Source organism: Fibrella rubiginis (genome assembly GCF_017353185.1).
Taxonomy (GTDB): Bacteria; Bacteroidota; Bacteroidia; order Cytophagales; family Spirosomataceae; genus Fibrella; species Fibrella rubiginis.
This window is the reverse complement of the sequence record NZ_JAFMYV010000001.1, coordinates 749,730-865,072: the sequence shown is the minus strand read 5'-3', so window position 1 is coordinate 865,072 and position 115,343 is coordinate 749,730. Positions and strand designations below refer to the sequence as shown.

Genomic DNA, 115,343 nt, shown 5'->3' with positions numbered 1-115,343 from the left:
AACGAAGCAACCATCCGGGCGTTCCACACCTCATTCGCCCATTTTCTACAGGCTGTACTGCAGCAACCCGATTTGGCGCTGGCACAAATTGACGCTGAGGAGACGGTGATCGACAGCCGTAAGTCCATTACCCAATCGTTGCCCAAACCAGTCACTTCGCCCAGAAGCAACGCACTGGTTTATCCACGTGACAAGGCGCTGACCACGCTCCTGAGCGAAACGGCGGCACTGTACCCCAACAAAACGGCCATCCGCTATTTGCGTGACGCATTGACCTTCAGTGAATTAGACCAAAAAGCGAATCAACTGGCCAATCTGTTGCTTGAGCAGGGCGTGAAGGCGGGAGACCGCGTTGGCTTGGCGGTAGACCGGTCGCTGGCAATGGTAGTGAGCATGCTGGGTATCCTGAAAACGGGGGCCGCCTACGTGCCCGTTGACCCGCAACATCCCACCGACCGGATCAACTATATCCTGGCCGATGCTGCCTGCTCTGTGGTGCTTACTTCGATGGCTAACGAAGGGCGGTTCGATACGTCATTGCGCGAGTTGGTGGTCGACACGCTCTGGCCAACATTGGCTCACTACCCGGACACAGTCCCCACGCCAGCACCGACGGGGATGAGCATTGCTTATGTTCTCTACACTTCCGGCACCACCGGGCGGCCCAAAGGTGCGGCCATTCGGCATCATAGCGTAGCGAACGTGCTTTATAGTGTGCAACGCGAACCGGGCCTGACAGCCGCCGACAAGACCCTGTCTCTGTCTACCGTTGCGTTCGACTTGTCGGTGGTAGAGATATACACAGCACTGCTCACTGGCGCCGAACTAATTCTGGTTGATCCAGCCACTACACGTAACGGCGAGCTGTTGGCTAAACTGCTTGACCAGGAGTCTATTACGTTTCTACAAACGACCCCTGCTGCCTTCAGAATGCTGCTAGCGGCTGGCTGGCATGGAAACCCCAATCTGCGTGTAATCTCCTGCGCCGAAGCCTTGCCATTAGACCTGGCCAAAACGCTGCTGGCCTGCTGCCGTGAAGTGTGGAATTATTACGGCCCCACCGAAACGACCATTTACGCTACCGGCAAGCAAATTTTGCCTACTGATGAGCGCATCACCATTGGTTATCCCATTGCCAACACCACCGTTTATATTGTTGATGAAACCGGGCAACTGGCTCAACCCGGCGAGGCAGGGGAGTTGTGCATTGCGGGTGAAGGGGTATCGGGACATTACCTGAATCAGCCCGAACTGACGGCCGAAAAATTCATCGATAATCCGTTTATAGTAGCTCCAAAGGGCAAACTGAACGGACATGCGGTGGGCGAGGCCAAACAGCCCGCCTATTTAACCGACTATAAGCTCTACCGCACCGGCGACCTGGCGCGGAAGCTGCCCGATGGTGATATCGTCTACATGGGGCGGATTGATCAACAGGTGAAGATCAGGGGCTTCCGTATTGAACTTGGCGAGGTTGAGCATACACTGGTCGGTATTGACGGTATCAAAGAAGCCGTGGTGATGGCCCGCGAAGACCGCGAAAACGATCAGCGCCTGGTGGCTTATGTGGTGCCTGAACTCGCTCAAACCGATACGGACGGTACCGACTGGCACCAACGCTGGGATGTGATCTACACCCGCGCCACCGATCAGATGGGTCCCGGTGAACAGGGGCAATCTGCCGATCTGGACGTGGCTATTGCCAAACAACTCACAAACCAAACCGATATTCAGCAGCAGGCTGACGAATGGCTGGGGCAGTCGATCAAGCGGTTGCGGGCGTTGCAGGCGCGGCGGGTACTGGAGGTTGGCAGTGGGGCCGGACAGTTACTTTTCGCCCTCGCCGACGACACCGACCGGTACATTGCGACTGACTACGCCCAACCGGCTATTGACAACCTAAACCAGAAACTAGCCACGCAGCCCGACCGTTGGGCACACGTGACGGCCAAGACGGCCTCTGCCGACGATTATTCGCTGGTGGAAAAGGCATCCCTCGATCTGGTGCTGATCCACAGCGTGGCGCAGTATTTTCCCGATGGGCGATACCTGCTCCGGGCTATTGAGCAGGCGGTAATGGCTACGGCACCAGGCGGCTGCGTATTTGTGGGCGACATGCAAAGCAAGCAGTTGCAGACCATGCACCACGCGCAGGATCAGTTGCCCCGCTCGGCAGGAAAACAGTCGGTTGCTGATTTTAAGCGCACCGTTGAACGCCGAATCAGGATCGACGACGAGTTGATGGCCGACCCGGCATTTTTCTATCTGCTACCTCAACTCATCCCGGCTATCACGGCGGTTGATGTACAGTTGCGGGAAGGAAAATCCATCAACGAAACCACCAAATACCACTTCGATGTGTGGCTCTACGTGGGCACGTCACCATCGGTAGTATCTGTTAATCAGACGATTGACTGGAAAACATTGACCACAGCGGCAGGATCATCCGCGGCTGTTCTGGAACGTGAGCTGGCGCAGTATCCCGGGCAGGTGGTGTGCATCACGGGCATGCCCAATCACCGCAATGCCCCGGATTTTGCGCTGTTGACTCTGCTCGACATAACCGACCCAGCCACATCCATGGACCTGGTGCGGGCTAAACTTACCCACGTTGAGCCGGGTGTTGACCCTGATGTCTGCTGGACACTGGGCGAGTCGATGGGGTATCAGACGCATGTGCGCTGGTGCAGTAACGGGGCCGACAATCGGTTCGAGGCGGTCTTTATACCCCACTCACTGGGTCCTGTCCTCCCGCCGCCACCCATTGCGCTGAACCTGACTCAGGCCGATGCCCGTGCGTTTGTTAACGAGCCGTATGCACCCACGCCCACCGTATCGGGTGAGCAGATCCGGCAGTGGAAAAAGCAGGCCGCCCAACGCCTGCCCGACTACATGGTGCCCACCGATGTGGTGGTGCTACCGCGTTTTCCGATCACGGCCAATGGCAAAATAGACCGAAAGGCCCTGCCCGCGCCAACCCCCCACGCCACCGAAACAGATCAGCACGACGCGCCTACCACGCCCGAAGAGATACTGCTGGCATCACTGTGGGCCGATGTGCTGGGCATGCCGCAGGTGGGTGTCGACGACAATTTCTTTGAACTCGGCGGGCACTCCATGATTGCCGTGCAGGTGATGACGCGACTGGAAAAACAGACCGGACGCCGACTACCCCTCGCCACCCTGTTTGAGTACCCCACTGTGCGGCAAATGGCCGGGTTGATCCACGAAAATGCCAAACCTGTGTCGTGGGGATCGCTGGTACCCATCAAACCCGGCGGCACGCGTGACCCACTCTACATTGTGCACGGTGCTGGCCTCAACGTACTGTTGTTCAATGCAGTAGCTAACAATCTTCACCCAGACCAGCCTGTTTACGGCCTGCAGGCGCGCGGGCTAAATGGTGTTGATGAACCGTTTCGGAGTATCACCGAAATGGCCGAGGCATACGTTGCCGAGATTGTAATGCACAATCCAACCGGGCCATACCTGCTCAGCGGGTTCTCCTTTGGGGGTATTGTTGCCTTCGAAATGGCGCGGCAGTTGCAGGAGCAGGGTCGACCCGTAGGCCTGGTTGCCCTGTTCGATGCCTACGCCTACGACGCCGGTCGGAGCAATCCGTGGTGGCAACGCAAAGCGCAGGGGCTAGGTCTTTTCCTGAACAAAGTAGGGCACACCCTGCGCCTGATCAGGAAACACCGGGGACAGGGTGTTGCCTATAAGATGGAGTCGATTGATCGTCGGCTGATCAAAAAATACTGGCAGCTAAAACCGGGCAAACGCCTGGATCAAATACTGGCCCGAACGTTGATTCAGGCCTACTGGCAACTGAAATTTGGTCAGCAGCAGCAGCAGGAGGCCATTTTCGACACCACATTCCGTATCGAAGCCATCAACGACCTGGCCCTCGAAGAATTTCAACTGCTCCCCGCCGACCTGGAAGTTCACCTCTTCCGCGCTACGGTGCAGACGTTTTTCATGGAAGATTATGACTTCTACGGCTGGCGCGATTTTGCCCGCAAGGGAGTCCACGTTCACAACGTGCCCGGCGAACACAGCTACATTTTCGCTCCGCCCAACGACAAGGTATTTGCCGACAAGCTCCAGGCAGTACTCGATCGACAGTAGGCCACCCGGCAGGAGCGGTTTTGTGGTTGTATGACAACGCTCCGGTTTCTTCTTTCTGCCTGCATCATAATTGGGATGTTAGCACTTCGCTGGCAACCAACGCTGCCAGATCAACCAGTGGCTGATGTGGCACAGCGACCAAACATGCTCTGGTTGTCGTGCGAAGACATGTCGCCTCATCTGGGCTGCTACGGAGACAGCACCGTGCCCACACCTAATCTGGACAGGCTCGCTCGCGAAGGGGTGCGGTTTACCAATGCCTTCTGCACCGCGGGCGTGTGTGCACCTAGTCGCAACGCCATTATCACGGGTATGTATCAGACGGCCACCGGCGGACACAATATGCGCACGCTGGCCAACACATTTCCGGAGAAAACAGGCTTACCTAGAGCCTATTCCATTGTGCCGCCCCCGGCTGTGCGGGCTTTTCCCGAATACCTGCGGGCCAACGGCTACTATTGCACAAATAACGAGAAAACAGATTACCAGTTCGACGCGCCGCCTACCGTTTGGGACGAAACCAGCCCACGGGCACACTGGAAAAACAGGGCCGACGGGCAACCATTTTTTGCCGTTTTTAACAACATCGTTACTCACGAATCGCAGGTATGGGCGCGGGCCAAACTACCCCTGCGCGTTAGCCCTGATCGTATCCAGATACCAGCCTATTATCCTGATACTAAGACCGTTCGGCAGGACATGGCTCGTCATTTCAGTAACATTGCCGACATGGATAGTTGGGTGGGTACTATGTTAAAAGAGCTGGAAGAAAATGGTCTGTTGGCCAATACCATCATCTTTTTCTGGTCGGACCACGGCGACGGGCTTCCGTTTGTGAAGCGTGAACTCTATGACCGGGGTCTTCGGGTGCCGCTCCTGGTGCGTTTTCCGAACAGGAAAAATGCCGGAACCACCCGGAGCGACCTTGTTTCTATGATAGACCTGGCCCCAACGGTGCTGACCCTGGCGGGATTGCCTACCCCGAAGCAAATGCAGGGACAAGCTCTTTTCGCTAAAAACGGAGGTACATCGGGCAACCCACCCCGCCGCTACGTATTTGCGGCGCGCGACCGGATGGACACGGAATATGACCGGGTACGGGCCGTTCATGATGGGCGGTATGAATACATCCGCAACTTTCTACCCGAAAAACCGCTGTATCAGGATCTTGACTACCGCAAGCAGCAGCCCATGATGGCCGAGCTATTGCGGCTTCGGGACGAAGGTCGGCTCAATACGGTTCAGATGCAGTGGTTTCGACCCACCAAACCTGCCGAAGAGTTATACGACCTCAAAACAGACCCTTATCAGCTGCATAATCTGGCAGCCGATGCCGCCTTCGCTCCGCAGTTGAAGCGGCTACAGCAAGCCTTTGCGCAGTGGCAGCACACTGTACCCGATTTTGGTGCAATACCCGAAAAAGAATTGATCAGACAGTGGTGGCACGGCGCCGACAAGCCACCCATTACTGCCGACCCTACCCTGGCGCGGGTAAACGGGCGGTTGCAGATTCAATGCCCCACCGAAGGGGCATCAATCGGCTATCGGATCGGCAACGAAACCACCGGCTGGCGGGTATACACCGGCCCTTTTGTGGTAGCTCCAGCCACTAAAATTAGTTGTCTCGCACAGCGAATTGGCTATCAGAAGAGCAATGAAGTAGTTGCTACGCTTTGACCGTCAGACCGTTACGGTCTATTGTTTTATTCTCCTGGACACGGAATTTACGCAGCATTCCGGTACCAACGCAGGAGGCCGTGCCCCTTAAGTAACGATCAGAGAACCCTTATTTCTGATAAACTACGTCGGCGAAGTACGCTTTACCGTCTGTAAACCAATTTGTTAACGCAAATCCCGATTGTTGGGCGAGGTGTTCGACGCCTGCTCTGCTGAACTTACGCGATACCTCGGTATGGATTACTTCGCCCGGACTAAACTGCACCGACAAGTTCAGCGCGGCTAGCTTGACCAACTGCTCTTTCTCACTCACCAGGTAGCTGCGGGCCTCGCCATTTTCAGGGTTGTAAGTCTCGTAATGATCGAAGGCGGCAAGGTCAAAATCAGCACCGAGTTCGCGGTTGAGCCGACGGAGCAGGTTGAGATTGAACGCCCGCGTCAGGCCCTGACTGTCGTTATAGGCCGCGTGGATAATGGCGGGGTGCTTCTGCAGGTCAAAGCCCGTCAGCACCAGATCGCCGGGGTTTAGGTGGCGGGCTATCTGACGGTAAAAATCGACGGCCTCAGTAGGCGAGAAATTACCAATGTTCGACCCCAGAAACAGCACTACCAGGCGGGTGTTGTTTCCGTCGGTATTGGCCCGGTCGCCCAGTCGTTTTAGGGTGTTGAAATAATCATCATGCTGCGGGTTAACGGCCATAGTGGGCCACTGCTGGGTAATGTCGGCAACCAGACCGTCGAGGGCAGCTTTGGAAATATCGACTGGAGTATAGGTAAAGTTGGCCTGCTCGTTCCAGAAATGGTTAAGCAGCAGTTTGGTTTTCAGGCCGTCACCCGCGCCGAGTTCCACCAGATCAAACGGGCGGTTATCGGCACTGAACAGGGTCAGCAAATCGGTCTTGTAGGTGTCCAGAATTTCGTATTCGCAACGCGTCAGGTAATATTCCGGCAGGTGCATGATTTCGCTGAACAGGCGGCTGCCTTCATCGTCGTAAAAAAACCGCGACGACAGTTGCTTCGGCGACTGGGTCAGACCTCGCCATACGGCGTCGGCCAGGTCGGGAGCTTCAGTTTCATGGGCCGTGGGCGCGTCGAGCACCGGATGGAGTTGACTACCGTTTAGGCCTGAATGAGCCTGATTCCCGTGTACTGCCATTGTTTGTCGGGTTGAAAAAAGTTGCGATACGTGGGGCGGCTATGCCCGGCGGGTGTGGCCACAGAACCACCCCGTAACACCAATTGGTTACTCATAAACTTACCGTTGTACTCGCCTACTGCCCCACCCGCCGTCACGAAACCAGGATAAGGCAAGTAGGCCGAGTTGGTCCACTCCCACCGCTGCCCCCAGTTGAGGGGCGCTAAACCGGCAGCTACCTCCCACTCAAACTCGGTCGGTAGCCGTGTGCCCCGCCAGCGGGCAAAGGCGTCGGCTTCGTACTGCGATACGTGGCAGACGGGCGCGGCGGGGTCAATCGGTACCAGCCCGCCGAAGGTATAGTAGTGCCATTGCCCATCGATGTCATGCCAGTAGAGCGGGGCCTGCACGGCGTTGGCATTCACCCACGCCCAGCCGTCGGCCAGCCAGTAGCCGAAGTGCTGGTAGCCACCCGCCGCCATGAATTCGAGGTATTCGGCATTGGTTACCAACTGCCCTGCCAGGGTAGTTTTGGCCAGATAAACCTTGTGAACGCCTAGTTCATTGTCGAAATAAAACGGGTTTGGTTCGCCCGGCATGCCGCCCTGATACCCAATTTCGTAGACACCTTCAGGTACGGTGATAGGTGCCGAAACGGGGTTGGGTACGTATTCCGTAACCGGCATCGCGAGCGCAGGCAGAAGCGGGTTGTGGCCCAGGATGTACTTGATATCGGTCACCAGCAGTTCCTGGTGTTGCTGCTCGTGGTTCAGGCCCAGCACAATCAGGTTGCGCAGGTCGCTGTCGGTAGGGTCATTGACCAGAAAACGGGTCATGTGCTCATCTACATAGCGGCGGTAATGGTAGACGTCGGCCACGGTAGGTCGGCTGAGGTTACCCCGTTGAGTGCGCAGCACCCGCTTGCCTACGGTTTCGTAATAACTGTTGAATACGTAACTGAAATCGTCGTGAAAAACGCGATAGCCGGGCATATGGGGCACCAACACGAACGTCTCCCAAAACCAGGTGATATGGGCCAGGTGCCATTTCGGGGGACTGACATCGGCGGTGGGCTGCACGACGTAATCTTCGGGCTCAAGGGCCGCACAGAGGGCAACAGAATGATTTCGTACCGACTGAAAAGCAGTTAGCAGCATTGAATACGGGTGAGGTTGTGTTGGATAACGCGAAGCATGGCTGCCGGGTGCGCTTACTCCAGCTTACTAAACAAATTATTGAGCGATTCGGCCAGGGTGGGATGGGCAAAAATTGCATCGCGAAGGCGCGGGTAAGGCAGATCTCCCAGCATGGCAATCTGCAGCATCGACATGAGCTCGCCGCCTTCCATACCCAGTATGGCCGCCCCCACAATCAGGTCCGTTTCGGGATCAACAAGTACCTTCATGAGCCCCAGCGTGTGGTCGGTTTCAATAGCGCGGGCTACGGAGGTCATCGGCATCCGCCCTACTTTCACGGCCCGGCCCTGCTTTCTGGCATCTGCTTCCGACAGGCCAATCCGGCCCAGTTGCGGGTCGGTGAAAACGGTATAGGGCACCTGCCGCCCCGTGATGGTGGCCGATTCACCTTTGAGCAGGTTTTGTTCAAGGATCCGAAAATCGTCGTACGCTATATGGGTGAACGCCGGACCACCTTTGATGTCGCCGAGGGCGTAGATGCCAGGCTGGCTCGTCTCAAGCTTATCATTGACCGATATAAAGCCTTGCTCATCAACGACTATCCCTGCTGCCTCAAGATTGAGCGCCGCGGTATTTGGCGTAATACCAATAGCCAGCAACAGGTGCGAACCGGTTAGCAGTTGGGTGCTGTCGCCTGTTTTCACGGTCAATTCCAGCGCGTAGGCACCCGCCTGACGAACGGCCTGCACCTCGCTGTTCAGGTGAATATGAATGCCCTCAGCTTCCAGAATGCTGGTCAGTTCAGTGGCGATGTCTTCGTCCTCGCGGTCCAGCAGTTGTTTGCCCCGCACCACAAGCGTAACCTCAGACCCAAAACGGCGGTACATCTGACTGAACTCAACGCTGATATAGCCGCCACCCACAACCACCAGATGCGCGGGTAGTTCGTCGAGTTCAAGCAGTGTTTTCGATGTCAGGTACGGCACTGAGTCCAGACCCGGCAGCTGTGGTGTTTTCGCGCTTGTGCCACAGTCGATCACAATCGTTTCAGACGTAACTGTCTGCTTATCACCGTCATTGAGAACAACCTCAATCATTTTGTGGCCGATGAAACGAGCTTCACCGTAAATCAACGTGAGGTTTTCGGTTTTCTCGAAAGCAGTTTCAATACTGTGTCGGAAGTTGTCGACAATACGATTTTTGCGCGCCTTAACTGCCTTGAAATCAACCCGAACGGGGCCCGTGTCTACGCCATACGTTGCGGCCCGACGGGCTTCGAACGCCATCTGCGCGGATGCAATCAGGGCTTTAGTGGGTGTACAACCGTAGTTGATACAGGTACCGCCAACGTATTTCCGTTCGATGATAGCCGTTTTCCACCCTTTTTTAGCCAATGCCGTGGCTAGTGGCTTTCCGCCTTGCCCCGCCCCTATAATGACAGCATCGTACCGTTCCTCCTGATTCATACCTGACTTTAAGATAGATACCAAACCGGCACAGGTAACGAAATGTTAGAAGGAGAGGGCAGTGGTATTGACTAGCAGGCTGCTACAGCCAATCAGAGTGCTTCCCGGTAGGTTTTCAACTCTTCGATAGAGAGTTTGAAGGTCAGCGTGAGGCCGGCATAGATTGCCCCGCCAAGGGCGATTTCAGCGATGGTGTTGATGGGGCCATCGTGCCCAAGCAGGGCTTTGTAGGCCGTAACAGCACCCACCATAAGCAGGCAGAAAATGGTGGGCCGAACAATATTTTTCAGGAAAATGCCCATGAAGTCGCCAATGAGGAAATGTACAATGGCGAAGTTGGCCAACAGGTTGAATAAGGTAGCCAGCAGGAAAGCCGTGGCAATGCCGATAACTCCATAATACTGCCCCAGGAAATAAACCAGTGGGATTTTCACCACCAGTGTTACCAGGTTCAGGTAGAACAGCAGGTTGGGTTTACCCTTGGTAAATGCCAGCGTGAAGAGCGGGTGGCTGAGACACATAAACAAGCCCACAAACACGAAAATGCGGATAAGCTCAATCGTTTTTTCCCAACCGGGGCCATACACCAGCGGCACCACACTTTCGGCGGTCACGAACAGGCCTGCCAGCAGGGGCATGTTGCAGTAACTGAGTATGTCGAGGATTTTCAGGTATGCCCGTTTCAGTTCGGCGTTGTTACCCTGCATTTTGGCCAGAATGGGATAGGCCACCTGCAAAATAATGGGGTTCAGCTTGGTGATTGGGAAAATGGCTAACTGGTAGGCAATAGTATAATAACCCAGCATCTCCACGCCTAACATCTTGCCAATCAATATATTATCAGAATTAGACTGCACAAAGCCAAGCAGTCCGTCGCCTAAATTATATAGGCCAAAACGCAGGTGATCTTTGGCTTCGGTGAGTGAAAACTTAAGCAGCGGTTTGAATAACCCCCGCCCCACCATGATCTGTAGGCTGGTTTTCACGGCCTGCATTACCAATTGCCCAATTATGAGCGACAGTTCGTGGTAGCCACTGTAGGCGAGTGATACGGTGGTGATTGTTCCCACTACAGCCCCAATAATTTCGATGCTGGCAATGGAGCGGAACCGCAGTTCCTTCTCCATCAAAAACAGGTATATCTGCCCAAAATAAACAATCAGAAAATAGATCGACGACAGGTGTAATACCCTGTCTAGCTTGGGTTGGTTGTAGAAAGCCGCAATGGCTGGCGTGGAAACCTGCACCGCCGCAAAAATGAACAGGCCAACCAGCAGGTTCAGCAGGTAGAGCGTAGACAAAACGGTGCGGTCGCTCTCCTGCTTGTAGATGATAGAATTGGAAAAACCCAGGTTCGTAAACAGCTGAAAGAACGTGATTATCAGACTACTTACGCTCACCAGACCGAAGTCGTCGGGGGCGAGTAAACGGGCCAAAACGGCTACCTGTGCAAACTGAAGTACTGTAGACACCACCGTGGCGATGGTGATCCACTTGCCCCCGTTCATGGCCGCATTGGTTGTACTCATGTGTTACGCTGTTACGCTATTGTTGGATATGGTACAGGTATGCATGCCCTGCCTCACTCACTTTTTTTAGACGGTGAAACCGGCAAAATGTTACGCGGCTTGTGCAACACGAAGGTAGGTGTCTCTGAGACAAAAACCGGAATACTACCTAGCCGACTTATCTGAAGGCTGCACGGCATGCTTTCGCGACCCGCCCTGGGTACGCATACCCGCACAGTATCACCTTTGGGAATAGACAGATGGTAGGTGGCCGTACGGCCACGTTCATCGGGGATGGTGAGCACAAAGGCCTGTTTTCCAGCCTGTTCGTAGCGATCAACGAGGGGGTCGGTGGCTATAGTTTGCTGGTAGGCGTACGAGCCAATGAGTTGCCTGGCCTGATGCAGATAGTCGGCGGCGGGCTTGCGGGTTTTGTTGCCGTTGATGAGGCCCATTGAACTGAACTGGGTGCCGTCGGCAGGGTTTTCGTCGTAGAGCTGATAAAAAAACACCCGGTCAATACCCATTCGGAGGTAAAGCAAAGCCGTGCGTAACGTCCAGTCGGCCTGCGTGTCGAGCACCGATTTTGGGCCAATGGCTATAGCGTGGAACGGGCTACCGGGGTTGGTATCATAGCCTGCTTCGGTGATCCAGACAGGCATATCATAAGCCAGCTCGTGCGATAGCTTCACAAACTCGCGCGCCTGCAAACCTACGCCGCTTACCTCCGGGGCGGCCCCACGCGTAGCTTTTTTGTCGCCCACCACCATCCCCTGTGAGTTGTGGGCATCGTTGGCGTAGAGGTGCTGATTGATCACGTCCCAGCACAGATCCACGCGCCCGTCGGGTCGATAGCCACGGAATTCACGGCACCAGTCTACCATGGCGCGGACATAGTCGGTGGTGGCGGCAGCGAGACCCCCAATCACAACGGTCACCCCTGGGTCAGCCGTTTTTACGCCCGCATTTAGCCCCAACGCGCCTTTATGTCCGTCGTAGAATGCCGATAGGTTGGCGGCATATTCACGGGCGGTCTGGTAGCCGTCGCGGCCTTTCCAGGTTTTATCGCGCTCGTTTTCACACTCAATAAACCGGATCAGCCCCAGTCCGATTTTCTTTTCGTTCATGGGTGCCCACGTCTTTACGGTGCTGATTTTGACCAGGCTGGGGTCAATTTTTTTGTTGAACCCATAGCGGGCCATGTACTGAAACGCCACGCGTGCCTGCTCCACATACGAGGCTGGCTTGGTCAAATCGCTGCCGTAGCGAACGGGATTGTTGCCGTAGTCGCGCTGACCGGCCGGATACAGGTTTTCCATCCATTTCGGAATCGTTTTCAGGCAGGCCAGCACCATAACATGTTCGGCTTTGAGGCGGGTATAGAGCGCGTCGTAGTTCCAGGCCCCGTGCAGGGTGAGGTTGTAGGTATACTGTCCTGGTTCGCCTTCCAGTTTGTCCCAGTCCATGTAGTGCCGCACGGCAGCGAACCCCTTCACGGCGGGTACCCGGCTTTCGTCAATCTCCCACGAACGGGCGGCTTCTTCCAGGTTCCATTCAAACATATTCACGCCTACAGCCTGCGCAAACGGGGTTTTCCGGACCGGCACGGGCGTGGTCATTGGGTCTTTGCCGGGGGTGTAGGCACCGTACAGTTCCATTTCGGCGGGGTACGCTCCCCAGGTATTGATCACCAGGTAACGAGCATTGGCAACGGGGTTCTTCAACGCAAAAACGGCCGGATGCGCCGGGTCGGGGCCTACCCATTCGTTATAACTGGCCCCCACAAACCGCGCAATCGGCACCCGCTGCCAGGTGTCGGTAATGACAGAAAGGGTCATGGGCTTGTCGAGGTTCTGGTCGGCGAAATCGTAGAGACGGATGCTGTCGATACGCATCGTTTCGCCGGGGCGGAGCGGATAATAGGCGTCATAATTGGGCAGCAGCTTGCTCCAGCCCGTGTTCACGTTTTCCTGCAACACCCCATCGAACAGGCCCGCGAGCCCCGTGCTGGCATTAACGACCTGATACCATCGCCTGGGGTCAATCGGAATCCGGCGGGCTGCTCTGGCCTGATCAACAGGCTGTTGCGTAGCTGTTGACGGGGGTTTGGACGGAGCATTCAGCACCAACAGCGTTACGCCGATAGCGGCCAACGGCCACAGAAGATATTTCATAGCGGGTTATCTGACCAGCAACACCCGCCCTGTGCGGGTATATGTAGACGTTGTCCGGGGCGAATTGGCCACTTCATAGGCTAGCTCCCAGGCATAATAACCCGTTGCGCAGGGCTTACCCTGGTAGGTGCCGTCCCACTGCTCGGCGGCGGTGTTGCCGTTGAAAACCAGTGTGCCCCAGCGGTCATAAATGCGGGTGCGCAGGGTAACGGCGCCACGCACAAAAATGGCCAGCTTATCATTGGCCGCGTCGTTGTTGGGCGAGAAGGCTTCCGGCACAAACACCGGCGCCGGAGGGCATACCGTACAGCGCAGCAACTGAATGTCGTCGATAGCCATGTCATTGCCACAGCCTTCTTTACCCTGCTGGTTAATCAGCTTCACCAGCACAGGTTCGTCGGCGTTGGGGGTGGTGAAAGTGGCCGAAAAGCGCCGCCAGACGGGTGTATTCGTATCACTCATCAACCCAATATCGACCCGGCTGAGCACCTGCCCCGTTTCGGTTTCGATGCGAATGGTCAGGTTTGGCACCAGGGGGTTAGTGCAGGTGCCCGTCTTAACTAGGTTGATGCCCCAGACCGAAAACTCGTAGGTGGTGCCGCTGCACAAACCGGCCAAAGATTGCTGATAGAACGGGCCTGCCAGATTCGAACTATTGACAATCAACATAGTACCGTTTGCGTCGTTGGGCGTATGATCTTCATGTAATAGGTGCCACACCCCAAAACACTGGCCAAGTAGGTTGTTGACAAGCATGTATTGTCCAGCTTCAGGGCAGGGAGTTGTAGCGATCTGGTAGGCAGTGCGCCCGTTGAGCGAGGGGACATGACCGGCCGTGCCAAACGTTTCGTTGATTAATACCTCGGCGGTGGCGGCCGGGCAAGGTTGAGCATAGGCCCCTGTGCACACGAGCAGCCACAGGCCCAGCGTCGGCCAGAATAAGCCGAAACGAGCGCATAGGTTTCGTTTGGCGGGGTAGCGACCAACCGGCAAAAGGGTGACCATGACTTGTTTTTCGACTCTAAACATCTAGTAACGTCACCCCTTTTATAGGCCATTGCGGCCCGTTACAATTCCCGTTGATGGCCACCGTTTCCTGCCTGACATTACCCCTCGTTTCCTGGTTACCCTGGTCAGCCAACGCCCGCGACAATGCGCCTGATACCAGCGTTTTGGTGTTCCGGTGCGCCGTAAACAGCCCAATGGCCACTTCCACACCACTACACCTGCTTACCACGGCTGAGTGGCAGCGGGCCAGCCGATTTCACCAATCTATCGACCGACAGCGGTTTGTACTGGGTCGCAGTTTACTGCGGCAAGTTACAGCGCATTTTTCTGGTCAATCACCTGAACAGATAGAACTTCTGGTAGGCCCACGCGGCAAGCCCGAATGGGTAAACAGCGCAGGCTGGCAGGTAAACCTGGCTCATGCCGGCGCCTGGGTACTTCTGGCATTAGCCAAACAGGCGGTAGGCATCGACGTAGAAGAAATCCAGTCAGGCTTCGACTATTATTCATTAACAAATAGCGTGCTAAGCAATATAGAACAAGATTATACGGCCCAACAAGTTAATTCCCAGCATGCCTTTTATGATCTCTGGACCCGAAAGGAGGCGCTCGTGAAAGCCACGGGCCTGGGCCTCAGCGAACACCTTCCCCACGTGCCCGTCCTGGCCGGCACGCATATCGTGGCCGACGACAAAATTGGGGGTGCTGGTCTGTTTACCATAGCGAATTTTTGGGTTGATAACCAACATCCAGCGGCCGTAGCCTGGGCCGGAGCGTTGTCTACCACTCATTCGCCCGTAACTTGCTATACTGTTTGACCCCACCGCCCTTATGCGCATTGGTTTTGAAGCTCAGCGGCTGCTCCGCTCCCATAAGCACGGCATGGACATTGTGGCCCTCGAAACCCTCCACGCGCTGGCCGAACACGCTGAGCATGAATTGGTTGTCTTTACGAAGCCAGCGCCGAAAACAGCCACTGCGGTTCAGAATACGTCAAAATCGAGCCCAAATGAACTGCCTGCATCGCCCAACGTATCTGTAGTGGAGCTAACGGGGCCGTATCCGGTCTGGGAGCAGATGGCTTTACCCAACGCGCTCCCCGGCCAACGGCTCGACGTGCTGCACTGCACGGCCAACACGGCCCCGCTGCGAAGTTCGGTACCAGTGGTGCTCACATTGCATGACATCATTTTCCTGGAAAAAGCCGTTGTTGGGGGCACCTGGTACCAACGGTTCGGCAATGTATACCGCCGGTGGAACGTACCCCGCGTGGTGAAAACCAGCGCCCGGATCCTGACCGTATCGCACTACGAGCGGCAGCGCATCATTGATCACCTGGGCGTCGACCCGGCACGGGTAACCACCGTGCACAATGCTGTTAGCCGTCAGTTTCGGGTTATTACAGACCCAGAAATATTGACCCGTGTTCGTGCGCAGTATGCACTGCCAGAGCAGTTTATCTTTTTCCTGGGCAACCCCGACCCCAAGAAAAACGTACCGAATGTGTTGCGGGCTTTGTTGTTGATGAAGCAGCGCAGGCAGTTGACTCTGCCAGTGGTAATTGCTAACGTGACATCAGCCTATGTGCAGGACGTGCTGGCGCAGATTGACGGGCAAATCCTGACCGAAGACATCATTTTGTGCGGCTACATCCCCAACACCGTGCTGCCAGTAGTGTACAATCTGGCGGGCGTATTTTTGTGCCCATCATTGCGTGAAAGCTTCGGCTTACCCATTCTGGAGGCCATGGCCTGCGGCACGCCGGTACTCACGGCCAGCACCTCGGCCATGCCCGAAGTGGCTGGTGAGGCCGCCCTGCTGGCCAACCCCGCCTCGCCCGACGACATGGCTCAACAGTTGAACCGGCTGCTTACTGACGCAGCACTTTGCCATGACCTTCGCCAGCGCGGACTGGCGCGGGCCGCGCTGTTTTCGTGGCAAAACACGGCAAAGCAATTATTAACAATTTATGACGAAGTGGTTGGCTAAATGAAATCATTGCTCCTGAAATCGCTGTACGTACTGGCTGCGTTGCGGTACCCCCGCATCCGGCCCGATCTACGCTATTTTGTGCGCGACAATTACTTTGCCCGGCTCAACCAAATACGGTTCTGGCGAGCCGATTTTTTAACTAGAGCGCCTTACAAAGTGATCAGGTTTTACGGCGAATTTGATCAGGAAATCCGTTATGTTCTGCCGTTTGCTTACTGGCATTTTCTCAACGGAACGCTAAAGCAGACTATAGCCAGTAAAAACACAAAGCCATTCTATTTTTTCAGTCCGGATCATGTAGAAAAATACGAAAAACGCGTTTGGGAGGCCGGATACGGCAATTACAGCATTCCAAACATGACCCACGCTCCCCATTTCGATTTTTCGAAATGGGTGAGGGTGCCGTTTAAAGCGCACTACCAGAACAACGTTTTTGTCTATGACAAGCCCCTGTTGATTATCGCCAACAAGTACAACATCGAGTGGGATAAACCACCGATTAATTTTCTGGATATTCCTGCCCTGGACCGGCTGCTTTCAGGCCTTAAATCACGATACCAGGTTATCTATAACCGGCCGCTGGGAGAGCAGATTGTGCATGACAATAGCGAAATTATGGACCTCGGTGAACACGCCTGGCTGCGCACAACCCACCCCGACGTGTTGCTAATGAATGATTTGTTTGATCAGCATCGCCAGGTTGTCGAAAATTTCAACCATCTGCAGTTGATGGTGTATGCCAATTGCAATCACTTCATTTCCATGCACGGCGGCACGGCGGCATTGGCGAGTTGCTTCGGTGGCACCAACATTTTATTATCCTACCCCGGCGGCGGCTTCGAACATGATTTTAATGAATACGAAACGCTGTTTCCTGCCCTTTCCGGCGCTCGTATTTTACACGCCAAAAGTCGGGACGAACTGTTGAGGATAGTAGAGAAGACGTATTGATTTACGCTGTACGAATGACGATTTATGGCTGACGCCGGCAAGCCTCGCTTTGACTCGTACCCTCTACGTTGTAAATCGTAAATCGACACATGGTTATTTCTAAAATCACATCCGGCCTGGGCAATCAGCTGTTCCAATACGCCCTGGGGCGGCACTTGGCTGTGCAGGGGAACACCTCACTGTGGTTTGATCTGCGGTACTTTCATCAGGAGTATGCCACCGACACGGTCCGTAAGTTCAAGCTCGACCGGTTTTCCATTGACTACAACCTGCTCGATTCGTCGCCGTGGCTGTATGCTTCGAAAGCGACGCGACTGCTGCCAAAGCGGTCATTACCTCCCCTGATCGACACTCGCTTCGAGTCCCATTTCCACTTCGATCCAACCGTACTTCGTCCGGCGGCACCGTTCACAATTTTGTGGGGGTTCTGGCAGTCGGAGCAGTATTTTGCCCGGAGCGCCGCGCAGATCCGGCAGGAACTAACCTTCAACCGGCCCCTCGGCGACACGTTTCTGGCCTACCAGGAGCAGATTTCACAGGCCGAGATACCCATCTCCGTCCACATCCGTCGGGGCGACTATGTCACTCACCCAGAGTTCAGCCAGTCATTCGGATTTGTGGGACTCGACTACTACCAAAAATCTCTTTCCAGGCTTACAACGCAGTTTCCTGAGGCTACGTTGTTTCTATTCAGCGACGATCCTGACTGGGTCCGGGCTAACATCCGTACCGAACAACCGCACGTTTTGGTAGCTAATTCCGGTCCCGACGCTGACCTCGACGACCTGCAACTGATGAGTCTCTGCCATCACCAGATCATTGCCAACAGCAGTTTTAGCTGGTGGGGCGCGTGGCTCAACCCCCGCCCCGACAAGCAGGTGATTGCCCCCCAGCGCTGGTTTGCCAACAAACCCTGGGACACAAAGGATTTGGTACCAACAGGCTGGATACGGCTGTGAAGAACTATTACCAAAGCGTTGGATTTCTTAACCAACAGACGATGGAACTCGAAGAATTTTTGCTTGACCGCGCCCAGAGGCAGGGTATCGAACAAGGAATTGAGTAAGGGCTTAACGAAGGAGAGAGCCGGAAAAGCCGGGCTGTGTTCGTCAAGATGATTCGGCAAACACCGTTTTCTGACGAACAAATTGCTGATCTCGCCGAGGTGACAGTGGCTTTTGTACAACAGGTACGCCGCGAAATGGGCTGATTACAAGCTGCTGAAAATAACCTCAAACTCCTCAGCGCGGTGCGCCCATGAATTGGCGCGGGCCATGTCGATGCGGGCCTGAACGCGGTCGGGAGCCGTATCATTAAGGGCGTTACGGAGGGTAGCGGCGAAAGCTTCAGGCGTAGCAGCTAGTGGCACAACCCCGTCGAAATCAGACAGATTGGAAAAGGGCGTTGACACCACGGGCAGGCCCCCGGCCAGGTATTCATTGATTTTTAGCGGGTAGATCGTCTTCGTGTGCGCGTTGCAGACAAACGGAATCATCGTGGCCGACAGCCGGGCCAACAGCGGCGGCAATAGGGAAGGTTGGTGCGGCGGCGTGAAAATTACGTTGGGGTATGCGCCAAGCCTCTGCGTAATGGCTGGTTCCTTAATCTCACCAATGAACTGAAAATCAACGTCGGGCATGGTGCGGACGCAATGCTCTACAGTCTGGACATCCACGCGGTCGTCGGCGGTGCCGAGGTAGCCGACAATGGGCCTCACGGTGGTTGATTTGGCCGTTTTGGCCAGTTCATAAGTTTGGCTGAAGAGCGGAAAGTCGACGCCGTTTTTTACGCAGAACGTGCGGGGTTGTACCACCGCTTTGGCTTCGCGGAGAGCGTCGGACGTAGTGATGACCGCATCGACGCGGCGCATATAGTCGGGTTCGTAGCGACCGCCGTGTTCGCGCATCCAGGGCGAGATCGTGATTTCGTCGAAACAGTAATAGATTGTGGCGGCTTCATCCAGTTTACCCAGCATCGCCATACCCAAGACCGGATGCATTCCGTTGATTATCAGCGATTTCATAAAGCCAAGCTGCTTCATCACCCTACGCAGCTGGCGCACCAGACGGCCCGCATTGATGGGCAAAAACCGGTCATGCGCCGTAGCGGGCAGGAAGTTAATGGGCAGCATGACGGGTGGTTGCCAGACGTATACCTCGCTGCCGTCTTTACCCTCTTTCGTCACCAATGCATCGGTCAGACCGACCATTGTTTTAACGGGGACCCCCTTTTGCCGACCTAACACACCCATCAGCAGGTCTTTGGCCGTATGCTGGTAATCAACATACAGCACCCGATGCCGCACCGATAGTTCGCGCATGAGTTGCACCACCGCCTTCTGAAAGTCGCCCTCCCAGGTGGTTTGCCCTACACAGATGATGCTGTCGAATTTTTGCATGTGAGTAGAATGAGTGGATGAGCGAATGAGTGACTGAGTGAATAGTTTGGAGCGCTTCGCGCATGTGCTTTTGTATGTGCGAAGCGCTCCAAACTATTCACTCAGTCACTCATTCACTCATTCGCTCATTGGCCTTCTCCCACCGCCCCGCACTGGCAAAGAGCATGGAGTTGATATAGAGCATGGTACTGGTAGGGAACTGACCCAAAATGGGGTTCGAATAGCTCACTACGCAGATGCCAATGAATTCGCAGAGGAGGATCAGCATCAGGGTCGTGATCCACGGATCTTTTAGTCGCCAAAGTTGCCAGATGCCTGTCAGAATAATGCCCGCCAGTACAAACAGGTACACGCTGAGGCCCACGATGCCCGTTTCGATCCACAACTGTACATACCAGCTATCGGGCGGAATTTGGGCAGCCCAGTGCCAGGGCGTGAACCGTACGCCCGCCCCCGACGAGCTACCGATGCCCGTGCCGAAAGGCAGGTTCACCAGGTAGGCTTTGAGGCGCTGCTGATTTTCGAGCCGTACCAGAAACGATTCGTCCTGCGTGGGGCGCAGGGCCGTGCGGATGCGGTAGATCTGGTAAACGCCGTCGCCGAGGTGGGTGAAAAGCAGGATGCAGAGAATGGGAATGCCCACGGCGGCACTCAGCAAAATGGGTTTCAGTTTGCGTTGCAGCACCAGGTAGGCCCCGTAACCACCAATGAGCACAAACAGGGCCGACCGCGTTCCCGATACGGCAAAGCCCCAGAAAATGACCAGCGTTAGACCAACGTAAAGAAACTTGCTGAACCACCGCTTTTCGTTCATGAACAGAATCAGGCAGATGAGCGTGACACCCGCCATTTCAGAGCCGAACTGCCCGGCATCGGAATAGAACGAGAAACTACGCAATTGCCCCCAAAGAATATGGGTGCGGGCACCACCCGCCGCCAGCCAGTTTAGTTCGGCCTGTTCAAGGTCGCGCAGACCTAGAGCGTGGCCGTATTGCTGTTTAAACCCCCAGAAGGCCGCAATAACAGACCACACGAGCCAGGTTTTGATGAGTAGCCAGACGTCATTCTTCGTAATGGGATTAACCAGCACAATAAACGAGAGAAACGCCCAGCTCAGCGAAAACGACCGGGCATGATAAAACCAGGCAGGTGGATAGGGCGAATCGGGGTTGAAATATTCGAGGATGGTGTAGAAAAGCCAGAGGCAAACGCAATAAAAGGCCGGATTTTTCAGCCGTTTCCAGTTCATGCGTCTGGCGTTGAGCAGGGTAGCGGCAAAGGTAAGTACCAGCAGCCCGTCGAGGCCAAGCCCCACCTGAATGTCGCCGTCCATGAACCGCGCCGCGCCAATCAGAAAGCTAAGGTTGGCGTAGAGATAAACGCCGACTTTAGGTTCCAGCAGGATCATGACCAGCGTGGCAATACCCACCGGCAGGGCAATAACCAGCAGACCACCCATAATACCCATTTTGCCGATGAGATACCCCGCTACTACAGCCAAAAGCAGCCCGAGCAGGCCAAATAGCAGGCGACTGTGCCGCCATCCGTCAGTAAGCTGGTAAATCCGGTCGATCATAAAAACGAAGATAGTTGGACGTTGGACGTTGGACGTTGGACGTTGGAATTTCGCCAACTCAACAGTAAACGCCAAACCTCCTATTCATACCGCTGACACTTTTGACGAGCGCAGGTTCCAGAACAGGCCGCGCAGGAACGCTTTGGCATGGGGAAACTGGCCACTGATCAGGAAGGCCGCCACGTGTTTGGGGAGAACCGCAAAGCCAAAAAATGCGTAGAACGCCAGCCGTTGCGCCAATGATCCATGCCGCCGAATGAACAGAATTCGGTTGCGGGTCATGTAATACGTCCGCAGTGTGCTCTGCCGCCCTACCGACGCCGATTCTTTATGCAGAATGCTGGCACTCGGCTGGTACTGAATGACATAGCCTGCGTCTTTAATCCGTTGCGACCAGTCGAGTTCTTCGTAGTACAGGAAAAAACGTTCGGCAAAGCGGCCCACCTTATCCACCACCTGCCGGCTCACCAACATGGCGCACCCGTGAGCAAAGTTGGTGGGTCCGGGCCGGTCATATTCGGCACTGTCGGGCTGGTTGAACCCTACCAGATGCGCTGTGCCCGTGAGCATGTTCATGGGGCCATAGCCCGCAAACTGTACGGTGTTGGGCGTGTCGTAGAATTTAATTTTCGGACAGACCACGCCGATAATCGGGCTGAGCGCAAACGGCTTTAGCAGTTCCTCCAACAGAGTGGCGGTCAGTTCAGTATCGTTGTTAACGATGAAGAAATAGTCGCCCCTGGCCTGCGCCATGCCGAGGTTATTCCCGCCCGTGAAGCCCAGATTTTCGTCGGAACGCACCACCCGCACCCGCGCCCAGAACGGCCCGCCCTGCGCGGCTTCGGCGGGTACGACTAACGGGATGGTCGAGGCGTTATCGACCAGAACAATTTCGTAGTTGGGGTAAGTCAGGCGTTTGGCCGATTCGAGGAAATCAAGCGTCACCTCGGCCTGATTGTAATTGATCGTAATGATCGAAATAAGCGGTATTTCGGTGGGGTGGCTCATGCGTTGTGGGGCGTGTGCATGAACGATTTAAACGCCCGGCGCATGTTAAGCGCGGCTTTCAGGAAACTAAACATGAGCGAGAAAACTACGCCCAGATCACGGAATGACAGTTTTTGCCAGAGGTAGCCCGGTATAGCCAGCAGCAGACTGCCGATAAACAGGGCCAGTAAACCACCCAGCGCAAGGGTCAGGGGCGCGTAGCCCACCAGCAAACTGATGCCGAAAAACAAGCCCAGCAGGCCCAGCAGCAACACCTTAGGCAGGGCCATTTCCTGCACCAGTTTCAGCCCGCTTAACCACTGTCCCCGCAGCAATTGGCCCATGCCGGGACGGAAATAAGCGGCTACGAACTGCCATTGCGCGGCAATCCAGCGGGTGCGTTGCTGTTCGAAAACGGCCCGTTTCGCCACTTTCTCGTCATACACAAACGCCTTTTCCAGATACCCGATCTTATGCCCGCCGATGGCCAGCTTCATGGCCAGTTCTTTATCGAATCCGCCGATGGTGGTTAGCCCCGACATCGCCCCTTTCATCAGCCCCAGATCCACGGCCATGCCCGACCCGATGATGGTGGCCGACAGCCCGGCGGCGCGGTAACCTTTACGGGTGATGTGGTTGTTGATTTCTTCGCTGATGGCATCGAGCAGGGCCACGCGGGTATCCAGATTTTTCGCCACGCGGTGCCCCTGAATAGCCCGCCAGCCGCCTGCGAATGCCGCGTTTACCCGGCTCAGAAAATCGGGAGCCAGGTGGTTGTCGGCATCAGCCACGATAACCACGTCATAAGCGTTATCGGGCAGGGAATCGAGCGCGGCGCAGAGGGCTTTGGTCACGGTGGAAACGGCAAACGACACCGGCAGCACTTGCACGGGCAGTTGGGCCAAAGCCGCCAGTGTATGCGGCTGGAATTGGTCGGCAATGACAATAATATCGAAATGATCTTTGGGGTAATCCTGCCGGAGGTTGGCCCGCACTGAATCGAGGATGACTGTATCCTCTTTGTAGGCCGGTACCAACACCGCAATCTTTCTCACCAAACCGGCGGTGGTCGTGGGCGTTACGTCGTCGGCCCGACCCAGGCGACCCAGTAGCGCGTAGAAAAAGTAATGGATGGTATTGAGGGTCAGAAAGACGAGTACGAGGCTACCGAAGAACCAAAAAATTGTTTGCATACGAAGCACCTACAGGAACAGGAATAAGACCTGTCAGGTTTGGAAGACCAACTTTTAGACAGCAATGCTATCCTTTGGTAACATGGTTCTTAGCATCATTCATTCTCAGGAGCCTGACTATGAAGGTGTGCTGACGAATGACACAGTCGGTTTACTACCTTGTAGACTATAAAATCACTGGATTATGTGCAAGCTATTCCGTCACACTTTCTTCGCATCAATTCTTTTGCTGAGTAAACCAACGCTGGGGCTTAACCCGGATTCAAGCGTCGTCTACCGAAACATTGTTTTTGAGGGGGGCGGCGTACGGGGAATCGCTTATACTGGCGCATTGGTGGTGCTTCAGCAGCACCACAAACTAGACTCGCTCGAACGCGTGGGCGGTACATCGGTGGGGGCCATTACTGCCCTGTTGGTGGCGCTGAATTATACCCCCGACGAGATGCGGACGGCACTCGACGATTTAAAAATTCAGCAGTTCAATGATGGGCAATGGTTTTTCATTGGCGGATTTAGCCGGATGGCCCGTCGGTACGGCTGGTATCGGGGGCAGCGATTTGAGCGATGGCTTGAAGGATTAATCAGCCGAAAAACGGGCAACCCATACCTAACCTTTGCCGACCTGCATCAGCGCAGAAATCAACGGTTTCGTGATCTCTACGTAACGGGGACTAACCTGACCACACAGCGAACGGTTGTGTTCTCACATGAACAAACCCCTGACATGCCCCTGAAAACAGCCGTGCGTATCAGCATGTCTATTCCCCTCTATTTTGGTGCCGTGTTTTTAGATCAGCACAACCAGGTGGTAGCCCGACCGCGGCGGGGTGAAGCGTACCAAATATTAGTCGACGGAGGTATTACGGCCAATTATCCGCTCGATTTATTCGACACGCCGGGGCATCCTAACCCCGAAACGCTGGGGCTAAAGCTTGAACGGCCAGCTCAACTAAGTCAGTTACAGACAGGCAACAGCATTGCACCGTATCCTATTCACTCGTTGCCGGATTACATCTCCGCTTTTTACAACTACGTCATTGAAAACCTAAATCAGCGCGGCGCACTTGCTGACGAACAACGACGCACCATTTATATCAGCATGGAGGGCATCAAGCCCCGTGTTCGTCGCATGAACGTAGCTGATCGCACTACCCTGATCGACAGCGGAAAACGAGCCGCCACGCAGTTTTTGAGCCGCTAACAACCTACATAATCGGACGAAAAACCAGTCCGGCCCAATTGTGAACCGGCTTGACAGAGTGACGCGTCTACGGGCGAAATAGTCAAATACGTAGTGTGTACGCTGATGTAGTGTATGCTCAAAATAAGGCTGGCAGACAGGGTATAGACCCCAATTCCGTTGGCTCGCTGTTAGCCACCGCCCACAGTACCCTCCGATAGGACAGCCCCCATTCGCAGGAATACTTTTTTGGGGCATGGTTTTGGTTGAACTAGTACACGTTATCAACGTTTTACCCCACCGCAGCGGCGGACCGCCCCCAACCCCTCCCCTTAAATGAAGAGGAGGGGAGCCGCTCTAGAGCAGCTTCGCTAAACGGAGCTTACGCCAAAGTAGCTCCCCTCCCCTTAAAAGCAGGGGAGGGGCCGGGGACGGTCCGCCGCTGCGGTGGGGTCATACACCATGAACACACCACCGGTTGCCATTGGGGAGGGCAATCTTACTCCCCGCTACATTCAGGATTGGGTCGATCAGGCACTGACGGCATATGCCGACAGGACCGCTGTAGTTTTTAACGGCGAACAACTAACCTACAATCAGTTAGCCCGGCAAGCGGAGCAGGTAAGTCAGGCCATTTTGGGCGGACAGCCCGATGCCGACATCATTGCCCTAAGCACCACGCGCAGCCTGAATCTGGTGGGTAATCTGCTTGGCATCCTGAAAGCGGGTAAAGCGTACCTCCCCCTCGACCCCTCCTACCCCACCGCCCGCCTTGCCCAGCTTATCACCGATTCGGGTGTAACGGCGTGTGTAGGTGCCGATGAAGAGGCGCCTTTTTTTGACGAAATAGGCCTGATCATTGTTCAAAAAAACGCCGAACTAATTACGGCTAACCAGCCCATTGGTACAAAATCGGACACGGCCTGTGTACTCTATACGTCGGGATCGACGGGGCGGCCAAAGGGGGTTTGTCTAACCCACGCGGGGCTGATTGACCTGCTCAACTGGCAACTGAAAACGTGGGAAAACACGAGCCTGAATACGCTCCAGTTTTGCCACCTCAGCTTCGATGCATCGGTGCAGGAAATACTGGTGCCCCTGCTCAGCGGCGGCACCATTCACCTGGTCGAGGAGGCTGTTCGGCTCGATGCGGGGCGACTGATTTCGTATATTCAGGAACGGGCTATCGGGCGGGTGTTTTTGCCGTATGTAGTGCTCAGTTACCTCGCCGACGCCGCCCACGCCACGCAGACCTACCCGGCTTCATTGCGCGAGATTATTACGGGCGGTGAACTGCTGAAAATTACGCCGGCCATCGCCCGGTTTTTTGCCGAAATTCCCGCCTGTTCCCTCCTGAACGTGTATGGCCCTACCGAAGCCAGCGTCTGGGTGACAGAACTACGATTGGATGGCGACCCTTTACAATGGCCCGAAATCCCGACCATCGGCAGTCCCGTTGCCGGTCGCGGCGTGTGGATTCTGGACGAAACCGGCCTGCCCGTTGCCGATGGCGAGGTGGGTGAGATTTGTCTGACCGGGGCCTGTCTGGCGGCGGGCTACCTCAATCAGCCCGACCGCACCGCCGAGCAGTTTATTCAGTGGACCGCCCCCGACGGCACCACCCACCGGATGTATAAAACCGGCGATTTAGCCCTGCGCCAACCCGACGGTACGCTGGTGTTTCAGGGACGGCGCGACGGACAGGTAAAGATCCGGGGGAACCGCGTGGAGGTGGGCGAAATTGAAGCCGTGCTGGCGAAACAACCCGCTGTGCAGCAGGCCGTTGTGATAGCCCGCGAAGATGTACCCGGCCAGAAAAGGCTGGTTGCTTATCTGGTAGCTGCTGAAACGGTTGACCTCAACGCCATCCGCCACACCCTGGCCGATACCCTGCCCGATTTCATGCTGCCCGCGCATTTTGTGGTGCTGCCCGAACTGCCCCGCACTACCAGCGGCAAAGTAGACCGGCTAAGCCTGCCCAAACCCAGCAGCCAGCGCCCCGCCTTGTCGGTGTTGTACCGCGCTCCGCGGACAGCTACCGAACATGTGCTTTCGGCGCTCTGGATGAACCTGTTACAACTCGATCAGGTGGGCAGCGACGACAACTTTTTCGACCTCGGCGGCAACTCGCTGCTGGCGCAGCAGACTGTGGCGCAACTGGCGCAGCAGCACGGCCTGACCCTGCCCGTAACCAAACTGTATCAGTTCCCCACCGTGGCCGGTATCGCCCGTTTTCTGGATCAACCCGATGCGAATATTGGCCCAAAAGCGGCCTTACAGCCAACCAAGGCACGTTTTTCGGGTGAAAACCGCGACGTGGCCGTGATTGGCATGGCGGGGCGTTTTCCGGGGGCGGGCACCATCGCCGAACTCTGGGACGTGCTGCGCGAGGGTCGTGAAACCACCCGCTTTTTTACCCCCGACGAGCTTGACCCGTCTATCCCAGCCACCGTCCGCCACTCACCCGACTACGTGGCGGCGCGGGGCGTCATCGATGGGGCCGATGGGTTCGACGCTCCCTTTTTTGGCCTGAATCCGCGCCTTGCCGAGGTCATGGACCCGCAGCAGCGCATCTTCCTTGAAATCGCTTACGAGGTGCTGGAAGAGACAGGCTACCGGACGGGTTCGGCTACGGACAACATCGGCGTTTGGGCGGGGTGCGGCAACAATACGTATTACCTCAACAACGTCCTGACCAACCCCCGGCCTGTGGCACAGGTAGGCGCGTTTCAGGCCATGACCGTCAACGAAAAAGATTACATCGCCTCACGGACAGCCTACCAATTGAACCTGAAGGGGCCTGCCGTGAGCGTTTATTCGGCTTGCTCCACGTCGTTACTCGCTATTAGTCAGGCCGTTGAAGCACTCCGTGCCGGGCAATGCACCGTGGCATTGGCGGGTGGGGCCAGCATTACGGCGCCCATCAACAGCGGCCATATCTACGAAGAGGGGGCCATGTTCAGCCGTGATGGGCATACCCGCTCGTTCAACGCTGGTTCGAGCGGCACGGTCTTCAGCGATGGGGCCGGGGTGGTGCTGCTTAAAACCCTCGCCGATGCCGAGCGCGACGGCGACACTATTCTGGCGGTCATCAAGGGTGTGGGCGTAAACAACGACGGTGGCGGCAAAGGTAGTTTTACCGCCCCCAGTGCCGAAGGACAGGCCGAAGCCATTCGGCAGGCGTTGCACGACGGGCAAATTGACCCCGCCACGATCAGCTATGTCGAAGCCCACGGCACAGCCACGCCCCTGGGCGATCCCATTGAAATAGAGGGACTTACGATGGCGTTTGGCCCGGATGTACCAGTCGGCAACTGCGCGATTGGGTCGATCAAAAGCAACATGGGTCACCTGACACAGGCAGCCGGTGTGGCGGGCCTGATCAAGACCGTACTGGCCCTGCAACACCGGCAACTGCCCGCCTCACTGGGTTACGACACGCCCAACCCGCATATTAATTTCGCCAACAGCCCGTTTGTAGTCAACGCGTCCTTAACCAACTGGCAATCAGATGATCGACGCCGGGCGGGCGTTAGCTCGTTTGGGGTGGGTGGTACCAACGTGCATGTTGTTTTGGAAGAATACGCGGCTGAAACCACGCCAAAGGCCGCTCCGCAACCCCGCCTCTATCAGTTGCTGACGTGGTCGGCGCGGAGCGAGAACAGCCGTGAAGCTTACGCCACGAAGCTGGCACATCACCTGGACGCCAACCCCGATTCGTTGGCCGATGCGGCCTTTACGCTGCAAACCACCCGCCCTGATTTTGCCCAACGGCGGTTTGTTGTTGCTTTCTCCGCCGACGATGCCATCCTGCAACTAACCGCTCAGAACCCGGCTTCGGGTACGGCGGGCGAGGTGCGGGCGGTGCCCCAAACGGTGGTATTCATGTTTCCCGGCCAGGGGGCGCAATACCCCGGTATGGGCCGTGAATTATACGAGAACGAGTCTGTCTTCCGGCAAGCCGTTGATGATTGCGCGGCTTTATTACACCCTCATCTTGAGGCAGATATTCGGACGGTTTTGTATCCCGAAACAAGCGACGCTACCGGACGTGAACGGTTAAAAAACACGCGCTATGCGCAGCCAGGGCTATTTGTGACAAACTATGCCCTGGCCTGTCTCTGGCAAAGCTGGGGTATCGACCCCACTGTGATGTGCGGGCATAGCCTCGGCGAATTCGTGGCGGCGCACCTCGCGGGCGTGTTCACCCTGGCCGATGCCCTGCGGCTGGTGGCCACGCGCGGGCAGCAGATTGGCAGCCTGCCACGCGGTAGCATGCTCTCGGTAAAAATGGGCGAAGCGGCCCTGCTGCCCATCCTACCCGAAGTACTCTCAATTGCCGCCATCAACAGTCCCACGGTCTGCGTGGTGTCGGGACCAGACGAGGCCGTGGCGCAGTTCGCGCAGCAGCTCGACGCGCAGTCGGTGTCGAACCGGGTGCTGGAAACGAGTCACGCGTTTCACTCGGCCATGATGGATTCGGTGGTGGAGCCGTTTGCCGAACTGGTTCGGAGCATACCACTGGGCATTCCGAAACGGCCCATTATTTCAACCGTGACGGGCACCTGGCTCACCGACGAACAGGCCACCGACCCGGCGTACTGGGCCAGACACTTGCGTCAGACCGTGCGCTTCGCCGATGCCGTGGCTACGGCCCTGACCCTGCCCACGCCGCTCGTGCTGGAAGTTGGACCGGGCACCACGTTGTCTACCCTGACGCGGCAACAGGCAGGAACAGCACCCGTTTCGGTCGTGACGAGCTTAGCCACACGGCCCGACAAACAGCCCGAAACCGTCTCCGTTCTAACCGCACTGGGGCAGCTTTGGCGGTATGGCCTGGCTCCTGACTGGACAGCCTTCTACGCCGACCGGAACCCCGTCCGTATCAGCCTGCCCACCTACGCCTTCGACCGGAAACGTTGCTGGCTCGACCCGCCAACCAACGCCGTTCCGTTACCCACAACGGATGGTGCTTTTCCGGAAAACAAGCCCTTGCAAGTCACAGCGGTCGATTCTTCTGCACACAACCCCGTAACAGCCGCACCCATTATGCGCAAAGACCATCTACTCACAACCGTTAAAAACCTACTTGAAGACGCCTCCGGCATTGAACTCGCCGACGTCCGGCCCGATGCGACGTTCCTGGAAATAGGCCTCGATTCGCTGCTGTTGACGCAGGTAGCGACCACGCTGAAAAAGGAATTTGGCGTACCCCTCACCTTCCGGCAACTCAACGACGATTGCGGCACCCTCGATGGGCTGGTCAACTACCTCGACACGACTCTCCCCACCGATCAGTTTCAGCCACCCATTGCCCAGCCGCACACTCCGCAACCGGCCACGTTCGCCCAAAACACGGCCATGCCCGCCTCGGCACCGGGCGGGGAAACGGCGATGGAACTGATTGCCCAGCAACTGCAACTATTGGCCCGGCAGGTGGCCCTGTTGCAGACCTGGAACGTGACCCAGCCGGCTCCCGTACAGCCCGTTTCGGCCCCCGCCGCACCGAAAACAGTCCTGCCGGTCATCGGAGCAAAACCCGATCAGAAAGTCAATAGCCTGGCCGAACTGTCGCCGGAAGAGGCGGCGGAAATCAAAAAACCGTTTGGCGCCACCGCCCGCATCGAGCGGCAGGCTACGGAGCTTTCACCGTCACAATCAGCGTTCTTACAGGCACTTACTACACGGTACAATCAGAAAACGGCGGGCAGCAAAGCCTACACGCAGCAACACCGCGCCCACATGGCCGACCCCCGCGTGGTGTCGGGGTTTAAGCCGCTGACCAAAGAAATTGTGTATCCGCTGGTGGTCAACCGGTCGCAGGGGAGCCGGTTGTGGGATATCGACGGTAACGAATACATCGACGTGCTGAATGGCTTTGGCTCGACCATGTTCGGCTACCAGCCCGACTTTATGAAGCAGGCCCTGCACGACCAGATCGAGCGGGGGTTTGAGATCGGACCCCAACACGAACTGGCGGGTGAGGTGAGCGAACTGTTCTGCGAGATGACCGGAGCCGAACGCGCCGCTCTGTGCAGCACGGGTTCCGAAGCCGTTTTGGGTGCCATGCGCATTGCCCGCACCGTTACGGGCCGGTCGCTGATTGTGGCGTTTACGGGGTCGTATCACGGCATTGTAGACGAAGTACTGGTGCGCGGCACCAGGAAACTAAAGACTTTTCCGGCGGCGTCAGGCATTATGCCGGAGGCGGTACAGAACATGCTCATCCTCGACTACGGCACCGACGAAAGCCTCCGCATCATCCGCGAACGGGCACACGAACTCGCCGCTGTTTTAGTGGAACCCGTACAAAGTCGCCGCCCGGAGTTTCGGCCCATCGCGTTTTTGCAGGACGTCCGCGCCATCACCGAAGCAGCAGGCACAGCCCTCATTTTCGACGAAGTGATCACCGGTTTCCGAATGCATCCGGGCGGGGCACAGGCCCTGTTCGGCATCCGGGCCGACATCGCCTCTTACGGAAAAGTGGTCGGTGGCGGACTACCCATTGGCGTGATTGCGGGCAAAAAAGCCTTCATGGACGCGCTGGACGGGGGTACGTGGCAATTTGGCGACGATTCATTCCCCGAGGTAGGCGTGACTTATTTCGCCGGAACGTTTGTGCGCCATCCGTTGGCGCTGGCCGCCGCCAAAGCGTCGCTGTTGCACCTGAAAGAAATGGGTCCGGCCCTGCAACAAGGGCTTACGGCCAAAGCCAGTCACCTCGCCAAAACCCTCAACGCCGATTTCGAGCGGCAGCAGTTACCGTTTTTTATCGCACAATTCGGTTCGCTCTGGAAGATCAAATTTACCGAAGACGTCCCCTACAGCGAACTGCTGTTCACGCTCATGCGCGAGGCGGGCATCCACATATGGGACGGTTTCCCCTGCTTCATGACCGAGGCCCACACCGACGACGAGGTTGAGCAGATCATCGCCGTCTGCCGCCAAAGCGTGGCCGCCATGATCGAAGCGGGTTTCTTCAAAACAGCCCCAACAGCCTCGCAGGGCATTATTCCGAACGGCAACGGTCACTATCAAACCGCGCAGCCGGTGCTGGAAACCGCTGCCATCGGTGTTGACCAGCCGCCCCTGCCCGGTGCCCGCCTGGGCCGTGACCGCGCCGGCAACCCCGCCTGGTTCATCGCTAACCCCGACAAGCCGGGTTCGTATTTGCAGGTGGAATAAAATGTTGGCTTCGCGCTTTGGCGTAACTCCCAACCCCCTGAAGGGGGCTTTTGCTCTACCGCAGGTTAAGCCCTACTCGTTGTCGCTTGGCCTCGTTGTCGCTTGGCTCCCGCCGAGTGACCCATATCCAAGGGCCTCCGGCCCGTACTTGGACATTGGAGCTGTTTGCCTAACTTGATTCAACGTCGCATTACGGGCCGGAGGCCCTTGGATATGGGTCACTCGGCTAGAGCCAAGCGACAACGAGGTGGAAGGGTAGAAGTTTTTTGGACAGGATTATCAGGATTTCAGGATGAACAGGATTTTTTCATTTGCTTCTGTGAAATTCAGACAGAACGAAGAAGAGATCCTGTTCATCCTGAAATCCTGATAATCCTGTCCAAAAAACTTCTACCCTTCCAATAATTAATCATGGTGTTATCTTGTGAGGTCATCTCACTCGTACAACCATGCGAAATGCCTACCTGCTTGCTCTCCTGTTGTTGCCGTTTCTGGTATATGGCCAGAAAGCCAAAAAACAAGCTGCCCAGTCACCCATCGACAAGCTCAAGACCGAGGCAATGGCGGCGGTGGATGCCCGAAAAGATCAGGCACAGCAAATCAACGACATGCTGTTCAGTTTCTCAGAACTGGGTTTTCAGGAGCAGGAAACGTTTACGTACCTGACCACGCTGCTGGAAAAAGAGGGCTTCACGATTCAGAAAAACATATCGGGCATGCCCACGGCCTGGATCGCCACCTGGGGCAGTGGCAAACCCGTAATCGCTATCGGCTCCGATATCGACTGCATTCCCAAGGCGAGTCAAAAGCCCGGCGTGGCCTACAAAGACCCCATCGTGGAGGGCGCACCGGGGCACGGCGAAGGCCATAATTCGGGGCAGGCGCTGAACATCGTAGCGGCGTTGACGGTGAAGAAAATCATGGAGCGCGACAAGATTCCGGGTACGCTGATGCTGTGGCCGGGCGTGGCCGAAGAACTGGTCGGGGCCAAAGCATTCTACATTCGCGATGGCTATTTCAAAGACGTGGACGCCTGCATTTTCACCCATGTCGGCGACAACCTCGTAACCTCGTATGGCGACGCAGGCAACAACGGCCTGATCTCGGTACGGTTCAATTTTGAAGGGTCGGCGGCGCACGCGGCGGGGGCACCGTGGCGGGGTCGGAGTGCCCTGGATGCCGTAGAGTTGATGAACATTGGCTGGAACTTTCGCCGCGAACACCTTGAACTTACCCAACGGTCGCACTACGTCATCTCCGACGGCGGCGACCAGCCCAACGTGGTGCCGTCGAAGGCAGGAGTCTGGTATTATTTCCGCGAACGGAGCTATCCAAAAATCCGCAAATTGTTTGAAACGGGCCTGAAAATAGCCGAGGGTGCTGCCCTGATGACCGATACCAAGTTCACCTACGACATTCTGGGGTCGGCGTGGCCGGGACATTTCAACAAGCCCATCGCCGAGGCCATGCACGAAAACATCAAACGCGTGGGTCTGCCCACGTGGTCGGCGGAGGATCAGATGCTGGCCAAGGCCACCCAGAAAGAAATGGCCGCGCGGAAGGTGGAGGGTCTGGCCGTGAAGCTCGACAGCCTGGGACTGCCCGCCAACACCGCCCCCACCATGATGATGGGCGGTCAGACGTTTGTGCCCCTCACCGGCGGCTCCGACGACATCGCCGACATTGCCTGGTCCGTACCAACCATTGTGCTGCGTTACCCCAGCAACATCCCCGACTTGCCCGGCCACCACTGGAGTAACGCCATTTCGATGGCGACGCCGATTGCTCACAAAGGCATTGTGGCCGGGGCCAAAGCCGAAGCCATGACCCTCCTCGACCTGCTGCTGAAGCCCGATCTGATTGCCAGAGCGAAGGAGTATTACGTGAATGAGCAAACCAAAGAGTTGAAATACACGCCCCTGATTTCGCCCAAAGAATTTCCGGCGGTGTACCTCAACCAGAAAATCATGACCGATTTCAAGCCGAAGCTAACCCCGTTTTATTACGACCCGTCGAAATACAAAACGTATCTGGAACAGCTCGGTATCAAATACCCCACCCTCCGCGACGACCAGCGTAAGGAGATTGAGAGCAAGGGAAAATGAATCAATCGTCTGCAAACCAGTCAGAGATGAAAAAGTGGGGGACAACAACGCTGCTGCATGTCATTGTTCTTTAATTTTATCCTTGAAAATTCAATAGTACACTTACTAATTTTCAAGGATGATCAACCGTCATGTATCCGCTCGTCTGCTCGAAGACTTAGCCTATTTTCCTGTCGTAGGCCTTATTGGGCCCCGTCAGGTGGGCAAAACAACACTAGCGAAGCAGTTGGGGGAACGTCTGGCAAAACCGATGCTGTATCTTGACCTTGAACTGGATTCAGATCAGCGAAAACTGGCTGATGCCGAAACATTTCTCCGCCAGTATACGGGCCATTGCGTGATTCTCGACGAAGTGCAGCGAATGCCGCAGCTCTTTACGCTGCTTCGTGCCTTAGTTGATCAGCAACGGGAGCCTGCTCGATTTATGTTGTTGGGATCAGCCTCGCCTGAACTGGTACGCGACAGTTCGGAAAGCCTCGCGGGGCGCATCAGCTATGTAGAATTGAAGCCGTTTTCCTGGCCCGAAGTACAGACGCAAAGCACCATACAGGACCATTGGTTAAAAGGCGGCTTCCCGGACGCTTTTCTGGCTCCCCGTCTCCCGCTTACGTTCCGCTGGCTGAACAACTTCATTCAAACTTATATTGAGCGCGATCTGCGGCAACTAGGCTATGATCTATCGGGCCGAACGTTGACGAGTTTGCTCCAAATATTGGCTCACATCAACGGCAACATATTGAACATAAGCGATTTATCTCGGTCGCTGGGCATTGCGCAACCTACTGTAAACCGTTACATCGACTTGCTGACGGGGAGTTTTGTGATTCATCGGTTAACACCCTACTTCACAAACGTAAGTAAGCGGTTGGTGAAAGCACCTAAGCTATACATTAGAGATTCGGGGGTGTTACATCAGTTGGCCCAGATTACCAGCTATAATGCCTTACTGGGAAATCCAGTAGCCGGGGCCTCCTGGGAAGGTTATGTAATTGAGCAAATCAGGCGTGTAGTGGGCAACGACTGGTCGTTTCATTATTACCGCACCCATGCCGGGGCGGAAATCGACCTGCTGCTCGTCGCGCCAGACGGCCAGAAAATCGCCATCGAAATCAAGCTTACCAACGCGCCCACTGTATCAAAGGGATTTTACAGTAGCCTCGACGATATAAAGCCCAACCATGCCTTCATCGTAATACCCAACGGCGACAGCTACCCAAAAGAAAACGGCCTCTGGATTTGCAACCTGACCGAGTTAATTACGGAACGATTGCTCGCGATTTATAGAGAGTAGTATCTAGTAAGGAGAGACTCTGCCACTCATCACAAAAAGTTGTCTGTGGCCTCCACAGACAGTAGATTGTGTGGTTTTCCATCTCATTTACCCAACAAACCAGTAGAATTACAACGTCTTTTACATGAATCGAAGAAACTTCATCAACTTATCTGGATTGGGCGTCGGGGGACTGCTCGTCGGGAGTATCCCGGTGATGGGACATGCCGTATCCCCTGATCGCCTCCTCGAACCGGGTGTCGACACGGCCATCAAGAAACAGTTGGCTGATGTGGCGCTCAACGCGGCCAAAAGCCGGGGGGCCACTTATGCCGATGTCCGGATTGGGCGGTATCTCCAGCAGTTTCTGTTCACCCGCGAAAAGCAGGTACAGAACATCAGCAACGCCGAGTCGTATGGTGTGGGTATCCGGGTCATCGCCAACGGCACCTGGGGCTTCTCGGCCACCAGCGACGTAACACCCGACGGTATTGCCAAATGCGCCGCCACCGCCGTAGCCATCGCCAAAGCCAACGCAAAAATTCAAACCGAGCCAGTCGTGCTGGCCCCGCAGAAAGGCGTGGGTGAAGTATCGTGGAAGACGCCCCTGACGAAAAACGCGTTCCAGATGCCGGTCAAAGACAAGATCGATCTGCTGCTGCGGACCAACAATGCCGCTCTGGAAAACGGAGCCGGTTTTGTGACGTCGAACCTGTTTATGATCAATGAGCAAAAGTATTTCGCCTCTACCGACGGCTCCTACATCGATCAGGACGTCCACCGGATCTGGCCTACGTTTACGGTAACGGCGGTAGACCGGGCGGCGGGCAAGTTTAAAACCCGCGACGCGCTTAGTTCACCGATGGGTATGGGCTATGAATATCTGGATGGCCTGGCATCGGAGAAAATTCCCGGACCAAACGGGCTGGTCGGCTACCGCAACTCGTATGACATGGTGGAAGATGCAGCACTGGCGGCCAAACAGGCCAAAGAAAAGCTAACCGCCAAAACCGTGTCGGCGGGCAAGTACGACCTCGTGCTCGACCCCAACCACCTTGGCCTCACGATCCACGAATCGGTTGGGCACCCCACGGAGCTTGACCGGGTGCTGGGCTACGAAGCCAACTACGCCGGAACGTCGTTTGCCACGCTCGACAAATGGAAAACGAAGTCGTTTAAATACGGCAGTGAACTAGTCAATATCGTGGCCGACAAAAAACAGCCCTACACACTCGGCACAGTGGGCTACGACGACGAAGGCGTGCCAGCGAAGGAATGGGACCTGATTAAAAACGGCGTGCTGGTCAACTACCAGGCCATCCGCGATCAGGTGGCGATTTTGGGCGGTACCGAATCAAACGGCTGCTGCTACGCCGACAACTGGGATTCAGTGCAATTCCAGCGGATGCCCAACGTGTCGCTGAAACCCGGCACCGAAAAACGGTCAGTATTGGACATGATTAAAGGGGTCGACAAAGGCATTTACATTATTGGCCGGGGCTCGTATTCCATTGACCAACAGCGCTATAACTTCCAGTTTGGCGGGCAGCTGTTCTACGAAATCAAGAACGGCGAGGTAGTCGGGATGCTCGATGACGTAGCCTACCAGGCCAACACGCAGGAGTTCTGGAATTCCTGCGCACAACTCTGTGACAAAGATGATTACCGCACCTTCGGCTCGTTTTTCGATGGTAAGGGTCAACCCAGCCAAATCAGCGCCGTCTCGCATGGCAGCCCGACAACACGCTTCAACGGCGTCAACGTGATCAATACCGGGAGGAAGATTTAAGGATATTGGACGCTGGACACTAACGAGTAATCCAGTATCCAACATCCATTGTCCAAAATCTAACATCCAAAACTTAACACACTCAAATTCAATCAACAACGCATGGCTATTCTGACCAAAGAAGAAGCAAAAAAGATCATCGACAAGGTGTTGAGTTACGCCAAAGCCGACGAGACGGCGGTGAGCCTATCGGGCGGGCGCACGGGCAACATTCGGTATGCCCGTAACTCGGTATCGACCAGTGGCGAGAGCAATAACCTGGCGCTGGCGGTAACGTCGGTGTTTGGCAAACGGTCGGGTACGGCCACCATCAACGAGTTCGACGACGCGTCGCTGGAGAAGACGGTGCGGCGGGCTGAAGAGATTGCCAAGCTAGCCCCCGAAAACCCCGAATATATGCCCATGCTGGGGCCGCAGACGTACCTGAACACAAATCCCTATTCAGAAAACACGGCCAAAATAGATCCTGAATACCGGGCAAAAGCAGCGTTCGACAGCCTGGATCCCTGCCGGAAAAAGAACCTCACGGCGGCGGGTTATCTGGAAGACACCACGGGCTTTTCGGCGCTGGGTAACAGCAAAGGGCTGGTGGCCTACAACCGGGCTACCTCCGTCGATTTCACCATTACCGTTCGTACCGCCGACGGGTTAGGCTCCGGCTACGCCATCCGCGACGTAACGGACGTATCGAAGCTGAACACGAAAGAGGCCACCGAAATTGCTATGCAAAAGGCCCTGGCGTCGGTGACGGCCAAGGCCCTGGAGCCGGGCAAGTATACCGTCATTCTGGAGCCTGCCGCGTCGGTAGATCTGCTGCAAAACATGATGGGCAGCATGGACGGTCGCAACGCCGACGAAGGCCGGTCGTTTCTGAGCAAAAAAGGCGGCGGCACACGCCTCGGCGAGAAGCTGTTCGATGAGCGCGTGACGATCTATTCTGACCCCACCAACCCCGATATCCCGACCTCGGCGTTTGGTGGCGGCGGGGGTGGCCGCTTTGGTGGTGGGGCCGACGGCCGTCCGCAGGAGAAGATAACCTGGGTAGACAAGGGCGTGGTGAAGAACATGTATTATTCGCGTTTCTGGGCGGCCAAAAAAGGCGTTCCGGCCACACCCCCACCGGCGGCGTTCATCATGGCGGGCGGCAATCAGTCGCTGCTGGACCTGATCAAAAGCACCGAAAAAGGCATTCTCGTCACGCGGCTGTGGTACATCCGCGCCGTTGACCCGCAGACGCTGCTCTACACGGGCCTCACCCGCGACGGAACGTTTTACATCGAGAACGGTCAGATCAAATTCCCGGTGAAGAATTTCCGCTTCAACGAAAGTCCGGTCATCATGCTCAACAACCTCGAAGCGATGGGCAAGCCCGTGCGCATTGGTGGCAACCTGATCCCACCCCTGAAAATCCGGGACTTCACGTTCAGCAGTTTGTCAGACGCGGTATAGGTTTTTGGGCGTAACTCCAGACGCGTAACCCCCCGCCCTAAAGGGAGCCTTGCTTGCGCTAGCGAACTTCCAGCGGGGACTATTCCTGCGCAAGCAAGGCTCCCTTTAGGGCGGGGGGTTACGCGTCTGGGGTACGCCGATAAATAGCCTGTTTAGACAGCAAGCAATTACAATGACTACCCATCACCAAAAACCAAAAACGCACTTGAACCGCCGCGATTTTAACCAACTGCTGGGCATGAGCGCAGCCGGGCTGCTGCTGCCCACGATGCCTGCCTTTTCACACGCCGTTTCGGCCGATGAGCTGGTGGGTAATTACATCGACGTAAGCACGAAAAAACGCCTGGCCGACGCTGGGCTTAATGCCGCCAAAGCCATGGGGGCCACCTACTCCGACGTGCGCATTGGGCGGTATCTGAACCAGTTTGTCCTCACGCGGGAAAACAAGGTGCAGGGCATTGTCAACACCATATCCTATGGGGTGGGCATCCGGGTCATCGTCAATGGCTGCTGGGGATTTGCCGCCGTGGCCGACCCAAAAGATGAAGCCACCGTGGCCAAATGCGCCGCCACTGCCGTGTCTATTGCGAAAGCCAATGCCCGGCTGCTGACCGAACCGGTGGTGCTGGCGCCCCAGAAAGGCTACGGCGAGGTAAGCTGGAAAGCACCGATCAAGCAAAATGCCTTCGAGGTACCCATCAAAGAGAAAGTCGACCTGCTGCTGACGGCCAACGCCGCCGCCATGACCAACGGAGCCAACTTTGTCAATTCGGTGCTGTTTATGGTCAACGAGCAAAAATATTTTGCCTCAACCGACGGCACCTACGCCGACCAGGATATTCACCGGATCGGGCCGAGTTTCACGGTCACCGCCGTGGATGCACAGAGCGGCAAGTTTGCCACCCGCAATTCGCTGAGTGCGCCGATGGGCATGGGCTATGACTACCTGCAAACCAACCCCAGTGATAAAGTGGGCGGCGTCACAACCCGCTACGGCAAAGGGTATGATATGCTCGAAGACATCACACTGGCGGCCAAACAGGCTAAGGAGAAGTTAACAGCCAAATCGGTTGAGGCGGGCAAGTACGACCTGGTGCTGGACCCCAGTCACCTCTGGCTCACCATCCACGAATCGGTCGGCCACCCGCTGGAGCTTGACCGGGTGCTGGGCTATGAAGCCAACTACGCTGGAACGTCGTTTGCCACGCTTGACAAACTACAGTCGAAGAGTTTTCAGTATGGCTCTAAAGAAGTGAACCTGGTGGCCGACAAAACGCAGGTTGGTTCGCTGGGCGCGGTGGGCTACGATGACGAAGGCGTAGGTACCAAAAAATGGGATCTGGTCCGCGACGGCATTCTGGTGAATTACCAGGCCATCCGCGATCAGGTGCATATCCTGGGCGAAAAAGAATCGCACGGCTGCTGCTATGCCGACAACTGGAGTTCAGTGCAGTTTCAGCGAATGCCCAACGTCTCGTTGCAGGCCGGAAAAACGCCGCTATCGGTACAGGACATGATCAAGGACGTAAAAAAAGGCGTCTACATCATTGGCGATGGCTCGTTCAGCATCGATCAGCAGCGGTATAACTTCCAGTTTGGCGGACAACTGTTCTACGAAATCAAAGACGGGCAGATCGTGGGTATGTTGAAAGACGTAGCCTATCAGGCCAATACCCGCGAGTTCTGGAATTCATGCACCGCCGTTTGCGACCAAAGTGATTACCGGCTGGGTGGGGCCTTCAACGATGGCAAAGGCCAGCCCTCACAGTCGAGCGCGGTATCGCATGGTAGTGCTACGGCCCGTTTCAACGGCGTGAACGTGATCAACACAGCCCGGAAAATTTAGCCAGTTAACCCCCATCTTCAACTAAAACCCCCGATGAATCGTCGACATTTTAATCAGCTTATGGGCCTGAGTGCCGCTGGCATTCTGCTCCCAACTATTCCCGGTCTGGGCCGTTCGGTTGACCCCGGCGTATTGCTCGAGGCGGGCATGGACGTGGCCGTGAAAAAGCGCCTTGCCGATGCCGCCCTAAACGCCGCCAAAGCCAAAGGAGCCACCTACACCGACGTCCGCATTGGCCGCTACCTGAACCAGTTTGTGGTTACGCGCGAAGACAAAGTCCAGAACATTGCCAACACCGAAAGCTACGGGGTGGGCGTGCGCGTCATTGCCAACGGATGCTGGGGTTTTGCGGCCCTGGTCGACGCCAAAAACGAAGCCGACGTGGCCCGTGCCGCCGAAGAGGCCGTGGCGATTGCCAAAGCTAATTCGCGCCTGATCAAGCAACCTGTGCAACTGGCCCCGCAACAGGGCTACGGCGAGGTGAGCTGGAAGGCACCTATCAAGCAAAACGCCTTCGAGGTACCCATCAAAGAAAAAGTCGATCTGCTGCTGGGTGTAAACGCGGCGGCGATGAAAAACGGGGCCAACTACGTGAATTCGGTGCTGTTCATGGTCAACGAGCAGAAGTACATCGCCACCTCCGACGGTACGTATGCCGACCAGGACATTCACCGTATCTGGCCCATTTTCAACGTCACCTGCATCGACCCTAAGTCGGGTAAATTCGAGACGCGAAATGCGTTGAGTGCCCCGTCGGGTATGGGATATGACTATTTGCAGGTAAATCCGGCTGATAAAGTCACGGGCGTGACCACGCGTTATAACAAGGGCTACGACATGCTCGAAGACGTAACCGCCGCCGCCCAGCAAGCCAAGCAGAAGCTATCGGCCAAGAGCGTTGAGGCGGGCAAGTACGACCTGGTGCTGGACCCCAGTCACCTCTGGCTTACCATTCACGAATCCGTTGGCCACCCGCTGGAGCTTGACCGGGTGTTGGGCTACGAAGCCAATTTCGCAGGAACAAGCTTTGCGACGCTGGACAAATGGCAGTCAAAAAATTTCCAGTACGGCTCTAAGCTGGTCAATTTTGTGGCTGATAAACAGCAGGTTGGTTCACTTGGGGCGGTCGGTTACGACGACGAGGGCGTGAAAACCAAGCAGTGGGATCTGGTCCGCGACGGCATTCTGGTCAACTATCAGGCCATCCGCGATCAGGCGGCCATTATTGGCGAAAAAGCCTCGCACGGCTGTTGCTACGCCGATTCGTGGAGTACGGTGCAGTTTCAGCGGATGCCCAACGTATCGCTCTCGGCGGGCAAAACGCCGCTGTCGGTTGCCGATATGATCAAGGATGTGAAGAAAGGTATTTACATCGTCGGCGACGGTTCATTCAGTATCGATCAGCAGCGGTATAACTTCCAGTTTGGCGGACAACTGTTCTACGAAATCAAAGACGGGCAGATCGCCGGGATGCTGAAAGACGTGGCCTACCAGAGCAATACCCAGGAATTCTGGAACTCCTGCGCCGCCATCTGCGACGAGCGCGACTACCGCCTCGGCGGCTCGTTCTTCGACGGCAAAGGCCAGCCCAGTCAAAGTAGTGCCGTATCACACGGCTCGGCCACCACGCGGTTTAATGGGGTAAATGTGATCAATACAGCACGGAAAATATAAATTCGAAAAGGGCTATAGGGCTATAACACGGAGTTACACAGAGGGCCACGGAGGCACACAGCGTTCTCACTTTGTAGCCCAAAAACCTCAGTGTAACTCCATGTTGTAGCCCTTTTCTCCTACTTCTCAAAATGGCAACCATACTCACCGAAGCAGAAGCCAGGGCGCTTCTCCAAAAAGTCCTCAACTACTCGAAAGCTGATGAGTGCGAGGTAAACCTGTCGGGTGACATCAGCGGCAACATCCGCTATGCCCGCAACGAGGTATCGACCAGCGGAGCGAAGACCAACCAGAATCTGGTGGTGCAGTCGGCCTATGGCAAAAAAGTGGGCACGGCAACGATTGACGAGTTCGACGATGCATCACTCGAAAAGGTGGTACGGCGGTCGGAAGAGCTGGCTAAGCTGGCGCCCGAAAACCCGGAGTACGTGGGTATTCTGGGACCGCAGACGTACCTGAAAAGCAACGGTTATTTCGCCAGCACAGCCAACCTCACACCCGACGCCCGTGCCGCCGCCGTTGCCAAAAGCCTGGAACTGACGCGGGCGGCTAATCTGACCGGCGCCGGTTTTATGGAAGACAGTCACGGCTATCAGGCCATGATGAACTCCAAAGGCCTGTTTGCCTATTACCCCAGCACCAATGTCAACTTTTCGCTGACGGTCCGCACCGCCGACGGTAAAGGGTCTGGGTACGTGGCGCGGGGCTACAGCGACGTCAGCAAGCTTGACACCGCCGCCGCCACGCGCATTGCCATGCAAAAAGCAGCAGCGTCGGCCAGCGCGAAGGCCCTGGAGCCGGGCAAATACACCGTCATCCTGGAGCCTACTGCCGCCGCCGTGCTCATGGAGAACGTCTTCTTCAACATGGACGCCCGCTCTGCCGACGAAGGTCGCTCGTTTTTGAGCAAACCCGGCGGCAAGACCAAACTCGGCGAAAAGCTGATGGACCCCCGCGTCACGATCTATTCTGACCCCACCAACCCCGACCTGCCCGCTTCGCCCTGGGCAGGCGACGGACAGGCACAGAAGAAAATTACGTGGATCGACAAGGGTGTGGTAACGAACATGTTCTACTCGCGTTACTGGGCGCAGAAGCAGGGTAAAACGCCCGTTCCGTTCCCCAACAACGCCATCATGGCGGGTGGTACGGCCTCACTGGAGGATATGATCAAGGGCACACAGCGGGGTATTCTGGTCACGAAACTTTGGTACATCCGCCCCGTTGATCCGCAGACGTTGCTCTACACGGGCCTCACCCGCGACGGAACGTTCTACATTGAAAACGGCAAAATCAAGCATGCCGTGAAGAACTTCCGGTTCAACGAAAGTCCGGTCATTATGCTCAATAACCTGGAGGTTCTGGGCAAGCCCGAACGCGTAGTCAGCACTGAATCACAAGGCAACTACCTGATTCCGCCCATGAAAATCCGCGAGTTCACCTTCAGCAGCTTGTCCGACGCGGTGTAAAAGTTGGTAGATGATGATCAGGTTATTCTGGCTCCTGCTCATAGCCACCATCGGCTACTCTGTCTTCATGAATCGCAGCATCGCCCCGCTGACGAGTAAAGAGGTTGTGGCCTATGAACTAGCCCGTACCCCTGATCAGGCCACGGTGCTTTTGGGCCAAATGAGCCTGAGAGGCAAAGACGTGCTGCTCTCGCGAAGTATTTTTCTCGATTTTCTATTTCTGTGTCTTTACGGCACGACTCTGTTCGTTGGCTGCCGGTACGCTGCTCAGCTGCTGGCGAAGGTGGATGTAAGAAAGACTTGGATAACGTGGGTTAACCGGTTGGCATGGCTGGGTATAGTTGCGGCAGTTTTTGATGCCATCGAAAACGGGGCGATGCTGCAACAACTGCCACCGGCCAGTGCCACCACCACAACCGCCCATCTGGCCTGGGCAATGGCTTTGCTGAAGTTTAGCTGTATTGCCGTTGTGTTGTTTATTGCCGCTACGGGCTTTGGCTACTACGGCCTCAAACGGTTGTCGGACACCAAACGACCTATGCTGTGGTAGGCTAATCTTTAGTAGCACGGGGCATCTACTTTTCACTTACAGACGCCGAAAGTCTACCAGCCGTACCTCATCCGGGGCCTTCGCCGGGCAAATCGAGTGAAACGCAAAAAGCCCGTCGGCGGAGAGCAGACGGGCTTTATAAGGCAGTTGAGGGTAAAACCACGAAACCGGGCCGAAAGTTTCCGCTTTAAAACATAGTGCGTTTATTTTTCTGAAAATTTTTGCTTCTATCCCTGCGCCTTGACCCATTGACCATTTTGGCAATTTGGGCAACTAATATCCTGGTCGGGTTGCATGGGCTGGGTGTAGCCACACTGGTCACAGGCGTAGGTATCTTCCGTAACAATGTGCCGGGTAAACTGAGCCAGGGGTTTGGGCAGAATAGGCAAACCCGGCTTCACCTGATCATCAGGTTGTTTGTAGAGACTTAGCGTGCCATTGGCTTCCAGGATGGCCACCCGCACCTCGCCCAGTTGCTCGATACCCGCCTGCCGCAAATCGGCGAAGAGCTCATCTTTGCCCAGGTCCTCGTCATCGAAATTTTTGGTCAGAATACACCCATCCTCAATGACGTAAACGGGTACGCCTTCCAGTTTATCGCGAATGGTTTTGTTGCGGTCGCTTAGTTTGGTAATGAACTTGTAGCACAGCATAATAACCACAAATACCACCACCGCCGACGCCAACGGCACGTCGTGATAAAACATGGGGTCGCCCGCCGCCGAGCCAAGACCAATTACCAGCACTAGTTCGTAAACAGACAGTTGACGAACTTCCCGCTTACCCGATACGCTGAGTGCCGCCAGGATCACGGCAAACATAAACACCGTACGCAGGGCCACCTCCCCCAAAAAGCTGAGCGGAAACTCGTGCAGCCACATGCGCTGCCAATCGAAGGGAGTGATGGGGTCTTTCATGAAGCAGGCAGTAAACAGTAGCAGTAAACAGTAGCAGTAGGCAGTGGCGGTAGCGTACTGCCTACCGCCACTGCCTACTGCTACTTATTTTCCTTTCTTCCGGGTACGTATACCGCGGGATTCGGCCCATTTTTCGGCCTGGGCAGTGGCAATAGCAATGGCTTTCGACTCGTCGTTGCCATCAGCGAGTAGGGCGTTGGCAATCTCGATGGCTTTGTTGCGCACAGGAGCCATGAAATTCTTCAGCGAAGCGGGGTAATCCGTTTTTGAATAGGGCATAGCAGGCAGGCGTTTGGTTTTGCTGCCCTAACGTCTTTCAATCACTAGTACGTCGGAAAACTTCGTCAGCGGTCTCATTTGGAAGTTGCATCGGCCTGGCCCAGAAACTGCTGACTGATGGTGCTACTCAGCCGAAGTAACTCAATTTCAGCGGCTTTAGCGTTAAACTCGGCGGTAAACAATCGGGCCTGAGCAGCCACGGCATTGCGCTGCACATCACGAAACTCAACGGCCGTTGAGTTACCCACCCGGTAACGATCATAGGCAATATCGATGTTTTCGAGGGCAATCTTGAAGTTTTGCACCTCCACATTCAGTAGGGCCAGGCTGTTCTGATACTGCGTAAACGTCTGCGCTACAGCTTGTTGCAAAACCACTTCCTGATTGGCCTGCTGGTATTCGGCGGCAAGGGCATTGGCCCGGGCGTTGGCTTCAAGCCGCCGCAGATTACCCCCGGCAAAAATCGGGATAGCCGCCGCCACACTGTAGGTAAGGCCATTATTGCGTGCAGAAGCCACTCCAAAGCCCCCTTGATTGTCGATAAACGTGAAGTTGTAGCCGGTCTGCACGCTGACCACAGGCTGTCGTTGCGCGCGCGCCAGTCGGATGTCAAGTTCGGCCAGACGCCGATTGAGGGCCGCCGTAGCCAGCAGGGGGTTGTTGCTGGCCATGTTCTGCCGGATCTGCTCAAGGTTCAGATCGGTTTTGGCTACGATGGTGTCGCGAATGGCAAATTCGGTAAGCGGGTCACGAATCAACAGGGTATTCAGCAGGATTTTGGCCGATTTCAGGCTCTGCTCCTGCGTCAGCAGCGTCACACTGTCGGCATTGTAGTCTACCTGCGCTGTGAGGTAATCCACCTTAGACCGGGTACCCACTTCATAATTGGCTTTGGCCAGTTCGAGCCGGTCGCGCGAAATATCGAGGGCCTGCCGGAACGAGAGCAACTGTTGCAGCTGCCGCACCACGTCGTAATAGGCCGTAGCTACGTCGGCAATAGTTTGCTCTACACTCACGCGGGTGTTGATCTGACTCAGGCGGATTAGTTCGCCCAGCCGTTTGTAGGTATTCAGGTTGGCAAAGCCGTTGAACAGCGTCCAGTTCAGGTTTACCCCCGCCGTGGTTGTGCGGTTGAACAGACCCGATTGCACCTGCGGCGGACGGATGTTGTCGATGAATCGTTGATTAATGTTCTGGAGTCCACCGTTTGAATTAGCGTTGGCCGTAACGAGCGGATAGAAACCGGCATTGGCCGGAATACGATCATTTACAGCTACTTGCTCCTGGGTTTGCAAGCCTTTTATCTGGTAGCTCCGGGCCAGTGCCTGCGTGATGGCGTCGGCTAAGAGTAGCGTTTCGCCCTGCTGGGTAACGTAGGCATTGCGGAAGGCCCGCTGGACTGGGTTTTGGAATGGTTTGTTCTGGCCAAACGCATTGACCGCCAGAAAACAGCTTAATAGAATACCAGTTGAGCGCATTGTGTGTGAGTAAATCAAGACGGCAAAAGTAAGCGTTGGCACTTACGATGTAAGTTTGCGGCTGATGTTTCCTACTACCATGACCAGAACTCACTACGCACTGTACCTGCTTGCCGCCTGGCTGTTGGCGGCTTGTTCCACCCGCCCCAAAGCCGATTATATACTGACCAACGCCACGGTCTACACCGCCGATTCGCTAAACACCAAAGCGCAGGCCTTTGCGGTGAAAGAGGGCCATTTTGTGGCCGTGGGCACTACCGATGCCGTGACGCAGGCCTATTCGTCCGATAGCATCATTGACCTGAAGGATCAACCCGTTTACCCCGGTTTCTATGATCCCCATGCCCACTTTCTGGGCTTGGGTCAAATGCTCGATCAGGCCGATCTGGTGGGTGCCACATCTTACGCCGAAGTGGTTACCCGGCTCAAAACCTACCAGCAGCAACACCCCGACGCCCTCTGGATCATTGGCCGGGGCTGGGACCAAAACGACTGGCCTGCCACTGATTCACCGGTGCGGGGCTTCCCAACGAATAAACAGCTCGACGAGGCGTTTCCCAATATTCCCGTGGCCCTCACCCGCATTGACGGCCACGCCATTCTGGCCAACACCAAAGCCCTGCGACTGGCCCGCGTTACGGGCGGTACCGTGCTGGCTGGGGGCGACGTGATTTTGGCCAGCGGGCAACCCACGGGTGTGCTGGTCGACAACGCCATGCAGGTAGTTAAGCGCGTAATTCCCCAACCCGACGAAGCCGCCAAAACACGGATGCTTCAAAACGCCGAAGCGATGTGCCTCAAACTGGGCCTGACCACCGTTTCCGACGCCGGGCTGAACCGTGATGATATCGACCTGGTAGAAAAGCTGCACGCAACTGGTAAGCTCCGTATCCGCGACTACGCCATGATCAGCCTCGGCGAACCCAATCTGGATTATTATCTGAAGCGGGGTCCCTACCAGACCGACCGCCTCACGGTGCGGTCTTTTAAACTTTACGCCGATGGGGCGTTAGGCTCACGGGGAGCGTGTCTGCGCCGACCCTACACCGACCAGCCCACCACGTCTGGGTTGTTGCTACTGGCCCCTGCAGAGTTGGATCGGGTGATTGGGCTGATTGCCAAAAGCGGTTTTCAGGCCAATACGCACTGCATTGGCGACTCGGCCAACCACCTGATTCTAGGCTTGTATGGCAAATACCTTAATAACAAGAACAACCGTCGCTGGCGGATAGAGCACGCCCAGGTGGTCTCGCCGGAGGATGTCTGGCTGTTTGGGCGCTATTCGGTAATCCCCTCGGTGCAGCCCACCCATGCCACGTCTGATATGTACTGGGCCGAAAAGCGGTTAGGCCCCAGTCGCGTGAAAGGTGCTTACGCCTTCAATGACCTGATGAAACAGAACAAGCTGATTGCATTCGGCAGTGATTTCCCCGTCGAATACGTCAATCCGCTGTTTGGGTTTCACGCGGCGGTGGCCCGGCAGGATGCCAAAAACTTCCCGAAAGGCGGTTTCCAGCCCGAAAACGCCGTTTCGCGGCAGGATGCGCTGGCAGCCATGACGCGCTGGGCGGCGTATTCGTGTTTTGAAGACCATATGCGCGGCAGCATCGCTACGGGCAAGCAAGCTGATTTTGTGATCCTCGACCGCGACATCATGACCGTGCCTAATGAGCAGTTGCGCGCCACGCAGGTACGTCAAACCTGGATAGGCGGACAGCGGTTGTATGCAGCAAAGTAAGATGCAAGAGAAGAGATACAAGAATCAAGATGATCTCCGCAAGGATATAAAGAATATCATGAAAAAGTACATCTCATATTTTTCATAATATTCTTTGTGCTGTATGTTATTTGTGTCTTCCTCCGCCAGAACGACCGCTGCCACTTGATCGATATAGGGAACGACTTTTACTTGAGCTTCCACCCAATGAACTACCAGGTTTAACATACGTCTTATTCCCATTACTATTGATATAATAATGACCTCCACGTGGTCCAGTATGGATGTAAGCTCCGTTGGAAGGGGTATTTCCTTGCTCACTAGATTGGTAAGTTGATACTGAACTATTGTACACAGCATAAGTGTCAATAGGCTTGTATTCAGTAGCATATGAGCCTCGATAGCGTCGCACCATTCGCCAGTGAGGTTGACGTAGAAAGACGTTATACCCGTCATAATCAACTGATTGGTATGTATTTCCTTTGACCCGCCCACGCCTAACAACGTGAGTACCTGCTGGCATATCTGCTAACCGTTTATTTCCTCCAAGCTCATCTGCATACACCTCTGTAGCATCGGTAAGTTCATACTCATAATAATTACCTACCATTTGGTAACCATGTTGGCAAGCTAAAAAGCCAATGATTAAAGTAGTCAGTGAAAAGGCTGTAAATAGATGTTTCATAACGTCAATAACATGAGTGTCAATAGATCTGTAAACATATATACTATTTTGAAAACTTATACACAAACCGATTGAGTGGTATTTGATAGTATATGACTAGTGATCAGAAAAGTTGCCAAGCGTCAAACTATTCGCTATTTTTCATACGATTTCTAAACAATCAAAAATTCCACTATGTCGTCATTACGAGAGCGCACATTACGTGAGGAGTACGAAGAAGCCTTTAAAAGCGGCTACGAAATAATTATTGAAAAAGCTATTAACGCTATGCTTAAGTTGAACGTAGATGCGGGGTATATTGCAAATGAGCTTGGGGTTCCGCTTGAACGAGTTTTGACAGCTCATCAACAAATTAAAGTGGAAAGTAACGAATCAATTCTTCCAAAGCCCAATCAGTGATGGTTGGGCTTTGCTATTAGCACCTGTGCCATACCGACCCTTGCCATGACTCGCCTACTCACCCGCCGATCTGCCCTGAAAACTAGCCTTGGGGGTCTGGGCACGCTCCTGATGGCCCCCACGCTGGGGTCTGTACGGCAGCGGCCTAAATTTTCGTTTTCAACGCTGGGTTGCCCGGCCTGGCCCATGACCACTATTCTGAATACAGCGGCCAAAAATGGCTATCAGGGCGTGGAGTTTAGGGGACTGTTGGGCGAACTGGACCTGCCCAAATGCCCGGAATTCAGTACGGCTGCCCGCGCCAACGAGACACGTCGGCAGTTTGCCGCTCAGGGCGTACGGATCATTAACCTGGGGTCGTCGGCGCAGTTGCACCACGCCGACCGGGCCAAACGAAGCCAAAACCTGGATGATGCCCGGCGCTTTATCGACCTAGCCCAACAACTCGACTGCCCGTTTGTGCGGGTATTTCCCGATCAGCTTCCGCCCGACCAACCCCGCGACCTGACGCTCCGGCTCATTGGCGACGGGTTGCTTGAACTGGGTGAGTACGCCAAAAGCCGGTCTGTGACGGTACTGCTGGAATCGCACGGCGAACTGACCCGCAGCGACCTATTGCTACCGCTGATGACCGCCGCCGAACACCCCAACGTTGGATTGATCTGGGATATAGTCAACATGTGGTCCGACAGCCACGAGGCACCCGCCGAGGTGTATCAGAAATTAAAAAAATACATTCGTCACACTCACATAAAAGATGCTCGCCTAGAAAACGGGAAGCATCATTATGTGGCCGTTGGCAAAGGTGAGGCTCCACTCCGGGAAGCTATTACGGCACTGGTGGCGGGTGGTTACGATGGCTTCTACAGTTTCGAGTGGGAAAAACGCTGGCACCCCGATATTGACGCACCCGAACTGGTTATTCCGCAATATCCAGCGGCTATGCATGCGTATTTCTAAGCCGGTAAGGGCTTTGTGATTCGTGTGGCTAGCCCGAGCCTAACCACACCGCACACACAAATGGCACCTCTATCTATGGCATTGCAAGCAGCACAGTATACTTATCAAAAGCAGCTACTTACCTGGTCTATTCTGCTGATTGCCCTGGTTGGCGTATGCGTCTGTGCCCGCCCAAATCCAGTTGGCCAAACGTCCCGTCAGGCCACCGACACGCTGGGTAAAGACAAGCCCTATTCATCAGACAAACAGCTGATAGCCAAGGGGCAAAGCCTGTTTCAGACCAACTGCTCGGCCTGTCATAATTTCCGGCAAAAGGGTATCGGACCCAATCTGGCGGGCGTAACCACCGCCGTGACACCCACGTGGCTACGGGCCTTTGTTCGCAACGCGCCGGAGCAGATTAGCCGGGGCGACGCACGGGCCGTTCGTCTTTTCGAGGAGTATAAGCAATATATGCCCGCTTTTCCGGCGTTGAGCGACCCTGACCTTGAGGCGATTCTGGCCTTTGTTCATACCAACCAGAAGCAGCGCTTGCCAGAGGCAAAAAACGAAAACCTGGGCGCCGCCATCGACGACCCGGTGCCGGCTAAAATAGCTAAATCAGGGTTGAGACTCCGTATTGAGGATGTGCTCACGGCTCCCGCCACGGCGCAGGCCAAACCCCTTGCCCGGATCAATAAAATGCTGGTGCTGCCCGGCCAGCCTGACCGGGTCTTTATCGAAGATCTTCGGGGAAAGCTCTATGAGCTGATAGCCGATAGCCTGCGGACGGTGATGGATCTGGCCAAAGAGCGACCCAATTTTATTCATACACCGGGTTTAGCCACCGGTTTCGGCAGTTATGCGTTTCACCCCGATTTCTACCGGAATGGCCTTTTCTACACCACCCATACCGAAAAAGCGGGCACCGCCCCCACCGACTTTGCCTACGCCGATTCCATCAAGGTTACGTTGCAATGGGTGATCACCGAATGGAAAATTACGGACCCGACCAGTGCCGTTTTCACCGGAACAGGCCGGGAATTATTCCGCGTCAACATGGTATCCCCTATTCACGGCGTTCAGGAAATTACGTTCAATCCACTGGCCCGACCCCGTAGCCCTGACTACGGGCTGTTGTACATTGGGGTTGGCGATGGTGGGGCCACTGAGAATGGCTATCCATTTCTCTGCCATGACAAAAGCCACGTTTGGGGGTCGGTCATGCGTATTGATCCAAAAGGCACTAACAGCCGTAACGGCCGCTATGGCATTCCGGCCACGAATCCTTACGCCAAAGACAAGCCAACCACCGTTAAAGAAATCTACTGCCGGGGCTTCCGCAACCCCAACCGCATTTGCTGGACACCCAACGGCAACATGCTGATTACCGACATTGGTCAGGCGCGTATGGAGGAAATAAACATCGGCATAGCGGGTGCCGATTACGGCTGGCCGGAGCGGGAAGGTACGTATCTGATGAACTCGCGGGGTAACATGGGTAAGGTGTATGCCCTGCCTGCCAACGACAAGTCGGCGCATTACGTCTACCCGGTAGCCCAGTATGACCACGACGAAGGCAATGCCATATCAGGAGGCTTTGTCTACACAGGTACGGCCACCCCGCAACTACAAGGCAAGTATATCTTTGGCGATGTAGTCAATGGCCGAATCTTCTATGTAGAAAGCAACGCGTTAACCCTTGGCCGTCAGGCTGTTGTTCAGGAAATAGAGCTGGAGCACGCTGGCAAACCGACCACCTTCCAGGAATTAAGCGATAGCAAAAAAACCGATCTCCGCATGGGCATGGGCCTCCACGGCGACCTATTCCTGTACACCAAATCAGACGGGAAGATGTACAGGGTCGCGGCTGTTCGCGCAAACCCCTGACAGCCTCTTTGCGCTGCTCAGTCAATAACCGACTGGGCCTGTTGAAGGGCCTCGGCATAAGGCTGGCTAAGATACCGACCGGGCGTTTGGCCGGGGCTCATGTCAAGGCCGTCGGGGCTGGCGTCCCAAAGGCCGGAGCGATGCCAGGGGCGTTCCAGGTGGTCCCAGTCGGGGCGGTCAACGATGGGGTACAGGCAGATTCCCTCCAGAGGTACACCCACCTGTTTGGCGGCGGCACATTCGCGGGCGATCATCCGTATCCAGGCGGGGCGGTCAATGCCGGGGTGGCTGGTCTCGGTGAGGGCAATGGGCTTTCGGTAGCGTTTATACACCTCTAAAAACAGCAGGTGCAATCGCCGGAAACGTGGGTCTCTACCTTCGTTTCCCCAGGGTAGCAGTTCATACGTTGGCACTACCCACTGGTTGTTATAATAGAAATTCAGCCCCACAATATCAACCATGTGCGGAGCACCGCCCAACTCGGGGTGAAGGCGGCCCAGGAGCATATCAACGGCCTGATACTGGTTGTCGTGGGCCGCTTTAGCGGCACTCACTTCCTGCCTCGACGGCTTCAGCGGAGGTACCATATTCACCAGCGGTTCGGTGGTCAGGACCAGCACATTAGCGTCTACGGAACGCATGGCGGCAATACCCTCAATATAGGCCCGAATCAGCCCATATTTCACCTCAAAACCTTGCTTGGTGCAGTAGGGCACCGTGCCGCGCACGTCGCCACCAAGCCACGAAATAAAGCTGACCTCGTTGATAGGTGTAACAATCAGCGGACCGTCGGGAAACGTTTCGCGGTAGACAGCGACAAACGCTTTGCAGATAGCCGCGAACCGCCGGGCAAACATCGGATGCAGGGGCGTGAGGTCGTCGGGGTAGCCGAAGTGGCAGATGTCCCAGATTTGCTGGATACCCAATGCCTTGCCCCGCGATAACATCTGCCGCACCACGGTCCAGTCATAGACATAGGCCCGCTTCTCTACCTGACTCCAGCGGATACCCTCGCGGACGGTGCGAATGTTGAGGTTAATGATGTCGCGGTAATCGTCGTCGAGACGGTCGAGATGGCCGGTAAGGGGCAGAAAATCGACCCGATTACCGAAGGCGTTTTGCTGGTCGGTGCATTCGTAGCCTGCCCACCAGAACGTGTTGAAACGGGGGGATTGCGTAGTTGTTTGAGAAATCATTCGCTACCGAAAGGGTGGTCTACCTCTATAAACCTGCGTTCGGCGGTTTATTGTTTGCTAACCTGAGCATGAGGTGGTACCTGCATCGCCTGATTGACGGTTCGTCGGGCAAAACAGGGCGTCTAACCAATCAATTCCGGTATCCACACCGATTTGGTTTCCAGCCTCAATAGCCTGCCACACCTTTGTATCAGTCAAACTCAAAAGAAAGACTGATACAACCATGAAAAAAGTAATCGTCCTGATGCTGGGACTAGTAGCCAGTACTGCATCATTTGCCCAGCAAGTTGCCCCCGAGGGTACAGTTGCCGCCACGCCGCAGACCAATATGTTCATTACGGCCGATCAAAAAATCAAGCTGTTCGTCGAGGCACTACCAGCCACAGCCCGGATCACCCTGTCGGATGCCGCCGGTCACGCACTTTACGCGATAAGAGTGCCGCTGAATCATGGCTATGGTCAACAATTCGACATCTCCAATCTGGGTGTCGGCTTATATCGGCTCACGGTTTCTACAGCAGCCAAAACCACCACCAATACGTTTGTCATTCAGCCATTACAACCCCAGACGTTTATTGTGCAACAGTCTTAGCTGCCAGGCCTGCTCAACGCAATGGCACAGGTATAAACAGGAGGCGGGAGCAGGTTGCTGGCAACCTGCTCCCGCCTCCTGTTTATAAATTCTTCCGTTTCATCTCGCCCACGGCGAAGTTGGCGGCCCGGGCGGTGAGGGCCATAAAGGTGATCGACGGGTTCTGGGTGCCGGTGCTGGTCATGGCCGCGCCGTCGGTGACAAACACGTTTTTAACGTGGTGAAGCTGGTTATGCGCGTTGAGCAACGACGTTTTCGGGTCGCGGCCCATGCGCACACCACCCATCTCGTGGATGTCGAGGCCGGGGTTACGTTTATCGTCGCCTGCGGTGATATGCTTGCAACCCGCCTGTTCGAGCATAATCTGCCCCTGCTGCAGAAAGTCCTTCATCAGCTTTTCGTCGTTGTCGGTGTAGCCGATTGAGGTAACCAGTTGCGGAATGCCCCACTGATCTTTCAGGTCTTTGCTGAGGCGCAGGTGGTTTTCGTAGCGCGGTACGGTTTCGCCCTGCATCATCATATAAATATGCCAGTTGCCGGGCTTGGTCAGCGCCTCTTTAAACTCCGGGCCAAAACTCGCTTCGGTCGGTACACCCCGGCCCCGGCCGGCGCTGAACGCCACCATGTAGCCCCGCTGGAAGTCTGTTTCCTGCTTGTGTACGTTGCGGAAATTGGGCATAAACGCCGTGGTGGGCCGCCGACCGTAGTAATAACCGTCCTCGAAGCCTTCGTAGGTGGCATTCAGCGCACCGCGGTAATTGTGGAAAGCGGCGTAATGGCCCATCAGCCCGTTGTCGTTGCCCAGCCCGTTTGGAAACCGGCGCGAAGTTGAGTTGAGCAGCACCAGATTGGTGTTCAGACAGGCCGCATTGACGAAGATGATCCGGGCGAAATAATCGGTTGTTTTTTTGGTGTTGGTATCCACCACCCGCACACCCGTGGCCCTGCCTTTGGTCTCGTCATAGATGATCGATTCGACCACCGAAAACGGACGCAGGGTGAGCTTTCCGGTTTTTGCCGCCCAGGGCAACGTGCTGGAGTTGCTGCTGAAATAGCCGCCATAGGGACAGCCGCGGTAGCACAGATGCCGCGCCTGACACTGCGCCCGGCCCTGGTCATAGTGAATCTGTTTCGGCTCGGTCAGGTGGGCACAACGGCCAATGATCACGTGCCGGTCTTTATAGGCCGCCGCTACGCTTTTCTGGATGTGTTTTTCTACGCAGTTCAGCTCCCAGGGTTTCAGAAACTCACCGTCGGGCAGGGTGTCGAGGCCGTCTTTGTTGCCCGAAATGCCCGCAAATTTCTCTACATGGCTATACCAGGGGGCCAGGTCTTCGTAGCGGATGGGCCAGTCGATAGCGGCACCATCGCGGACATTGGCTTCAAAATCATACTTGCTCCACCGCTGGGTTTGCCGCGCCCAGATCAGCGATTTGCCACCCACCTGGTAGCCCTTGATCCAGTCGAAGGGTTTTTCCTGCACGTAAGGGTGCTCGGCATCTTTGGCAAAAAAATGCTCGGTGCCTTCGTCGAGGGCGTAGCATTTGGTGGCAATAGGGTTCTTTTCGTCGAAGTCCAGCGGCATCCGGTTTCGGTGTGAAAAATCCCAGGGGTTGTTCATCGCCGTGGGGTAGTCGGTGATGTGCTTCACATCACGACCCCGTTCCAGCACCAGCGTGCGCAGGCCTTTTTCAGTCAGTTCTTTGGCTGCCCAGCCGCCGCTGATGCCAGAGCCAATGACGATAGCGTCGTAGGTATTCTTGTCTTTTCCCGGACCGTTGATATTCATAAATACGCATTAGAGAGGGTGTTCATCTGCTATACGAAGATACAACCGGCGGCGCAGTGTAACGCAAAAAGGCCGCATCCGTTTCCAGTGCGGCCTTTTTCCAGTTTACTGTTTTCTGTTTACCGTTTTCAGTTGCTTCGCGCTCTTAGTGGTTAGTAGGCGAAGCAACTGAAAACGGTAAACAGAAAACAGTAAACTCCTTATCATGCATCGTGCTTCTTGCCGTATTTGTTTGCGTAGAACGACTTCGACTGGTCTACCCAATTGTCGCGCTGAATACGGCCGGGGAAGAACTCAATGATCTCGTTGACCTTGTCGATATCTTCTTTCACAAAATTGGCCACCTGCCGGAACGTGTAGATACCCAGGCTGTGCAGTTTACGCTCCAGAAACGGCCCCACGCCCACAATGTCTTTCAGGTCATCGGCTTCGGCAGCCGTGGCGCGGCCAATCCGGTCGAAATTGATCTCACTGGCGCGGGCCGCAATCCGGTGCAGCACCGCATCTTCCGATCCACCCGTTGCTGGAATGGGAGCCGGAGCCGCTTTTTCCATGACTGGTGCCGCTATGGCCGCTACCATAGGCGCTTCAACACGATACATTTCTGCTACAGGAGCAGCAACGGCTGCCACCGAAGCAGCCATAGCAGGTGCAACAGACTGGCGGTGCGAATTAACAAACGGTGCAGCCTTGGCACGGCGGCACTCGTCGAGGGCGGCTTCTTTGTCGGCAATATCGGCCTGGAGGGCACTGATGCGGCCGTTGAGCAACAAGCGACCAAGCAGCCAGCCAATGAACGCAGCCAGCGATAAAATTGACAGTACTTCGATGATCGCCACCGGGCGGCTAAAGGGATCTAATCCAAACATGGGGGTAGAGGGTTAAGCGGTGCGTTTTTTACGATCAAAATCTGCCGACTGGCCAACCCAGTCGTCGCGCTCGATGCGCCCGGGGAAGAACTCGATGATGTCATTCACCTTGCCGACGTCTTCTTTGGTGAAATTGGCTATCTGCCGAAATGTGTAGATGCCAATGGCATGCAGCTTTTTCTCCAGAAACGGCCCCACGCCCACAATGTCTTTCAGGTCGTCGGCTTCGGCCAGGCTGGCACGACCAATGCGGCTTAAATCCAGTTCGTTGGCGCGGGCACGTACCCGATTCAGGATCAGGGCTTCCTGATCGTCGGGGGCTGATCGGGGGCGCTGGCAGTCGGCTAATTCGCGCTCGGTACTGGCAAGATCACCTTCCAGCTGGGCTATGGTTCCTTTGCGGGAAATATAGCCGATGATAAAGCCTAATGTGCCCGCTACAAACCACATGATCCAGTGCTGGATGATGGCGTCGGGCAAATTCAGGGGATTCATGGTAAACATACGAATGGGCGTTTATGTGTGTAGGGGGCTATTATTGTACCACAACGGTTACCCGGCGATTGGCTTTGCGGCCTTCGGCGGTCTCATTCGGCTCTTTGGGCTCGGTTTCACCTTTGGCTTCCACCACGATCTGATCGCCGTCAATACCATCTTTGCGCAGGCGTGCTCTTACGCCGCTGGCCCGCGCCCGCGACAGTTCGAGGTTTACCTTGTCTGGTCCCGTGGCATCAGTATGCCCCGTCAGCGTCAGTTTCTTGTCTTTGTGGGCCTTCAGATACGTTTCAGCTTCGGCAAAAAATTTCCTGGTGTCTTCTGTCCTGATATAGCCTGACTGACCACTCTTGAAATACAAATCGATGGGCTTGAACACCGACGTAAACTTCTGCGCTTCGGCCAGGGCTTCTTCCGTGTTGGGTTTAGCAGCTGTTGTGGTATCGGTGGCAGGAGCAGCAACAACAGCTGTTGTATCCGTAGCTGTTGTATCCGTAGCTGCGCCCGTAAACGAGAATGCCAGCCCACCATAGAGCGAGTCACCTTTCGTACTGTAGGGCATCATCGCGCCGGCTGGTGTACTCACCAGCATACTGGCCGTAGCTACCTGCGCAGCGGGCACCCCCATGTCGATAAGATCAGCTTTGATTGCTTCGGCCCGCGCAACACCCAGATTGGGGTAGCTGCCGGGATTATCTTCGTCAGCATGATAATGACCCATTATAGTCATGATCCGGCCCGGATTGGCTTTTAGGTAGGCGGCTACCGTCTGAAGCGTATTGCCCAGCGCCGAGGCATTGGCCGCCTCGCCCGATTTGGCAAAGGAAAAGTTACCGGGCACGTTTAGGTTCAGCTTGTCGCCGTCGGCAATGGTGAGGCCAAACGTAGAGGCGCCCGGCATTGCTATCGTTGCTTCCATGTTGGCATGGGGCAAGTAGTCACCACAGAGCTGCTTAATTTTGCAGACGTGCCACCACGTCGATCCGCCCATCCATAGCAGGAGCAGAACAATCCAGGGGGTTTTGTTGGTAAACATAGAAAGGGTTGATTAGGTCAGACCAGCCACCGCACCAATTTGGTGTAGGACAGGCGTGAGACGTGTTACAGGGGTATTGGTCATCCAAAAATAGGTTTACGCACCGTAAATGCAACACTATCAGCCATTTTCAAGAAAAGTATAGTACGAAAATGGGGTAGAACTCGCTAGAAGTTCTACCCCATTGTTAGATAAATATCAAGCGGTTTTTACTCCGTTTGTGCTGTTAATGCTGACTATTTCAGGTTAAATCCCCCACTTACCCAGCCGTTAGCCTGATGGCAACGGACCGGGCAGCGGAGAACGTGCAAGTAGGTGGGAGTAATGAGCGTATTAAATAAGTTGTTTATCACGAGAAGCCCTGATTTTTATATACCCAAACGTTTGGCATAACGGTGGCTGTATACGTCTATTTCATTATCACTGTCTTGCAATAACCTTGCCTATATGATATCAATAGCATATAAAAATCAATACATTCGTGAAAAATTCATATAATAATTTTTTCAATAGACGTTTATGTGCATTTGATATACAAAAAGCATGTCGTATCGATAAGCATCTAGTTAAATCTGTCTATCATTTTAAGATAGCAAACAGTGCGCCAAGCGTAGAGCAAGATTAGTAACAACAAAAAAACCTCACTGGTTGGTGAGGTTTTTATATCGGTGCACTAGCGTTGCTACTTGCTATCGTCTGGCGCGTAATAATCACCTACTACTTCGTGGAAAATTACATTAGCCAAGATAGCGGCACGTTGCTGAGCCACGGCGGGCTTATCAGCAGTCTTCACCTGCACGTTTAGGATATGGTTATTCAACAACACATGCATAGTATGGTTGGTAGGATCCCAAACGGCTTTGTCGCCCAAACCGGGATAAGCCACAAATTTGCCTGTGCTTTCAGCAGGAGCTGTAAGTTGCGTAGCTGCTGCCGTTACCCGTGAAACCGACGTGGCTGTGTCATTAGCAGCCGACGTGTCACGCTTGGCGGCTAAACCCGTTGCCGACTCGGCAGGGCGCTCAGCACTAGTACCTTCGGGTGCAGGACCCGACAGGGGCTCTTTTTCGGGCATGGCATCCATCTGCGTAGCTAAACCAGGCTGATACAGTTTGTTGAAAACGTACTCGGCATGATAAATCGACGGATAAGGCTTGGGTGAGCCAAACGACACAACAACCTCGTTTTTATCCCATTTAAACATCCCACCTTTTCGGGTGTTTATTACCTCTATTTTTGTGTCTTCTCCCAGTTTGAAGGTACCCCGCACGAATTCTTCGGCCAGGTATTGACCCGCCTCATCGTAATTCGCGTCGTTGGACAGCATTCGTACGCCAACCACCGTCCTGGCCAGGTAAGGGCTGGCCGTACCACCAGCGTCATTGGCATCATCGACTGTACTTGGACGGCACGAAGCGAGGGCCACAACCGCCAACGCCAGCAGAATAGTTGATTGTTTCATAAAACTTTTTGCGACTCAGAATTCGTCAAGATTGACAACCCAAATATACGGCTGAATGTTACAGCCACCGAAACAGCCGGGCACTGAAGGATGATTCTCTGCTATTTTAGGCACTGTCTGGCTATCTTTCACCGACTCCTCCCTTTTCCCTCGCAATGAAAAAACTGTTTATCCTCACGGCCGCCGTTTTCCTGCTGTGTTCCTCGAAACCAAACCAGCGTACCTGGGTGGCCATCGGCGATTCGATCACGTACCTGAATGAGCACCCAAACGAAACCGGCAACCGGATCACCAAAGGCTACATGACCCGGGTAACAGAAAAGCTGCCATACCTAACCTATATCAATCAGGGCCACAACGGCTGGACGTCAGGCAACATCGCCGACTCTGTTGAAAAACTGGGGCTGGTCAAAGCCGATATCTATTCCATTTTTCTGGGCACCAATGACTGGTGGCGGGGCAGGCCACTGGGGCGACTGATCGATTACCAGACTAATGCGGGCAACGGCACGGTCTACGGCTCGTTTCGCATCATCATCAACAAGCTTCGCAGTCTTAACCCGCAGGCGAAGATCGTGCTGATTACACCCATGCAACGGGGCGATTTTGTGTATTTGACCAACTATAAAAACAATGCCTATGGGTCATACAAGGCCAAAAACGGGCAATATCTCGAAGCATTTGCCAACGCCATCGACTCTATTGGCCGCCTGGAGCAGCTGCCGGTGGTTGACCTGTATCATGTGCGACAGCTACGCGTGGAGAAGCTCGTGAAATTCAAACGGTTGAAAAATCCGCAGACTGGCACCTACACCAACTACCCCTACCCTGCCTACGTCGACGTTCCCTTCGCGCCTGACGCCGACGAATACCCGTATCCGGTTGAGGCCATCGACATGACCTACGACGGCCTGCATCCGTCAGATGCGGGGTACGCGCAAATCAGCAAACGGTTGGTGAGGGTACTGAAAAAGTTGTAAGTGGCTGGACCTGGGCGGGTGGGGTACGTACCTTTGCGAGGCATGACTGATCCTACCGCCATTGCGCTGCCACCCGGTAAGCGTATCTATTTTGCTTCTGATTTCCACCTCGGCACGCCCTCACCCGCGCTTAGTCGCGAACGTGAACAGGCCGTAGTGCGCTGGCTCGATCAGATTCGGGACGATGCCGCTGCCTTGTTTTTGGTGGGCGACGTGTTCGATTTCTGGTTTGAATACCAGCACGCTATTCCAAAGGGGTTCATCCGGTTTCAGGGGAAACTTGCCGAACTCGCCGACGCGGGCCTGCCCATTACACTCTTCACGGGCAACCACGACATGTGGATGCGCCGCTACTTCACCGACGAACTGGGCATTCCCGTTCACCGCCTGCCACAAACGTACCGGCTGGGCGAAAAGAAATTCCTGATTGGTCACGGCGACGGCCTCGGCCCCGGCGACCATGTGTATAAGCAGCTGAAAAAAGTTTTTGAAAGCCCGGTTGCCCGGTTCGCCTTCCGCTGGCTCCACCCCGATCTAGGCATTGATCTGGCCCAACGGTGGTCGCGCCGGAGCCGGATTACCAATAATAAGAAGGCCGAAGACGAATTTCGGGGCGAAGAGCAGGAATGGCTTTGGCAATACTGCCGCGAAGTGGAAGCAAACCAGCACCACGATTACTACATCTTCGGCCACCGCCACCTCCCCCTCGACCTGACCGTGACGCCCAACAGCCGCTACGTTAACCTCGGCGAGTGGGTTCACAACCGCTCCTACGGCGTCTTCAACGGCGAAACAATGGAATTGGCGTATGTTAAGTAGGCAACGGGCGACGCCCATTACGGCGTGGTCCAGCAGGCTGGTAAAGGCCTGGTTAGCTGTGAGCACCTGCTTTAGAGTAGAAGCTCAAGGGCTAAGTGAGTAAATCGCCAAATTGCGCTGATAGGCGTTCCAGGCGCTTACGCTAGATCACAGAATATCAGTTGATTCAGCATGAATTAGTAGGGCGTTTATGCATTGTCACAAAAAAATCGTTTACTGGACTTGTCTGGCGAGTTGGCTTGGTGTTGCCAATACAGGAGTTGCTTCACCTGCTCAGACAGCCGACGTGCAATCGGCGAAACTACGTATTTCCCTGGGCCACCGGGCTATCCGTCGGGTAGCTCATTCGGTGCGGCTGATTGGCAACTCCGCGGGTTTGACCGTGTCCAGACCAACTGGAAAGAGCATCGAAAAAAACGACCGGATTGCCGTTACATCCCGGCTAACGACCGGCCTGGGTGATGTTGACGTATTGCTCGTTGAGGTTACGTGGCCGAAACCGAACGCTGCACCACGCAAACTGGCTGCGCACAACGATCCGTATGCGATTAAGAATGACGCCATGTGGGGATATTTACTGGAACATGGCTCGGCTGGTCAAGCCGCCCGACTGACGGACGATACATGGAAACAGCCTGATACGCCATTATTAATGGTTCGGCTTGCCGACGATGGTACCAGGGGATTTTCTGTTGCGATAGAACAACTGCTGCGCCACGGGGCGATGTGGCTTCCTGAACACGATGTGTATATCACACTGGCCGACAAACCAATTGACTTTGAGAAGCACATCGCATCCCTGACAGGCAAACGAACGCTCGATCAGGTTAAACAGGCGCCCGATGCTACCCTCAGCCAGTTCAAAACAAGCTGGGCCGATTTTGGCAACCCAAATCAATGGGATGTTTCCTGGCAAACGACATATCTGGGCACAAAGGGCCATCTGCTGGTTACGACGGCTGCCCATGGTTCGCTCTACAAATTTGCCATTGATCGCTGGGCGAATGTGCGACCCGATTTTGCTTCTCCCCACCGGTTCCGTTTTGACTTCGTGTGGCCGGGTAGTCACTGGAAATCACAAACCATTGTAAACGGGCTGCCTATCTGTTTGACACAACTGGAGCGTAGCGGTCAGCAGTGTGACATTGAACAATTTGCGGCCCCCATCCCAACACTACCCGCGACGCACCAGGGCAACCAGCCTGGTGCCTTGCTCACCCGCGTACGGATGTCGGGCAAAGCGGGGCCGGCAATCGTCGGCTTCCGGTTGGCCGCAGACACGAAGGAGAATCAACTGGAAGCCAGACAGGTTGGCAATGACTGGGCTATTGTAGACCGTAGCACCAACCGCATCTGGCTATTGGTAGAGGCTGGCCCCGGTTTCTCTGTGCAGGTCAGCAACCCAGTGGTCGCCGCTGCCAATTCAACCCTTGAGGTAACGTGCACTGGAAACCTGAAAGCGGGTGAAACGCGGGAAATCCTGGTGAAGCTGCCTTCGCCAGTGCTGGCTGCCGATTCCCTACCGACCCTACAAGCCGTCGATTTCACGGCGTCGCGAGCGGTTGTTGTGAATTATTGGGAGAACTGGCTTAGTCAGGGTGCTCATTTCCAGGTTCCTGAACAGGCCGTGAACGATCTTTTCCGCGCCAATCTGTGGCATGCGCTCATTCTGCCCCGTCATCGGGCCGACGAGCAGGGAAAGCCGCACATGGACTTACCCTATGCCAATACCGCCTATGGCCAACGCAATGCTGACTGGCCAATCAACCAGGCCGTGTACGTAGACTATATGCTCTATGGCCTGCGGGGGCACGGGCAGGTGGCCGACGACGAGCTGGCCGCCATGTTTCAAAGTCAGCAACAACCCGATGGCCGGATTGGGGGATACGCTAACTGGGGGGTGTATTCACCGGGTCAGCTGTACGCCATCGCCAAAAACTACCTGTTATCCAGAGACCGAACCCGGTTCGACCGCCTGTTGCCTTCTTCGCTCAGGACACTGAACTGGTGCCTGGCTCAGGTAGCCAAAGCGGGCACCGACAGCGCGGCAAACGGCCTGATTCGCGGACCGCTAAACGACCTCACCCACGCCGAGCGGGAATGGGCCTTTTCGCAGGCTTACTATGTGGCTGGCCTGACACTATTCGGGCAGGCCCTGGCCGTATATGGTCACCCCAGGGCGAAGGAGGTACAGCAGGTGGCCGCCAGCATGAAGCAGGCTGTTGAACGGGCTTTTGCACGCAGCAGCGTAAAATCGGCGGTAGTACAACTGGCTGATGGAAGCTGGACCAACTTCGTGCCAACCGACGCCATGACGCCGCGGCGGTTGATGGACCAGTGGTACCCGACAGACGTAGACTGTGGCCCTCTGCACTTAGCCAGACTGGAGGCCATTGACCCCCAGGGCTGGCTGGCTACGGCTATGCTACACGACCATGAAGATAATCTGTTCCTGAAAAACCAGGGAGCTGCCAACGAACCCGTATACGTTCAGCAGGCCAGTGTCTACCTGAAAAGAGACGAACCGAAAGCAGCCATTCGGGCATTTTACAGCCTGATGGCCTGCGGCTTTTCGCATCATCAACTCTCGTCGGTTGAACACCGATGGGCCTGGGGGCAATATTATGGCCCACCAAGTACCGACGGAGCCTGGTTTGAGTTGTACCGGCATATGCTGCTCAACGAGCGCAACGACAGCACATTGGTTATTGGCCAAGCTGTTCCACGTCCCTGGTTAGAACAGGGAAAGCAGATTGTTGTCCGCCAGGCACCTTCCTACTTTGGGCCAGTGTCCTTTCAGCTGGAGAGCCAGGTGGCTACGGGGAGTATCAATGCCCGCGTTGAGCTGCCGGATCGAAACCCGCCCAATTTGTTGCTCGTTCGCTTTCGCCATCCTCAGGAAAAACGGCTGCGGAGCGTGGTGGTCAACGGAAAGGTCTGGAAAAACTTTGACGCTAAACACGAGTGGGTCCAAATTCCAAAGCCCACTGCCGGAACATGGATAATAAAGGCAATCTACGAGTAAGGCTGTTCTGACAGATACGGACACCTAGAACCGACCGTAGTGCGTAAGCCAGGTAATCTGAACTGCCGCGCCGGACGTGTAGGATCAGGTGTAGTGACAGAGCACCTTCTGCGCCCGGCCGGCATCGTCCAGCTGGAATACCTCGGCGGCCAGCCGATTCGTGACCGACGTATAGTAGATGACCAGGGTGTCAATGCCCGCCAGAACTTCATGCAACGTGAAGTGCAGGTCAGGGTAGGCAGTCAGGCCGCGTTGAAAGTAGTGCCTCAGCGCTTCTTTGCCGCGAACGCAACCCGACTCGTTGACCTCCAGCAGCCGAATAAAGGGCGAGTGAAATTCGACATCATCCGTGTAATGTTCCAGAATGGCATCCAGATCATGGGCATTGAACGCACGCAGCCAGTTCGTAGCAAATTGAGTGGCGTTTTCCTGTGTGAGCATCGTTGGGGTGTCTTAAACGGTTTTATCGGACTGGTCCGGTTTCAGGTATTCGGCGGTAAAGTGTTCGGGGTGGGGCGGTTGCGAAAACTTGTCCTGATTGTATTGCTGAGAAGCGCCCTTGGGTATCGACAGCGACACCCAGTTGGTAGTCAGCATCTTGCCCAGCATCACCAGTTGGCCGACGTGGTACGGGTAGTGCGCCAGTTGCCTGTCGATAGCCTCCCGAACGGTATGCCCCTGATGGCGGATATAGATGGTTTTATCCAGGTCGTCTTCCGTCAGGCTATGTAGCGTATCGAGCAGGACGGTCCAGCCTTCGTGCCACCGTTGCATCACCTCGGCGCGCGTGTGCAGGGTGTTCTCAAACTCCGCATCCCGGTCGCGCCACGTTTTCTCGCCATCGGTGGTCAGGAAGTCCGTCCACCGGCTGAGCATATTGCCCCACAGGTGGTTGACGATGGTTGCCGCACTGTTGCAGGTCTCGTTATACTGCCAGTCAAGTTTATCGTCGGGTACCTGAGCCAGGGCTTTTTCACCCAGCTGCTTATAATAAATGAACTCGTTAATCCGGCTGGTTCGTGTATCGGTTGGCATGATTAATTGGCGTTTTGTCCAGAAACCAGTGTCTTGCATGCCCCAAAAGTAGGGCTTCAACAGGCCTGAAAACAGAAACACTTCGGCGGGTTGGCAGGCGTACAGCCGGGTCTGACCAGTGCCGGTGCCTGGCCACAAACTGTACGGCTTTATTTCGTAAAATGTGTATGGCAATTCGTACAGAAGGCCCGTCTACCTTTGCGCACTTGCCGATCAATCGTCATCCCAATGGTTGCCTTTGTACCCAAATATGAGCAGGTTGCCCGTCAGCTTAGCGATCAGCTTCGCCTGGGTTTACTCACCGAAGGCGACAAACTCCCCTCGGTTCGTACGCTTAGTCAGGAACTGGGTGTCAGCATCAATACGGTGCAACAAGCCTACTACCGCCTGGAAGCCGAGGGGCTGGTTGAAGCGCGTCCGCAGTCGGGCTATTACGCCCGTACCCTCAGCCAACGGCAACAGCGCGTGCCCCAGCGATCAGCCCCACAGGCGACAGCCCTACCTGATGCCTCTTCAGACCTGGAAACCCTATTGGCCCGGCTGATGCAGCAGCAACGGCAGGCCGGGTGGTTGCCGTTTTCGCTGGGGGTTCCGGCCCCCAGGCTATTGCCTGTTGCCAAGCTGACGAAGGCCCTGCAACAGGCCCAACGCGAACTGTCCAACGCGGGCACCGACTACGAACTGATAGCCGGAAACCTGGCCCTGCGGCGGCAGATTGCCCGCTACGCCTTGTTTTGGGGCGGGCAACTGACCGAAGACGACCTTATCACGACGGAAGGCTGTACGGGCGCCATGACCCTGTGCCTGCGAGCAACAATCCGACCGGGCGACACCGTAGCGGTGGAGAGTCCTGTTTATTTCGGCATTCTGCACCTGCTGCGGTCAATGGGCCTGAACGTGCTCGAACTACCAACCGACCCACTGACAGGCGTTGACCTCGACGTGCTGGAAGGCTACCTGCGGGCCGGGCAGGTACAGGCCTGTTTGCTGGTGCCTAACTTCAGCAACCCATTGGGCTGTTGCATGCCCGACACGCACAAACAGCGGTTGGTGAGGCTACTGGAAACGTACCGGACGCCGCTTATCGAAGATGACCTCTACGGCGACCTGCACTTTTCGCCCGACCGCCCCCGCCCATGCAAAGCCTACGACCCCCACGGTTGGGTGCTCTGGTGCGGCTCGTTCAGTAAAACGCTGGCCCCCGGCTACCGGGTCGGCTGGGTGGCACCGGGGCGGTACGCCGAGGCCGTGCTTCAGATCAAGCGGTATCAGGCGGGGTTCTCGCCGGGCCTGACACAGCAGGCGGTAGCCCAGTTTCTGGCGAATGACCGTTATGAGCTACACCTGCGCCGACTGCGGCAGACCCTGAAGACCAACTGCGCCCGGTATCAGCAAACGATCCGGCGGTATTTTCCCCCCGGCACCCGCATCAGCGGCCCAGCGGGCGGGTTCACGCTTTGGGTTGAAGTAGACCCGGCTTACGACACCATCGCGCTGACCAACGCCCTGGCCACAGACCAAATCAGTATCATGCCGGGCCGGCTGTTCAGCTTCCAGCCCCAGTACGGCCATTGCATGCGGCTCAGCTACGGGCTGCCCTTCGACGACCGCGTGGAGTGGGGCCTGCGCCAAATCGGCCACCGATTGCACCAACAATGCGCCAGATGAACAACCTGATTTACCCAAAACATCGGCTATGCCGACGCACCTCGGTCTCGCTTGGACTGGTACTGCTGCTACTGCTTATAGGGGCAACACCAGGCTGGGCAACCGACGAGGTCCGGGCGCGGTACCAGAAACTGGAATACCGCATACCCATGCGCGACGGGGTAACGCTCTACACCGCCGTGTACGTCCCCCGCGATGCTTCCAGCCGCCACACCTACCCGTTTCTGATGCAGCGCACCTGCTTTGGCACCAACCCCTACGGCCCCGATCAGTATCCCAAAACCCTGGGGCCGTCGCCCACGGTGCAGGCCGACGGGTACATCTTCGTGTATCAGGACGTGCGGGGGCGGTGGGCTTCGGGAGGCCGCTGGACCAACATGACCCCGATGCAACGTACCCACCACCACGCTGCCCAACCCCGCCGCACCGACGAAAGCACCGATGCGCATGATACCATCGACTGGCTGCTGCGGCACGTGCCCTACCACAACGGGCGGGTGGGTATGTGGGGGGTGAGCTATGCGGGCTTCTACGCCATAGCCGGGGCTATCAACGCGCATCCGGCCCTGAAAGCCGTGTCGCCCCAGGCCCCCATCGCCGATTTTTTCCGGGAAGATATCCACCACAACGGGGCCTTCACGCAGGTAGCCCTGCTGGCGTATCCGCTCTTCGGCAGTGGACCACCCCGGCCAACCACCCGCCCCTGGTTTGCCGACGCGCTGATCCCGACCGACAACCAGACCGAATATGCCTGGCACAAGCATTTGGGGCCGCTGGCCAATGCCCGGCAGTATCTGGCCCGCAACCCATTCTGGCAGCAAACGGTGCAACACCCCAACTACGATGCCTTCTGGCAACGGCGCAACATCCTGCCCCATCTGCGCGGGGTCTGGCCGGCGGTGCTGGTGGTCGGGGGGTGGTTCGATGCCGAAAACCTGTACGGAACCCTTCAGGTGCACCGAACGCTTCGGCAGCACAGCCCAGTAGCACGCCCGATGCTGGTGATGGGGCCGTTTGGGCACCGGGGCTGGACGACTGAAGCCGGACATACACTGCACAACGATCTCTATTTTGGCGATAGCCTGGCTACCGACTACCAGCGCAGGCTGGAAGCGCCGTTTTTTCGCCATCACCTGAAAGCAACGGGTGAGGCCCTGCCCCCGGTGAGCCTGTTCGACACGGGCCTGAAACGCTGGCAAACCCCGGCGCAATGGCCCTTACCCCGCCGCCAGTCCGTGCGCTGGTATCTGTCGACGACCGGGAAGCTGACCACCCGGCCGCAGGACCAGCCCGGCTACAGAGCGTACGTCAGCGACCCGGCCAACCCGGTGCCGTATACCGAAGCCAGCCTGACCGCCGAACCCGATTTTAGTGCTCTGTTCAGCTATATGTCTGCCGATCAGCGGTTCGCCAGTACCCGCCCCGACGTACTCACTTACCAAAGTGAACCGCTGAGCCAGGACCTGACCGTAGGGGGCGAAATCACCGTACGCCTGCAGGTGAGTACAAACGGCACCGACGCCGACTGGATCGTGAAAGTCATCGACGTGTACCCGCCCGACGAGCCAAACCACCCGTATCTGCCTAATCCTCAAACCCAGCTGGCAAATTACCAACAGTTGGTCCGGGCCGACGTACTGCGCAGCCGGTACCGACGCAGTTACGAAAAGCCGTTACCCCTGATACCCAACCGAGCCACGGCACTGACGCTCCACCTGCCCGACGTACTGCATACGTTCAGAAAAGGCCATCGCCTGACGATTCAGGTGCAGAGTAGCTGGTTTCCCCTGATCGACCGGAACCCACAAACGTTTGTCCGCAACAACTACAAGGCGCGGGAAGCAGATTTCCGGTCAGCACGGCATCGGGTGTATAGTAGTTCTATCATTGACGTACCTGTTTTACCCTAAGCCATGCAATCGCCTATTTATATCATCGGGACGGGGGCCATCGGGATGACCCTGGCGGTGTTCCTGCAACAGGCTGGCCGGGAGGTCTACCTGCTGCGGGGCCGGGCCGGCAACGTACCGGAAGAGGAAACGCTGCTGACGGTCGACTGCAGCGACGGCAGCACACGCTCGGCCAGGGTACGTACCGGAACGCTGGCGCAGCACCCACTAAACGGTATTGTGTTGCTAACCAGCAAGACCTTCGGCAACGCCGAACTGGCCGGGCGGTTGCGGGGCAAAACAGGGCAGTCGCCGATGGTGTTGCTACAAAACGGGCTGGGCATTGAGCAACCTTTTCTGGACGCGGGTTTTCCGGCCCTGTACCGTTGCGTCCTGCTGGCGACGAGTCAGGTGCAGGCTCCGCAAAGGGTCAGCTACAAACCGGTAGCAGCCTCGCCGGTGGGCATCGTGCGCGGCCAGGAAAACGAGCTGGTCGCCCTGGTTGAGCACATCAGCACGCCCCAATTTGCGTTTCGGGCCGAACCCTCCATCGAGCCAGTGGTCTGGGAGAAAGTAATCACCAACTGTGTCTTCAACACGATTTGTCCACTGCTGGATGTCGATAACGGCATCTTTCACCGCGACGCGTTAGCCCTGTCGCTGGCCCGCGAGGTCATAGCCGAGTGCGTGGCGGTAGCCGGGTTGGCCCATATCCGACTGGATGCGCAAGCCGTTGAGCAGCGCCTGCTACAAATCAGTCAACGATCGGACGGGCAGCTCATTTCAACGCTGGTAGACATCCGTCAGGGGCGCGAAACGGAGATCGACTCGCTCAACCTGGCCGTGGCCCAACTGGCGCAACGACTCGGCAAACCCGACTTGGCAATCCGCACCCGGCTTTTAGGCGAACTGGTTAAGCGCAAGGCGAACATCAATCGGGCGCACTAGTACAAACTGTATCACCACTTATTCACGAACAAGCTTATGTTAATTGACGGATTTAGTTACCTGTTTGATCGGGATTTGAGCCGGTTGGCCGGACAAATCGAGGCCTATACCACTGAAGAGAGCCTCTGGCTGGTGAGGGGTGGTATTACCAACGCAGCGGGTAATCTGTGTCTGCACCTATTGGGTAACCTCAACGAGTACATAGGGCGGCAACTGGGACAGATCGCCTACACCCGGCAGCGGGATACCGAGTTTTCGGCTCGTGACGTACCCAGGGCCGAGTTGTTGGCCGGCATTGCCGACACCCGCATCCGGCTGGTCCGGACATTCGATCACCTACGCGATTCGCAGCTACAGGACCCCTACCCAACCGACGTATTGGGCTACCCTACTACCATTCACCAGCTGTTGGTTCACTTGTCGGGCCACTTAACCTACCATCTCGGACAGATTGATTACCACCGACGGTTACTGGTAAGCCCGGACCAGCCCATGAAGCCATAGTATGACGCCAAAGTTCGTCTTCAGGAACAATAGCAATGACCTGAACGGGATAGGACAAACGTCGATTACCCGTCCAGTAACAGCGGTGCATCAACTTACCGAGTCTTACCAATACGCTACTGGTTATCAGGGCGCTGGCACTAATCAGTAGTTGACGGCGACCATTAATTCGTTACCGAAAACAAATTGAAGGGCTAGGGGAATTTGTCCGTTAGCCATATGCCGGGTGTTTTCTAATCATTAAAACGGAGGTTATGAAGGTAATGATTTGGCGATGGCTGAGTCACATCTACGTAACAGCCAACAGCGACTTTTGCGGTTGGAAACGAACGCCTTACTTGCGGGTTAGCTCTGCTAAAATCAGCGTATGCGTTCACCACTCAACGTATGAACGGTTTCGTTATCGCGGCTTGCCTTTGTGCTGGTCTGGGTTGGTTTGTCCAGCAGCCGGGAGTTATCTCACTCGCCGTTACCCGCACCACTACCCTCGATTCATTAGGGGCCTGTCAGGGTGTTAGCTACCAGGATGGCAGGGCTTATCTCTACGGCGACCGCGAGGTGGGAGTACTTCGGGCTTATACCATCAATCGTGATTCGCTGGTATATAAGGGGCCGGAAATCAGGCTAACCGTAGCCGGGAAAGACGTGATCAACCACCCCACGGGTATCGCCCGCCACGGCACCCTGCCCACGTTCATAGGCAACAGTATCCGGGTAGGTGACCCGTCAAAACCCTCCACCCCGGCAGACTGGCGGGCGGTGATCTACGCCATTGACTGGGCCGGGCTGTTGCGCACCCATACGCTGGACGGCAACCTGCTCCGCACCATCGATGACGATGCCGCCGTGCAGGGCACGCGCCCCGAATATGTGTACTACCAAAACAAGTGGTACGTGGCCACTGCCGACTACGGTAACCACGCCAACGCGGTACGGCTCTATAACCCAGCCCGACTGGCTACCGCCAAAAAAACGAGTGAGCCGGGGGTGCTGGCCAGGCAGTTCACCTGCTCACCCTGGGTGCAAAACCTGCACTGGATACCCGAAAAAGGCATTTTGGTCCTGATTCAGAACCAGATAGAAGGACGGCGGTGGCGGTTTACGTTTGTTGACCTGGCCAAATCCATCGAGGCGGGCCGTGAGCAGGTCATCAACACCATCGACATGGACAAGGCGGACGAACTGGAAGGTTTTGCTCTGCTAAACGACAGCACCGGCCTCGCCGTGACCTCGTCCCGCACCAATAATGTGCATACCGTTGGCCTGCGGCGGTAGCTGGTTTCAGCGTTTTTCTACAGATACAACCTACACAACGTACCCCTATGACAAATTACTCCATTTTTGGCCGTCGCCATCCGTATGTATTATGGGCTATACTACTGATTAACAATGCTTTATTACTAAGCACAAGTCAGGCAACCGGCCACCCGACAATGATGCTGCGGCAACAGGCCGTGCCCGTCACCGGTACCGTCACCGATGAACAGGGGCAGCCCATTCCGGGCGTGACCATCGTGGAAAAGGCCTCGAAGAAAGGCACCGTCACCGACGCCAACGGCCGCTACACCATCGACGCCACGGCTGGTGCTACCCTCGTGTTTTCGTCGGTAGGGTTCACGGCGCAGGAAGTCGTTGTGGGGTCGGCACCGACCTTAAACGTAACCTTGAAAGAAGACGTCAACCAACTGGCCGAAGTGGTGGCGGTGGGCTACCAGACCCTGCGCAAAAGCGACGTGACGGGGGCCGTGGCCAACGTGAAAGCCCGCGAACTGAACCTGTCGGCCCCCACCATTGGGCAGGCACTGGTGGGAAAACTGGCGGGCGTGCAGGTGGCGCAGGTGAGCGGTGCACCCTACAGCAGCACCAAAATTCGGGTGCGGGGCATCGGCTCGGTCAATGCCAGTTCCGACCCCCTCTACGTGATCGACGGCTACCCAGCCGCTAACGACGTGTATGTAAACCCCAACGATATTGAGAGTATCGACGTGCTGAAAGATGCAGCATCGGCGGCGATCTACGGCTCGCGGGCATCGGGCGGGGTGGTGCTCATTACCACCAAACGCGGCAAAGAAGGCAGGGGTAAGCTGGACTATGAATACCAATTTGGGGTGAATCAGCTTGCCAACAAAATTAAGCTGCTCAACGCCAGTCAGTTTGCCCAACTCGTTATCGACGGGCGCAACAACACCTACCGCGACCTGACCATCAACGCCGGCAAAACCTGGGCCGATGCCATGTTCTCCGACGATAACGCCACGCGCATTGCCAAAGTGGGCAACGCCGGGTCGGTGAGCATTCCGACAGACATTTACGATTTTACGAACCAGAAACTGATTGCCCCCAAATACAACACCGACTGGCAGGACGAACTGTACCGTTCGGCACCCTTGCAGCGGCACACGCTCCAGTTTTCGGGGGGGAGCAATGGCGTGCGGTATTTGCTCAGCGGTGGGTATCAAACGCAGGAGGGCATCATCACGGCCACCAGCCAGCGACGGATCAACCTCCGCGCCAACATCGACGCCGACGTGTCGAAGAAGCTGCACGTGGGGGCCAACTTTTTCGTGACGGCCACCAACAGCCGTGAAGTGCAGGAGGGCCGATTCAACCAGGGGCCGATTCTGGGCGCGCTGATCTACCCGCCCTACTTCCGGGCCTATGACGACAAGGGCAACCTGATCAAAAACGAAGCCGCCTCACAACAGCCTACCTTCGGTTACCAGACGGTAGAAAACCCGGTGGCCCTGGCGCGCGAGACCAACATCCGGCGGCAGGGGCTGCGCGGCACGTATAACGCCACTGCCACCTACGATCTCCTACAGGGGCTGTCGATCAAGGCCAATCTGGGGGCGCAGACGTATAACGAGAAGTACGATTTCTACCTGCCCACCAGCCTTAGCAACGGCAATAACCCACCCTATTCACCAGCCGCCATTGCCGCTGCCCGGTCCGTAGCGCAGACGCTCACGCAACTCGATCTGTTGGGTGAATTTACCCTCAACTATAGTCGCCAGTCTGGTAAAAACAGCCTGAATGCGCTGGCGGGCTACACGGCTCAGCGCACCACCAACGACGTCATCAGCGTGTCGGCGCAGGGGTTTCAGAATGACCGCGTCGAAGAGATTACCGCCAAAGGTGCCGACCCCAGTCTGTTTACGCTCAATACCGCATCCAACGGCCTGGCGGGCATCTACGGCACGGGCAAATCGGCCTGGACACTGCTGTCGTACCTGGCGCGGGTAGCCTACAGCTACGACAGCCGCTATTTCCTGACGGCCTCCATCCGCAGCGATGGCTCGTCGCGATTTGGGCCGCTGAATCGCTACGGCACCTTCCCGTCGGTATCGGCGGGGTGGACGGTGTCGGAAGAGCCGTTCTACCGGAATGCGCTGGGGCAGGCCTCGTCGCTGAAACTGCGGGCAAGCTGGGGCCTCACGGGCAACAACAACATTGGCAATTACAACTACCAGCAGGTGTTCAACAGCCCCGGCGGAGCCGTTTTTGGTAACAACACCATCAGCACAGCCTTCTCGGCGGGCGACATCCGCGATCAGCGGCTGGGTTGGGAATCGACGGCGCAATACAACGTCGGCGTAGATGCCGGGCTGTTTAACAACCGCCTGTTTGTCATTGCCAACTACTACGTCAGCCAGTCGTACAACCTGCTGTTCCGCCAACCCATTTCGGCCATATCGGGCACCTCGTCCATTCTGACCAACCTCCGCGATTCGAAGGTGCAGAACAGCGGGTTTGAGCTGCAACTCGATGGCCGGGTCATTGCCCGGCGCGATCTGAAAGTAAACCTGAGCGGCAATCTGTCGGTCAACCGCAATAAGGTGCTGAACCTGGGCGGGGCCAGCACGATCATCACCAACGGAGCCGAACGGTCGTATTTGACACACATCACCCAGGAGGGGCAGCCCATCGGCATGTTCTACGGTTTTCAGGTGGTGGGGTTAGTGCGGCAGTCGGACGTAGACAACATTGCCGCCGACAACGCCAACTTCAACGCCGCCACGCAGTCGTACCCTAAAGGCTACGTAATCAAAGGGCCGCCGCGCTCCACAGCCTCAAGCAACCCGCTCAAACCCGGCGATCTGATCTTTGCCGACACCAACGGCGACGGGGTCATCAACGACGCCGATAAGGGCATCATCGGCAACCCGTACCCCAAATTCACCTACGGCTTTTCAGCGTCGGCCAGCTACAAAGGGTTCGACCTGAACGCGGCGTTCAACGGGAGCTACGGCAACCAGGTGCTCGACGGGCAGGATTACTACCTCTACAACATGGAAGGGTCGGGCAACCAATACAGTGTGGTAGCCGACCGCTACCGCTCCGAGGCCGAGCCGGGCAACGGCTACGTCTACCGGGCGTCGCGCGGGGGCACGCAGAGCAACAGCACCCGCCTGTCTACTTTTTATTTGCAGGACGGCTCGTTTCTACGCCTGGCCAACATCACGGCAGGCTATTCGTTCCCCGGCAATGCGCTGTTCAATAAGCTGAAGGTAAGCGGGTTGCGCGTATATGCATCGGCCAACAACGTGTTCACGATCACCAAATACCTGGGCTATAACCCGGAGGTCGATTACAACTACAACATCAACGGCAACACGGGCACCAACATCAACGGCGCTACCAACCTCACACCCGGCGTCGACTACGGTGTGTATCCCCTGACGAAGTCGTATAACATGGGGGTACGGGTTAGTTTCTAAACCTGAATCAAGTTTGCTTATGCGTACGGCTTCGCGCTGGTGGTTGCTGACGCGAGGCCCTTCGACAAGCCATCCAAAATTGAACTTATCTCAATATAATCTTATGCGTCAGTCTTATCTCTTCCGCCTGCTTCTGCTGTCAACCCTCTCCACGCTGAGCGCTTGTTCGCAGGATTTCCTGGTCGAAACCGACCCCAATGCCGTATCGGTGAACGACTATTACCAGTCTGAAAACGACGTACAACTGGCTGTAAATGGGGTGTACCAGTCACTACGCAACAACAACGCCCTGGCCGAAAACAGCGGGTTGTTTTCCGAAGAACGATCGGACAATACGGGCCGAAATGACAACCAGTCGAACGCGGGCGAGCCGTTTCAGTTCAACGATTTTTCGGTACTGCCGGGCAACACCTACCTGAAGGCACACTGGCTGGCACTGTACCAGATCGTAACCCGCGCCAACCAGGTGCTGGCGGGCATGGAGGCCGTAAGCTTTGCCAAACCAGAGACGAAAACGCAGTACCAGGCCGAAGTGAAATTCATCCGGGCACTGGCCTATTTCCACCTCGTGCGCAAGTGGGGCGACGTGCCGCTGGTGACCAAACCCCTACTGAGTGATGCCGTGTCGGCCAGTACGTTTCGGGAGAAGAAAGAGACCGTCTACGCCCAGATCGTGGCCGACCTGACCGACGTGATTGCCAGCCCCCTGCCCGACGTTCAGCCGCTGGCTCAGAAGGGGCGCGTGTCGAAAGTGGCGGGCAATGCCCTGCTGGGGCAGGTGTACCTGACGATGGCCACCACGCTCGACGCCGCCAACCGGACGGCCAACCTGAACCAGGCCAAAACCTACCTGACCGCCGCCTACGCCAAACGCAGCTTTGGCCTGCTGAAAGAAATTCCTTACGCCGACGTGTTTGATGTAAGTAAGAAATCGACCAATGCCGAGATCATTTTTCAGATCGTGTACCGGCAGGGCGACCCGGTGTATTCGTCGAGCATTGCGGTGAACAACCAGGCGCAGGGTGAAACCATCAACTCGCTCAAGGTTACCACGGGGGCGGGTGGCAACGTGAAAGCCGACCTGGTGAAAGAGTATGAAGATGGCGATGTGCGGAAAGATTTTTCGATCAAATATGCCAACGCGGCCAACGTGAAAGATTACTTCATCACCAAGTTCCGCGATGCCAGCGCCGGGGCTACCACCAACGGCTATGGTGGCAACGACTGGATTCTGATTCGCTACGCCGACGTGATGCTGTTGCTGGCCGAAACCAACCTGTATCTCGGTGACGAAGCCGCGGCCATTGCCCTGCTGGATCAGGTGCGCGACCGGGCCAAACTGCCGCCCTATGCCGTGGCGAAAACCAACGCTACCTACGCCGCCAAATACCCTACGCTGAAGCTCGCGATCCTGCACGAGCGGCGCGTGGAACTGGCCTTTGAAAACCACCGCTGGTTTGACCTGCTCCGGTTTTTCACCCCCACCGAAGCCGTAGCTTATTTCCAGGCCAAACCCCAGGCCGACTATGGCACGGCAAAAGTGTCGAACTTCGGACCCAAAGATTATTACTTCCCTATCCCCGCCGACGAGGTGAAACTGAACCCTACTAAAATGTACCAGAATCCGGGGTATTGAGTCATGAAATACGTTCTCCCGCTTGCCTTTTTCCTGCTGTTTTTTTCCCTCCACGCCCAAACGCCAACGGGTTACCAGCGCTCCTACCGGCCGTTCCGTTCGGGTGACGTGGTGGCTGACAAACAATTTTATCTGCTCACGGCTATTGAACAACTCGCTGACGTAAAGCAGTTTATTGAAAAAGATACGGCCCTTCTGTCCATCCAACGTGAACGGGCTACTCTAATCAAAACCCACGCCGGCGATACCTGCCGGTCGCCGGTGTCGCTGGTGACGGGTTTCCGCTGGGCAGCGGCCGATTCGGCCCGGTTGCAGGTGGCGATGGGGCGGCTCTATGACCAAAACCGGCCCGCTTTCGATAAACTCGTGAACGGTCACCTGCGGCCATCGGGCTATTATCAGCGGTTTGTGGACCTACCCAATCGGGCGTTGCTGGCGCGGGCATGGGGGCAGTATGTGGTGGGTATCAACTACATCATTGACCAGTATGGGCTGGGCAAAAAACTCCGTTATCCCCGCATCGACTCGGCCAATTATCCCGTCAACGGACGTACCTACCGGACGGTGTTGAAAGATATGTTTGCCGTATTGGCCGAACGCGCCGACAGCCTTCGGCTTTTTTACCAGCCGTCGTTGGCCGTGGCCCGGCAGTTGATGGACGTCAATGACCGCGACGAACCCGCCCGCCACGAGCCGATGGAACAGCGCGACAACCGGGCTGCGGCGAACAGCGTAGGCAGAACGGTCTGGAAAAACTACCGCTATGCCGCTATGATGGTGCCCGGCAGCGGCCCCGAACTGACCACTACGCCACTGAGTCCGCTGAACAAAATGCGGCTCGACCTGGTGGCGGCGCGGTACCGGGCGGGCTGGGCACCGCTGGTTGTGGTTAGCGGTGGGTATTGCTATCCATTCCGCGGACCCTATGCCGAAGCCGTGGAGATGAAGCGCTACCTGATGCAGCGCTGGCAGTTGCCCGAAGCCGCCATTATCATCGACCCCCATGCCCGCCACACCACCACCAACTTCCGCAATGCCAACCGGCTGCTAATTCGCTATGGCGTACCGACAGACAAACCGTGCGTGATGGTGTCGACCAAAAGCCAGACCGACTACGTAGACAACGCCGCTTTTGATGCCCGCAACCAGCGCGAACTGGGGTACCTGCCCTACCGCGACAAACACCGCATCTCGCCCCACGACGTGGTGTTTTATCCTACCCCAGAGAGCCTGCACATGGACCCCTACGACCCACTGGACCCGTAGCTGTTAGAGAGCCAAAAGCCCCGGCAAGACATGAGCATTGTCATATCATTATGTTTATAAAAATTTTGTTAACATACTGATAATTAATGATTTAATAAAGAAGAAAGATCAGTGCTGGGCTGGGTGACAGGGTAGTTTTGTATTTACTCAACCGATAGCCCATGAGCCTGAAACGATTTACACTACCGATTTCGCTTTTCTTCATACTCCTTGCCAGCCAGCATCTGCTGGCTCAATCTCCTACCCTTGCCGGCACCGTTCGCGACGAAAAAAACCAGCCGCTGCCGGGTGTCAACGTGGTTATCAAGGGTACCTCAGTTGGCACAACCACTAACGCAACGGGCGCCTACAGCCTGACACTGCCAAAGCCATCGGCTGGTGGCGAGGTGCTGGTGTTCAGCTTCATCGGCTACATTAACCAGGAGGTTTCGCTGGCGGGGCAGTCTACCATCGACGTGCAGTTGAAAGAGAACAACCAACTGCTCAATGAAGTAGTCGTGACAGCGCTGGGCATTCGGCGGGAAGAAAAAACGCTGGGCTACGCGGCGGCCACCGTCAACGAAAATGCCGTAAAAGACGCCAAGTCCAACAACTGGGTCAACACGCTCAGCGGCAAGGTGGCGGGCCTCAACATTCAGGGAACGGGGTCGGGGCCGATGGGATCGTCGCGCATAACGCTCCGGGGCGAATCGTCATTGAACCTCGACAATAACCAGGCCCTGATCGTGGTCGACGGTGTGCCCGTCAGCAGCCGCATCACGGGTACGGGCTACAGTGCTCACCTCTCGCAGGACAGCCCGGTCGACTACGGATCGAGCGTGTCAGACCTGAATCCCGATGATATTGAGAAAGTTACGGTGCTCAAAGGCCCCGGTGCCACGGCCCTCTACGGCAGCCGGGCGGCGGGTGGTGCCCTGATCATCACCACCAAATCGGGCGTTCGGAAAGACCGCGGCATTGGCATCACCATCAACTCGAACATCAGCGTCGACCAGGTGAACCGCTGGCCCGACTATCAGTTTGCCTACGGTGAGGGCCGTACCGACGTCTATTATTCGTATCTGGACAGCGCCGACGGGGCCAACACGAGCACCAACGTGGCGGCCGGCCGGGCGTGGGGTCCCAAATTCAACGGGCAGTCGTATTTCCAGTATAACCCCAACGCACCCGATGGCAAGCCCACCGAACGTACGCCCTGGGTGGCTAACCGCGACTACATCGCCGGCTTTTTCCAGACGGGCGTGACCTATTCCAACAGTGTATCCATCGAAGGCGGTACCGACAAAGGTTCGGCGCGGCTGTCGCTGACGCAGCTCAGGAACAGCTGGATTCTGCCCAATACGGGCTTCGAGCGGATTAACGCGGCCCTGTCGGTTTCGCAGCAGGCTACCGACAAACTGCGCATTACGGGCAAGGTGAATTACACCAACAAGAAAAGTGATAACCTGCCTGCCGCTGGCTACAACAACCAGTCGATCATGTATTTTCTCATGATCGGCACGGCCCCCAACATCCGGCCAGAATGGTTCAAACCCTACTGGCAACCCGGTCTGGACGGTGTTCAGCAGCGCAGCCCGTTCAACCCCGGCCCCGACAATCCGTACCTCGATTTGTACGAGATGCTGAACAAAATGAACCGGCACGGGGTCATCGGCAACGTATCGGCTACCTACGCCATCAGCCCCAAACTGGACCTGCTGGTGCGGACGGGACTAGATATGGCGTTTGAGTTCCGGTCGCAGCAGCGGCCCTTCAGCATGACCAAGTACCCACGGGGCATGTACCGCGAACAGAATGTGTTCAGCTATGAATCGAACACCGATTTCTTGCTCACTTACAAAGATGCGCTCAGCCCGCGCATCAACATCACTGCTTCGGCAGGCGGCAACGCCATGCGGCAAACGTATGATTTTGCGGGTCTGTATGCCGATCAACTCTCGCAGCCGGGGGTATACCAGATTTCGAACAGCCTGGACCAGGCCGTGGCCGATCCACAGAAAACCCGCAAGGCCATCAACAGCCTGTATGCCGCCGGGCAACTGTCGTTCGACGAGAAAATCTTCCTCGACGTCACGGGACGCAACGACTGGTCGAGTACGCTGCCCTACGCCAACAACTCGTTTTTCTACCCGTCTGTCAGCAGCAGCTTTTTGCTGAATGAACTGTTCAGGCTGCCTCAGTCCGTGTCGTTTGCCAAATTCCGGGCCTCGTGGGCGCAGGTGGGCAACGACACCCGACCTTACCAGACGGCCCGCTACTATGACAAAATTTACAGCAACAGTTTCACCAATTCGCCCACGCTGTTCAACGCCGATCTGAAACCCGAAATCACGTCGAGCTACGAGTTTGGGCTGGACCTGCGGCTGTTTAAAAACCGGATTGGGCTGGACGTGGCCTACTACAACAATAATAGCCGCAACCAGATTCTGGCCATCCCGCTCGACCCCGTGTCGGGTTATGCCAGCGCGCTCATCAACGCCGGGCTCATCAACAGCCGGGGCGTGGAAGTGAAGCTGACAGGAAAACCGGTCAATACCCGCCGATTTGGCTGGAACACCACCGTGATCTGGTCGCGCAACCGCAGCTACGTGCGCGAGCTGGCGGCGGGTATTACCAACCAGACCATCTACAGCCATAGCGGCAACGTGACCATTGAAGCGCGGGTAGGTGGCCGGATGGGCGATATGTATGGCCGGGGTTTTCAACGCTCGCCCGACGGGCAAATCGTGTACTCGTCGGTGGGCTTACCCGCCCCGCTCGACCCGGTGACCAAGCTGTGGGGCAACGCCTTTGCCGACTGGAAAGGTAGCCTCATGAACGAGTTTACGGTGGGCGGTGTGCGCATCAGCGTCCTGCTCGACGGGCAGATGGGCGGCAGCATGTATTCGCAGACGAACCACAAAAACAACACCCTCGGCAAGACAACCGTCACGCTGCCCGGCCGCGATGGCGGGCTGATTGGCGAGGGTGTGTTGCTGCAACCTGATGGCCGCTACCTGCCCAATACGGTGAAAGTGCCCGCCAGTTCGTACTACGACAACTACTACCAGATCAGCAATGCCGAGACCAATATTTTCGACGCCTCGTACCTGAAAATTCGGGAAGCGCGGTTCGAGTTTAACCTGCCACAGCGGTGGCTGAGTGGGGTGGGCGTTCGGCAAACCACCGTGGCCGTGTTTGGTCGCGACCTGGTCAATTTCACCCGCTTCCCCGGCTTCGACCCGGAGGGCGGCAACCTCAACAGCGGCACCCTGACGCCCGGCGTGGAGTTGGCCCAGTTTCCTTCCACCCGCACAATGGGTGCCAACCTGACCCTGAAGTTTTAATCATCCCTGACGCAGTTTCATCGTGAAAAGATTATCACCCCTACTTGTTATCTACCTACTGGTCAGTGGTTTGCTCTCAAGCTGCACCGCGGGTTTCGACGACATCAATACCGATCCCAACCGGCCCAGAGACGTGAATCCGGGTGTGTTGCTGGGCCAGCTGCAATACCGGATGGTGAACAGTTCGATGGGGGCCGCCCGCTCGTTTACCCACGAGCTAATGCAGGTAGATGCCCCACGCGGCAGTGCGGGAGGCGGCGGGCTGCACCGCTACGTGGTCAACCCCGGCGCGGGTGTGTGGAGCAGTTCATACGCCTACCTCACCGACATTCAGGACATCTATACCATTGCCGACCGGCTGAAAGAAGCCAACTACAAAGCGATTGCCCTGGTGTATAAAAGCTGGACCTACTCGATCCTGACCGACCTCTACGGCGACGTACCGTATTCACAAGCCACCAAAGCCGCCGGGGGCGTGGTGAAGCCCGGTTTCGACAAGCAAAAAGATATCTACGTGCAGTTGCTGAAGGACCTGGAAACGGCCAACAGTTTATTTGATGACACCAGGGCACTGACCTACGGCGGCGATCTGGTTTACGGAGCCAATGCCGTCACCGGCGGCAAAAATCCGGGTATCCTGAAGTGGAAAAAATGGGCGAATTCCCTGCGGTTGCGGCTGCTGCTGCGTGTTCTGAAACGCGACGGTGAGATCAACGCGAAAGAGCAGATTAATCAGATACTGGCCGACCCGGCGAAGTACCCGGTGATGACCGCCAACGCCGACGACGCCATTTTTCGCTATCCGGGTACGTTCCCTTATTTCAACCCGTACTATAACGCCCGCACCCTCGACTGGCGCGAGGGCACCTACTTCACCGACTTCTTTTTGGGAAAGCTCAATGCCGACAACGACCCCCGCCGGGCAGTATGGGCCATCCCGGTCACAGTCAACGGGCAGCCGGTGTATCAGGGTATTCAAAGCGGCTACGTGACCACGCTGGAATATGCGGTGGGTAAGAATTCGAGCTATACCGACGCGCTGAAAACCCTGCCGCAACTGGGTGTCATGATGCCCTACGCCGAGGTAGAGTTTATCAAAGCCGAACTGGCCCTAAATGGCTACACCACGGGAAAAACGCCCAAAGCGCATTACGAAGCAGGCATCACGGCCTCTATGACACAATGGGGGGCAACCCTACCCGCTACTTTCCTGACCCAGCCGGGGGTAGCCTACAACGCCACCGCCACGCCCGACAAACAACTGGAGCAAATCATGATCCAGAAGTACTACGCCTACTTCTTTGTCGATTACCAGTCGTGGTTCGAGAAACGCCGGACGGGCTATCCCGTGTTGCCACGGGGGGCGGGCATCCCTGCTGAAAACAAATTTCCGAGCCGGGTGCCGTATCCTACGTACCTGCAATCGCTCAACCCCGAAGCACTCACCGCCGCCGTGACCTCGATGGGCGGCGACGATAGCACGATTATGGTATGGTGGCAAAAGTAATTTTATAGCAATTTTGTCTGACAACCAACATTTTATGAGGAACATCCTGCCCTGCTTCCTGCTTTTCATCGCCAGCCTCTCATGGGCACAATCGCGCGTTGATGTCAAAAAATTGGATGCCGGGCTGGAGTCGCGGCGGGTGCTGCTGCCAAACGGATGGAGCCTGACTCCTGCCGGGCGGTCGCTGGAAGTAGGCGATTTACCCCTGAACATCGCCGTGTCGGCATCGGGGTTGCTGATGGCCGTGACCAACAACGGGCAGGGTACGCAGAGCATCCAGTTGATTGATCCAAAGCGGGAAACGGTGCTGCACAGCGTTGAGATTCCCCGGTCATTTTACGGCCTTAAATTCAGCGGTGACGGCAAGATGCTTTACGCATCGGGAGGTAACAGTAACCAGATCCTGTGCTACGCCATCACCAACCAGCAACTGGTGCTGACCGATAGCCTGCGCCTGGGTGATCCCTGGCCCACCAAAATATCACCCGTCGGCATCGAGGTTGACGACGCCCGGCACCTGCTGTATGTCGTGACTAAAGAAAGCAACTCGCTCTACGTCGTCGACCTGCTGACCAAGGCCATTGTTCATCAGGAGAAGCTGGGTCACGAGTGCTATACCTGTGTGCTGTCGCCTAACCGAAAGGAGTTATACATCTCGCTGTGGGGTGGCAAAAAGGTGGCCATTTTCGACACACAAGCCCGTAGGCTGACCACAACCATTCCGGTATCGTACAACCCTAATGAGTTGGTCATCAACAAAAAAGGTACACTCATCTACGTGGCCAATGCAGGCGACAACAGCGTGTCGGTGATCGACGTAAAGGCCCGGAAGGTGATTGAAGTGCTCGACGCCGCGCTTTATCCTAACTCGCCGGTGGGGTCTATGACCAATGGGCTGGCCCTGGCTAAAGACGAACGTACGCTCTACATCGCCAACGCCGACAACAACTGCCTGGCGGTATTTGACGTGACCGTACCCGGTAAAAGTGCCTCGAAAGGGTTCATTCCGGTGGGTTGGTTTCCTACTAGTGTCCGGGTGGTTGATAAACGTATGTTTGTGACCAACGGGAAAGGGTTTACGTCGTTTGCCAACCCGCTGGGGCCGCAGCCCATCAGCCGCGAGGTACGTTCCGAAACCCACGTTGGCGAGGCACAACGGCCCAACAGCCGGTTGCAATATATTGGCGCACTGATGAAGGGCACCATGAGCATTATCGACGAGCCAACCGAAACGACCCTTGCCCTGTACGCCAAAAAAGTCTACGCCAATACGCCTTATAACAAGACCAAAGAACTGACGGCCGATGGCGAACCCGGCAACCCGATTCCTACGAAAGTGGGTGCGCCCTCGCCCATCAGGTATGTGTTCTACGTCCTGAAAGAGAACCGCACGTATGACCAGGTTTTCGGCGACATTAAAGAAGGTAACGGCGACTCGACGCTCTGCCTGTTTGGCGAAAAATACACCCCCAACCAGCACAAGCTGGCCCGCGAATTTGTGCTGCTCGACAATTTCTACGTCGACGCCGAAGTAAGTGCCGACGGCCACAACTGGAGCATGGCCGCCCACGCTAACGACTATCTGGAAAAAACCTGGGTGGCGGGCTACAGCAGGCGGGGCGGCGTGACGGAGGGGATGGGCCGACGGGCCATTGCCAATGATAAAGACGGCTATATCTGGGATTTCTGCCAGCGCAAAGGTGTCAGCTACCGCAGCTACGGCGTGTTTGTCGACAAAGACAAAGGCAACATTCCCGCACTGGATGCCGCCCACGTCTGCAGAAATTTTACTACGTTCTACGTCAACAAAACGAAGGATACCACGCGGGTAAATCAGTGGCAACGCGACTTCGATTCGCTGCTGGTAGTCAACGCGGTGCCCCGGTTCAGCACCATCCGGTTGGGTAATGATCATACCCACGGCCTGGCCGTGGGACAAATGACGCCCTACGCCTGCGTAGCCGACAACGACCTCGCCGTGGGTATGCTGGTGGAACACATCAGCAAGAGTAAGATCTGGAACGAATCGGCCATTTTCATCCTGGAAGACGATGCCCAGAACGGCCCCGACCACGTAGATGCCCACCGCTCCAACGCCCTCGTCATCGGCCCATACGTGAAACGGCGCAGCGTTGACCACACCATGTATTCAACCTCCGGGATGCTGCGCACGATGGAGTTGATTCTGGGGCTTCCCCCCATGAGCCAGTACGACGCCGGCGCCACCCCGCTGTTTCGTAGTTTCACGTCAACACCAGACGCATCACCCTACCGGTCAGTGCCGAGTAACATCAACCTTGACGCCCTCAATACGGCTCACACGCCCAGCGCTAAAAAATCGGAGTCACTTGATTTCTCCGACGCTGACCGCATTGATGATAACCTGTTCAACGAGATATTGTGGAAAGGGCTGAGGGGGGAAGCGGCGCTGGTACCCGCTCCCCGCCGGGGGGCCTTCGTGCGGATAATGAATAAAGAGCGTGATGATGATTAGCGTCGAGCAATTTTTTGGGTAGGGTGCTGGCGCTCCCATCCTACAATGCGATTCTTCATCTCTCCTATGCTTTGTATGAGCCGATCCGCCTCATCGACTAAGAGATTCAGCCCGTTGACTGGCGACTTTGGCGGTTGCCCAGTGGATTATGGCTTGTCGGGTAATAATCACTTCTTCATTTTCCTTCCTGCTTACTCGCCCGGTTGGCCTGTTTGATGGTTTCGCCAATCATATCCCACTGGTCTTCAGTCACTTTTTCGAGGTGGCTGAACTCACCGGCGGCCAGCACTTCGCCGCCGTCGATGGTGATGCATTCACCGGTCATGTAGCCAGAGAAATCGGAGAGCAGGTAAGCCGCGAGGTTGGCCAGTTCCTGGTGTTCGCCCACGCGCTTAAGCGGAATGCGGCTGGTGGGGTCCATCATGCTGGCCAGTGGTTCGGGAAACAGCCGATCCCAGGCCCCTTTGGTAGGGAACGGGCCTGGGGCGATGGCGTTGAGCCGGATGCCGTATTTACCCCACTCTGCGGCCAGCGATTTCATCATGATCAACGCACCACCTTTGGCCACCGCGCTGGGCACCACGTAGCCGGAACCCGTTGTGGCATAAGTGGTTGAGATGTTGAGCACTGTACCCTTGATCTTATTTTCGATCCAATATTTGCCTACGGCCAGTGTGAAATAATACGTACCCCGCAGCACAATGTCCACCACTACGTCGAACGCCTTGTACGATAGCCGCTCGGTGGGGCTGATAAAATTGCCGGCCGAATTGTTGAGCAACCCGTCTACCCGACCGAACTTAGCCACGGTCTCGGCCAGCACGTTTTCGATCTCCATTGGGTTGCGCACGTCGCAGGCGATGGCCATGATTTTTCCCGGCCTGGATTGGTCCGCACTTGAGAGATTTGCCATCTCTTCTGTAAGCTCCTGCGCCGTTTGGTCGAGCACGGCCTGCCGCCGACTGCAGATGGTGACGTTGGCCCCCAATTGGAGCAGGTAACGAGTCATGGATTTGCCAAGGCCTGTGCCCCCGCCCGTTACAATAATGGTTTTACCCGTCAGCGCGTCATCGCGCAGCATGCCTGTAGTAATCATAAAATTGGTGGATTTAATAATGTACAATGCATAATGAACAATGTACAATGGATTCGCAATCAGCGGGTTAAGTCTAATCGCGTAGCCATTGTACATTGTTCATTATGCATTGTACATTCCTCAATAACCCCGGTTTAGTTTTTTGTTAAAAGCGGCCTGCCGACGTTCGGCGGTGGCTTGCATGGCTTCGGAAAAGTCAGGCGATTGCAGTTGCGACGAATTCCAGACGGCTACGTATTGCAACCCCGCCTCGATACTCTTGTCGAGGCCGTAGTTCAATACACTTTTGGCCCCCTGCACGGCCAGAGCGGCGTTATCGGCAATTTGCTGAGCTATGTCGTTGGCTTTAGCGAAGAGAGCTTCGGGCGTATCGAGTACGTGATTGACCAGGCCCGTGCGCAGGGCAAAAGCAGCGTCGTAGTCGGCGGCGGTAAAGGCCATTTCACGAGTAATCCCCTCGCCCACGATATGTGGTAACCACTGCAACCCGCCAATGTCGGGCGTGATGGCCAGTTTAGCTTCACGGAGGCTGAATTTAGCGTCAGCAGAACACAGCCGGATGTCGGCCGCAGAGATCATGTTTACGCCCCCGCCAATGCACCAGCCGTGGATGGCCGCAATAAACGGCTTCGGCGACTCGTGCATTTTCTGGAAACCCAACTGCATCTGCCGGATCATGTCCATCAACTCCCGGCGGCGGTCGGCCATTTGGTTGCCGCCCACCATGGCACCGAGTTTAGGCATCATCTGAGGCAGGTCGAGGCCGTAGGAAAAATGGTTGCCGCTGCCCCGTACAATGACGGCCCGCACATCGTCCATGGCCGTAATTTCGTCGATGGCAAGAGGAAGTTCGGCCCAAAAATCAGGCCCCATGGCGTTGCCCTTTCCAGGGCCTAGCAGTGTTAGCGTGAGTACGCCGTTGCTGGTTTCGTATGAAAGCGATTTGTAGGACTCCGCCATGACAGGTAGTATGCGTGCATACGGTTTTTGATGCAGGGCAAAGGTATACATTCCCCCAAAACCACAAAGCCACTATCCGGCAAACGCGGGAAAATCGTCGAGAAATTCGATGGTCTGATTCACATGGCACACCTGACAGCAATAGTGCGTAAGGCCGTTGGTGACCACCACATAGGGCGCTTTGTGGATGTGGTTGTAGCGGCTCACCTGGTCAAAAACAGCCTGTGACAGGGTAATCTGGGGGGCTTTACACTCTACCAGCAAATAAGGATCACCGGCCCGGTCGAACACCATCAGGTCGGTGCGTTTCAGGGTTTTGTTCAGCGACAGCCCCCCCTCCGACCGGATCAGCGCTTTCGGATACCGGTAATGTTCGATGAGCAGATTGACCACGTGTTGTCGCACCCATTCTTCGGGCGTGAGACGAACATGTTTGCGGCGTAACAAATCGAAAATGTACCCTTTCCCGTCTATCTCCGTAAGTTTGCAGTCAAATGCAGGTAGATTCAGCGCGTCCATACGTAAAGATAATTGCGAATGAGTGATTGAGTGACTGTCTCGATTATTCGCTCAATCACTCAATCGCTCATTCGCTCATTGGCATTCATGAAAACCAAAGAAGAAATAGTTAACAACTGGCTACCACGCTACACGGGTACGCCCATCGAACAGTTTGGCGAGTACATTTTGCTCACCAACTTCATCAACTACGTCGAGCTGTTTGCCAAGATGTATGACGTGGAAATCTACGGCATCGGACGGGCCATGCAAACGGCCACGGCCAACAACATTACGATCATCAATTTCGGTATGGGTAGCCCCATGGCTGCTACCGTAATGGACCTGCTGTCGGCCATCAGCCCAAAGGCAGTGCTGTTTTTGGGCAAATGCGGCGGGCTAAAACGTCGCACCCTCCTTGGCGACCTGATTTTGCCCATTGCGGCCATTCGCGGCGACGGTACCAGCAACGACTACCTCCGGCCTGAAATTCCGGCACTCCCCTCCTTTCGCCTGCAGCGAGCGGTATCGTCGACGATCAAAAAGCACCAGCTTGACTACTGGACCGGCACCGTCTATACGACCAATCGCCGCATCTGGGAACATGACGAAACCTTCAAAGAGTACCTCCGCGAAACCCGCGCTATGGCCATCGACATGGAAACGGCCACCATTTTTGCGGTGGGTTTCGTCAACGCCATTCCGCACGGAGCACTGCTGCTAGTCTCTGACAACCCGATGGTGCCGGAAGGGGTGAAAACCGAAGAAAGCGACAAGAAAGTGACCACCAACTTTGTGGATACACACCTCAAAATAGGCATCGAATCACTTCAGGAGCTTGCCATGTCTGGTGAGTCAGTGAAGCATTTGCGGTTTGAATAGGGGCGTTCAAGGTCTAAAATTCAAGGTCTAAAGTTCAAGGTTTAACGTTGCTTCGCGCTCGAATAGACCGCATGCGAAGCAACTTTAGACCTTGAACTTCAGACCTTGAACTTCAAATTCCTTCAACGCCTCATATACCCGGTGCGTGGGCAAGCCCATAACGGTGTAGAACGAACCTTCAAGGCGGGTTACGCCCACGAGGCCAATAAAATCCTGCGCCCCGTAGGCACCGGCCTTGTCGAAGGGCTGGCAAACGCGGATGTAATAGTCGATTTCGTCGTCGGTCAGGTGGGCAAACTGAACCGTGGCCTCGTCAGTAAAAGACGTTTGGCCTTCGGGCGAGAGCAGGCACACACCCGTGCGTACCCGATGCGTACGTCCCGACAGGCGGCGCAACATCTGGTGAGCCTCAGCAGCATCAGCGGGCTTATTCAAAATCTGATTATCCAGAATCACGACCGTATCAGCGCAGAGCACCAGCCGCTGGCCCAAGTCGGGCATGAACTGAGCGGCTTTTTCGCAGGCCAAAAACTCGGCCACTTCATCGGCGGGCATATCATCGGGAAAAACCTCGTCGGTAGGACGCGTTTCAATGGTGAACGCCACGCCCATGTCGGTAAGCAACTGCCGCCGCCGGGGCGAACCCGACGCCAGCGTAAGGGGATATCGAAGGGAAAACATGAATTTGATTACTGGGGGAAGAAACAAGAACCAAGAGGCAGGAAGCAAGACGTAGTATGTTGTTTACGTCTTGCTTCCTGCCTCTTGGTTCTTGTTTTTCTTAAAAACTAAACTCTACTGCCCCCTTGATAATAAACCGGTCGGTACCGGGGGTAAGGTAATTAAGTCTGTGAACGGCCTGAATGCGCAGGAATTTGAAAATGTTGCTGATGCCGTAGCCCGCCTCGATGTAAGGAATATCAGGATTCAGCACCCCGAACACCGTAGAGGGTTGCCCGCTTGGTACAGGGCGGGGCGAGTCGACCTGACGGCTCCGTGGCTGACGGCTACCCCAGAGAACATCGGCGTTGCCCCACAAGCGCCAGTTTAGCTTTTTAATGAGGGGAATGCGGTTGAAAAGTACGCCGTCGAAATTATGTTGCCAGTGGAGCGACATAAACCGGTCAGACACGAATTCGTAGAACTGCATCCGGTTGAAGGTATTGGGCGCGAAGAAAAACGTGGGGTTACCGGTATGGGGAAACAGCAGTGGAGCAGGCAAACGCGACGGGATATAGCCCGCCTGAAGCACGTAGGACGATCGGCCCATTTTGCCAAATTTCAACGTCTGGAAGGCGCGGAATGAGAAGCGGTGGTAAATAAAATCACCCCCCAGTATGCGTTGCCCCCGCTGGTACTTGATCCACAACACAGGCGTCCGTTTGGTGGCCACCGGGATGCGCTCGTTGCCGTCCATCACATACGTTTCCTGCCGGGCCAGTCGTGCCTCAACAGACCAGTACGAATCGGTAAAGTCGGGCCGCGTGGGCGAGTTATCGTCCATTTCGGGGTTTACACGGTAGTGGAATGGGAAAGTTGGCACAAACGTCCGGTCGCCGAGGGTGGCCGTCAGCATCACACCTTTTAGTGGTTCGGTGCGAACATAGATTTCCTGCTGGTTGTTGTAAAAACCGCCCTGATACTTGCCAAACCGGCTGAATGCCTGAAAAATCTTGTTGCCATTGATGAGTTCGGGCGTGAAACCAAGCCGGTCCAGGTCATACGATGCCCGCGCCCCCATAATGGTCCATTTGCGGCGCGAAAGGATGAAATCCAGTTCAGCCCCACCCTTAAACCGGGCATCGCCGGTGCCATAAGCGGTGTAGGCCCGAAACACCATCGACTTACTGAAATTGCCGTTCGTGCGAAAGCCAGCTCGCAACCGTAGCCCCTCAATATTGTTTACGGCTACGGCATACGGGTACGGACCCCAGTCAACAGGACCACGCCGGTACCAGCCCGTAGTGGCAATGCGCGTCAGAATTTCGGTCGTACGCACAATGGGTACGGCACGGAGCGTGTCTATCAGCCCCTGCGCCTTCCGGTCGTTGGTGCTCAGCGAATCCATACCCCCCAGTTTTTTGCGGGCGTTGGCCCAGTAGGCCTCATCGGCCAGGGCGGCCTGTTTGTCGTCGCCTTCCAGTTCTTCCAGCGCCGTTGTGTTCGACTTGGCCGTGTCGGCTACCGAAACGGTACGGTCATAGTAACTAAGCGGCTTGGGCTGGTTGAGTAGAAATCCGCTGTTACGGGTAGTCTGCTGGAGCATGGCACCCACCGAGTTTTTGCCCACGCCATAGACCTCAGCGGTAGTCCGCATCGATACGGGCATCCAGCCAATTTTGTTGCCGGCCGAATCAAGCGCAGGTTCGAGTTCCTGCTCAATTTCCATGCGCCGCACGTAGTTCAGGTTCGCTTCGGCCCCCACTTTCGCCTCAATCATGGTGAGGGCAAAGGTGGTGGTGTCGATGTACATTTTACCCGTAAAGACCAGGTCCTGCTTGTTTTTTGGGTCGAACTGAATTTCGTAGCAAACAAAGTCGCCAATCTTGGTGGTGTCGGCCAGGTACATCGAATACCAGCCTTTCCAGTCGGCTCCCACCGGCGAGGCAAAATCTTTACCCAGTACGCGCAGGTAATTTTGGTAGAAATTATAGCTCAGCGCATTGCCGCCCACAAACTGCGAAAGGATCTCAGGCTCAACGATATCCATACCTTTGAGGCGCGTTTTCACGATATCTTCATGCTTGCGCTCCGGCGATTCGCGGTAAAAATAACGGCTCACCGACTCGGTCATCATAAGAGGCATCATCTTACGGCCCAGGTCATCGGTGACAGAATCTTTCTTATCCATCGCCGCCATTACCTTCTTGATCAGCGGGTTAGACCGAAGTTTATCCGAGATGTGGGTGAGCGACACGGCCGTTTTCGAGTAGCTATCGTACTCATAGGCCCGAATACGGCGACGGTCGTTTTTGTCAATATTCTTCCGCACGTTGCGTAGAATGCCCCAGGCTGGGTTTTCGCCGGCCCGCACCACCACTTCCTGCAACACCCGACCAGCGGGGGGTAATTTTAGCAGTAGTACCTGGTTGAGTTTGGTCTTGTCGAGGGCAAAGCGCTTGATCCCGAAGCCCATTGAGCTTACGTAGAGCGAATCGGTAAGACGGGTGGTTTTCAGGGTAAACACACCCTTATCATCTGAGGTTACACCCACGCTGCGACCTACAAGGGCCACGCTGGAAAAAGGCACCCCTTCGCCCGTACGGGCATCTACCACCGTGCCGCTCACCACATAGGTAGGCGTCTGGGCCTGGGCCAGTTGGGCAAGCAACCAAAAAAGAGTGGCAAACGCGCCGAATCGCAAGGAGGTATAGAAGTGCATGTGTTGCATAAACGCTTATGCAAATATACGGTGTGGAAAGCCGGGCCGATTGGTGCTACCTGACGAAACAGCAATAATCAGCCATGAAACAACCAATCAGTCGACAGAACTGCTAGACCAAAAAGAAACGTCATCATAGAAATCCGTCGAAAACACTACGAAAATACAGAATTTTAACAAATCTGTCAGGTTAAAATTGGGTGACTTAATCATGTCTAAGTACTTACTACACAGTCAGTAGCTAAGTATAAAAGGCCCTGACAGCCAGCTGACTTTATGCCCTGTCAGATAAACACCTGATATTGGAGAGTCAGCTGACCAGCCCGGCCCGTGGGCACCAGCCGGTTGGCGGCGTCGACCGCAGCCTGATAGTAAGGCCGGTTCTGGTAGTCGAGGCTCAATTTGCCGTTGTGGCCTTTGATGAGGTAGTTAACGCCCACATTGTAAATGCCCAGCGTAGATGATATACGCTGGTAGTTGGCAATCTGCGCCTGCACATAGGGCATGAGCGTACCAGTGGCAGGCCCAAACAGATCCTGTTTCATAAGGTAGCCCAGTTGCGAATACACCACGCTGCCTGTACCAAACATCGGAAATGCGTTGCCCTGCGTACCACCCAACCCACCTGGTGCCGTGCCCGTTGCCTGCCCTGTAGCCGGGTTCATAACGCCATTGAAGCGCAGGTAATTAGTGCCGTAGTCGGTATGGAAGTAGCCAAGGTACGCGTTGATGGCGGTGCCTGTGCGGCGGTTCAGAGGCATATCGAGAAAAGTGGCCACAGACCACAGGTTCATGTTCTGGTAGGTAGTATCCGTACTGGCTCCGGTGTTGCCTTCACGCCGCCACATGGCGTTTTGCTGGGTAATGAAACCAGCCTCAAGATTAACGATCGATTTCTTACCCAAATAGGTACCTGTCATGTAACCCGGCGTTTGGTGCGACTCTTTGTCGAGAAACTGATACATAAAAAACCCCTGGTATTGCTTGTGGTGGCCTTTAAGCGCAAAGTTAGCGTTGGTACCCAGCGCCGGCGGTGTAGCGCCATTGGTCTGGATCGGGAATGGATCAGTAATAACCACGCGATAATCAATTGGCCCAACCTGGCCGCGGGCGTAGAGACTCAGCTTCCGCGAAAATTCATCGGTTTGGTCGACCGTGGCCTGGGCAAACACGGGTAAGTCCATGCTCATGATGGTGCTTACACTTGGCTGGCTGAACCGCGACAAACCGTTGACGACAGTAAGTCCACTCCCAATTTTGAGGTAGTCCTTGTTCCTGAACACCAGGTATTCACCAACGGCATCGTGGAAGAAAGCCGCCACCTTCCGGTTCGACGGTGTACCATTGGTATTGAAAGAGGGGAAGCCGTTCTGGTAGTTGAAGTTGTTCATCCCGTATTGGAAATACAGGAAAATGCGGTCGCTGATTTGGCCAAATGCCTGAATGCGGGTACGGCGCAGACCAATGTCGAATGTGTTGTTGGCGAGATCCTGTACTACCGTTGAGCCGGGGTTACTTTGGTTAAAACGAAACCAGGACTGGTTGAGGAGCGTAACCTTAAAAAAATGCGTACCCGATTCGTTGAGGTTGTATTTCAACTCGCTTTTATCTGGCACCGGTTTTTTGGCCGTCTGGTCAGCCGCTTGCGGAGCCATCTGCGCGGGGGTAGCGGGGCGACTTGGAGGCAGCGAATCGACGGTTGCCAAGGCTGATGCAGGCGACGCAGGCGTAACCTGTGCCCAACCCGTTACGGTAAGGGCACTCAGTCCAAGTGCGAAAAAGTAGTTCATAACTGGTTGTATCAATGCTAGTGCAAAGCTACCTCCCCCCCAGTCAGCAGGTGGTTAAAATGTCGTTGAACGCGGCTTAAAAGGGGGTTAAAGGAGCGATAGCACCCATGTTGACAACGCCTGCAGGAAGCGGTTATTTCACCACCGCCCCGCCTTTGATCACCAGCACCACGCGCCGTATGTCGCTTATTTGCCGCGTGGGGTCACCCGTTACCACCACCATATCGGCCAGCAAGCCAGCCCGGATGCGACCCCGGTCGGCCAGGTGAAAGACGTCAGCGTTGACCGATGTGGCAGAGCGCAACACGGCCACGGGTGTCATGCCGTAGTCGACCATCAATTCCAGTTCGCGGGCGTTGTCGCCGTGCGGAAACACACCTACGTCGCCCCCGGCGCAGATGGTGACACCCGCCGCCAGTGCCTGTTTGACCGTTTCCCGCTTTTCTTTCAGCCGGGTAGGTTCAGGCGTTCCCCGTTTCCAGCCGCGGTACTGTGCAATGGCATCACCCGCCGCCACGGTGGGGCAAAGCGCAGTGCCATGCTGCTTCATGAGGGCAAAAATTTCGGGCGTACCGGCGTCGCCATGTTCCAGCGTTTCGCAGCCCGCCAGAATAGCCCGCCGCATCCCCTCGACCGACCCGGCATGGGCCACCACCCCCCGACCGCTGCTTTTGGCTACTTCCACAATGGTCTTCAGTTCGTCGAGCGTAAAGGTTGGTTTGGCCTCGCCCATGAGGCCCCAGCGGTAATCCGCATAGACCTTGATCACGTCGGCCCCTTTGCCAATCTGCCGCCGCACGGCCTGAATGAGCCGGTCGTGGCCGTCGGCTTCTTCGGCTCCCTGCGGCACGTCGATGTCGGGGCTGAAGCCTTTGGGGGCGTAGCTGCCTGTGGCAATAAGCGCCCGCGTAGCCACGATCATGCGCGGCCCCGGAATGACGCCCTTATCAATGGCCTGTTTCAAACCAACATCATCATAATCAGCCCCTTCCGTACCCAGGTCGCGCACGGTGGTGAAGCCTGCCCGCAACGTTTTCTGGGTGTGTACCGTAGCCCGCGCCACCCGCATAGACCGGGCTTCGCGCAGCACCTGATCGTCCCACGGCGTTTCGTTGTAAGGGTGCAACAGCAGGTGCGAATGCCCCTCGATCAAGCCTGGCAGCAACGTAGCACCCGGCAAGTTGATCACCGAATCAGTGGCCGCTGGGGCAAGGCTGGCGGCAGGCCCGACGGCATCAATTCGGTCATTCTTCACCCGGACAGACCAACTCTCGTGCATGGCCTCTCCATCGAAAACCCGCGCCGGGCGCAGCAGCAACGTTTTTTGGGCAAAAGCAGCGGTGGAAAGGCAGAGCGTAAGGAGCAGGGAGTACAGACTTGAGCGCATGCGTTGACTAATGAACAATGAATAATGTACAATGTACAATGACTTTGCGCTCGGACGACCAGTTCGCGAAGCCATTGTTCATTGTACATTGTACATTGTACATTGTACATTGTACATTGTACATTGTACATTGTACATTATTCATTGTTCATTCCCCTACCCTCTTGGCTTGGCCCGTTCATACTGCACCGGCCACGGCCTGTCATCGCCCAGGGTATGGGCGGCGTGGAGGGGGAAATACGGATCGCGGAGAGATTCGCGGGCCAGCAAAACCAGATCCGCCTGACCAGAGGCAATGATCTCCTCGGCCTGTTCGGCACTGGTAATCAGGCCAACAGCGCCCGTCGGTATGCCTGCCTCGCGTTTAATCTGTTCGGCAAATGGCACCTGGTAGCCCGGCCCAACGGGGATGGTGGCGTGGGGTACGTTTCCGCCCGATGAGCAGTCGATGAGGTCAACGCCCTGCTCTTTCAACAGGGCAGAGAGGGCTACCGAATCGTTGGGCGTCCAGCCGCCTTCGGTCCAGTCGGTAGCCGAAATCCGCACGAACAGCGGAAAATCGGTAGGCCAGATCGCGCGTACGTCGTCGATGATCTCGCGCAAAAACCGGACGCGGTTCTCAAACGAGCCACCATACTGATCAGTACGCTGATTGCTAATGGGCGACAGAAACTGATGCAGCAAATACCCGTGGGCCGCGTGAATTTCGACCACCCGAAACCCAGCTTCCAGTGCCCGTTCGGCGGCTTCGCGGAAATCGTAACGGATCTTGTGCAGGCCTTCGTCATCAAGTGCCGTGGGTACGGGACCGCCTTCGGCAAAGGACAATGCGCTGGGGGCTACGGTCTGCCAACCCTCTGCTTCGTTTGGAAAAATAGCTTTCCCACCCTCCCAGGGGCGATTGTGGCTGGCTTTCCGGCCGGCATGGGCCAGTTGAATACCCGGCACCGAACCGTTGGCCTTCAGAAAATTGGTAATGCGTTTCAAACCGGGAATGTGCTCGTCTGACCAGAGACCCAGATCGTGGGGCGTAATGCGACCTTCGGGCGAGATAGCGGCGGCCTCGGCAATAATCAGGCCCGCGCCACCCACCGCCCGACTACCCAGGTGCACCAGGTGCCAGTCGCTGGCAAACCCGTCGACGCTGGCGTATTGGCACATGGGCGAAACGACAATGCGATTGTTGAATTGAATGCCGCGAAGCGTTAACGGCGAAAATAATTGAGACATGATAAGCTGTAAAAAGTGAGCAGCAAGAAACAGGTGCTGCAGAGGGCCCGGTTAGGTTAGAAGACAAAATGAGGTCGATATGTTCGCTTACGTCGGGCCTTTGTTGCTGTAACAGATTATACCGGTCCGATTAAAGAGTAAAACAGCCGCCTATGCTGCTCCACATTAAAATAGTTAAAAAATATGTTCTATAGATGCAATAGTATATCAACGAAATGTATGTTTGCAAGACCACTTGTACTTGCACTACTTCTCGTTTTTATGAACCTCAACGACGGACACTCTCAGTCCCTCATCGGTGCGGCCAGCGCAGCATTGAACCCGCCCGCTACCCCCCTCATTACGGTTGATCCCTACACCAGCATCTGGTCATTTGGTGATCAACTCAACGACCAGCCCACCCGTCACTGGACGGGTCGCCCTCACGCATTAAATGGCCTGCTGCGCGTTGATGGCACTGTTTTTCGCTTCATGGGCAACCCTACGTTTGTGGGCGACACCGTGATGCGGGCGGCACAACCCCGCCAGGTCGGGGCGAGCTACACACCCTACGAAGCCAAATTCCGAACTGATTCGCCCGGCTCTGACCAGTGGATGCAACCCAGGTTTGATGATAGCCAATGGGCAACCGGACAAGCCCCATTTGGCTCACGGCCTGGCGACAAAACGGCCTGGACAACCAACGATATCTGGGTGCGCCGCGAGGTGGTGCTCGACCGGGTGCCGCAGGGGCGGTTACTGGTCAACGCCATCTATAATGACAACTACGAACTGTTCATAAACGGACAGCGGGTGGCGGGCGCGAGTGGCGTATCGCCCAACTACGAACTCACCAGCACCGGGCGCCAAGCTACCGATCTGCTGAAACCAGGTCGCAACGTCATTGCCTTTCACAGCCAGAACTTTGGCGGTCAGCAGTTTGTGGACTTAGGCCTGTTGCAGGAACGGAGCATGGATCTGCGCGCAGCCACGCAAACAGGCAAACAACTGTCGGCCACGCGGTCGCAGTATACGTTTGAGGCAGGCGGCGTGGGCCTGACCGTGACGTTTATGGCACCGCTGCTCATGGACAATCTGGATGTGCTATCGCGGCCCGTTCAGTACATAACCTACACGACACAATCGCTCGACGGTCAGGAACATCAGGTGGAGATATACCAAGACGCTTCGTCTGACATTGCCGTTGATAACCCCGGTCAGCCCGTAACGTGGCGGCGCGGGCGCGTGGCTGGAAAACAGCCGTTGAACTGGCTGCGAGTAGGCACCGCCGAACAGAAAATACTGGGTAAAAAAGGCGATAACGTCCGCATCGACTGGGGGCATCTGTACATCGCCGCACCGGGCCAGACCGGCACCAGCCACCGCATTGGCACCATGGCCGGGTCGGTGAATCAGTTCGAGCGTGAGGGACTCGTTTCCGATATCCGGGCGGGTGGTCGTCCCAACATGATTACCGACAGCACCGTGGTGCTGGCTACCTCGTTTAACCTGGGGCGCGTGGCCGACAAACCCGTAGAGCGTCACCTGCTGGTGGGCTACGACGACCTGAAAGCCATTGAGTACGTTGGTCAGCCCCTCAACGCCTGGTGGCGGCGCTACGACCGGCAAAACAGCACCATTGGGTCTGAACTGGTTATGGAAAAAGCCCTTTCCGCGGCAGAATCAGACTATGTTACGCTGAAAAAGACCTGTACGGCTTTCGACAGATCGCTGTATACCGACGCCCTGAAAGCGGGTGGCACCACCTACGCCGACCTGTGTGTGCTGGCGTATCGGCAGGCTATTGCCGCTCATAAACTTGTGGCGGGGCCACCAATGGCCGGCCCCAATGGCCAACCCCTGTTTTTCTCGAAAGAGAATTTCTCAAACGGCTCCATCGGCACTGTCGACGTGACGTATCCGTCGGCACCGCTGTTCCTGAAATACAACCCTACGCTGCTGAAAGGGATGCTGGAACCCATTTTCCATTACTCGGAAAGCGGGCGGTGGACCAAACCCTTCGCGGCGCACGACGTGGGTACCTACCCCATTGCCAACGGCCAAACCTACGGCGAAGATATGCCCGTGGAAGAATGTGGTAACATGCTGATTCTGACCGCCGCCCTGGCCCACGTAGAAGGCAATGCCAACTATGCCCGGCAGCATTGGTCTGCGCTGACCACCTGGGTAACGTACCTGAAGCAGCATGGTTTTGACCCTACAAACCAACTTTGCACCGACGACTTTGCCGGGCACATTGCCCGCAATGCCAACCTGAGCGTAAAGGCTATCATGGGCATTGCCAGCTATGGTTATCTGGCCGGAAAACTGGGCGACGCCACCACCGAAACGGAGTACCTGAGGCTGGCCCGCTACCTGGCTAAACAGTGGATGACACTGGCCAAAGACCCCACCGGCACCCACTACACCCTGACGTTTGACAACCCCGGTACCTGGAGCCAGAAGTACAACCTGATCTGGGATAAACTATTGAAGCTGAACATCTTTCCGGAGGAAGTAGCGCAACAGGAAGTGGCCTTTTACCTCACCAAACAGCAGCCGTTTGGCCTGCCGCTCGACAGCCGCCGCACCTACACCAAATCGGACTGGATTGTCTGGACAGCCACCCTCGCCAACAAGCAGGAGGACTTCGAATCACTCATCAAACCGATCCTCCGTTTCGCCACCGAAAGCCCCGACCGCGTACCGCTCAACGACTGGCACGAAACCACCAACGGCCACAAAGTCGGGTTTCAGGCGCGGTCGGTAGTGGGGGGTTATTTTATTAAGATGCTGGAAAAGTAAGTAGCCGTAAAGAATGCTACTGCCAGCTGCTACTTATTTTCTCCGTTGCGCCCACATTGTGGGCTACGTACTGTTGACAAATTGCCCCGGCCCGTTCGCGGGCCGGGGCATCTTTGTATAGATCGCCGACGATCAATGATAAATCAGTTGTGCTCTGAACCGGAAACGCACCGCCCTGGGCCACCAGGTCTATGGCTTCCTGAAATTTCTGGTAATTGGGTCCGAAGAAAAGAGGAAGGCCAAACGTAGCGGCTTCAAGGCAGTTGTGCAGCCCCTTGCCAAACGCCCCGCCGATAAACGCAAACGTGCCGTATTGATACAGCGACGTTAGCATACCAATGTTGTCAATAAACAGGCATTGGGCGTCTGCAAACTGACTGTCAGTCAATTGATCAATCGCGGAAAAGAGAATGGAGGGCTTCCTCAACTGCGACTGCCAGCCGCTGATTTGGTCGGGATGGATCTCGTGGGGGGCAATGATCACGCGTAATGGCTGGTTGAACCGGTTCAGAAACGGGATCAGCACGGCCATATCAGCCGCCCAGGCACTGCCCACTACCAGCACCGGGTCGTTGCCCACAAAACGAGCCACTTCGGGAATAGCCCGTTTGCCCGCCGCCACCTGCGCCACCCGGTCGAAACGGGTATCGCCCGCCAGCGTTACCTGGGTGATGCCAATACCACGGAGCAGATCCACCGAGGCTTGGTTTTGTACGAAAATGTGGTTGAAGTAGGTCAGCAGTTTTCGGTAAAAGCCACCCCAGGGCTTGAAAAAGAACTGATTGGACCGAAAAATAGCCGAAAACGAAATCGTTTCTACTCCGGCTTCGTGCAGGGCGCGGAGGTAGTGATACCAGAATTCGTACTTGATGAAAAACGCTTTTTGGGGACGCACCACCGCCAGCCAGTCGCGGGCGTTGGCGGCGGTATCGGCGGGGAGGTAGGTGACTACGTCGGCACCGGCGTAGTTCTTCCGCACCTCGTAGCCCGACGGTGAAAAAAACGACAACACAATCTGGTAATCTGGATGTTGTTGCCGAAACGCTTCGATAACGGGCCTCCCCTGCTCAAACTCGCCCAGCGAGGCGGCATGAAACCACGCCACAGGCCGCGCTAAGTCGAGTGGTTTCAGGGCAAATGGTTCACGCCACCGCGCCCGCCCCGCCACCAGCAGCCGCGCCTTCCGGTTGAACGGAGCCACCAGCCGAATGGCCAGGCCATAGAGGAAAATGGAGAGGTTGTAGAGAAGCATGGACGGGGTCTAGTGGCTGCTGGTGCGATGTGATCGCTGACGTAGTTTCGCGCTAGTGGCGTATTGCTGACGCGCGGCCCTTCGACAGGCTCAGGGTGACAGCCTATCTAAAGCAGCTCAGTGAGCTTGATTCAAGTTCTGTGTCACCCTGAGCTTGTCGAAGGGCCGCGCGTCAGCAATACGCCACTAGCGCGAAGCTACCTCAACTAAATTATTACGAAAACACAAACGGCTTAGGGCTAAAGCAGAGCAGAAACACCAGCAGGGCCAGCCAGCCTAGCAGTTGCCGACCGGTGCTGAGGGGTTCGTCTTCTTCCGTTTCGGGGTGGTAGATACCCAGAAAACGACCCAGCACAAAACCAAATACCAGAAAACCGGAGTATCCTTCTACCTGCGGGAAGAAAAACGACACACCAAACTGCACGGCTACGACAGATAGCGCGATCAACAGGTTGGTAATCCACTGCCCGGTCACCCGCGAAAACATCAGGAACAGGGCGGTGACGTAGAAAATAAGTTTGCTGAACTGATCCAGAAAAACGGCATCGTCTGACGTGGCAAAATCCGATACTTTAAACATACCCAGCCCGGCGTAGAAGACAAACCCGGTGAACAGCACGGGAGCCAGCGCGTTGAACCGCTTGCGGCCAATCAGCCCGTAGAGCACGTGCCCGCCGTCGAGCTGGCCGATAGGGATGAGATTGAGCGAGGTGAAAAACAAAGACAGGTAGCCCGCCAGCAGGTATGGATAATGCACCATCTCGTACGGGTGTGGCATCCGGCTGGGGTCAGCCACGTACGTCTTGAAAAACCAGAACAGCAGGTTATCACCAAACGCCACCGCCGACACCTTTCCCATGGCAATTTCGTCGCTCACGTGCTTGCCATAATCCAGCCCGAATTTTTTGTATTCAGGGTGAATGGTAAATATGTAGTCGATAGGGGGCAAGTGCGAAAAGCCGTACCAAAGTAACGCCAGCGCCACCACAAACCCCGCCAGCGGCCCGGCAATGCCAATATCGAAGTATTTTCGGCGGCTGCTGATGAACTCCTGAATGCGGATGAACGCACCCATCGTGCCAATGCTCTGCCCCAGCCCAAAACCCAGCCAGAGCGGAATGTAATAAGGCAGCGTAACCCGAACACGGTTGGCTTTCGCCACAAAATAATGCCCGAATTCATGCACCGTCAGTACGGTCAGAAACGGGATTGAGAAGTTCAGGCCAGCCCAGAATTCAGGCCAGCCCAGGGCACCAGTACTGGATGGCGGAACAAAAAACCGACCATACATCCACTCGGCTCCAGCGGCAGTAGTGGTAACCATGGTAATCAGAAACAGGAGAATATGAAGCCAGTACTTAGGTCGTTGCATTAGTAATGATAGTAGAAGCTGGACGTTGACGATTGGACACTATGGAACAACTTGTTGAGTCCCATGTCCAGCATTCAGGGTTGGTCTAAAAATCCTGAAGGTAGTCCAGCATTGTTTTCGGCGGCACCACGTGTACTGCCTGAATACCTAACGCAGCCGCCGCCCTGATGTTCCCCGCGTTATCATCGAAAAAGGCGGTTTCTTCGGCTACCAGACCCGCCTCGCCCAGTACATGCTGAAAAATGTCGGGGCTGGGTTTCGCCATTTTCAACTCGTGGGAATAAAATACCCGCTCAAAAATTTCCTCCAGCGTGGGTTGCCCCAGCGAAACCAGGCGCCGGTTCACCTCCCGAATGTGAATGGCGTTGGTGTTGCTGAGCATGAAAACCCGGTAGCGCGAAGCCAACTCCCGGATCCGGTCAATCCGCTCAACGGGCAGGTCAAGCAGCACCGAATTCCAGGCTGTATCAATCACTTCATCAGCCCAATGAGCAGGCGTATTGGGTCGATTGCCCATGATCTCGCGCACCGCCGCCCGGAACGTATCGTCGTCGATGAGGCCGGTTTCGTGTTGCTGCCAGATGCCGTGCTGCTTCCAGAGGGCCTCGGCATCAGCTTCAGCCATGTTAGCCAGCATAGCAAAATTGCGCAACGGAGCCCGCAGATCAATCGGAATAATCACGTCGCCAAGGTCGAAAATGAGGTTTTTCATGGGGAAAGAAGGGGAATGTTGGACACTGGATGCTGGATATTGGACGCTGGAGGTTGGGCAACAAGGAATGTCAGCTACCTAGTGTCCAATGTCCAGTATCCAACTATAAAATCCCCTCGTCCGCGAAGCTTAGGTAAGAACGGTCGGAGAAGATGAGGTGGTCCAGGATCGGCATGTCGAGCAGGCGGGCACCGTCTTTGAGCTTGCGGGTCAGGTCACGGTCGGCCTGTGAGGGCGTCAGGTTACCCGACGGGTGGTTGTGCACCAGAATAATACCGCTGGCCAGTTGTTCCAGGCCCGCTTTGAAAATAATGCGCGGGTCGGCCACGGTGCCCGAAATGCCCCCCGCACTGATCTGAACAGGCCGGATTACTTCGTTGCTCCGATTTAGCAGCAGCACCCAAAATTCTTCATGTGGTACATCGAGCAGATGCGGACGAATTTCATCATAGGCATCGCGTGAGCAGGTGATACGCCGCCGTTGCACCGGCTCCTGCTCCCGCCGACGGCGACCCAGTTCCAGGGCTGCCACAATGGTGATGGCCCGTGCCTCGCCAATACCCCGAAATTTGGAAAGTTCTTTCACGTTGCGCTTCGCCAGTTCGTGCAGACTGCTGCCTACACCCTCCAGAATTTTCCGCGCCACGTCTACTGCCGATAGGTCGGCGGTGCCCGAATTAACCAGAATGGCCAACAATTCGGCGTCGGTTAAGGCAGCTTTCCCTTTCAGCATCAATTTTTCGCGGGGGCGGTCTTCTTCGGCCCAGCTTTTGATGCTACGAAGGGGTTGATAGGCGGCTACATCAGTCATAGTCAGGTAGGTTACAAGTGGGCTTGCAAAGTACCGACCAGACAACAAAAAACCTTATCCGACTAGGCAGATAAGGTCCGTGTGGTACTGGAAAGTAGCCTGCTCTTTACGCGGCTACAGGTGCCATTTTGTTCACAAAGCGCGTCAACTTCGACTTATTGTTGGCGGCTTTGTTTTTATGGATAATGTTTCTCTTGGCCAGTTTGTCAAGCTTCGAGATAACGGTCTTGAGCAGGTCGCTGGCTTCAGCGTGGTCGTGGCTCAGACGTAGCCGCTTCACGAGGTTACGGGCGGTTACGGCCTGGTAGCGGTTCAGGAGCCGCTTTTTGGCATTAGTCCGTATCGCTTTCTTGGTATTTTTATGATTTGCCATTGGTACTGAATGTGTTCGGTTTCCGAAATGAGTGCGCAAAAGTAGCAGTTTACCCCGATAATCACAAGTAATAACCCCAATTCAGCCGTGCATTTGTTGTTCGGCAACAAACTGAATTAAAAATTGGGTAATTATTTGGCATATAAACGAATTCGCAAAATTTAATCTGTGTCGCCATTAAACTGGCACGCTATTTATTCGGTCAAATTAATAGATTTGGGTCCGTAACATTTACTACTATGAGAAGCATCACGTATGAAGCCCTTCAGGCCGAACAAGCTTGGATGGTGGTCTCCGACCAACTGAATCACCGCAATACCCTCCTATCGCGGGGTATATCCCAACTGGAGCGGCAACATCACTCATTGCCTGTGGCTAGCCGCCTGATGACGTTGCGCTACCACCTGCGCCAAAGCCTGCGTCGCCTCACCGCCGAAAGCCGTCAGCGCCCCACCTCTGCCGACCATGCCGCCGCGCTCAACCAGCAATGGTGCCATGTCCACGAACTGTATTTCCTGCTCCGTCAGGTAGACGCTGAACTCACCAACGCCCGCTACGAAAGCAACGACCTCAACGAGTGGCTCGACAGCCTCGAATCACGCGTGTACAAATCGGCGCTGGTACATTTGAATTGACTCGTAAACGATGAGTGGTAAGCAGGCTGATGCAAGAATGCACACATCAGCCTGCTTACCACTCATCGTTTACGAGTCATCAATCCTTCAGTATTCTATTTCATCCTCATCAAGCAACTGCTTGATATTGAGAATACAGCCATCGAGAACGGTGATATTTTCTGACCAGTCGACCACGTATCAGGTAGGGTCATTCTTATTGATGACGTAGGTTTTTTGGGCATTGGTAATGATCCATAATACCCCTTCCACGCCGAAGTCGAGCAGTTTACGGGCCTTCTCCATCAGGTACCCGTCAGAGCCATTATCGAACTCAGCGGCATCAGCTTTGATGTCTACTTCAATCACCACTTTCGGTGGCACATCGAATAATTTACCTTTCAGTTTACCAACGGATTCTTTATCGTAGATGACCACATCATTGGCGAGGTTGTTGTTCAACGCCAGGTGAATACCGATCTCGTTGGTGGCCAGCAGGTATTTTTTGCGGTTGATTATGCCAAACAAATGGCCATGAATCAGTGATACCAGCACACCCTGTAAATCGGAACAAGATACAACTTCTTCTATAGTTTTCTTCCCCGTCATCACAGCGCGGTAGTCCTTGTAGTACACCTGTTTTCCATCCCACAACTCATAGATAAGTGCAGAGGAAATAGCCGGAGCTATAAGTTCGCTTGCTTTACGACGCGGTCTCTTTTCGGCAATCGTGGTCATGGGTTCTTCGTTGCTGAGTGGCTGAACAAGTTTACGCCCAAAATGTGGCTTTCGCAAGGTACATTTCACTTCCCTTCAACCACTTCGCTTAGGCCCGAAACGCCGTTTTCGTTGAAGGCTTCCACGGCGAAATAATAGGCCACACCCCGGTTCAGGGCGCGGAGTTCAAACGGTTTGCCGGGCCTGCCAAATTGGTCGTTGGACCAGAACTGGTAAGTCTGGTAGAGTTTATTGGGGGCAATGCCCCAGCGGATGTTGTAGCCCAGAGCGCCGGGTACAGGTTGCCAGCTCAGGTCGGCATTCCGGTCATCTTTTTGCCGTTTCGCCAGTAGTCCAGTGGGCGTTACCGGGGCTTTGCCCGTGCCATTTCCAAAGATACGGAACCCATTTAGGGGCCGGCGGTATAGACATGCTCGTAGCGCACATAGCGGGCTTTTTCGGCGTTGGGCAGCGCTACATAGGCGCAGGCCCGGTCGCGCTTACCGTAGCGGGTGGTATCGGTGAGGTCGGCCAGGGTGCGCCATGTTTTGTTGTCTGACGACCCCAATAGTTTAAACTGGGTGTAGACCTGGGCATCCGTTTTGAAGATCGTGTTTTTATGGTCTACGTAGTTCACCTGCACCGCCCGGACGGTTTGGTCACTGCCCAAATCAACGGTCAGGGTTTCGCCGGGTTTGTTGCGCGTAGCCCAGAACGTGCGCGGGTTTTCGTCCACGACAAAGCCCGCCCGGAGGGTGTCGAGGGTGGAACTGGCCGTAACGGGCTTTTTGTAGTTCAGCAGCATCCAGCCCATGAACGTATCCTCGGCTTTTGGTCCGTTTTGGGTATCCCATTTACCCGTTGGCATTTTGTGCGGCCAGTCGCCGAAGCGGGTGTCGGCGTAGAGTTGGTCGGTCTTGTCAAACCCTGCCGGATGCATCACCATGCGCCGTTCCATACCCCACACGAGGCCAATCCACGAGGTACCGGTGTTCCAGTAGTTGCCCCATTCGTCCTGAAATGTGTTGCCGTGGCCACAGCCCGTAGCATAGCCGCCGGGGTGATAGGCGATGGGATTGTAAGGCGCATAGTCCCACGGTCCCAGTGGCGATTTGCTGGTGTAGGTGCCGTTGGCATAAACATTGTATTCGGTGCCGGGCGCGGCATACTGGAGGTAGTAGGTACCGTTATGCTTGGTCATCCAGGCACCCTCGGTAAACGGTTTCACCAGGTCGGCGTGGTTGGGGCCGAAGCGCTCCCAGCCATGCACCCACGGGTCGAGCCAGAACATGGGTTTGTAGGCCGTGGCGAGGTTCCGGTCGGCGTAGGTCAGGTTACGACTCTTGTCGAGTTCGGCCCCGAAAATCGGATACACGTTCGACGACCCCCAGTACATATACCATTTGTCGGTATCGGGGTCGTGGAAAAGGGCCGGATCCCAGGGGCCAATGTCTTTGGGCAGGCGCGGCAGCCAGCGGTTATAAAATTGAAGTTTGCCCGTTTCGGGGGCCGTCGACATCAGGATGGGCCGCTGCTCAAATGTAGACTGGAACAAATACAGCGTATCCCCCACCGACTCGGCAGCGGGGGCGCACATGTCTTCCATCGGCCACATCGACGGAGTGATAAATTTCCAGTTGAGCATATCGGTCGAGTGCCAGTAGCCGCCCTGAATGGTAGCGAAGAGGTAGTAGGCGTTCTTATGCCGGATGATGACCGGGTCGGCCCCGGAGCGGTAGGAAATACCCTCGTTGGTTTGTTCGAAATTATACCGATAATCGAGGTCGATAGGGTTGCAATAGGTGGTTTGAGCTATTGCGGGGGTGGCCAGGAGCGTAAAGAGCAGGTAGAGCCAGGCGTTCATCGGGTGGAAATTTGGTTAGCCAATGAAGCAAACCCGGCTGTCGATTTACTACGAAAGGGCACGTAGCGCGAAGCCACCAACAACCTCATTAACTAGTACAGGTAGGGAATTCGCAATTAAGGTGCAAACTGCCTAAAAACAGCTATTTTCCCGGTCTATACAACCTACTCACTATGCGTCATCGCTACTCGCTTGTCCTGCTGCTTACGCTGCTGACCCCGCCCCTGTTGGCCCAAACCATCACCGCCTTTACCGCCGGGATGGACAAACGGCCGGGCTTTTTGACTTTCTACTGGGATGCCAAAAAAGGCAAAATCTGGCTCGAAATTGACAAATTCGGGCAGGAACTGCTCTACTACCCTACCCTGGCGCAGGGCGTTGGCTCCAACGACATTGGCCTGGACCGGGGCCGCCTGGGTGCTGAACACGTAGTCACGTTTGAGCGGAGCGGCAATAAAGTGCTCATGATTGAACCCAACTACGGCTACCGCGCCCTCAGCCGCGATTCGCTGGAGCGCCGTGCCGTAGCCGAGTCATTTGCGCAGTCGGTCCACGCCGGTTTCGAGATTGTCGCTGAAGAGGGAAACGACCCGAATCGGAGGGTGCTGGTGGACCTGACGCCCTTTCTGCTACAGGATGCTGTGGGCGCTGTGCAGGCCATTTCGCAGACCAAACAGGGCACCTTTAAAGTCGATGCCAGCCGCTGTGCGCTCTACCTGCCCCGCACCAAAGCCTTCCCGAAAAACACCGAATTTGAAGCCACGATCACCCTTGCCGGCGACGCGCCCGGCCCTTATTTGCGGCAGGTGGTGCCTACACCGACGGCCGTAACCATGCGGCAGCACCACTCGTTTGTGGAACTGCCCCCGCTGGATGGCTCCTACACGCCCCGCCTGTTCGACCCCCGGTCGGGCCTGAACAATATCGAGTTTTTCGATTACGCCTCGCCCGTGAGTCAGCCCATTCAGAAGCGCTATATCACGCGGCACCGGCTGGCCAAAAAAGACCCCTCGGCCGCCATCAGCGACCCGGTGAAGCCCATCATCTATTACATGGACCCCGGCGCTCCCGAACCCATCCGGTCGGCGCTGATGGAAGGTACGAGTTGGTGGAATCAGGCGTTTGAGGCCGCTGGCTATCGTAACGCATTTCAGGTGAGGCTATTACCCGCCGACGCCGACCCCATGGACATTCGCTATAACGTGATTCAGTGGGTACACCGGTCCACGCGCGGGTGGAGCTACGGAGCCAGCATCACCGACCCGCGCACGGGCGAGATTCTGAAAGGCAAGGTCACGCTGGGATCGCTGCGGGTGCGGCAGGATTACCTCATTGCGCAGGGGCTGATGGCCCGTTTCGAGAATAACGCCGCCGACACCGCCGCGCTGATGCCAATGGCCCTGGCCCGGCTTCGGCAGTTGGCGGCGCACGAGGTGGGCCACACGCTGGGTCTGCCCCACAACTACATCGCCAGCACCGTCAACCGGTCGTCGGTGATGGACTACCCCCACCCGCAGGTAACTATTCTGGCGGGTAATAAACTGTCGCTGGATAGTGCCTACGCCCGTGGCATTGGTGAATGGGACAAGGCGGCTATTACCTACGGCTATCAGGATTTCCCGAAGGGCACAAACGAAAAAACGGCCCTGGATGCGCTTATTCAGGCTTATCTGAAGCGGGGGTTGAAGTTTCTGAGCGATCAGGATGCCCGCCCCGAAGGCAGTGCTCACCCTCAGACACATCTCTGGGACGCAGGAGGTACCGACGCCGTGGCCGAGCTTTCCCGTACGCTGAACATCCGGCAGATTGCCCTCGACAATTTCAGCGCGTCGAAAATTCCGGTGGGTACACCCATGGCTAATCTGGAAGAGGTGCTGGTGCCAATGTACATGTTCCACCGCTACCAGGTCGAGGCTACGAGCAAAGTGCTGGGTGGCGTGTCGTACAGCTATGCGCTCCGCGGCGACGGGCAGCCGGTTGTCGAGACGGTCCCTGCTGATAGGCAACGCCGTGCCCTGGCCGGGTTGATCACAACGCTCGACCCAAAAACACTGGCTGTACCGAAGGCTATTCTGGACCTGATTCCACCCCGCGCTTTTGGCTACGACCCCAACCCCCGCGAGGTATTCAAGCGCCATACCGGCCTCACCTTCGACCCCATGGGCCCACCCGAAGCCGCTGCCAACCTTACACTCCGGCTGCTATTAAACCCCGAACGCTGCGCCCGCCTGCTGAACCAGAAAGCGCAAAACCCCGCCATGCCCGGTATGACCGATATGCTTAAAGGCCTGATCGACCTGACTTTTAAACCGCAGGAGTACTACAAGGGTGAAGCGCGTACCTACGCTGAAGCTATTCAGCAGATGACCAGTCGACGCCTACTCGAAAGTCTGATTGCGCTGGCCACCGATAAAGACGCTGACAGTCGGGTACGGGCCGTGGCACATGATGCTATTCAGCACATCCGCTACTATTTTGTCATAGACCACTCCGTGCGTTCTCCCTTAAACCACGGCAGCGATAGCCAGTTGCTGTGGCTTATTCGACAATATGAGACTAACCCCCAACAGCCTCCCGTAACCAGCACCGCCCTTGCCGCCCCCGACGGTGCTCCCATTGAGCCAGGTTACGATTGGCTGGACTGTGAAAAGTGAATAGTGTTTAAGGTTCAACGTCTAACGTTCAAAGTTGCTGACGCGTGAGCAATACCTATGCGTCAGCAACTTTGAACGTTAGACGTTGAACCTTAAACACGTTTAACTCCACTCCCGATCCCACGAATCGCGGGTGTTCCAGACGTCGGTGGGGGCGAACCAGGTGCCGCCTTTTTTGAGGAATTTTTTGGCGACTTCTTCGTTCAGTTCCACGCCCAGGCCGGGTTTGTCGGGTACACGCACAAAGCCGTTGTCGACGATGGGTTTCAGGCCTGTGACAATGTCTTCCCAACCGTCTACGTCTACCCCGTGGTGTTCCAGGGCCACAAAGTTTTCGGTGGCGGCGGCGCAATGCACGTTGGCCATCATGGAAATGGGTGATCCGGCGAAGTGCATAGCCATCGGAACGCCCGCTTCTTCGGCGTAGTCGCCAATCTTTTTCGTTTCCAGAATTCCGCCCGACGAGGCCAGGTCGGGATGGATCATGTCGACGGCGCGGTTGTCGATGAGCTTGATAAACTCCTCTTTCAGGAAAATATCTTCGCCTGTGAGCGTCGGCGTGTCAATGGCGTTGGTGATCTGTTTCCACTGATCGGTATAGAACCAGGGCACCATGTCTTCGAGCCATGCCAGCCGGAACGGCTCCATCGCCTTGCCAATCTGAATGGCCGTGTTGACGTCGAAATGGCCGAAATGGTCGGCGGCAAGGGGCACGTCGTAGCCTACAATGTCGCGCACTTTGCCCACGTGCTCCACCAGTTTGTCGAGGCCTTTTTTCGTGACCTGAATCCGCGTGAAAGGATGCTTGGTCATGCCATAGTTGCCCACTTTGTTCTCCTTACCATTATACTGATTGGTGATGTCCCAGACGTTGGCCCCCACGAGCATGTCTTTCTGCCCGGCCAGCATGCCGATGCCGAAATCCATTTTCAGGAAAGAGTAACCCTTGCCCGTCCGCTTTTTCATGTTGGTGGCAAACTCCTCATACGTGCCGCCTTCGGGCGTGTCGGCGTAGAGGCGTACCTGATCGCGGTATTTGCCGCCAAGCATCTGATAAACAGGCACGTTATAAGCTTTTCCGGCCAGATCCCAAAGCGCCATTTCCACACCGCAAACGCCGCCCGCCGCCCGGCCATGCCCACCAAACTGCTTGATTACCTTAAACAGTTGCTCCACGTTGCAGGGGTTTTTGCCCAGCAGGCGCTGCTTTAGCATCAGGGCGTAGTTGGGGCTGGCACCGTCGCGCACTTCACCCCAACCCACCAAACCCTGGTTGGTGTCGATACGGATGATAGGGCTGCTAAAGGGCACTCCCACCAGGTTGGCAATGCGCATGTCCGTAATCTTCAGGTCGGACGGGGCCGCGCTGCGGTTCACTTTCTGGGTGGTAAACTCCAGTTCCTGATCAACGGCAAACGGGCTTTTCAGCTTATCGAACAGCAAACCCACCGACAGCCCACCGAGCGACGATTTTTGCAGGAAATCGCGCCGCGAAGGGGCAGAAGGCACCAGGAGTGGTGGTGTGGCAGTGGGCGTCAGTGCAACAGGTTTGTCGGGCGTTTGCCGGAGCAGGTTGAGTAGGGCTTTTTTCATAAGAGTAAGGGCGGTTTTCCCTCAAAACCAGCACCTACTAGTATTTTACTTACGTCAGTTACTTTCCCGGTAAATCCTTAACGACCAATTCTATAGTATGAAAAACCTATTCCTCTCCGCCCTGTCAATCGCCTTTTGCCTGCCTGCTTTCGCACAGATTCAGATGCCCAAAGAGCAACTCCAATTCTACACGGCTGCCTGGACCGGCGAACGCATGGCTGATGGTCGCCCGAAGGTATCGGACGGACTACTGCAACGGCTCAAAAAAGTGTCTTTGGAAGAAGCATGGGGCATCCTGAAAGGCGAAGGCTACAATAATCAGTTCGACGGTAACTGGCAGATCATCCGACCCGACCAGCCGATGGTGGGGCGGGTGCTCACGGCCCAGTATATGCCCGCCCGGCCCGACATGGAGAAGCCCATTAAAGAGCTTGGCAAAACCCAGGGCCGCAAAGGAAACACCAACTCGTGGCCCATCGACATGCTCCAGAACGGCGATGTCTACGTGGCCGACGGTATGGGCAAAATTGTGTGGGGTACCCTCATTGGCGACAACCTGGGCAATTCGATCTACGCCAAAACGAAAACGGGCATCATCTTCGACGGCAGCGTGCGCGACCTGGAGGGGCTGGAAGACATTGCCGGCTTTAACGGCTGGGTACGCGGGTTTGACCCCAGCTACATTCAGGAGATGACCATGACCTGCGTCAACTGCCCCATCCGCATTGGGCGGGCCATTGTGCTTCCCGGCGACGTGGTGCTGGCCAAAAAAGAAGGCGTCATTTTCATCCCTGCTCACCTGGCCGAAAAAGTGATCCTCAACGCAGAATTCATTGGATTGCAGGACGGGTTTGGTCACCAGATGCTGCGCGAAGGCAAGTACACCCCCGGCCAGATCGATCAGGCCTGGACCGCCGACATCAAGCAGGCTTTCCTGAAATGGATCGACGCCAATCCCACCAAAGTCCCCATGCCCCGCGCCGATCTGGACAAATTTTTGAAAGACAAGAACTGGTGAAGGGATTTACGATGGACGAATGACGATGGACGATTTTTGCTGACGCGTATACCCCCCGCCCTGAAGGCGGTCCGACGGGTCGGAACCTGCAGGCGCGTCAGCAAAAATCGTCCATCGTCATTCGTCCATCGTAAATGAAAACCCGCCCCGCCTCTCCTGAAGACCTGCCATTCGTGTATGAATGCCTCTGCGAGTTGGAGGAAATAGCGCTGGATTTTGGCGCGTTCAAATCTATTTTTGAAGCAAATCTGGCTAACACCAATGTTCATTACGTAATTATCGAGTTAGATAATCAGTCAGTTGGGTTTGCCAGTTGCCATGTGCAGGGGCTATTGCATCATGCCGGTCTGGTAGGTGAGATTCAGGAAATGTATGTACTGCCCAACTACCGCAGCCAGGGCGTTGGGGAGGTGCTCATTCGGTATTTTATGGACCTGGCCCGCCGCGAAAACTGGGTTCACCTGGAAGTTACCTCCAACCGCCGTCGCACCCGAACACACACGTTTTATGAACGAATGGGCTTCGTGCAGACGAGTTTAAAGTTTGTGTGGAGAAGGGAGGTTTAAGGTTTAAAGTCCAAGGTTTAACGTTGGCTACGCGCGGTAGGTTGCTGTCGCCTGGCCCTTCGACAAGCTCAGGGTGACAGGAAACTAGAATCAACTTACCTGAACTGCATCAGATGGGCTGTCACCCTGAGCTTGTCGAAGGGCTTCGCGTCAGCCATACACTACCGCGCGTAGCCAACCTTAAACCTTAAACCTTAAACCTTAAACCTTAGACCTTAAACCTTAAACCTTAGACCTTAAACCTTAAACCTTAAACCTTAGACCTTAAACTCCCCTCACTTGAACACAAAATTATACGCCAGCGAGGCGATGGGGGCGGCGAAAATCTGGAGTTGGTAGGCGCTGGTTCGGCCATTTTCGGTTTTGAAAAAGACGGAATAGGCGTTATCCCGGCCATAGAGGTTATAGATCGTAAACGCCCAACGGCCCTCCCACCGGCGCTGTGCCATGCTGGGGTTATAGATATTCCAGACAAAATCGAGGCGGTGGTAGTCGGGTAGCCGGGCCTGGTTGCGCTCGCCGTAGTAGGGGTATTGCTGCTGATCGATGGTGACGTAGCCGGTGGGGGCGGTATAAGGACGACCCGTGCTGTAGGCGAAGGTCAGCCCGAAGCTATTGTGCTTATCGACGTCGATGGTCATAGATGCGTTGAGCGTGTGCGGGCGGTCGTAGTTGGCGCGGTACCAGGTGCCCCCGTTCACGTTTTGCTCTACCGACATGCCTTCATAAACCTGGTTCAGCGTGCGGGCGTAGGTGTAATTGATCCAACCCGTTAGCTCACCCTTTTTCTTCGAAATCATCGTTTCCAGCCCGTAGGCGCGGCTTTGTCCCTGCAAGAGCTGCGTTTCGGGATAAGGTTGCAACAGGAAATCGGCCCCCGGCCGGTAGTCGATGATGTGCTGCGTACTGCGCCAGTAGCCTTCTACGGTCAGTTCGTAGACGTTGTTGTGAAAGTTCAGAAAATAGCCCGCCGTAAACAGCTGGCTTACCTGCGGGCGGATGGTGGCGTCGGCTGTTTTCCAGCGCGAGGTGGGCAGTGGCGTAGTGGTGTTGGTGACCACCTGCAAAAACTGCCGCATCAGGTTGTACCCCACTTTCAACAATGCGTTTGGCCCCAGTGTGTAGCGAACACCCAGCCTCGGCTCAAAACCGCCGTAAGCCTTCGACACCTGCCCCGCCCCGTAGCGCACTGAGTCAATCACCGACACGTCGTCGCGGGGTTCGCCGGGGCGGTATTGACGCACCAGCGACGGACCCATTGCCAGAAACTGAGCGTAGCGCAACCCTACCGACACGGCCAGATTCGGACCCATGTTTCGTTCGTAATCAGCGTGCAGGGCCAGTTCAAAGGCATTTTCGGTGGGCGTGGTAATGTAGTTGACCTGCGTACTGCCGCCCGGCAGCAACGTTCCCGGCTCAATGCGGTAATGCACACCGCTGAGGCCGATTTCCAGCTTCTGGCTGGGCAACGCGATGTTCAGCGCCGACTTAACCTGCCGCTGCAACACCGACGACCGCAGTTGCACCACGTTACCTGAATTGAGTTCGGGCGAGAGGATCGTGGGTACGTAATGCACGTAGAGCGCGGTGGTCTGCAGGTCGGCGCGGGGCGAGAGCGTGCGGAACCAGCGGGTCATCAGGTTTAGCGTCTGGTGGTCATAGCGGGTGGCGGTGCCGTTTACGTTGGGCAGGTTGGCCAGCAGCCCCGTCTGGAACAGGTCTTTGCTGTAATAGGCCGTGGCGGTCAGGGTGTTACGGCTGTTGATGCGCCAAAATGCTTTCACCACGCCATCGCCAAATTTGGCCTTAATATCGGCCAGTCGGTCAGAAATACGAGGCAGCAGGAAGTCGTTGAACGCTCCGCGTCCGGCCATCAGAACACCCAGCTTCCCCTTCACTATCGGGATGTCGGCGGTGATTCGGTCCGACACAAAACTGATGCCCCCAGCCAGTTGCGCTTTGTCGAGAACGGGGTTCCGCAGGGTCACGTCGAGTACTGCCGCCGCCCGGCCACCAAATCGCGCAGGCACGTTGCCTTTGTAGAGATCTACCGTACCGAGCACGTCGGGCGGAAACACCGAAAACAGGCCAAACATGTGGGTGGGGTTAAAGATGGGCGTGTCGTCGAGCAAAATCAGGTTCTGATCCGTCGTGCCGCCCCGGATGTTCACGCCGTTGCTGGCTTCACCCACGCTCGTCACGCCCGGCAGCAGTTGCAGTCCGCGCAGCAGGTCGACCTCGCCAAGGGCGGCCGGTATTTTTTTCAACGTGGCAATGTTCAGCTGGTTGACGCCCAGGATGGGTTTCCGAACGTATTCGTCAACGCCCTGAGTTGTCACCACCACCTCCTCCAGTTGGCTGGCCACGCTCACCATGTTGATGTC

80 protein-coding genes (2 of these 80 cut by a window edge) are annotated in these 115,343 nt (G+C 55.9%); 41 read left to right on the top strand and 39 right to left on the bottom strand.

Features of this window, described 5'->3' with window-relative positions:
* Together J2I47_RS03290 and J2I47_RS03285 are read left to right on the top strand one after the other, a co-directional pair.
* Positions 1-4,128 carry the 3' portion of a non-ribosomal peptide synthetase gene (locus J2I47_RS03290; protein WP_207363110.1) on the top strand. The gene continues 1,281 nt to the left of window position 1, outside the view, so the window shows 4,128 of its 5,409 coding nt (coding positions 1,282-5,409); the start codon falls outside the window, past its left edge; its stop codon occupies positions 4,126-4,128.
* A gap of 126 nt (positions 4,129-4,254) precedes the next feature.
* Positions 4,255-5,805: a sulfatase family protein gene (locus tag J2I47_RS03285; protein WP_310587614.1), complete on the top strand. Its 1,551-nt coding sequence runs from the start codon at positions 4,255-4,257 to the stop codon at positions 5,803-5,805.
* Positions 5,806-5,914: 109 nt separating this feature from the next.
* Here the strand turns inward: J2I47_RS03285 and egtD are convergent, their stop codons facing one another.
* From egtD to J2I47_RS03255, 6 genes are all read right to left on the bottom strand, one after another.
* Positions 5,915-6,961: an L-histidine N(alpha)-methyltransferase gene (egtD, locus tag J2I47_RS03280; protein WP_207363108.1), complete on the bottom strand. Its 1,047-nt coding sequence runs from the start codon at positions 6,959-6,961 to the stop codon at positions 5,915-5,917.
* A complete protein-coding gene (gene egtB, locus J2I47_RS03275; RefSeq protein ID WP_207363107.1) occupies positions 6,925-8,097 on the bottom strand; it encodes an ergothioneine biosynthesis protein EgtB in 1,173 nt (390 codons plus the stop codon). Before egtB ends, egtD begins: the two co-directional genes overlap by 37 nt.
* A 53-nt stretch (positions 8,098-8,150) precedes the next feature.
* Complete coding sequence (locus tag J2I47_RS03270; RefSeq protein ID WP_207363106.1) at positions 8,151-9,542, bottom strand: mercuric reductase; 1,392 nt, start codon at positions 9,540-9,542, stop codon at positions 8,151-8,153.
* Positions 9,543-9,634: 92 nt separating this feature from the next.
* Entirely contained in the window at positions 9,635-11,071 is a 1,437-nt protein-coding gene (locus J2I47_RS03265; RefSeq protein ID WP_207363105.1) for an MOP flippase family protein, read from the bottom strand.
* Between the two features lie 53 nt (positions 11,072-11,124).
* Positions 11,125-13,224: a glycoside hydrolase family protein gene (locus J2I47_RS03260; protein WP_207363104.1), complete on the bottom strand. Its 2,100-nt coding sequence runs from the start codon at positions 13,222-13,224 to the stop codon at positions 11,125-11,127.
* Positions 13,225-13,230: 6 nt separating this feature from the next.
* On the bottom strand, positions 13,231-14,229 hold the full coding sequence (locus J2I47_RS03255; protein ID WP_207363103.1) for a T9SS type B sorting domain-containing protein: 999 nt from the start codon (positions 14,227-14,229) through the stop codon (positions 13,231-13,233).
* A 77-nt stretch (positions 14,230-14,306) separates the two neighbouring features.
* Here J2I47_RS03255 and J2I47_RS03250 point away from each other — a divergent pair, with 77 nt between their 5' ends.
* From J2I47_RS03250 to J2I47_RS03235, 4 genes are all read left to right on the top strand, one after another.
* Positions 14,307-15,050: a 4'-phosphopantetheinyl transferase family protein gene (locus J2I47_RS03250; protein WP_207363102.1), complete on the top strand. Its 744-nt coding sequence runs from the start codon at positions 14,307-14,309 to the stop codon at positions 15,048-15,050.
* Positions 15,051-15,063: 13 nt separating this feature from the next.
* Positions 15,064-16,221, top strand: a complete 1,158-nt coding sequence (locus J2I47_RS03245) for a glycosyltransferase family 4 protein (protein WP_207363101.1) — start codon at positions 15,064-15,066, stop codon at positions 16,219-16,221.
* The gene (locus tag J2I47_RS03240) at positions 16,222-17,175 is read left to right on the top strand and encodes a hypothetical protein (RefSeq protein WP_207363100.1); all 954 of its coding nucleotides are present in this window, start codon (positions 16,222-16,224) and stop codon (positions 17,173-17,175) included. It abuts the gene before it with no gap.
* An 89-nt stretch (positions 17,176-17,264) separates the two neighbouring features.
* Positions 17,265-18,134 carry an alpha-1,2-fucosyltransferase gene (locus J2I47_RS03235; protein WP_207363099.1) on the top strand — a complete coding sequence of 290 codons (870 nt, stop codon included), beginning with the start codon at positions 17,265-17,267 and terminating at the stop codon, positions 18,132-18,134.
* 251 nt (positions 18,135-18,385) lie between these two features.
* On the opposite strand, the gene J2I47_RS03230 is transcribed toward J2I47_RS03235, so the two are convergent.
* The 4 genes from J2I47_RS03230 to J2I47_RS03215 all read right to left on the bottom strand — a co-directional run bounded on the left by J2I47_RS03230 (position 18,386) and on the right by J2I47_RS03215 (position 23,329).
* Complete coding sequence (locus J2I47_RS03230) at positions 18,386-19,573, bottom strand: glycosyltransferase (protein WP_207363098.1); 1,188 nt, start codon at positions 19,571-19,573, stop codon at positions 18,386-18,388.
* A gap of 109 nt (positions 19,574-19,682) precedes the next feature.
* Positions 19,683-21,149 (bottom strand): O-antigen ligase family protein, encoded by a 1,467-nt coding sequence (locus tag J2I47_RS03225; RefSeq protein WP_207363097.1) that lies wholly within the window; start codon positions 21,147-21,149, stop codon positions 19,683-19,685.
* An 84-nt stretch (positions 21,150-21,233) separates the two neighbouring features.
* Positions 21,234-22,157, bottom strand: a complete 924-nt coding sequence (locus J2I47_RS03220; protein WP_207363096.1) for a glycosyltransferase family 2 protein — start codon at positions 22,155-22,157, stop codon at positions 21,234-21,236.
* A complete protein-coding gene (locus J2I47_RS03215) occupies positions 22,154-23,329 on the bottom strand; it encodes a glycosyltransferase family 2 protein (protein WP_207363095.1) in 1,176 nt (391 codons plus the stop codon). The genes J2I47_RS03220 and J2I47_RS03215 overlap by 4 nt, the downstream gene beginning before the upstream one ends.
* 226 nt (positions 23,330-23,555) lie before the next feature.
* On the opposite strand from J2I47_RS03215, the gene J2I47_RS03210 reads away from it, so the two are divergent.
* The 10 genes from J2I47_RS03210 (at position 23,556) to J2I47_RS03165 (ending at position 43,846) form a co-directional block, all read left to right on the top strand.
* Entirely contained in the window at positions 23,556-24,530 is a 975-nt protein-coding gene (locus tag J2I47_RS03210; protein WP_207363094.1) for a patatin-like phospholipase family protein, read from the top strand.
* 441 nt (positions 24,531-24,971) lie between these two features.
* On the top strand, positions 24,972-31,694 hold the full coding sequence (locus tag J2I47_RS03205; protein ID WP_207363093.1) for a polyketide synthase: 6,723 nt from the start codon (positions 24,972-24,974) through the stop codon (positions 31,692-31,694).
* A 449-nt stretch (positions 31,695-32,143) separates the two neighbouring features.
* Positions 32,144-33,799 carry a peptidase dimerization domain-containing protein gene (locus tag J2I47_RS03200; protein WP_207363092.1) on the top strand — a complete coding sequence of 552 codons (1,656 nt, stop codon included), beginning with the start codon at positions 32,144-32,146 and terminating at the stop codon, positions 33,797-33,799.
* Positions 33,800-33,917: 118 nt separating this feature from the next.
* Positions 33,918-35,090: an ATP-binding protein gene (locus J2I47_RS03195; RefSeq protein WP_207363091.1), complete on the top strand. Its 1,173-nt coding sequence runs from the start codon at positions 33,918-33,920 to the stop codon at positions 35,088-35,090.
* A gap of 124 nt (positions 35,091-35,214) precedes the next feature.
* A complete protein-coding gene (locus J2I47_RS03190; RefSeq protein ID WP_207363090.1) occupies positions 35,215-36,858 on the top strand; it encodes a TldD/PmbA family protein in 1,644 nt (547 codons plus the stop codon).
* A 102-nt stretch (positions 36,859-36,960) separates the two neighbouring features.
* Complete coding sequence (locus tag J2I47_RS03185) at positions 36,961-38,307, top strand: TldD/PmbA family protein (RefSeq protein ID WP_207363089.1); 1,347 nt, start codon at positions 36,961-36,963, stop codon at positions 38,305-38,307.
* 205 nt (positions 38,308-38,512) lie between these two features.
* Positions 38,513-40,153, top strand: a complete 1,641-nt coding sequence (locus J2I47_RS03180; RefSeq protein ID WP_374759894.1) for a TldD/PmbA family protein — start codon at positions 38,513-38,515, stop codon at positions 40,151-40,153.
* Between the two features lie 33 nt (positions 40,154-40,186).
* Positions 40,187-41,827 carry a TldD/PmbA family protein gene (locus tag J2I47_RS03175; RefSeq protein WP_207363088.1) on the top strand — a complete coding sequence of 547 codons (1,641 nt, stop codon included), beginning with the start codon at positions 40,187-40,189 and terminating at the stop codon, positions 41,825-41,827.
* A 131-nt stretch (positions 41,828-41,958) separates the two neighbouring features.
* Positions 41,959-43,296, top strand: a complete 1,338-nt coding sequence (locus tag J2I47_RS03170; protein ID WP_207363087.1) for a TldD/PmbA family protein — start codon at positions 41,959-41,961, stop codon at positions 43,294-43,296.
* Positions 43,297-43,306: 10 nt separating this feature from the next.
* Positions 43,307-43,846, top strand: coding sequence for a hypothetical protein (locus J2I47_RS03165; RefSeq protein ID WP_207363086.1), 540 nt, complete (start codon positions 43,307-43,309; stop codon positions 43,844-43,846).
* Positions 43,847-44,073: 227 nt separating this feature from the next.
* Here J2I47_RS03165 and J2I47_RS03160 read toward each other — a convergent pair whose 3' ends face one another.
* From J2I47_RS03160 to J2I47_RS03150, 3 genes are all read right to left on the bottom strand, one after another.
* The gene (locus J2I47_RS03160) at positions 44,074-44,763 is read right to left on the bottom strand and encodes a DUF421 domain-containing protein (RefSeq protein ID WP_207363085.1); all 690 of its coding nucleotides are present in this window, start codon (positions 44,761-44,763) and stop codon (positions 44,074-44,076) included.
* Between the two features lie 84 nt (positions 44,764-44,847).
* Positions 44,848-45,042, bottom strand: a complete 195-nt coding sequence (locus tag J2I47_RS03155; RefSeq protein ID WP_207363084.1) for a DUF2188 domain-containing protein — start codon at positions 45,040-45,042, stop codon at positions 44,848-44,850.
* Between the two features lie 74 nt (positions 45,043-45,116).
* On the bottom strand, positions 45,117-46,520 hold the full coding sequence (locus J2I47_RS03150) for a TolC family protein (RefSeq protein ID WP_207363083.1): 1,404 nt from the start codon (positions 46,518-46,520) through the stop codon (positions 45,117-45,119).
* Between the two features lie 79 nt (positions 46,521-46,599).
* Here J2I47_RS03150 and J2I47_RS03145 point away from each other — a divergent pair, with 79 nt between their 5' ends.
* Positions 46,600-48,258, top strand: coding sequence for an amidohydrolase (locus J2I47_RS03145; RefSeq protein ID WP_207363082.1), 1,659 nt, complete (start codon positions 46,600-46,602; stop codon positions 48,256-48,258).
* 106 nt (positions 48,259-48,364) lie between these two features.
* On the opposite strand, the gene J2I47_RS03140 is transcribed toward J2I47_RS03145, so the two are convergent.
* Positions 48,365-48,922 (bottom strand): hypothetical protein, encoded by a 558-nt coding sequence (locus tag J2I47_RS03140; protein ID WP_207363081.1) that lies wholly within the window; start codon positions 48,920-48,922, stop codon positions 48,365-48,367.
* A 174-nt stretch (positions 48,923-49,096) separates the two neighbouring features.
* Here J2I47_RS03140 and J2I47_RS03135 point away from each other — a divergent pair, with 174 nt between their 5' ends.
* The 3 genes from J2I47_RS03135 to J2I47_RS03125 are packed head-to-tail and all read left to right on the top strand — an operon-like array spanning position 49,097 to position 52,150.
* Complete coding sequence (locus tag J2I47_RS03135) at positions 49,097-49,321, top strand: hypothetical protein (protein WP_207363080.1); 225 nt, start codon at positions 49,097-49,099, stop codon at positions 49,319-49,321.
* A gap of 45 nt (positions 49,322-49,366) precedes the next feature.
* Complete coding sequence (locus J2I47_RS03130; protein ID WP_207363079.1) at positions 49,367-50,281, top strand: sugar phosphate isomerase/epimerase family protein; 915 nt, start codon at positions 49,367-49,369, stop codon at positions 50,279-50,281.
* Positions 50,282-50,341: 60 nt separating this feature from the next.
* Positions 50,342-52,150 (top strand): PQQ-dependent sugar dehydrogenase, encoded by a 1,809-nt coding sequence (locus tag J2I47_RS03125; protein ID WP_229374226.1) that lies wholly within the window; start codon positions 50,342-50,344, stop codon positions 52,148-52,150.
* A gap of 17 nt (positions 52,151-52,167) precedes the next feature.
* Here the strand turns inward: J2I47_RS03125 and J2I47_RS03120 are convergent, their stop codons facing one another.
* The gene (locus J2I47_RS03120) at positions 52,168-53,346 is read right to left on the bottom strand and encodes an amine oxidase (RefSeq protein WP_207363078.1); all 1,179 of its coding nucleotides are present in this window, start codon (positions 53,344-53,346) and stop codon (positions 52,168-52,170) included.
* Between the two features lie 223 nt (positions 53,347-53,569).
* Here J2I47_RS03120 and J2I47_RS03115 point away from each other — a divergent pair, with 223 nt between their 5' ends.
* A complete protein-coding gene (locus J2I47_RS03115; protein WP_207363077.1) occupies positions 53,570-53,938 on the top strand; it encodes a T9SS type A sorting domain-containing protein in 369 nt (122 codons plus the stop codon).
* An 82-nt stretch (positions 53,939-54,020) separates the two neighbouring features.
* Here the strand turns inward: J2I47_RS03115 and J2I47_RS03110 are convergent, their stop codons facing one another.
* From J2I47_RS03110 to J2I47_RS03090, 5 genes are all read right to left on the bottom strand, one after another.
* Positions 54,021-55,727, bottom strand: a complete 1,707-nt coding sequence (locus J2I47_RS03110; RefSeq protein WP_207363076.1) for a GMC oxidoreductase — start codon at positions 55,725-55,727, stop codon at positions 54,021-54,023.
* 203 nt (positions 55,728-55,930) lie between these two features.
* A complete protein-coding gene (locus J2I47_RS03105; protein WP_207363075.1) occupies positions 55,931-56,596 on the bottom strand; it encodes a helix-hairpin-helix domain-containing protein in 666 nt (221 codons plus the stop codon).
* Between the two features lie 12 nt (positions 56,597-56,608).
* A complete protein-coding gene (locus tag J2I47_RS03100; RefSeq protein WP_207363074.1) occupies positions 56,609-57,100 on the bottom strand; it encodes a helix-hairpin-helix domain-containing protein in 492 nt (163 codons plus the stop codon).
* A gap of 31 nt (positions 57,101-57,131) precedes the next feature.
* Positions 57,132-58,127, bottom strand: a complete 996-nt coding sequence (locus J2I47_RS03095) for an OmpA family protein (protein ID WP_207363073.1) — start codon at positions 58,125-58,127, stop codon at positions 57,132-57,134.
* A gap of 682 nt (positions 58,128-58,809) precedes the next feature.
* On the bottom strand, positions 58,810-59,589 hold the full coding sequence (locus tag J2I47_RS03090) for a hypothetical protein (protein ID WP_207363072.1): 780 nt from the start codon (positions 59,587-59,589) through the stop codon (positions 58,810-58,812).
* A 155-nt stretch (positions 59,590-59,744) separates the two neighbouring features.
* Here J2I47_RS03090 and J2I47_RS03085 point away from each other — a divergent pair, with 155 nt between their 5' ends.
* The 3 genes from J2I47_RS03085 (at position 59,745) to J2I47_RS03075 (ending at position 64,413) form a co-directional block, all read left to right on the top strand.
* Complete coding sequence (locus tag J2I47_RS03085) at positions 59,745-60,569, top strand: SGNH/GDSL hydrolase family protein (protein ID WP_207363071.1); 825 nt, start codon at positions 59,745-59,747, stop codon at positions 60,567-60,569.
* Between the two features lie 42 nt (positions 60,570-60,611).
* A complete protein-coding gene (locus J2I47_RS03080) occupies positions 60,612-61,388 on the top strand; it encodes a UDP-2,3-diacylglucosamine diphosphatase (protein WP_207363070.1) in 777 nt (258 codons plus the stop codon).
* Positions 61,389-61,578: 190 nt separating this feature from the next.
* Entirely contained in the window at positions 61,579-64,413 is a 2,835-nt protein-coding gene (locus J2I47_RS03075; protein WP_207363069.1) for a hypothetical protein, read from the top strand.
* Between the two features lie 84 nt (positions 64,414-64,497).
* Here the strand turns inward: J2I47_RS03075 and J2I47_RS03070 are convergent, their stop codons facing one another.
* Both J2I47_RS03070 and J2I47_RS03065 read right to left on the bottom strand, forming a co-directional pair.
* Complete coding sequence (locus J2I47_RS03070) at positions 64,498-64,854, bottom strand: nuclear transport factor 2 family protein (RefSeq protein WP_207363068.1); 357 nt, start codon at positions 64,852-64,854, stop codon at positions 64,498-64,500.
* A gap of 12 nt (positions 64,855-64,866) precedes the next feature.
* The gene (locus J2I47_RS03065) at positions 64,867-65,448 is read right to left on the bottom strand and encodes a DUF1572 family protein (protein ID WP_207363067.1); all 582 of its coding nucleotides are present in this window, start codon (positions 65,446-65,448) and stop codon (positions 64,867-64,869) included.
* Positions 65,449-65,676: 228 nt separating this feature from the next.
* On the opposite strand from J2I47_RS03065, the gene J2I47_RS03060 reads away from it, so the two are divergent.
* The 11 genes from J2I47_RS03060 (at position 65,677) to J2I47_RS03010 (ending at position 85,404) form a co-directional block, all read left to right on the top strand.
* A complete protein-coding gene (locus tag J2I47_RS03060) occupies positions 65,677-67,116 on the top strand; it encodes an aminotransferase-like domain-containing protein (RefSeq protein ID WP_207363066.1) in 1,440 nt (479 codons plus the stop codon).
* A complete protein-coding gene (locus J2I47_RS03055; RefSeq protein WP_229374225.1) occupies positions 67,113-69,026 on the top strand; it encodes a CocE/NonD family hydrolase in 1,914 nt (637 codons plus the stop codon). The genes J2I47_RS03060 and J2I47_RS03055 overlap by 4 nt, the downstream gene beginning before the upstream one ends.
* 3 nt (positions 69,027-69,029) lie before the next feature.
* Positions 69,030-69,953: a ketopantoate reductase family protein gene (locus J2I47_RS03050; RefSeq protein WP_207363064.1), complete on the top strand. Its 924-nt coding sequence runs from the start codon at positions 69,030-69,032 to the stop codon at positions 69,951-69,953.
* A 36-nt stretch (positions 69,954-69,989) separates the two neighbouring features.
* Entirely contained in the window at positions 69,990-70,457 is a 468-nt protein-coding gene (locus tag J2I47_RS03045) for a DinB family protein (RefSeq protein ID WP_207363063.1), read from the top strand.
* A gap of 387 nt (positions 70,458-70,844) precedes the next feature.
* Entirely contained in the window at positions 70,845-71,732 is an 888-nt protein-coding gene (locus J2I47_RS03040) for a hypothetical protein (RefSeq protein ID WP_229374223.1), read from the top strand.
* 47 nt (positions 71,733-71,779) lie between these two features.
* Positions 71,780-75,175 (top strand): SusC/RagA family TonB-linked outer membrane protein, encoded by a 3,396-nt coding sequence (locus J2I47_RS03035; protein ID WP_207363062.1) that lies wholly within the window; start codon positions 71,780-71,782, stop codon positions 75,173-75,175.
* A gap of 103 nt (positions 75,176-75,278) precedes the next feature.
* Positions 75,279-76,811 (top strand): RagB/SusD family nutrient uptake outer membrane protein, encoded by a 1,533-nt coding sequence (locus J2I47_RS03030; RefSeq protein ID WP_207363061.1) that lies wholly within the window; start codon positions 75,279-75,281, stop codon positions 76,809-76,811.
* 3 nt (positions 76,812-76,814) lie between these two features.
* Positions 76,815-78,077 carry a YdcF family protein gene (locus tag J2I47_RS03025; RefSeq protein ID WP_207363060.1) on the top strand — a complete coding sequence of 421 codons (1,263 nt, stop codon included), beginning with the start codon at positions 76,815-76,817 and terminating at the stop codon, positions 78,075-78,077.
* Positions 78,078-78,238: 161 nt separating this feature from the next.
* A complete protein-coding gene (locus J2I47_RS03020; RefSeq protein WP_207363059.1) occupies positions 78,239-81,403 on the top strand; it encodes a SusC/RagA family TonB-linked outer membrane protein in 3,165 nt (1,054 codons plus the stop codon).
* 22 nt (positions 81,404-81,425) lie between these two features.
* Entirely contained in the window at positions 81,426-82,910 is a 1,485-nt protein-coding gene (locus J2I47_RS03015; protein WP_207363058.1) for a SusD/RagB family nutrient-binding outer membrane lipoprotein, read from the top strand.
* A gap of 34 nt (positions 82,911-82,944) precedes the next feature.
* Complete coding sequence (locus J2I47_RS03010; RefSeq protein WP_207363057.1) at positions 82,945-85,404, top strand: bifunctional YncE family protein/alkaline phosphatase family protein; 2,460 nt, start codon at positions 82,945-82,947, stop codon at positions 85,402-85,404.
* Between the two features lie 175 nt (positions 85,405-85,579).
* Here the strand turns inward: J2I47_RS03010 and J2I47_RS03005 are convergent, their stop codons facing one another.
* From J2I47_RS03005 to J2I47_RS02995, 3 genes are all read right to left on the bottom strand, one after another.
* The gene (locus J2I47_RS03005; RefSeq protein WP_229374221.1) at positions 85,580-86,500 is read right to left on the bottom strand and encodes an SDR family oxidoreductase; all 921 of its coding nucleotides are present in this window, start codon (positions 86,498-86,500) and stop codon (positions 85,580-85,582) included.
* Between the two features lie 120 nt (positions 86,501-86,620).
* Positions 86,621-87,460, bottom strand: a complete 840-nt coding sequence (locus J2I47_RS03000) for a crotonase/enoyl-CoA hydratase family protein (protein ID WP_207363056.1) — start codon at positions 87,458-87,460, stop codon at positions 86,621-86,623.
* Between the two features lie 72 nt (positions 87,461-87,532).
* On the bottom strand, positions 87,533-87,979 hold the full coding sequence (locus J2I47_RS02995; RefSeq protein WP_207363055.1) for a type I restriction enzyme HsdR N-terminal domain-containing protein: 447 nt from the start codon (positions 87,977-87,979) through the stop codon (positions 87,533-87,535).
* Positions 87,980-88,066: 87 nt separating this feature from the next.
* Here J2I47_RS02995 and J2I47_RS02990 point away from each other — a divergent pair, with 87 nt between their 5' ends.
* On the top strand, positions 88,067-88,840 hold the full coding sequence (locus tag J2I47_RS02990; protein ID WP_207363054.1) for an AMP nucleosidase: 774 nt from the start codon (positions 88,067-88,069) through the stop codon (positions 88,838-88,840).
* Positions 88,841-88,924: 84 nt separating this feature from the next.
* Here the strand turns inward: J2I47_RS02990 and J2I47_RS02985 are convergent, their stop codons facing one another.
* The 5 genes from J2I47_RS02985 to namA all read right to left on the bottom strand — a co-directional run bounded on the left by J2I47_RS02985 (position 88,925) and on the right by namA (position 96,629).
* Entirely contained in the window at positions 88,925-89,521 is a 597-nt protein-coding gene (locus J2I47_RS02985; RefSeq protein ID WP_207363053.1) for a Maf family protein, read from the bottom strand.
* A gap of 100 nt (positions 89,522-89,621) precedes the next feature.
* A complete protein-coding gene (locus tag J2I47_RS02980; protein WP_229374220.1) occupies positions 89,622-92,231 on the bottom strand; it encodes a DUF5686 family protein in 2,610 nt (869 codons plus the stop codon).
* 275 nt (positions 92,232-92,506) lie between these two features.
* The gene (locus J2I47_RS02975) at positions 92,507-94,012 is read right to left on the bottom strand and encodes a hypothetical protein (protein WP_310587612.1); all 1,506 of its coding nucleotides are present in this window, start codon (positions 94,010-94,012) and stop codon (positions 92,507-92,509) included.
* A 133-nt stretch (positions 94,013-94,145) separates the two neighbouring features.
* Positions 94,146-95,399, bottom strand: a complete 1,254-nt coding sequence (locus J2I47_RS02970) for a metal-dependent hydrolase family protein (RefSeq protein WP_207363052.1) — start codon at positions 95,397-95,399, stop codon at positions 94,146-94,148.
* A gap of 156 nt (positions 95,400-95,555) precedes the next feature.
* Positions 95,556-96,629, bottom strand: coding sequence for an NADPH dehydrogenase NamA (namA, locus tag J2I47_RS02965; RefSeq protein ID WP_207363051.1), 1,074 nt, complete (start codon positions 96,627-96,629; stop codon positions 95,556-95,558).
* A gap of 261 nt (positions 96,630-96,890) precedes the next feature.
* On the opposite strand from namA, the gene J2I47_RS02960 reads away from it, so the two are divergent.
* Positions 96,891-99,413, top strand: coding sequence for a glutaminase family protein (locus J2I47_RS02960; RefSeq protein ID WP_229374219.1), 2,523 nt, complete (start codon positions 96,891-96,893; stop codon positions 99,411-99,413).
* A 16-nt stretch (positions 99,414-99,429) separates the two neighbouring features.
* Here the strand turns inward: J2I47_RS02960 and J2I47_RS02955 are convergent, their stop codons facing one another.
* From J2I47_RS02955 to rpsT, 5 genes are all read right to left on the bottom strand, one after another.
* Positions 99,430-100,665, bottom strand: a complete 1,236-nt coding sequence (locus tag J2I47_RS02955) for a 3-deoxy-D-manno-octulosonic acid transferase (protein ID WP_207363049.1) — start codon at positions 100,663-100,665, stop codon at positions 99,430-99,432.
* A gap of 214 nt (positions 100,666-100,879) precedes the next feature.
* A complete protein-coding gene (locus tag J2I47_RS02950) occupies positions 100,880-102,037 on the bottom strand; it encodes a site-2 protease family protein (protein ID WP_207363048.1) in 1,158 nt (385 codons plus the stop codon).
* Positions 102,038-102,122: 85 nt separating this feature from the next.
* Positions 102,123-102,749 (bottom strand): HAD family hydrolase, encoded by a 627-nt coding sequence (locus tag J2I47_RS02945; RefSeq protein ID WP_207363047.1) that lies wholly within the window; start codon positions 102,747-102,749, stop codon positions 102,123-102,125.
* 103 nt (positions 102,750-102,852) lie between these two features.
* On the bottom strand, positions 102,853-103,560 hold the full coding sequence (gene radC, locus J2I47_RS02940) for a RadC family protein (protein ID WP_207363046.1): 708 nt from the start codon (positions 103,558-103,560) through the stop codon (positions 102,853-102,855).
* Between the two features lie 106 nt (positions 103,561-103,666).
* Positions 103,667-103,933: a 30S ribosomal protein S20 gene (rpsT, locus tag J2I47_RS02935; RefSeq protein WP_207363045.1), complete on the bottom strand. Its 267-nt coding sequence runs from the start codon at positions 103,931-103,933 to the stop codon at positions 103,667-103,669.
* A 239-nt stretch (positions 103,934-104,172) separates the two neighbouring features.
* Between rpsT and J2I47_RS02930 the strand changes: the two genes are divergently transcribed.
* The gene (locus tag J2I47_RS02930; RefSeq protein WP_207363044.1) at positions 104,173-104,568 is read left to right on the top strand and encodes a hypothetical protein; all 396 of its coding nucleotides are present in this window, start codon (positions 104,173-104,175) and stop codon (positions 104,566-104,568) included.
* Positions 104,569-104,748: 180 nt separating this feature from the next.
* On the opposite strand, the gene J2I47_RS02925 is transcribed toward J2I47_RS02930, so the two are convergent.
* Positions 104,749-105,285, bottom strand: a complete 537-nt coding sequence (locus J2I47_RS02925; RefSeq protein WP_207363043.1) for a Uma2 family endonuclease — start codon at positions 105,283-105,285, stop codon at positions 104,749-104,751.
* Positions 105,286-105,673: 388 nt separating this feature from the next.
* Entirely contained in the window at positions 105,674-107,128 is a 1,455-nt protein-coding gene (locus J2I47_RS02920; RefSeq protein WP_229374218.1) for a family 43 glycosylhydrolase, read from the bottom strand.
* Positions 107,129-107,301: 173 nt separating this feature from the next.
* Here J2I47_RS02920 and J2I47_RS02915 point away from each other — a divergent pair, with 173 nt between their 5' ends.
* Entirely contained in the window at positions 107,302-109,782 is a 2,481-nt protein-coding gene (locus tag J2I47_RS02915; RefSeq protein ID WP_207363042.1) for a zinc-dependent metalloprotease, read from the top strand.
* A 102-nt stretch (positions 109,783-109,884) separates the two neighbouring features.
* Here the strand turns inward: J2I47_RS02915 and J2I47_RS02910 are convergent, their stop codons facing one another.
* Positions 109,885-111,375: a mandelate racemase/muconate lactonizing enzyme family protein gene (locus tag J2I47_RS02910; protein ID WP_207363041.1), complete on the bottom strand. Its 1,491-nt coding sequence runs from the start codon at positions 111,373-111,375 to the stop codon at positions 109,885-109,887.
* A 97-nt stretch (positions 111,376-111,472) separates the two neighbouring features.
* On the opposite strand from J2I47_RS02910, the gene J2I47_RS02905 reads away from it, so the two are divergent.
* Both J2I47_RS02905 and J2I47_RS02900 read left to right on the top strand, forming a co-directional pair.
* Positions 111,473-112,393 (top strand): RraA family protein, encoded by a 921-nt coding sequence (locus tag J2I47_RS02905; RefSeq protein ID WP_207363040.1) that lies wholly within the window; start codon positions 111,473-111,475, stop codon positions 112,391-112,393.
* A 134-nt stretch (positions 112,394-112,527) separates the two neighbouring features.
* Positions 112,528-112,959 carry a GNAT family N-acetyltransferase gene (locus tag J2I47_RS02900; protein ID WP_207363039.1) on the top strand — a complete coding sequence of 144 codons (432 nt, stop codon included), beginning with the start codon at positions 112,528-112,530 and terminating at the stop codon, positions 112,957-112,959.
* A 275-nt stretch (positions 112,960-113,234) separates the two neighbouring features.
* Here the strand turns inward: J2I47_RS02900 and J2I47_RS02895 are convergent, their stop codons facing one another.
* Positions 113,235-115,343: the 3' portion of a TonB-dependent receptor gene (locus tag J2I47_RS02895; RefSeq protein WP_207363038.1), read on the bottom strand. It continues 282 nt past the right edge of the window; the window shows 2,109 of its 2,391 coding nt (coding positions 283-2,391); its start codon lies beyond the right edge, outside the window; the stop codon is at positions 113,235-113,237.

Excerpts from the sequence above, each read along its gene's own strand:
- egtD (WP_207363108.1), bottom strand. The coding sequence starts at position 6,961 with ATGGCAGTACACGGGAATCAGGCTCATTCAGGCCTAAACGGTAGTCAA.
- egtB (WP_207363107.1), bottom strand. The coding sequence starts at position 8,097 with ATGCTGCTAACTGCTTTTCAGTCGGTACGAAATCATTCTGTTGCCCTC.
- J2I47_RS03270 (WP_207363106.1), bottom strand. The coding sequence starts at position 9,542 with ATGAATCAGGAGGAACGGTACGATGCTGTCATTATAGGGGCGGGGCAA.
- J2I47_RS03265 (WP_207363105.1), bottom strand. The coding sequence starts at position 11,071 with ATGAGTACAACCAATGCGGCCATGAACGGGGGCAAGTGGATCACCATC.
- J2I47_RS03260 (WP_207363104.1), bottom strand. The coding sequence starts at position 13,224 with ATGAAATATCTTCTGTGGCCGTTGGCCGCTATCGGCGTAACGCTGTTG.
- J2I47_RS03255 (WP_207363103.1), bottom strand. The coding sequence starts at position 14,229 with ATGGTCACCCTTTTGCCGGTTGGTCGCTACCCCGCCAAACGAAACCTA.
- J2I47_RS03250 (WP_207363102.1), top strand. The coding sequence starts at position 14,307 with ATGGCCACCGTTTCCTGCCTGACATTACCCCTCGTTTCCTGGTTACCC.
- J2I47_RS03245 (WP_207363101.1), top strand. The coding sequence starts at position 15,064 with ATGCGCATTGGTTTTGAAGCTCAGCGGCTGCTCCGCTCCCATAAGCAC.
- J2I47_RS03240 (WP_207363100.1), top strand. The coding sequence starts at position 16,222 with ATGAAATCATTGCTCCTGAAATCGCTGTACGTACTGGCTGCGTTGCGG.
- J2I47_RS03235 (WP_207363099.1), top strand. The coding sequence starts at position 17,265 with ATGGTTATTTCTAAAATCACATCCGGCCTGGGCAATCAGCTGTTCCAA.
- J2I47_RS03230 (WP_207363098.1), bottom strand. The coding sequence starts at position 19,573 with ATGCAAAAATTCGACAGCATCATCTGTGTAGGGCAAACCACCTGGGAG.
- J2I47_RS03225 (WP_207363097.1), bottom strand. The coding sequence starts at position 21,149 with ATGATCGACCGGATTTACCAGCTTACTGACGGATGGCGGCACAGTCGC.
- J2I47_RS03220 (WP_207363096.1), bottom strand. The coding sequence starts at position 22,157 with ATGAGCCACCCCACCGAAATACCGCTTATTTCGATCATTACGATCAAT.
- J2I47_RS03215 (WP_207363095.1), bottom strand. The coding sequence starts at position 23,329 with ATGCAAACAATTTTTTGGTTCTTCGGTAGCCTCGTACTCGTCTTTCTG.
- J2I47_RS03205 (WP_207363093.1), top strand. The coding sequence starts at position 24,972 with ATGAACACACCACCGGTTGCCATTGGGGAGGGCAATCTTACTCCCCGC.
- J2I47_RS03200 (WP_207363092.1), top strand. The coding sequence starts at position 32,144 with ATGCGAAATGCCTACCTGCTTGCTCTCCTGTTGTTGCCGTTTCTGGTA.
- J2I47_RS03195 (WP_207363091.1), top strand. The coding sequence starts at position 33,918 with ATGATCAACCGTCATGTATCCGCTCGTCTGCTCGAAGACTTAGCCTAT.
- J2I47_RS03190 (WP_207363090.1), top strand. The coding sequence starts at position 35,215 with ATGAATCGAAGAAACTTCATCAACTTATCTGGATTGGGCGTCGGGGGA.
- J2I47_RS03185 (WP_207363089.1), top strand. The coding sequence starts at position 36,961 with ATGGCTATTCTGACCAAAGAAGAAGCAAAAAAGATCATCGACAAGGTG.
- J2I47_RS03175 (WP_207363088.1), top strand. The coding sequence starts at position 40,187 with ATGAATCGTCGACATTTTAATCAGCTTATGGGCCTGAGTGCCGCTGGC.
- J2I47_RS03170 (WP_207363087.1), top strand. The coding sequence starts at position 41,959 with ATGGCAACCATACTCACCGAAGCAGAAGCCAGGGCGCTTCTCCAAAAA.
- J2I47_RS03165 (WP_207363086.1), top strand. The coding sequence starts at position 43,307 with ATGATGATCAGGTTATTCTGGCTCCTGCTCATAGCCACCATCGGCTAC.
- J2I47_RS03160 (WP_207363085.1), bottom strand. The coding sequence starts at position 44,763 with ATGAAAGACCCCATCACTCCCTTCGATTGGCAGCGCATGTGGCTGCAC.
- J2I47_RS03155 (WP_207363084.1), bottom strand. The coding sequence starts at position 45,042 with ATGCCCTATTCAAAAACGGATTACCCCGCTTCGCTGAAGAATTTCATG.
- J2I47_RS03150 (WP_207363083.1), bottom strand. The coding sequence starts at position 46,520 with ATGCGCTCAACTGGTATTCTATTAAGCTGTTTTCTGGCGGTCAATGCG.
- J2I47_RS03145 (WP_207363082.1), top strand. The coding sequence starts at position 46,600 with ATGACCAGAACTCACTACGCACTGTACCTGCTTGCCGCCTGGCTGTTG.
- J2I47_RS03140 (WP_207363081.1), bottom strand. The coding sequence starts at position 48,922 with ATGAAACATCTATTTACAGCCTTTTCACTGACTACTTTAATCATTGGC.
- J2I47_RS03135 (WP_207363080.1), top strand. The coding sequence starts at position 49,097 with ATGTCGTCATTACGAGAGCGCACATTACGTGAGGAGTACGAAGAAGCC.
- J2I47_RS03130 (WP_207363079.1), top strand. The coding sequence starts at position 49,367 with ATGACTCGCCTACTCACCCGCCGATCTGCCCTGAAAACTAGCCTTGGG.
- J2I47_RS03125 (WP_229374226.1), top strand. The coding sequence starts at position 50,342 with ATGGCACCTCTATCTATGGCATTGCAAGCAGCACAGTATACTTATCAA.
- J2I47_RS03120 (WP_207363078.1), bottom strand. The coding sequence starts at position 53,346 with ATGATTTCTCAAACAACTACGCAATCCCCCCGTTTCAACACGTTCTGG.
- J2I47_RS03115 (WP_207363077.1), top strand. The coding sequence starts at position 53,570 with ATGAAAAAAGTAATCGTCCTGATGCTGGGACTAGTAGCCAGTACTGCA.
- J2I47_RS03110 (WP_207363076.1), bottom strand. The coding sequence starts at position 55,727 with ATGAATATCAACGGTCCGGGAAAAGACAAGAATACCTACGACGCTATC.
- J2I47_RS03105 (WP_207363075.1), bottom strand. The coding sequence starts at position 56,596 with ATGTTTGGATTAGATCCCTTTAGCCGCCCGGTGGCGATCATCGAAGTA.
- J2I47_RS03100 (WP_207363074.1), bottom strand. The coding sequence starts at position 57,100 with ATGTTTACCATGAATCCCCTGAATTTGCCCGACGCCATCATCCAGCAC.
- J2I47_RS03095 (WP_207363073.1), bottom strand. The coding sequence starts at position 58,127 with ATGTTTACCAACAAAACCCCCTGGATTGTTCTGCTCCTGCTATGGATG.
- J2I47_RS03090 (WP_207363072.1), bottom strand. The coding sequence starts at position 59,589 with ATGAAACAATCAACTATTCTGCTGGCGTTGGCGGTTGTGGCCCTCGCT.
- J2I47_RS03085 (WP_207363071.1), top strand. The coding sequence starts at position 59,745 with ATGAAAAAACTGTTTATCCTCACGGCCGCCGTTTTCCTGCTGTGTTCC.
- J2I47_RS03080 (WP_207363070.1), top strand. The coding sequence starts at position 60,612 with ATGACTGATCCTACCGCCATTGCGCTGCCACCCGGTAAGCGTATCTAT.
- J2I47_RS03075 (WP_207363069.1), top strand. The coding sequence starts at position 61,579 with ATGCATTGTCACAAAAAAATCGTTTACTGGACTTGTCTGGCGAGTTGG.
- J2I47_RS03070 (WP_207363068.1), bottom strand. The coding sequence starts at position 64,854 with ATGCTCACACAGGAAAACGCCACTCAATTTGCTACGAACTGGCTGCGT.
- J2I47_RS03065 (WP_207363067.1), bottom strand. The coding sequence starts at position 65,448 with ATGCCAACCGATACACGAACCAGCCGGATTAACGAGTTCATTTATTAT.
- J2I47_RS03060 (WP_207363066.1), top strand. The coding sequence starts at position 65,677 with ATGGTTGCCTTTGTACCCAAATATGAGCAGGTTGCCCGTCAGCTTAGC.
- J2I47_RS03055 (WP_229374225.1), top strand. The coding sequence starts at position 67,113 with ATGAACAACCTGATTTACCCAAAACATCGGCTATGCCGACGCACCTCG.
- J2I47_RS03050 (WP_207363064.1), top strand. The coding sequence starts at position 69,030 with ATGCAATCGCCTATTTATATCATCGGGACGGGGGCCATCGGGATGACC.
- J2I47_RS03045 (WP_207363063.1), top strand. The coding sequence starts at position 69,990 with ATGTTAATTGACGGATTTAGTTACCTGTTTGATCGGGATTTGAGCCGG.
- J2I47_RS03040 (WP_229374223.1), top strand. The coding sequence starts at position 70,845 with ATGAACGGTTTCGTTATCGCGGCTTGCCTTTGTGCTGGTCTGGGTTGG.
- J2I47_RS03035 (WP_207363062.1), top strand. The coding sequence starts at position 71,780 with ATGACAAATTACTCCATTTTTGGCCGTCGCCATCCGTATGTATTATGG.
- J2I47_RS03030 (WP_207363061.1), top strand. The coding sequence starts at position 75,279 with ATGCGTCAGTCTTATCTCTTCCGCCTGCTTCTGCTGTCAACCCTCTCC.
- J2I47_RS03025 (WP_207363060.1), top strand. The coding sequence starts at position 76,815 with ATGAAATACGTTCTCCCGCTTGCCTTTTTCCTGCTGTTTTTTTCCCTC.
- J2I47_RS03020 (WP_207363059.1), top strand. The coding sequence starts at position 78,239 with ATGAGCCTGAAACGATTTACACTACCGATTTCGCTTTTCTTCATACTC.
- J2I47_RS03010 (WP_207363057.1), top strand. The coding sequence starts at position 82,945 with ATGAGGAACATCCTGCCCTGCTTCCTGCTTTTCATCGCCAGCCTCTCA.
- J2I47_RS03005 (WP_229374221.1), bottom strand. The coding sequence starts at position 86,500 with ATGATTACTACAGGCATGCTGCGCGATGACGCGCTGACGGGTAAAACC.
- J2I47_RS03000 (WP_207363056.1), bottom strand. The coding sequence starts at position 87,460 with ATGGCGGAGTCCTACAAATCGCTTTCATACGAAACCAGCAACGGCGTA.
- J2I47_RS02995 (WP_207363055.1), bottom strand. The coding sequence starts at position 87,979 with ATGGACGCGCTGAATCTACCTGCATTTGACTGCAAACTTACGGAGATA.
- J2I47_RS02990 (WP_207363054.1), top strand. The coding sequence starts at position 88,067 with ATGAAAACCAAAGAAGAAATAGTTAACAACTGGCTACCACGCTACACG.
- J2I47_RS02985 (WP_207363053.1), bottom strand. The coding sequence starts at position 89,521 with ATGTTTTCCCTTCGATATCCCCTTACGCTGGCGTCGGGTTCGCCCCGG.
- J2I47_RS02980 (WP_229374220.1), bottom strand. The coding sequence starts at position 92,231 with ATGCAACACATGCACTTCTATACCTCCTTGCGATTCGGCGCGTTTGCC.
- J2I47_RS02975 (WP_310587612.1), bottom strand. The coding sequence starts at position 94,012 with ATGAACTACTTTTTCGCACTTGGACTGAGTGCCCTTACCGTAACGGGT.
- J2I47_RS02970 (WP_207363052.1), bottom strand. The coding sequence starts at position 95,399 with ATGCGCTCAAGTCTGTACTCCCTGCTCCTTACGCTCTGCCTTTCCACC.
- namA (WP_207363051.1), bottom strand. The coding sequence starts at position 96,629 with ATGTCTCAATTATTTTCGCCGTTAACGCTTCGCGGCATTCAATTCAAC.
- J2I47_RS02960 (WP_229374219.1), top strand. The coding sequence starts at position 96,891 with ATGAACCTCAACGACGGACACTCTCAGTCCCTCATCGGTGCGGCCAGC.
- J2I47_RS02955 (WP_207363049.1), bottom strand. The coding sequence starts at position 100,665 with ATGCTTCTCTACAACCTCTCCATTTTCCTCTATGGCCTGGCCATTCGG.
- J2I47_RS02950 (WP_207363048.1), bottom strand. The coding sequence starts at position 102,037 with ATGCAACGACCTAAGTACTGGCTTCATATTCTCCTGTTTCTGATTACC.
- J2I47_RS02945 (WP_207363047.1), bottom strand. The coding sequence starts at position 102,749 with ATGAAAAACCTCATTTTCGACCTTGGCGACGTGATTATTCCGATTGAT.
- radC (WP_207363046.1), bottom strand. The coding sequence starts at position 103,560 with ATGACTGATGTAGCCGCCTATCAACCCCTTCGTAGCATCAAAAGCTGG.
- rpsT (WP_207363045.1), bottom strand. The coding sequence starts at position 103,933 with ATGGCAAATCATAAAAATACCAAGAAAGCGATACGGACTAATGCCAAA.
- J2I47_RS02930 (WP_207363044.1), top strand. The coding sequence starts at position 104,173 with ATGAGAAGCATCACGTATGAAGCCCTTCAGGCCGAACAAGCTTGGATG.
- J2I47_RS02925 (WP_207363043.1), bottom strand. The coding sequence starts at position 105,285 with ATGACCACGATTGCCGAAAAGAGACCGCGTCGTAAAGCAAGCGAACTT.
- J2I47_RS02920 (WP_229374218.1), bottom strand. The coding sequence starts at position 107,128 with ATGAACGCCTGGCTCTACCTGCTCTTTACGCTCCTGGCCACCCCCGCA.
- J2I47_RS02915 (WP_207363042.1), top strand. The coding sequence starts at position 107,302 with ATGCGTCATCGCTACTCGCTTGTCCTGCTGCTTACGCTGCTGACCCCG.
- J2I47_RS02910 (WP_207363041.1), bottom strand. The coding sequence starts at position 111,375 with ATGAAAAAAGCCCTACTCAACCTGCTCCGGCAAACGCCCGACAAACCT.
- J2I47_RS02905 (WP_207363040.1), top strand. The coding sequence starts at position 111,473 with ATGAAAAACCTATTCCTCTCCGCCCTGTCAATCGCCTTTTGCCTGCCT.
- J2I47_RS02900 (WP_207363039.1), top strand. The coding sequence starts at position 112,528 with ATGAAAACCCGCCCCGCCTCTCCTGAAGACCTGCCATTCGTGTATGAA.